General features: G+C 69.0%; 113 protein-coding genes, 1 tRNA gene and 1 rRNA gene (1 of these 115 only partly in view). 79 read left to right on the forward strand and 36 right to left on the reverse strand.

Going from position 1 to position 112,299, the window contains the following annotated elements; translation table 11 throughout:
• The first annotated feature begins 130 nt into the window (after positions 1-130).
• The 22 genes from rrf (at position 131) to ACFVAE_RS00110 (ending at position 20,524) form a co-directional block, all read left to right on the forward strand.
• Positions 131-247 (forward strand): 5S ribosomal RNA (gene rrf / locus ACFVAE_RS00005).
• Between the two features lie 72 nt (positions 248-319).
• The gene (locus ACFVAE_RS00010; protein WP_378886877.1) at positions 320-2,302 is read left to right on the forward strand and encodes a primosomal protein; all 1,983 of its coding nucleotides are present in this window, start codon (positions 320-322) and stop codon (positions 2,300-2,302) included.
• Positions 2,302-3,342: an HAD-IIA family hydrolase gene (locus tag ACFVAE_RS00015; protein ID WP_378886878.1), complete on the forward strand. Its 1,041-nt coding sequence runs from the start codon at positions 2,302-2,304 to the stop codon at positions 3,340-3,342. The genes ACFVAE_RS00010 and ACFVAE_RS00015 overlap by 1 nt, the downstream gene beginning before the upstream one ends.
• A gap of 59 nt (positions 3,343-3,401) precedes the next feature.
• On the forward strand, positions 3,402-3,593 hold the full coding sequence (locus ACFVAE_RS00020) for a hypothetical protein (protein ID WP_378886879.1): 192 nt from the start codon (positions 3,402-3,404) through the stop codon (positions 3,591-3,593).
• Positions 3,590-4,384, forward strand: coding sequence for a TlyA family RNA methyltransferase (locus tag ACFVAE_RS00025; protein ID WP_378886880.1), 795 nt, complete (start codon positions 3,590-3,592; stop codon positions 4,382-4,384). The genes ACFVAE_RS00020 and ACFVAE_RS00025 overlap by 4 nt, the downstream gene beginning before the upstream one ends.
• A complete protein-coding gene (locus ACFVAE_RS00030) occupies positions 4,381-5,289 on the forward strand; it encodes an NAD kinase (RefSeq protein WP_378886881.1) in 909 nt (302 codons plus the stop codon). The genes ACFVAE_RS00025 and ACFVAE_RS00030 overlap by 4 nt, the downstream gene beginning before the upstream one ends.
• Positions 5,286-6,974 (forward strand): DNA repair protein RecN, encoded by a 1,689-nt coding sequence (recN, locus tag ACFVAE_RS00035; protein WP_378886882.1) that lies wholly within the window; start codon positions 5,286-5,288, stop codon positions 6,972-6,974. Before ACFVAE_RS00030 ends, recN begins: the two co-directional genes overlap by 4 nt.
• A 17-nt stretch (positions 6,975-6,991) precedes the next feature.
• Positions 6,992-8,683 carry a CTP synthase gene (locus tag ACFVAE_RS00040; RefSeq protein WP_378890402.1) on the forward strand — a complete coding sequence of 564 codons (1,692 nt, stop codon included), beginning with the start codon at positions 6,992-6,994 and terminating at the stop codon, positions 8,681-8,683.
• Positions 8,670-9,266 (forward strand): NUDIX domain-containing protein, encoded by a 597-nt coding sequence (locus tag ACFVAE_RS00045; RefSeq protein WP_378886883.1) that lies wholly within the window; start codon positions 8,670-8,672, stop codon positions 9,264-9,266. The genes ACFVAE_RS00040 and ACFVAE_RS00045 overlap by 14 nt, the downstream gene beginning before the upstream one ends.
• Positions 9,267-9,268: 2 nt before the next feature.
• Positions 9,269-10,171 (forward strand): site-specific tyrosine recombinase XerD, encoded by a 903-nt coding sequence (xerD, locus tag ACFVAE_RS00050; RefSeq protein ID WP_378886884.1) that lies wholly within the window; start codon positions 9,269-9,271, stop codon positions 10,169-10,171.
• Between the two features lie 117 nt (positions 10,172-10,288).
• Positions 10,289-11,122, forward strand: a complete 834-nt coding sequence (locus tag ACFVAE_RS00055; RefSeq protein ID WP_378890405.1) for a ParA family protein — start codon at positions 10,289-10,291, stop codon at positions 11,120-11,122.
• Complete coding sequence (locus ACFVAE_RS00060; RefSeq protein ID WP_378886885.1) at positions 11,106-11,963, forward strand: segregation and condensation protein A; 858 nt, start codon at positions 11,106-11,108, stop codon at positions 11,961-11,963. Before ACFVAE_RS00055 ends, ACFVAE_RS00060 begins: the two co-directional genes overlap by 17 nt.
• On the forward strand, positions 11,953-12,564 hold the full coding sequence (scpB, locus tag ACFVAE_RS00065; protein ID WP_378886886.1) for an SMC-Scp complex subunit ScpB: 612 nt from the start codon (positions 11,953-11,955) through the stop codon (positions 12,562-12,564). Before ACFVAE_RS00060 ends, scpB begins: the two co-directional genes overlap by 11 nt.
• Positions 12,561-13,355 (forward strand): pseudouridine synthase, encoded by a 795-nt coding sequence (locus tag ACFVAE_RS00070; RefSeq protein ID WP_378886887.1) that lies wholly within the window; start codon positions 12,561-12,563, stop codon positions 13,353-13,355. Before scpB ends, ACFVAE_RS00070 begins: the two co-directional genes overlap by 4 nt.
• Positions 13,352-14,470, forward strand: coding sequence for a prephenate dehydrogenase (locus ACFVAE_RS00075; protein WP_378886888.1), 1,119 nt, complete (start codon positions 13,352-13,354; stop codon positions 14,468-14,470). Before ACFVAE_RS00070 ends, ACFVAE_RS00075 begins: the two co-directional genes overlap by 4 nt.
• Positions 14,463-15,164: a (d)CMP kinase gene (cmk, locus tag ACFVAE_RS00080; protein WP_378886889.1), complete on the forward strand. Its 702-nt coding sequence runs from the start codon at positions 14,463-14,465 to the stop codon at positions 15,162-15,164. Before ACFVAE_RS00075 ends, cmk begins: the two co-directional genes overlap by 8 nt.
• Positions 15,165-15,225: 61 nt before the next feature.
• The gene (gene der, locus ACFVAE_RS00085; RefSeq protein WP_378890408.1) at positions 15,226-16,698 is read left to right on the forward strand and encodes a ribosome biogenesis GTPase Der; all 1,473 of its coding nucleotides are present in this window, start codon (positions 15,226-15,228) and stop codon (positions 16,696-16,698) included.
• A 2-nt stretch (positions 16,699-16,700) separates the two neighbouring features.
• Positions 16,701-17,138, forward strand: coding sequence for an HIT family protein (locus ACFVAE_RS00090; protein WP_378886890.1), 438 nt, complete (start codon positions 16,701-16,703; stop codon positions 17,136-17,138).
• An 86-nt stretch (positions 17,139-17,224) separates the two neighbouring features.
• Positions 17,225-18,286: a Glu/Leu/Phe/Val dehydrogenase dimerization domain-containing protein gene (locus ACFVAE_RS00095; RefSeq protein ID WP_378886891.1), complete on the forward strand. Its 1,062-nt coding sequence runs from the start codon at positions 17,225-17,227 to the stop codon at positions 18,284-18,286.
• A gap of 1 nt (position 18,287) precedes the next feature.
• Positions 18,288-18,749 (forward strand): GNAT family N-acetyltransferase, encoded by a 462-nt coding sequence (locus ACFVAE_RS00100; RefSeq protein ID WP_378886892.1) that lies wholly within the window; start codon positions 18,288-18,290, stop codon positions 18,747-18,749.
• A 292-nt stretch (positions 18,750-19,041) separates the two neighbouring features.
• Entirely contained in the window at positions 19,042-19,578 is a 537-nt protein-coding gene (locus ACFVAE_RS00105) for a GrpB family protein (RefSeq protein ID WP_378886893.1), read from the forward strand.
• Between the two features lie 28 nt (positions 19,579-19,606).
• Positions 19,607-20,524 (forward strand): NUDIX domain-containing protein, encoded by a 918-nt coding sequence (locus tag ACFVAE_RS00110; RefSeq protein WP_378886894.1) that lies wholly within the window; start codon positions 19,607-19,609, stop codon positions 20,522-20,524.
• Between the two features lie 186 nt (positions 20,525-20,710).
• Here ACFVAE_RS00110 and ACFVAE_RS00115 read toward each other — a convergent pair whose 3' ends face one another.
• From ACFVAE_RS00115 to ACFVAE_RS00135, 5 genes are all read right to left on the reverse strand, one after another.
• On the reverse strand, positions 20,711-21,433 hold the full coding sequence (locus ACFVAE_RS00115) for a hypothetical protein (RefSeq protein WP_378886895.1): 723 nt from the start codon (positions 21,431-21,433) through the stop codon (positions 20,711-20,713).
• Between the two features lie 107 nt (positions 21,434-21,540).
• Positions 21,541-22,080, reverse strand: coding sequence for a hypothetical protein (locus ACFVAE_RS00120; protein ID WP_378886896.1), 540 nt, complete (start codon positions 22,078-22,080; stop codon positions 21,541-21,543).
• A 56-nt stretch (positions 22,081-22,136) separates the two neighbouring features.
• Positions 22,137-22,499: an RNA-binding S4 domain-containing protein gene (locus ACFVAE_RS00125; RefSeq protein WP_378886897.1), complete on the reverse strand. Its 363-nt coding sequence runs from the start codon at positions 22,497-22,499 to the stop codon at positions 22,137-22,139.
• Positions 22,496-23,161: a lysoplasmalogenase family protein gene (locus ACFVAE_RS00130; protein ID WP_378886898.1), complete on the reverse strand. Its 666-nt coding sequence runs from the start codon at positions 23,159-23,161 to the stop codon at positions 22,496-22,498. Before ACFVAE_RS00130 ends, ACFVAE_RS00125 begins: the two co-directional genes overlap by 4 nt.
• A gap of 23 nt (positions 23,162-23,184) precedes the next feature.
• Entirely contained in the window at positions 23,185-23,769 is a 585-nt protein-coding gene (locus tag ACFVAE_RS00135) for a GNAT family N-acetyltransferase (RefSeq protein WP_378886899.1), read from the reverse strand.
• Between the two features lie 120 nt (positions 23,770-23,889).
• On the opposite strand from ACFVAE_RS00135, the gene ACFVAE_RS00140 reads away from it, so the two are divergent.
• Positions 23,890-23,963, forward strand: a tRNA-Pro gene (locus tag ACFVAE_RS00140).
• Between the two features lie 88 nt (positions 23,964-24,051).
• Positions 24,052-24,465 (forward strand): GNAT family N-acetyltransferase, encoded by a 414-nt coding sequence (locus tag ACFVAE_RS00145; protein ID WP_378886900.1) that lies wholly within the window; start codon positions 24,052-24,054, stop codon positions 24,463-24,465.
• Here the strand turns inward: ACFVAE_RS00145 and ACFVAE_RS00150 are convergent.
• Entirely contained in the window at positions 24,462-25,298 is an 837-nt protein-coding gene (locus tag ACFVAE_RS00150) for a transposase (protein ID WP_378886901.1), read from the reverse strand. The genes ACFVAE_RS00145 and ACFVAE_RS00150 overlap by 4 nt on opposite strands.
• Before the next feature lie 68 nt (positions 25,299-25,366).
• On the opposite strand from ACFVAE_RS00150, the gene ACFVAE_RS00155 reads away from it, so the two are divergent.
• Positions 25,367-25,759, forward strand: coding sequence for a hypothetical protein (locus ACFVAE_RS00155; RefSeq protein ID WP_378886902.1), 393 nt, complete (start codon positions 25,367-25,369; stop codon positions 25,757-25,759).
• Between the two features lie 7 nt (positions 25,760-25,766).
• Here the strand turns inward: ACFVAE_RS00155 and ACFVAE_RS00160 are convergent, their stop codons facing one another.
• The 4 genes from ACFVAE_RS00160 to ACFVAE_RS00175 are packed head-to-tail and all read right to left on the reverse strand — an operon-like array spanning position 25,767 to position 29,705.
• Positions 25,767-26,573: an ABC transporter ATP-binding protein gene (locus tag ACFVAE_RS00160; protein WP_378886903.1), complete on the reverse strand. Its 807-nt coding sequence runs from the start codon at positions 26,571-26,573 to the stop codon at positions 25,767-25,769.
• A complete protein-coding gene (locus ACFVAE_RS00165) occupies positions 26,570-27,628 on the reverse strand; it encodes a FecCD family ABC transporter permease (protein WP_378886904.1) in 1,059 nt (352 codons plus the stop codon). Before ACFVAE_RS00165 ends, ACFVAE_RS00160 begins: the two co-directional genes overlap by 4 nt.
• On the reverse strand, positions 27,625-28,674 hold the full coding sequence (locus tag ACFVAE_RS00170) for a FecCD family ABC transporter permease (protein ID WP_378886905.1): 1,050 nt from the start codon (positions 28,672-28,674) through the stop codon (positions 27,625-27,627). The genes ACFVAE_RS00165 and ACFVAE_RS00170 overlap by 4 nt, the downstream gene beginning before the upstream one ends.
• Positions 28,671-29,705 carry an iron-siderophore ABC transporter substrate-binding protein gene (locus tag ACFVAE_RS00175; RefSeq protein WP_378886906.1) on the reverse strand — a complete coding sequence of 345 codons (1,035 nt, stop codon included), beginning with the start codon at positions 29,703-29,705 and terminating at the stop codon, positions 28,671-28,673. Before ACFVAE_RS00175 ends, ACFVAE_RS00170 begins: the two co-directional genes overlap by 4 nt.
• A gap of 117 nt (positions 29,706-29,822) precedes the next feature.
• Here ACFVAE_RS00175 and ACFVAE_RS00180 point away from each other — a divergent pair, with 117 nt between their 5' ends.
• From ACFVAE_RS00180 to ACFVAE_RS00200, 5 genes are all read left to right on the forward strand, one after another.
• Complete coding sequence (locus tag ACFVAE_RS00180) at positions 29,823-30,449, forward strand: M23 family metallopeptidase (RefSeq protein WP_378886907.1); 627 nt, start codon at positions 29,823-29,825, stop codon at positions 30,447-30,449.
• A 41-nt stretch (positions 30,450-30,490) separates the two neighbouring features.
• Positions 30,491-31,180, forward strand: coding sequence for a hypothetical protein (locus ACFVAE_RS00185; RefSeq protein WP_378886908.1), 690 nt, complete (start codon positions 30,491-30,493; stop codon positions 31,178-31,180).
• 185 nt (positions 31,181-31,365) lie between these two features.
• Positions 31,366-32,217 carry a DUF998 domain-containing protein gene (locus ACFVAE_RS00190; protein ID WP_378886909.1) on the forward strand — a complete coding sequence of 284 codons (852 nt, stop codon included), beginning with the start codon at positions 31,366-31,368 and terminating at the stop codon, positions 32,215-32,217.
• The gene (glsA, locus tag ACFVAE_RS00195) at positions 32,103-33,053 is read left to right on the forward strand and encodes a glutaminase A (RefSeq protein ID WP_378890411.1); all 951 of its coding nucleotides are present in this window, start codon (positions 32,103-32,105) and stop codon (positions 33,051-33,053) included. Before ACFVAE_RS00190 ends, glsA begins: the two co-directional genes overlap by 115 nt.
• Positions 33,053-34,696 (forward strand): MFS transporter, encoded by a 1,644-nt coding sequence (locus tag ACFVAE_RS00200; RefSeq protein WP_378886910.1) that lies wholly within the window; start codon positions 33,053-33,055, stop codon positions 34,694-34,696. The genes glsA and ACFVAE_RS00200 overlap by 1 nt, the downstream gene beginning before the upstream one ends.
• A gap of 9 nt (positions 34,697-34,705) precedes the next feature.
• Here the strand turns inward: ACFVAE_RS00200 and ACFVAE_RS00205 are convergent, their stop codons facing one another.
• The 5 genes from ACFVAE_RS00205 to ACFVAE_RS00225 form a co-directional block, all read right to left on the reverse strand.
• On the reverse strand, positions 34,706-35,533 hold the full coding sequence (locus ACFVAE_RS00205; protein ID WP_378886911.1) for a mechanosensitive ion channel domain-containing protein: 828 nt from the start codon (positions 35,531-35,533) through the stop codon (positions 34,706-34,708).
• Positions 35,534-35,545: 12 nt separating this feature from the next.
• A complete protein-coding gene (locus ACFVAE_RS00210; RefSeq protein WP_378886912.1) occupies positions 35,546-36,262 on the reverse strand; it encodes a GAP family protein in 717 nt (238 codons plus the stop codon).
• Between the two features lie 39 nt (positions 36,263-36,301).
• Complete coding sequence (locus ACFVAE_RS00215; RefSeq protein ID WP_378886913.1) at positions 36,302-36,658, reverse strand: SHOCT domain-containing protein; 357 nt, start codon at positions 36,656-36,658, stop codon at positions 36,302-36,304.
• 1 nt (position 36,659) lies between these two features.
• Positions 36,660-37,094, reverse strand: a complete 435-nt coding sequence (locus ACFVAE_RS00220; RefSeq protein ID WP_378886914.1) for a DUF6325 family protein — start codon at positions 37,092-37,094, stop codon at positions 36,660-36,662.
• Between the two features lie 80 nt (positions 37,095-37,174).
• Positions 37,175-37,549, reverse strand: a complete 375-nt coding sequence (locus ACFVAE_RS00225; RefSeq protein WP_378886915.1) for an SHOCT domain-containing protein — start codon at positions 37,547-37,549, stop codon at positions 37,175-37,177.
• A gap of 123 nt (positions 37,550-37,672) precedes the next feature.
• Here ACFVAE_RS00225 and ACFVAE_RS00230 point away from each other — a divergent pair, with 123 nt between their 5' ends.
• Both ACFVAE_RS00230 and ACFVAE_RS00235 read left to right on the forward strand, forming a co-directional pair.
• Entirely contained in the window at positions 37,673-37,831 is a 159-nt protein-coding gene (locus tag ACFVAE_RS00230; RefSeq protein ID WP_378858054.1) for a hypothetical protein, read from the forward strand.
• A gap of 126 nt (positions 37,832-37,957) precedes the next feature.
• A complete protein-coding gene (locus tag ACFVAE_RS00235; RefSeq protein ID WP_378886916.1) occupies positions 37,958-39,187 on the forward strand; it encodes an ankyrin repeat domain-containing protein in 1,230 nt (409 codons plus the stop codon).
• A gap of 54 nt (positions 39,188-39,241) precedes the next feature.
• Here ACFVAE_RS00235 and ACFVAE_RS00240 read toward each other — a convergent pair whose 3' ends face one another.
• The gene (locus ACFVAE_RS00240; protein ID WP_378886917.1) at positions 39,242-40,660 is read right to left on the reverse strand and encodes a 2-isopropylmalate synthase; all 1,419 of its coding nucleotides are present in this window, start codon (positions 40,658-40,660) and stop codon (positions 39,242-39,244) included.
• 162 nt (positions 40,661-40,822) lie between these two features.
• On the opposite strand from ACFVAE_RS00240, the gene ACFVAE_RS00245 reads away from it, so the two are divergent.
• Positions 40,823-41,518: a FadR/GntR family transcriptional regulator gene (locus ACFVAE_RS00245; protein WP_378886918.1), complete on the forward strand. Its 696-nt coding sequence runs from the start codon at positions 40,823-40,825 to the stop codon at positions 41,516-41,518.
• Positions 41,515-42,309 carry an ABC transporter ATP-binding protein gene (locus ACFVAE_RS00250; RefSeq protein ID WP_378886919.1) on the forward strand — a complete coding sequence of 265 codons (795 nt, stop codon included), beginning with the start codon at positions 41,515-41,517 and terminating at the stop codon, positions 42,307-42,309. Before ACFVAE_RS00245 ends, ACFVAE_RS00250 begins: the two co-directional genes overlap by 4 nt.
• A gap of 7 nt (positions 42,310-42,316) precedes the next feature.
• Here the strand turns inward: ACFVAE_RS00250 and ACFVAE_RS00255 are convergent, their stop codons facing one another.
• The 3 genes from ACFVAE_RS00255 to ACFVAE_RS00265 are packed head-to-tail and all read right to left on the reverse strand — an operon-like array spanning position 42,317 to position 48,004.
• The gene (locus ACFVAE_RS00255; RefSeq protein ID WP_378890414.1) at positions 42,317-45,703 is read right to left on the reverse strand and encodes an error-prone DNA polymerase; all 3,387 of its coding nucleotides are present in this window, start codon (positions 45,701-45,703) and stop codon (positions 42,317-42,319) included.
• Positions 45,704-45,737: 34 nt separating this feature from the next.
• Positions 45,738-47,270, reverse strand: a complete 1,533-nt coding sequence (locus tag ACFVAE_RS00260; RefSeq protein ID WP_378890417.1) for a DNA polymerase Y family protein — start codon at positions 47,268-47,270, stop codon at positions 45,738-45,740.
• A gap of 14 nt (positions 47,271-47,284) precedes the next feature.
• On the reverse strand, positions 47,285-48,004 hold the full coding sequence (locus ACFVAE_RS00265) for a hypothetical protein (RefSeq protein ID WP_378886920.1): 720 nt from the start codon (positions 48,002-48,004) through the stop codon (positions 47,285-47,287).
• A 92-nt stretch (positions 48,005-48,096) separates the two neighbouring features.
• Here ACFVAE_RS00265 and ACFVAE_RS00270 point away from each other — a divergent pair, with 92 nt between their 5' ends.
• The 4 genes from ACFVAE_RS00270 to ACFVAE_RS00285 are packed head-to-tail and all read left to right on the forward strand — an operon-like array spanning position 48,097 to position 49,769.
• Entirely contained in the window at positions 48,097-48,387 is a 291-nt protein-coding gene (locus ACFVAE_RS00270; RefSeq protein ID WP_378886921.1) for a DUF1905 domain-containing protein, read from the forward strand.
• A gap of 54 nt (positions 48,388-48,441) precedes the next feature.
• On the forward strand, positions 48,442-48,915 hold the full coding sequence (locus ACFVAE_RS00275; protein ID WP_378886922.1) for a prepilin peptidase: 474 nt from the start codon (positions 48,442-48,444) through the stop codon (positions 48,913-48,915).
• Positions 48,916-48,940: 25 nt separating this feature from the next.
• Positions 48,941-49,156 carry a response regulator gene (locus ACFVAE_RS00280; RefSeq protein WP_378886923.1) on the forward strand — a complete coding sequence of 72 codons (216 nt, stop codon included), beginning with the start codon at positions 48,941-48,943 and terminating at the stop codon, positions 49,154-49,156.
• Entirely contained in the window at positions 49,149-49,769 is a 621-nt protein-coding gene (locus tag ACFVAE_RS00285) for a CYTH domain-containing protein (RefSeq protein ID WP_378886924.1), read from the forward strand. The genes ACFVAE_RS00280 and ACFVAE_RS00285 overlap by 8 nt, the downstream gene beginning before the upstream one ends.
• A 12-nt stretch (positions 49,770-49,781) precedes the next feature.
• Here ACFVAE_RS00285 and ACFVAE_RS00290 read toward each other — a convergent pair whose 3' ends face one another.
• From ACFVAE_RS00290 to ACFVAE_RS00300, 3 genes are all read right to left on the reverse strand, one after another.
• Positions 49,782-51,209, reverse strand: a complete 1,428-nt coding sequence (locus ACFVAE_RS00290) for a serine hydrolase domain-containing protein (protein ID WP_378886925.1) — start codon at positions 51,207-51,209, stop codon at positions 49,782-49,784.
• Positions 51,210-51,275: 66 nt separating this feature from the next.
• A complete protein-coding gene (lpdA, locus tag ACFVAE_RS00295; protein WP_378886926.1) occupies positions 51,276-52,673 on the reverse strand; it encodes a dihydrolipoyl dehydrogenase in 1,398 nt (465 codons plus the stop codon).
• Positions 52,674-52,682: 9 nt separating this feature from the next.
• Complete coding sequence (locus ACFVAE_RS00300) at positions 52,683-53,354, reverse strand: copper resistance protein CopC (RefSeq protein ID WP_378886927.1); 672 nt, start codon at positions 53,352-53,354, stop codon at positions 52,683-52,685.
• A gap of 87 nt (positions 53,355-53,441) precedes the next feature.
• Between ACFVAE_RS00300 and ACFVAE_RS00305 the strand changes: the two genes are divergently transcribed.
• The 3 genes from ACFVAE_RS00305 to ACFVAE_RS00315 all read left to right on the forward strand — a co-directional run bounded on the left by ACFVAE_RS00305 (position 53,442) and on the right by ACFVAE_RS00315 (position 55,271).
• Positions 53,442-53,924, forward strand: coding sequence for an FHA domain-containing protein (locus ACFVAE_RS00305; protein WP_378886928.1), 483 nt, complete (start codon positions 53,442-53,444; stop codon positions 53,922-53,924).
• Entirely contained in the window at positions 53,924-54,604 is a 681-nt protein-coding gene (locus ACFVAE_RS00310; RefSeq protein WP_378886929.1) for a MerR family transcriptional regulator, read from the forward strand. Before ACFVAE_RS00305 ends, ACFVAE_RS00310 begins: the two co-directional genes overlap by 1 nt.
• Before the next feature lie 121 nt (positions 54,605-54,725).
• Complete coding sequence (locus ACFVAE_RS00315; RefSeq protein ID WP_378858037.1) at positions 54,726-55,271, forward strand: MerR family transcriptional regulator; 546 nt, start codon at positions 54,726-54,728, stop codon at positions 55,269-55,271.
• A 62-nt stretch (positions 55,272-55,333) separates the two neighbouring features.
• Here the strand turns inward: ACFVAE_RS00315 and ACFVAE_RS00320 are convergent, their stop codons facing one another.
• A complete protein-coding gene (locus ACFVAE_RS00320) occupies positions 55,334-56,146 on the reverse strand; it encodes a ParA family protein (RefSeq protein WP_378886930.1) in 813 nt (270 codons plus the stop codon).
• Positions 56,147-56,231: 85 nt separating this feature from the next.
• Here ACFVAE_RS00320 and ACFVAE_RS00325 point away from each other — a divergent pair, with 85 nt between their 5' ends.
• Genes ACFVAE_RS00325 through ACFVAE_RS00335 form a run of 3 tightly spaced genes read left to right on the forward strand, consistent with a single transcriptional unit; the run spans position 56,232 to position 62,441 of the window.
• Positions 56,232-59,639: a pyruvate carboxylase gene (locus ACFVAE_RS00325; RefSeq protein WP_378886931.1), complete on the forward strand. Its 3,408-nt coding sequence runs from the start codon at positions 56,232-56,234 to the stop codon at positions 59,637-59,639.
• A 43-nt stretch (positions 59,640-59,682) separates the two neighbouring features.
• A complete protein-coding gene (locus ACFVAE_RS00330) occupies positions 59,683-61,953 on the forward strand; it encodes a MinD/ParA family protein (RefSeq protein ID WP_378886932.1) in 2,271 nt (756 codons plus the stop codon).
• On the forward strand, positions 61,950-62,441 hold the full coding sequence (locus tag ACFVAE_RS00335) for a peptide deformylase (protein ID WP_378886933.1): 492 nt from the start codon (positions 61,950-61,952) through the stop codon (positions 62,439-62,441). The genes ACFVAE_RS00330 and ACFVAE_RS00335 overlap by 4 nt, the downstream gene beginning before the upstream one ends.
• A 60-nt stretch (positions 62,442-62,501) precedes the next feature.
• On the opposite strand, the gene ACFVAE_RS00340 is transcribed toward ACFVAE_RS00335, so the two are convergent.
• On the reverse strand, positions 62,502-64,331 hold the full coding sequence (locus tag ACFVAE_RS00340; RefSeq protein WP_378886934.1) for an AMP-dependent synthetase/ligase: 1,830 nt from the start codon (positions 64,329-64,331) through the stop codon (positions 62,502-62,504).
• 139 nt (positions 64,332-64,470) lie between these two features.
• Between ACFVAE_RS00340 and ACFVAE_RS00345 the strand changes: the two genes are divergently transcribed.
• Together ACFVAE_RS00345 and ACFVAE_RS00350 are read left to right on the forward strand one after the other, a co-directional pair.
• Positions 64,471-65,160: a lysophospholipid acyltransferase family protein gene (locus tag ACFVAE_RS00345; protein WP_378886935.1), complete on the forward strand. Its 690-nt coding sequence runs from the start codon at positions 64,471-64,473 to the stop codon at positions 65,158-65,160.
• A 53-nt stretch (positions 65,161-65,213) separates the two neighbouring features.
• Positions 65,214-66,581, forward strand: coding sequence for a class II 3-deoxy-7-phosphoheptulonate synthase (locus tag ACFVAE_RS00350; protein ID WP_378886936.1), 1,368 nt, complete (start codon positions 65,214-65,216; stop codon positions 66,579-66,581).
• Between the two features lie 73 nt (positions 66,582-66,654).
• Here the strand turns inward: ACFVAE_RS00350 and pknB are convergent, their stop codons facing one another.
• Both pknB and ACFVAE_RS00360 read right to left on the reverse strand, forming a co-directional pair.
• On the reverse strand, positions 66,655-68,604 hold the full coding sequence (gene pknB, locus ACFVAE_RS00355) for a Stk1 family PASTA domain-containing Ser/Thr kinase (protein WP_378886937.1): 1,950 nt from the start codon (positions 68,602-68,604) through the stop codon (positions 66,655-66,657).
• Between the two features lie 63 nt (positions 68,605-68,667).
• Entirely contained in the window at positions 68,668-70,041 is a 1,374-nt protein-coding gene (locus tag ACFVAE_RS00360; RefSeq protein ID WP_378886938.1) for a LysM peptidoglycan-binding domain-containing protein, read from the reverse strand.
• Positions 70,042-70,189: 148 nt separating this feature from the next.
• Between ACFVAE_RS00360 and ACFVAE_RS00365 the strand changes: the two genes are divergently transcribed.
• Positions 70,190-70,534, forward strand: coding sequence for an Rv2175c family DNA-binding protein (locus ACFVAE_RS00365; protein WP_378886939.1), 345 nt, complete (start codon positions 70,190-70,192; stop codon positions 70,532-70,534).
• Positions 70,535-70,537: 3 nt separating this feature from the next.
• On the opposite strand, the gene ACFVAE_RS00370 is transcribed toward ACFVAE_RS00365, so the two are convergent.
• Positions 70,538-71,626: a polyprenyl synthetase family protein gene (locus tag ACFVAE_RS00370; protein ID WP_378886940.1), complete on the reverse strand. Its 1,089-nt coding sequence runs from the start codon at positions 71,624-71,626 to the stop codon at positions 70,538-70,540.
• A gap of 116 nt (positions 71,627-71,742) precedes the next feature.
• Between ACFVAE_RS00370 and ACFVAE_RS00375 the strand changes: the two genes are divergently transcribed.
• From ACFVAE_RS00375 to ACFVAE_RS00465, 19 genes are all read left to right on the forward strand, one after another.
• Positions 71,743-72,126, forward strand: coding sequence for a DUF3040 domain-containing protein (locus tag ACFVAE_RS00375; RefSeq protein ID WP_378886941.1), 384 nt, complete (start codon positions 71,743-71,745; stop codon positions 72,124-72,126).
• A 190-nt stretch (positions 72,127-72,316) separates the two neighbouring features.
• A complete protein-coding gene (gene mraZ, locus ACFVAE_RS00380; RefSeq protein ID WP_378859807.1) occupies positions 72,317-72,748 on the forward strand; it encodes a division/cell wall cluster transcriptional repressor MraZ in 432 nt (143 codons plus the stop codon).
• 110 nt (positions 72,749-72,858) lie between these two features.
• Complete coding sequence (gene rsmH, locus ACFVAE_RS00385; RefSeq protein WP_378886942.1) at positions 72,859-73,797, forward strand: 16S rRNA (cytosine(1402)-N(4))-methyltransferase RsmH; 939 nt, start codon at positions 72,859-72,861, stop codon at positions 73,795-73,797.
• Positions 73,794-74,393 carry a hypothetical protein gene (locus ACFVAE_RS00390; protein ID WP_378886943.1) on the forward strand — a complete coding sequence of 200 codons (600 nt, stop codon included), beginning with the start codon at positions 73,794-73,796 and terminating at the stop codon, positions 74,391-74,393. Before rsmH ends, ACFVAE_RS00390 begins: the two co-directional genes overlap by 4 nt.
• 25 nt (positions 74,394-74,418) lie before the next feature.
• A complete protein-coding gene (locus ACFVAE_RS00395) occupies positions 74,419-76,209 on the forward strand; it encodes a peptidoglycan D,D-transpeptidase FtsI family protein (RefSeq protein ID WP_378886944.1) in 1,791 nt (596 codons plus the stop codon).
• 34 nt (positions 76,210-76,243) lie between these two features.
• Positions 76,244-77,656 (forward strand): UDP-N-acetylmuramoyl-tripeptide--D-alanyl-D-alanine ligase, encoded by a 1,413-nt coding sequence (murF, locus tag ACFVAE_RS00400; protein WP_378886945.1) that lies wholly within the window; start codon positions 76,244-76,246, stop codon positions 77,654-77,656.
• The gene (mraY, locus tag ACFVAE_RS00405) at positions 77,653-78,753 is read left to right on the forward strand and encodes a phospho-N-acetylmuramoyl-pentapeptide-transferase (protein ID WP_378886946.1); all 1,101 of its coding nucleotides are present in this window, start codon (positions 77,653-77,655) and stop codon (positions 78,751-78,753) included. Before murF ends, mraY begins: the two co-directional genes overlap by 4 nt.
• On the forward strand, positions 78,750-80,282 hold the full coding sequence (murD, locus tag ACFVAE_RS00410; RefSeq protein WP_378886947.1) for a UDP-N-acetylmuramoyl-L-alanine--D-glutamate ligase: 1,533 nt from the start codon (positions 78,750-78,752) through the stop codon (positions 80,280-80,282). Before mraY ends, murD begins: the two co-directional genes overlap by 4 nt.
• The gene (ftsW, locus tag ACFVAE_RS00415; RefSeq protein ID WP_378886948.1) at positions 80,251-81,513 is read left to right on the forward strand and encodes a putative lipid II flippase FtsW; all 1,263 of its coding nucleotides are present in this window, start codon (positions 80,251-80,253) and stop codon (positions 81,511-81,513) included. The genes murD and ftsW overlap by 32 nt, the downstream gene beginning before the upstream one ends.
• Complete coding sequence (locus ACFVAE_RS00420) at positions 81,510-82,595, forward strand: glycosyltransferase (RefSeq protein ID WP_378886949.1); 1,086 nt, start codon at positions 81,510-81,512, stop codon at positions 82,593-82,595. Before ftsW ends, ACFVAE_RS00420 begins: the two co-directional genes overlap by 4 nt.
• A gap of 38 nt (positions 82,596-82,633) precedes the next feature.
• Positions 82,634-84,034 (forward strand): UDP-N-acetylmuramate--L-alanine ligase, encoded by a 1,401-nt coding sequence (gene murC / locus ACFVAE_RS00425; protein WP_378886950.1) that lies wholly within the window; start codon positions 82,634-82,636, stop codon positions 84,032-84,034.
• A complete protein-coding gene (locus tag ACFVAE_RS00430; RefSeq protein ID WP_378886951.1) occupies positions 84,034-84,960 on the forward strand; it encodes an FtsQ-type POTRA domain-containing protein in 927 nt (308 codons plus the stop codon). Before murC ends, ACFVAE_RS00430 begins: the two co-directional genes overlap by 1 nt.
• Positions 84,961-85,145: 185 nt before the next feature.
• Positions 85,146-86,276: a cell division protein FtsZ gene (ftsZ, locus tag ACFVAE_RS00435; RefSeq protein WP_378886952.1), complete on the forward strand. Its 1,131-nt coding sequence runs from the start codon at positions 85,146-85,148 to the stop codon at positions 86,274-86,276.
• 138 nt (positions 86,277-86,414) lie between these two features.
• Positions 86,415-86,888 (forward strand): cell division protein SepF, encoded by a 474-nt coding sequence (locus ACFVAE_RS00440; protein WP_378886953.1) that lies wholly within the window; start codon positions 86,415-86,417, stop codon positions 86,886-86,888.
• 12 nt (positions 86,889-86,900) lie between these two features.
• Entirely contained in the window at positions 86,901-87,200 is a 300-nt protein-coding gene (locus ACFVAE_RS00445; protein ID WP_378886954.1) for a YggT family protein, read from the forward strand.
• Between the two features lie 133 nt (positions 87,201-87,333).
• Positions 87,334-87,918: a DivIVA domain-containing protein gene (locus ACFVAE_RS00450; RefSeq protein WP_378886955.1), complete on the forward strand. Its 585-nt coding sequence runs from the start codon at positions 87,334-87,336 to the stop codon at positions 87,916-87,918.
• Positions 87,919-87,922: 4 nt separating this feature from the next.
• Positions 87,923-88,516, forward strand: a complete 594-nt coding sequence (gene lspA, locus ACFVAE_RS00455) for a signal peptidase II (protein WP_378886956.1) — start codon at positions 87,923-87,925, stop codon at positions 88,514-88,516.
• A gap of 2 nt (positions 88,517-88,518) precedes the next feature.
• Positions 88,519-89,439, forward strand: coding sequence for an RluA family pseudouridine synthase (locus ACFVAE_RS00460; RefSeq protein WP_378886957.1), 921 nt, complete (start codon positions 88,519-88,521; stop codon positions 89,437-89,439).
• Positions 89,440-89,467: 28 nt separating this feature from the next.
• Positions 89,468-90,040 (forward strand): GNAT family N-acetyltransferase, encoded by a 573-nt coding sequence (locus ACFVAE_RS00465; protein WP_378886958.1) that lies wholly within the window; start codon positions 89,468-89,470, stop codon positions 90,038-90,040.
• Positions 90,041-90,043: 3 nt separating this feature from the next.
• Here the strand turns inward: ACFVAE_RS00465 and ACFVAE_RS00470 are convergent, their stop codons facing one another.
• The gene (locus ACFVAE_RS00470; RefSeq protein ID WP_378886959.1) at positions 90,044-90,643 is read right to left on the reverse strand and encodes a TetR/AcrR family transcriptional regulator; all 600 of its coding nucleotides are present in this window, start codon (positions 90,641-90,643) and stop codon (positions 90,044-90,046) included.
• 108 nt (positions 90,644-90,751) lie between these two features.
• Between ACFVAE_RS00470 and ACFVAE_RS00475 the strand changes: the two genes are divergently transcribed.
• From ACFVAE_RS00475 to ACFVAE_RS00510, 8 genes are all read left to right on the forward strand, one after another.
• Positions 90,752-91,348 (forward strand): DUF6230 family protein, encoded by a 597-nt coding sequence (locus ACFVAE_RS00475; protein WP_378890420.1) that lies wholly within the window; start codon positions 90,752-90,754, stop codon positions 91,346-91,348.
• A gap of 14 nt (positions 91,349-91,362) precedes the next feature.
• Positions 91,363-91,893, forward strand: coding sequence for a DUF6114 domain-containing protein (locus ACFVAE_RS00480; protein ID WP_378886960.1), 531 nt, complete (start codon positions 91,363-91,365; stop codon positions 91,891-91,893).
• Positions 91,894-91,904: 11 nt separating this feature from the next.
• Positions 91,905-92,609 carry a hypothetical protein gene (locus ACFVAE_RS00485; RefSeq protein ID WP_378886961.1) on the forward strand — a complete coding sequence of 235 codons (705 nt, stop codon included), beginning with the start codon at positions 91,905-91,907 and terminating at the stop codon, positions 92,607-92,609.
• Between the two features lie 54 nt (positions 92,610-92,663).
• Entirely contained in the window at positions 92,664-96,179 is a 3,516-nt protein-coding gene (dnaE, locus tag ACFVAE_RS00490; protein ID WP_378886962.1) for a DNA polymerase III subunit alpha, read from the forward strand.
• 114 nt (positions 96,180-96,293) lie between these two features.
• Positions 96,294-97,277 carry a hypothetical protein gene (locus ACFVAE_RS00495; protein ID WP_378886963.1) on the forward strand — a complete coding sequence of 328 codons (984 nt, stop codon included), beginning with the start codon at positions 96,294-96,296 and terminating at the stop codon, positions 97,275-97,277.
• 6 nt (positions 97,278-97,283) lie between these two features.
• Positions 97,284-98,594, forward strand: a complete 1,311-nt coding sequence (gene hisD / locus ACFVAE_RS00500) for a histidinol dehydrogenase (protein WP_378886964.1) — start codon at positions 97,284-97,286, stop codon at positions 98,592-98,594.
• Between the two features lie 22 nt (positions 98,595-98,616).
• The gene (nrdR, locus tag ACFVAE_RS00505; protein ID WP_378886965.1) at positions 98,617-99,087 is read left to right on the forward strand and encodes a transcriptional regulator NrdR; all 471 of its coding nucleotides are present in this window, start codon (positions 98,617-98,619) and stop codon (positions 99,085-99,087) included.
• A 10-nt stretch (positions 99,088-99,097) separates the two neighbouring features.
• Positions 99,098-100,126: a quinone-dependent dihydroorotate dehydrogenase gene (locus ACFVAE_RS00510; protein WP_378886966.1), complete on the forward strand. Its 1,029-nt coding sequence runs from the start codon at positions 99,098-99,100 to the stop codon at positions 100,124-100,126.
• A 17-nt stretch (positions 100,127-100,143) separates the two neighbouring features.
• On the opposite strand, the gene ACFVAE_RS00515 is transcribed toward ACFVAE_RS00510, so the two are convergent.
• Positions 100,144-100,719, reverse strand: a complete 576-nt coding sequence (locus ACFVAE_RS00515; RefSeq protein WP_378886967.1) for a DUF3043 domain-containing protein — start codon at positions 100,717-100,719, stop codon at positions 100,144-100,146.
• Positions 100,720-100,753: 34 nt separating this feature from the next.
• Between ACFVAE_RS00515 and ACFVAE_RS00520 the strand changes: the two genes are divergently transcribed.
• The 5 genes from ACFVAE_RS00520 (at position 100,754) to ACFVAE_RS00540 (ending at position 105,751) form a co-directional block, all read left to right on the forward strand.
• On the forward strand, positions 100,754-102,166 hold the full coding sequence (locus ACFVAE_RS00520; protein WP_378886968.1) for a dipeptidase: 1,413 nt from the start codon (positions 100,754-100,756) through the stop codon (positions 102,164-102,166).
• Between the two features lie 81 nt (positions 102,167-102,247).
• Positions 102,248-102,610, forward strand: coding sequence for an iron-sulfur cluster insertion protein ErpA (erpA, locus tag ACFVAE_RS00525; RefSeq protein WP_378886969.1), 363 nt, complete (start codon positions 102,248-102,250; stop codon positions 102,608-102,610).
• A 90-nt stretch (positions 102,611-102,700) separates the two neighbouring features.
• Positions 102,701-103,600 carry a cytochrome c oxidase subunit II gene (coxB, locus tag ACFVAE_RS00530; RefSeq protein ID WP_378886970.1) on the forward strand — a complete coding sequence of 300 codons (900 nt, stop codon included), beginning with the start codon at positions 102,701-102,703 and terminating at the stop codon, positions 103,598-103,600.
• Positions 103,601-103,603: 3 nt separating this feature from the next.
• Positions 103,604-105,331 (forward strand): cytochrome c oxidase subunit I, encoded by a 1,728-nt coding sequence (gene ctaD / locus ACFVAE_RS00535; protein WP_378858413.1) that lies wholly within the window; start codon positions 103,604-103,606, stop codon positions 105,329-105,331.
• 3 nt (positions 105,332-105,334) lie between these two features.
• Positions 105,335-105,751, forward strand: coding sequence for a cytochrome c oxidase subunit 4 (locus ACFVAE_RS00540; protein ID WP_378886971.1), 417 nt, complete (start codon positions 105,335-105,337; stop codon positions 105,749-105,751).
• Positions 105,752-105,850: 99 nt separating this feature from the next.
• Here the strand turns inward: ACFVAE_RS00540 and ACFVAE_RS00545 are convergent, their stop codons facing one another.
• The 7 genes from ACFVAE_RS00545 to ACFVAE_RS00575 all read right to left on the reverse strand — a co-directional run.
• Positions 105,851-106,267, reverse strand: coding sequence for a rhodanese-like domain-containing protein (locus ACFVAE_RS00545; RefSeq protein ID WP_378886972.1), 417 nt, complete (start codon positions 106,265-106,267; stop codon positions 105,851-105,853).
• A 9-nt stretch (positions 106,268-106,276) separates the two neighbouring features.
• On the reverse strand, positions 106,277-107,536 hold the full coding sequence (gene thrS, locus ACFVAE_RS00550; protein ID WP_378886973.1) for a threonine--tRNA ligase: 1,260 nt from the start codon (positions 107,534-107,536) through the stop codon (positions 106,277-106,279).
• Positions 107,537-107,684: 148 nt separating this feature from the next.
• The gene (locus ACFVAE_RS00555; RefSeq protein WP_378886974.1) at positions 107,685-108,182 is read right to left on the reverse strand and encodes a GNAT family N-acetyltransferase; all 498 of its coding nucleotides are present in this window, start codon (positions 108,180-108,182) and stop codon (positions 107,685-107,687) included.
• Between the two features lie 86 nt (positions 108,183-108,268).
• Positions 108,269-110,092 carry a cytochrome bc complex cytochrome b subunit gene (locus ACFVAE_RS00560; protein ID WP_378886975.1) on the reverse strand — a complete coding sequence of 608 codons (1,824 nt, stop codon included), beginning with the start codon at positions 110,090-110,092 and terminating at the stop codon, positions 108,269-108,271.
• Positions 110,089-111,165 carry a Rieske 2Fe-2S domain-containing protein gene (locus ACFVAE_RS00565; protein WP_378886976.1) on the reverse strand — a complete coding sequence of 359 codons (1,077 nt, stop codon included), beginning with the start codon at positions 111,163-111,165 and terminating at the stop codon, positions 110,089-110,091. Before ACFVAE_RS00565 ends, ACFVAE_RS00560 begins: the two co-directional genes overlap by 4 nt.
• A gap of 36 nt (positions 111,166-111,201) precedes the next feature.
• Positions 111,202-112,005, reverse strand: coding sequence for a c-type cytochrome (locus ACFVAE_RS00570; RefSeq protein WP_378858420.1), 804 nt, complete (start codon positions 112,003-112,005; stop codon positions 111,202-111,204).
• Positions 112,006-112,025: 20 nt separating this feature from the next.
• Positions 112,026-112,299, reverse strand: the final stretch of a protein-coding gene (locus ACFVAE_RS00575; protein WP_378886977.1) for a heme-copper oxidase subunit III. The gene runs 422 nt beyond the window's last position; the window shows 274 of its 696 coding nt (coding positions 423-696); the start codon falls outside the window, past its right edge; the stop codon is at positions 112,026-112,028.

A 112,299-nucleotide genomic window follows, 5' to 3' on the forward strand; every position in this document is an offset into this window, starting at 1 on the left:
TAAGCCGACGACTTGATAACACCCTCTGTTCTTCTGCGAGATGAACGCGTCCACTTTGTGGTTCTCGACGTACGGTCGGGAACCAAACAACACACGAACGTTGTGTTGCCCGGTTACATGTCAATAGTGTTTCGGCGGCCATAGCGTGAGGGAAACGCCCGGTCACATTCCGAACCCGGAAGCTAAGCCTCACAGCGCCGATGGTACTGCAGGGGGGACCCTGTGGGAGAGTAGGACACCGCCGAACTCCTCTTAGGTAAGATGGCCACCCATTGTTGGGTGGCCATCTTGCGTTAACAAGCCTCTACAGGGAGTCAGAATGTCGGAAGATCAGCACCACCGTCGCGAGGACGGGGATTCGTCGCGCTCCGGCTCCTCGAACGGCAAGAAGCGTTCGTACTCCGACGCCGCCGGCCGCGCACCTCGCTCGGGTGGCAATGACCGCAGCAGCTCGCGCCGAGATGACCGCAACGGCTCCGGCGACCGCGGCTATCGAGGTGATCGCTCGCAGGGCGATCGGTCCTATCGACGCGATGACTCGCGTGGGGGCGATCGTTCGTACCGGAACGACCGCGGCCAGGGCAGCGGCCGTCCGTACCGCAGCAGTGACCGTCCGCAGGGCGACCGTCCGTACAAGCGCGATGAGTCGCGCGGGGGCGACCGCCCGTACCGGAACGACCGCGGCCAGGGCAGCGACCGTCCGTACCGCAGCAGTGACCGTCCGCAGGGCGACCGTCCGTACAAGCGTGACGACTCGCGTGGTGGCGACCGACCCTACAAGCGCGATGACTCGCGTGGCGGCGATCGTCCGTACCGCAGTAGTGAGCGTCCGCAGGGCGATCGTCCGTACAAGCGCGATGAGTCGCGAGGTGGCGACCGCCCATATCGGAAGGATCGCGGGCAGGGCGGAGACCGTCCGTATCGGAACGATCGTCCGCAGGGGGACCGACCCTACAAGCGTGACGAGTCGCGTGGTGGCGACCGACCCTACAAGCGTGACGACTCGCGTAGTGGCGACCGACCCTACAAGCGCGATGACTCGCGTGGCGGAGACCGTCCGTACCGGAACGACCGCCCGCAGGGCGACCGACCCTACAAGCGTGACGACTCGCGTAGTGGCGACCGACCCTACAAGCGCGATGACTCGCGTGGCGGAGACCGTCCGTACCGGAACGACCGCCCGCAGGGGGACCGTCCGTACAAGCGCGACGACTCCCGTGGGGGAGATCGCCCGTACCGCAACGACCGTCCGCAGCGCGATGACCGTCGTCGCGACGACCGCGGCCGTGACGGTGAGCGACGTTCCGACACCAGGCAGCGCGGTGGCGCCGATCGCGAGTACAACCCGTACGCGCCGGTGCGCGAGCGTGTTCCGGAGCCGCAGCTGCCCGACGACATCACCCCGCGCGACCTGCACCCTGCGGCGCGCAATGAGCTGAAGACCCTCAGCATGGAGAACGCCGAGCGGGTGGCGCGCCACCTCGCGATGTCGGCGCGACTGATCGATGAGGATCCTCAGCTGGCCCACGAGCACGCGCTTGCGGCTTCGCGCCGCGCCGGCCGCATCCCGGTGGTGCGCGAGTCCGTCGCCATCACGGCCTACGCCATCGGCGACTTCGCCCTGGCGCTCCGCGAGCTGCGCACATACCGTCGCATCTCCGGTCGCGAGGACGGGATCGCGCTGATCGTCGACAGCGAGCGCGGTGTCGGTCGTCCCGACCGTGCCCTGGAGGAGGGCCGCGGCGTCGACCGCTCCGCTCTCCCGACCGAAGTGCGTGTCGCTCTGGCGATCGCGATGTCGGGCGCACGCATGGACCGAGGTGAGCTCGAGCTCGCTCTCGGTGAGCTGGAGATCCCTGAGCTCGACCCGGACCGCGCCTTCGAATGGAGCCCTGCGCTGTTCGCCGCGCGTGCCGCTGTGCTCGAGGATCTCGGCCGCACCGATGAGGCGGAGTTCTGGGCCGAGCGCGCCGAGACCGCGGCCGATGCGATCAACGCGGCCTCCGCGGAGCACGACGAGATCATCGTCGAGGACGGGCTGATCGAGGACTTCGACGACGAGTACGACGAGGCCGCCGTCGGCGAGACCGACGACGCGATCTCGGACGTCGACGACGACGGGTCCGGCACGGACGACGGGTCCGGCACGGATGACGGGTCTGATCTCGACGATGCTGTTGCCGAGGCCGAGCCAGCAGCGCCCACCGCCCCCGAGTCCAAAGCCGACGACGTCGCCGCGGAGGTCGCCGAGATCCTCGTGGAGGCCGGCGTCGACGAGCCCACCGACGAGGGCAAGGCCTGATGGGCCTGTTCCGCAGGTCCGCTCCCGCATCCGCTGCTCCGCTCGACGGCCGTGACGCCGTGCTGGCCGACCTGGACGGTGTCGTGTACGCCGGGCCCGGTCCGCTGCCGCACGCGATCGACAGCCTGAACCGCGCCGCGGCCGGCGTCAGGCTCGGATACATCACGAACAATGCGTCCCGCACCGACGCGGACGTCGCTCGGCACCTTCGTGACCTCGGTCTCGACGTGCGTCCGAACGACGTGGTGACGAGCCCCCAGGCCGCGATGCGGTTGCTGACCACGATGGTGCCTGCACCCGCGACGATCCTCATCGTCGGCGGAGAAGGGCTCGTGGTCGAGGCCGAGAAGGCCGGCTACACGGTCACCCGCAGCGCCGAGGACGCGCCGAGCGCCGTCGTGCAGGGCTTCGCCCCCGAGGTGGCCTGGACCGACCTCGCCGAGGCGGCCTTCGCGCTGAAGGTCCCCGAGGACGAGGGCGGGATCCCCTGGATCTCGACCAACACGGACTGGACGATCCCGCGCGAGCGCGGTGTCGCGCCGGGAAACGGAACACTCGTGTCCGCGGTGCACACCGCGATCGGCCGACTGTCGACGGTCGCAGGCAAGCCGGAGACGCCGATCTTCGAGGAGGCGCTCGCGCGCTTCGGAGCGCGCAACGCCCTGTTCCTCGGTGACCGCCTCGACACGGACATCCTCGGTGCGAACCGTGCCGGCATCGACTCGGCGCTGGTGCTCACCGGCATCGACCGGCCGAAGCACGTGCTCGCCGCGCCGGAAGGATCGCGGCCGACCTACATCCTCAGCGACCTGCGCGAACTGCACGAGCCGTATCCCGACACCGTGCAGAAGGACGGCGCCTTCCACGTGAACGGCGCCGCCGTGCGGGTAGTGGGTGCCAATGTCGAGATCCTCGCGGAGGGCACGCGTCAGATCGATCTGCTTCGCGCGGGTGCGGCAGCGATCTGGGGGAGCGGCGCGGCGATCTACGTGTTCGACGTGCCCGAGCGTCTGTACGCGGACCCGTTCCACCGCCCCTGACTCTCCACACTTCCGAGCGCCGCCGGTTCGGCGTCCGTCGCCCGCGTTAGGGTGGGGACATGCACGATCCCGCCGAGCAGCACCGGGCAGACGAGCCGGTCGACGCGCTCTGGAGCAGACTCCGTCTGATCGAGGGCCAGCCGCTGTCAGACCGTGCCGACGCGTACTCCGCACTGCACGGCGAACTCATGAAGCGACTCGACAGCGCTCCGAAGTCCGAGCAGCGGCCGAGCCCCGCCGGGGAACGGTGACGCGCCTCGACGCGGCGCTTGCCGCGCGGGGACTGGCGCGTTCGCGCTCGCACGCCGCGACTCTGATCAGCGAGGGACGAGTGCGGATCGACGGGCGCCCGGTCGTGAAGGCATCGACGCCGGTCGCGGATGATGCGGACCTCTCCGTCGACGGCGCCGACGACTACGTGAGCCGCGGAGCCCACAAGCTCATCGCCGCACTCGACGGCTTCGGCATCGCTGTGGACGGCCGGCTCGCGCTCGACATGGGCGCCTCCACAGGCGGGTTCACGCAGGTGCTCCGCGAGCGCGGCGCACGCCGCGTCCTCGCAGTCGACGTCGGGCATGATCAGCTCGCGGCATCCGTCGCCTCCGACCCCGGCGTGACCTCCGTCGAGGGGTTCAACGTGCGGTACATGACGCCGGAGAATCTGGCCGAGGCGACCGGCGAGGAGGACCCGCCCGAGCTGATCACGGGCGATCTGTCCTTCATCTCCCTCGCGCATGTGCTCCCCGCGGTCGCGCAGGTCGCGGCGCCGGACGCCGACATCGTGCTGCTCATCAAGCCGCAGTTCGAGGTGGGGCGCACCGCCGTGCGTGGCGGGCTGGTCACCGACCCGACGACGCGGGTTGACGCGGTCGAGCGCACCGCCTGGGATGCCTGGGATGCGGGACTCGGCATCCGCGGCATCCTGCCCTCGCCGATCCTCGGCACGCACGGCAACGCGGAGTACCTGGTGCACCTCGGCGCGGGTGGTGACGATCCGACACAATGGACGAAGCGCATCGCGGAACTGGCAGGAGGACGATGAACGAGCGGAACATCCTGGTCGTCGCGCACGCGCACCGCGAGGACACGGTCGTCGCGGCGATGCGCGTGATCGAGGCCCTGCGCGACGCCGGTGCGCGTCCCGTTCTCGCCGCGGAGGATCACGAGGAACTCATCGCCGTCGATCCGCGATTCGCAGAGGTGGCCTCCATCGGCGCCGACATCGATGTGAACGACCTCGAGCTCGCGATCGTGCTCGGCGGCGACGGGACGATCCTGCGTGCCGCAGAGCTGGTGCGCGGCTCGGATGCCCCGGTTCTCGGCATCAACATGGGTCACGTCGGCTTCCTTGCCGAGATCGAGCGCGACGACATGGACGACGCCGTGCGCCGCGTGATCGACCGCGATTACGAGGTCGAGGAGCGTCTTGCGCTGTCGGTGCGCGTGAAGGATGCCGCGGGCGAGGTCGTCTACGACACCTGGGCGCTGAACGAGGCGACCGTCGAGAAGGCCAGCCGCGAGCGGATGATCGAGGTGGTCGTCGAGATCGACGGCCGCCCTCTGACCAGTTACGGATGCGACGGCATGGTGGTCTCGACACCCACCGGCTCCACCGCGTACAACTTCTCCGCGGGCGGCCCCGTGATCTGGCCCGGTGTGGAGGCGATCGCGGTCGTGCCGCTGTCCGCGCATGCGCTGTTCGCGCGCGCGCTCGTGGTCAGCCCGCAGGCATCCGTCGCGATCGAAATGCTGGAGTCCACGTCGGGTACCGGCATCCTGTGGTGCGACGGTCGTCGCTCGCACGAGCTGCCGCCGGGCGCGCGCGTCGTCGTGCGCCGCTCGTCGCGGCCGGTTCGTCTGGCCCGTCTGCATCCGATCCCGTTCACCGACCGGCTGGTGCGCAAGTTCCGGCTGCCGGTCGCCGGGTGGCGAGGAGGCAGCCGATGATCGAGGAGATGCGCATCCGCGGCCTCGGCGTCATCGACGACGCCGTGCTACCGCTCGGTCCCGGGTTCACCGCGATCACCGGCGAGACCGGCGCGGGCAAGACCATGGTCGTCACCGGACTGGGGCTGCTGCTCGGCGCCAGGGCCGACTCCGGCGCGGTGCGCGCCGGAGCGAACCAGGCCTCCGTCGCCGGCGTCTGGATCGTGCCGCAGGACGGTGCGGTGGCCGACATCGTCGCGGATGCCGGGGGAGAGCTCGAACCCGCCGGCGACGCCGCCGAGCTGTATGTGTCTCGCAGCCTGAGCGCCGAGGGGCGCAGCCGCGCGAGCGTCGGCGGACGAGCGGCTCCGGCGGGCGTGCTGTCCTCGCTCGCGGAGCAGCTCGTCGTCGTGCACGGTCAGTCCGACCAGCTGCGACTGCGTTCAGCGGCCGCCCAGCGCGATGCACTCGACCGCTTCGGCGGCGATGCGATCTCCGACGCGCTGAGCACCTATGGCGCCGTGTTCGCGCGCTGGCGCGCGCTGGACGCGGAGATCTCCGATCTGACCGAGAACCGCGATCGCCGCGCCGAGGAGGCCGCCCGACTGCGAGAGGACCTCGCACAGATCGAGGCCCTCGACCCGCAGCCGGGTGAGGACCGAGAGCTGAACGAGCGTGCAGAGCGCCTCGCGAACGCCGAGGAGCTGCGGGTCGCGGCATCTGTCGCCCGCGGTGCGATCTCGAGCGAGGAGGGCGAGGCGGATGTCTCGGCGCTGCTCTCCGAGGCGCGGCGCGCGCTCGAACGCGTGACCGACCCGCGACTCAGTGAGATCGGGACGGCGCTGGAGGACCTCGGCTATCGTGCTGCTGACCTCGCGCTGCAGTTGTCGGAGTACCTCGCCGACCTCGACGAGACCGGGCCGCACGAGCTCGCCGCTGTCGAGGAGCGCCGCGCAGCGCTCGGCGCCCTGATCCGGCAGCATGGCTCGCTCGACGAGGCTCTCGCGCTGTGGGGGAGCGGATCCGCCCGGCTGGCGGAGCTCGACGACGACGGTGACCGGATCGAGCGCCTGCAGGCCGAGGCAGCTCAGGCGCGCGCCGACGTGGATGCCGCGGCCGACGCACTGACCGGACTGCGCACTGCTGCCGCCGGACGCCTCTCCACCGCGGTCAGCGAGGAGCTGCATGCCCTGGCCATGCCCGACGCCGGTCTGGTCGTCGAGGTCACGCCAGGCACCGAGAGCACGCACGGCCGCGACGACGTGGGCATCCTGCTCGCTCCGCACCCGGGTGCCGACCCGCGCCCGGTGTCGAAGGGCGCGTCGGGTGGTGAGCTCTCCCGCGTCATGCTCGCGATCGAGGTCGTCATCGCCGGGGTCGACCCGGTGCCGACCTTCGTCTTCGACGAGGTCGATGCCGGCATCGGCGGCGCGGCCGCGATCGAGGTCGGTCGCCGGCTGGCACGGCTCGCCGAGCGCGCACAGGTCATCGCGGTCACGCACCTGGCCCAGGTCGCTGCATTCGCGACGAACCACCTCACGGTCGTGAAGGCGTCCGGCGGCGCCGTCACCGCGTCCAGCGTCCGACGGCTCGACGGCGCGGAGCGCGAGGGGGAGATGGCCAGGCTGCTGTCCGGTCTGCCCGACTCCGATGCCGCACTCACTCACGCTCGGGAACTTCTCGGTCTGAGCGCCGCACCGAACTGATAGGATAAAAGCCCGTGATGCAGAACTCAGCCGCGCGGTCCGACGACACCACTTTCACGACGAAGCACATCTTCGTGACGGGCGGTGTCGTTTCCTCATTGGGCAAGGGGCTGACCGCCGCCAGCCTGGGCAATCTCCTCACTGCGCGCGGTCTGCGCGTCGTGATGCAGAAGCTCGATCCCTACCTCAACGTCGACCCCGGCACGATGAACCCGTTCCAGCACGGCGAGGTCTTCGTGACGGATGACGGCGCCGAGACCGACCTCGACATCGGCCACTACGAGCGCTTCCTCGACATCAACCTGTCGCAGGCCGCGAACGTGACCACCGGCCAGATCTACTCCCAGGTGATCGCGCGTGAGCGCCGCGGCGAGTACCTCGGCGACACCGTGCAGGTCATCCCGCACATCACCGACGAGATCAAGCGCCGCATGCGTCTGCAGGCGACCGAGGAGCCGCAGCCCGACGTGATCATCACCGAGGTGGGCGGCACGGTCGGCGACATCGAGTCGCAGCCCTTCCTCGAGGCCGCACGTCAGCTGCGGCACGAGCTCGGCCGCGACAACGTGTTCTTCGTGCACGTGTCGCTGGTGCCGTTCATGGGCGCCTCCGGCGAGCAGAAGACCAAGCCGACCCAGCACTCGGTCGCGGCCCTCCGCCAGCTCGGTGTGCAGCCCGATGCACTGGTGCTGCGCAGCGACCGTCCCGTCAGCGAGAGCAACCGCAACAAGATCGCCCTGATGTGCGACGTCGACATCGACGGCGTCATCAACACGGTCGACCTGCCGAGCATCTACGACATCCCGTCCACGCTGAACGACCAGGGCCTGGACTCGTACATCGTCCGCCGCCTCGGCCTGAACGCCGCAGACGTGGACTGGTCTCGCTGGCAGAAGGTGCTGCAGGCGGTGCACAACCCCAAGCACGAGGTCACCATCGGCCTGGTCGGCAAGTACATCGACCTGCCCGACGCCTACCTCTCGGTGACCGAGGCGCTGCGCGCCGGAGGCTTCGCCCACGAGGCGCACGTGAACATCCGCTGGATCCCCTCGGACTCCTGTGAGACGCCCGAGGGCGCGGCGAAGGCGCTCTCCGACCTGGACGGCATCTGCGTGCCCGGCGGCTTCGGCATCCGCGGCATCGAGGGCAAGCTGGGCGCGCTGAAGTTCGCCCGCGAGCAGGGCATCCCCACGCTCGGCCTGTGCCTCGGCCTGCAGTGCATGGTCATCGAGTACGCCCGTGACGTGGCCGGCATCGCCGGTGCCTCCTCGAGCGAGTTCGACCCCGAGACCGCGGAGCCCGTCATCGCGACGATGGCCGAGCAGGTCGAGATCCTCGACGGCGGCGACCTGGGCGGCACCATGCGCCTCGGCCTGTACAAGGCCGCCCTGGCTGAGGGGTCGCTGGCCGCCGAGCTCTACGGCTCCGACGAGGCGTCCGAGCGGCACCGCCACCGCTACGAGGTCAACAACTCCTACCGCGGCCGTCTGTCCGACGCCGGCCTGGTGTTCTCGGGCCTCAACCCCGAGCTCGACCTCGTCGAGTACGTCGAGCTGCCCCGTGACGTGCACCCGTTCTACATCGCCACCCAGGCGCACCCCGAGCTGCGCTCGCGCCCGACCTCGCCGCACCCGCTGTTCCGCGGCCTGATCGGCGCGGCCATCGAGCGCCACCGCTCGAGCGAGCTGTTCGGCGATGACGAGGCCTGATCCTTCGTCGTTCCGGGACGAGCCCTTCGCGCCCGAGGTGCTGCAGAGCGACCTCGTGTACGAGGGGCGCGTCTGGGACGTGCGCTCCGACCGGGTGCGTTACGGCTACGGTGAGATCGTTCGGCAGTACGTCGCGCACACCGGCGCCGTGGCCGTCGTCGCGCTCGATGATGAGGACCGCGTGCTGCTGATCCAGCAGTACCGGCATCCGATCCGGCACCGTGACTGGGAGCTGCCCGCAGGGCTGCTCGACGTCGCCGGCGAGGAGCCGCTCGCCGCCGCTCAGCGGGAGCTCGCCGAAGAGGCCGACCTCACGGCCGAGAACTGGCAGCACCTGGTGTCGTCCTGGACGACGCCAGGCGGCAACGACGAGATGATCCACGTCTTCCTCGCCACCGGCGTCGCGCGTGCCGCACAGACGCACGATCGCGAGGACGAGGAGGCCGACATCCGCGTCGCCTGGGTCCCGCTGTCGGATGCCGCGGACGCGGTGCTCGCCGGGCGGATGCACAACGGCATCCTGCAGATCGGCGTGCTCGCGGCGGAGCGGATGCTCCACCGGCAGGAATCCGCCGGGCAGTAGCCGTGCAGCTCGACCGCGCGATCGACACGTACCTGCGGCACGTCACGATCGAGCGCGGGCTGTCGGAGCACACTGTCGCCGCATACCGGCGCGACCTCACGGGCTACCGGGAATGGCTGGGGGAGCAGGGCATCGGCGACACCGCCGAGATCACCTCCGCCGTGGTGCAGGCGTTCGTCGCCGACCGCGCCGGCGCGGAACCGCCGCCGGCCGCGACCAGCCTGGCCCGGCTGCAGTCCTCGGTGCGCAGCTGGCACCGCTTCCTCGCCCGAGAGGAGATCGAGCAGGACGACCCCACGGGTCGGATCCGCCCGCCGAAGATGCCCCGCCGGCTGCCCAAGGCGCTCACCATCGATCAGGTCGAGCGTCTGCTGGGCGCGCCGAGTGCGGAGGAGTCGCTCGGCCTCAGAGACCGCGCGCTGCTGGAGCTGCTCTACGCCACCGGTGCTCGCATCTCAGAGGCGGTCTCGCTCGACGTCGACGACCTCTCCCACGGTGACGTGCTGCGCCTGCGCGGCAAGGGCGACAAGGAGCGGATCGTGCCGCTCGGCTCCTACGCGCGTTCCGCCGTGGACGCCTACCTCACCAGGGTCCGCCCTGAGCTGGCGGCCAAGGGACGGGCCTCCGCTCGGCTGTTCCTCGGCGCGCGCGGCGCGCCGCTGTCGAGGCAGAGCGCGTGGCTGATCATCCGCTCGGCGGCAGAGCGGGCGCAGATCACGGCCGAGGTGTCGCCGCACACCCTGCGTCACTCCTTCGCCACTCACCTCCTGCAGGGTGGCGCCGACGTGCGCGTCGTGCAGGAGCTGCTCGGACATGCGTCGGTGGCGACGACGCAGATCTACACGCACGTCTCGGTGGACACCCTGCGCGACGTCTACGCGACCTCGCATCCGAGAGCGCGCTGAGCCCGTGCGCGCCCATCTGGGCGCGCCGGGATGATCGGGCCGAACCGTATCGATACAATCGACCGAGCACGACGAGCAGGAGAACCGGTGGCGAAGCAGACCAAGGACGACATCCCCATGGGACCGACCGGTCGTCCCTACCACGGCTTCGACATCCCGGCGCCCCTCGCCTCGCACGGTCCCGCGCGCATCATCGCACTGTGCAACCAGAAGGGCGGGGTGGGCAAGACCACGACGTCGATCAACCTCGCGGCGGCACTGGCGGACTACGGACGCAAGGTGCTCGCGGTCGACTTCGACCCGCAGGGCGCACTCTCCGCCGGCCTGGGCATCCCGACGCACGACATCCCCACGATCTACGACCTGCTGCTCGATCCCAAGCGCGACGCGCACGAGGTGATCGTGCACTCCGGCGTCGACAACCTCGACGTGCTGCCGGCCAACATCGACCTGTCCGCCGCCGAGGTGCACCTGGTCAACGAGGTCGCCCGCGAGACGATCCTGTCGCGTGTGCTGCGCCAGGTCGCGGGGGAGTACGACGTCATCCTCATCGACTGCCAGCCCTCGCTCGGCCTGCTCACCGTGAACGCGCTGACCGCGGCGCACGGCGTGCTCATCCCGCTCGAGTGCGAGTTCTTCGCGCTGCGCGGCGTCGCCCTGCTGATCGAGACCATCGACAAGGTGCGCGACCGGCTGAACCCGGCTATCGAGCTCGACGGCGTGCTCGCTACCATGTACGACCCGCGCACACTGCACTCCCGTGAGGTGCTGGAGCGAGTCGTGGAGGCGTTCGGCGACGACGTGCTCGAGACCGTGATCGGCCGCACCGTGAAGTTCCCCGACGCGTCGGTGTCGGGCGTCCCCATCACCGAGTTCGCGCCCGAGCATCCCGCCGCACAGGCGTACCTGCGACTGGCGCGGGAGCTTGTGTCCCGTGGCGCCGTCGCCTGAGTCAGAACCTGATCTCCCGGTCGTTGAGCGAGCGGAGCGAGACGAAACGGATGCCGAGGCACCCGGCTTCCGGGTCTCGCTGTCCAATTTCGATGGCCCCTTCGACCTGCTGCTGAACCTGATCTCCCAGCATCAGCTCGACATCACCGAGGTGTCGCTGAGCAAGGTCACCGACGAGTTCATCTCGTACCTCAAGGACCTCGACGGAGACGACGAGCTGGATCAGGCATCCGAGTTCCTCGTCGTCGCGGCGACTCTGCTGGACATGAAGGTCGCGGGTCTGCTGCCGCAGGGCGAACTGGTCGACGCCGAGTCGGTCGCGCTCCTCGAGGCACGGGATCTGCTGTTCGCGCGCCTGCTGCAGTACCGGGCCTTCAAAGAGGTCTCGGCCTGGTTCTCGCGCTGCCTGCAGCGCGAGGAACGCCGGCACGTCCGTGCAGTGCCCATCGAGGAGAAGCACCGCAAGAAGACACCCGAACTGGTGTGGACGCTCAGCGCGGACGACTTCGCGGCGCTCGCACTGTTGGCGTTCGCGCCGAAGGAGATCCCCTCGGTGGGGCTCGACCACCTGCACGCGCCGCTGGTCAGCATCCGCGAGCAGGCGGCGATCGTGGTGACGCTGCTGCGCGCGACGCCGTCGCTGACGTTCCGCGAACTGGTCGCGGGCACGACGGAGCCGGGTGTCGTCGTGGCGAGGTTCATCTCGGTGCTGGAGCTTTATCGTCACGCCGCGCTGTCCTTCGAACAGCTGGAACCGCTGGGCGAACTGACGCTGCGCTGGTCCGCCGAGAGCTGGTCCGACGAGATGCTGGCGACGTTGGGAGCCGACTATGACCGATGAACTGCGCGAGACCGATGACATCGCGATGATCGAGCAGACGCTCGAGACCCCGCTCACCGAGCGGCTGGAGGCGATCCTGCTGATCGTCGACGAGCCGATCGGGCTGGTCGCCCTCGCGGCCGCCGTCGGATCGCCGGTGCCGGCCGTGCGCCAGGCGCTCGAGACGCTCGTCGACGACTACGACGGTCGCGGCGCCGGACCCCGGCGCGGGTTCGAGCTGCGCGAGGTCGGCGGCGGCTGGCGGATGTATGTCCGCGACGACCATGACGACCTGATCGCGGAGTTCATCGGCGGTCAGGCGCCGGCCCGGCTCTCGCAGGCCGCACTGGAGACGCTCGCGGTCATCGCCTACAAACAGCCGGTCACCCGCGGGCAGGTCGCGTCCATCCGTGCGGTGAACGTGGATTCCGTGGTGCGCACGCTTCTCGCGCGCGGCCTCATCACAGAGATGTTCGCCGACTCCGAGACCGGGGCCATCAACTACGGCACCACCGATCAGCTGCTGCAGAACCTCGGCATCAACTCGCTCGACGAGCTGCCGCCGATCTCGCCGCTGCTCGACGACGGTGCTGACGGATTCGACGAAGGAATCAGCTCATGACTGACGAAGCACCCGAGGGCATCCGCCTGCAGAAGGCCCTGGCGAACGCGGGCGTGGCCTCGCGGCGCGTGGTCGAGCAGTACATCGTGGAGGGCCGCATCCGCGTGAACGGTCAGACCGTCACCGAACTCGGCACGCGCATCGATCCCGAGAAAGATCTGATCGACGTGGACGGCACTGCGGTGCAGCTCGACGTCTCGAAGCGCTACGTGATGCTGAACAAGCCCACCGGCGTCGTGAGTTCGATGAAGGACGAGAAGGGCCGTCCCGATCTGCGCCGCTTCACGAAGGACTATGAGGAGCGGCTGTACAACGTCGGCCGCCTGGACGCTGAGACGAGCGGCCTGCTGATACTCACCAACGACGGCGAGCTGGCGCACGTCCTCGCACACCCGTCCTTCGGGGTCACGAAGGTCTACATCGCGAAGGTCCAGGGTCTCGTCACGGCCCAGACGATCGCGAAGCTCACCAAGGGCTTCGAGCTCGAGGACGGCTTCATCAAGGCCGACAAGGCTCGTCTGCTGGACACCTCGCGCGCCGGCAGCGGCTCCAGCATGGTCGAGCTCACGCTGCATTCCGGGCGCAACCGCATCGTGCGCCGGATGATGGCCGAGGTGGGGCATCCGGTGGTCGATCTGGTGCGCCGGCAGTTCGGCCCGCTGCACCTGGGAACGCTCCCTGCCGGGAAGAGCCGCGAACTGAGTAAAATCGAACTCGGCGCGCTGTTGACTCTGTCGCGCGAGGGAAGCCCTGCGGATGCCACGCCGGGAGACGTGCAGGAGAAGCAGTGACCGAACCAGGCCATGGTGCCGCGACGCAGTCGCGCGTCTCGGGCACCGTGCGCATCGTCGGCTCCGGCCTGCTCGGTGCCAGCATCGGGCACGCGCTGCGTGCGAAGGGCGTCGACGTCGTGCTCGCCGACGCATCGCCGGCGCAGCTGCGCCTCGCCATCGACTACGGCGCCGGCCGGGCGGCATCCGCCGACGACCGTCCTGCGTTGATCGTCGTCGCCGTGCCGCCGGATGTCACGGCCGACGTGATCGAGGCCGAGCTGTCGCGCTTCCCGGACGCCGTGGTGACGGATGTCGCGAGCGTGAAGCTCGAGCCGTACCGCACACTGCGCGATCGCGGTGTCGACCTGACTCGGTACATCGGCTCGCACCCGCTGGCCGGACGCGAGCGCGGCGGCGCGATCTCGGCACGGGCGGACCTGTTCATCGGGCGGCCCTGGGTGGTCTGCCGCGACGAGCAGACCCGCGCGGCCGATCTGTCGCTCGTCGAGGCGCTCGCCCTGGACGTGGGAGCGATGCCCCTGGAGATGACCCCCGAGGAGCACGACCGCTCGGTGGCGCTGACCTCGCACGTGCCGCAGGTCGTCGCCAGCCTGCTGGCCGCGCGCCTGGCGGACGCCGAGGAGGGCGCCCTGCGCCTGGCCGGCCCCGGCGTGCGCGATACCACACGCATCGCGGCATCCGCTCCGGAGCTGTGGGTGCAGATCCTCGGTGCGAACGCCGCTCCGGTCGTCGACATCCTGGACGCCCTCGCAGAGGATCTGCGCCACGTCTCCGCCGCTCTCCGCGAGCCGGATGCACCAGGCTCGCGCCGCACGATGGCCGACGCCATCCGGCACGGCAACGAAGGCGTCGAGCGGCTACCAGGAAAGCACGGCCAGAACCGACGCTTCGAGCAGCTCGTCGTCATGGTGGACGACACCGCGGGCCAGCTGGGCCGCCTGTTCGGCGAGCTCGGCGAGCTGGAGGTCAACGTCGAGGACCTGCGCCTGGAGCACTCGCCCGGCGCGCAGTTCGGTCTCGCCGAGATCAGCGTCGCTCCCGCGGCGCTGCGCGGCGCGATCGAGGGATTGGAAGCACGCGGATGGCGGATCGCAGGGAGCACGAATGACTGATACCACCCCTACGACGGATGCCGCGAAGTTCATCGCCATCGACGGACCTGCGGGCTCGGGCAAGTCGAGCGTCTCGAAGGAGATCGCCCGACGCCAGGGCTACGGCTACCTCGACACCGGCGCGGCCTATCGGGCGCTGGCCTGGCACGTGCTGGAGCGCGGTGCGGACACCGCCGACGAGCAGGCAGTGCTGGCCGCGGCATCCGACTTCCCGCTGCAGCAGGGCCTTGACGCCGACGACCGCCGCGTGGCGGTCGGAGACGTCGACGTGACCGACGCGATCCGCGACCCCCGCGTGTCGGCGGCCGTGAGCGGCGTCGCCCGCGTGCCCGCCGTGCGCGAGCAGGTGAACGAGGCCTTCCGGCGCATGGTCGCCGAGGCGCCCTACCCGGCCGTCGTCGTCGAGGGCCGTGACATCACGACCGTGGTCGCCCCGGACGCGCCGGTGCGCATCCTGCTGACCGCGGCACCCGAAGTGCGCGCCGCCCGGCGCGCCGCAGAGCTCGGCGGCGAGAACGCCGCCGCTGTCGCGGAGGCGCTGCACAAGCGCGACCGCAGCGACAGCGCGGTGGTGGACTTCCTCACCGCCGCACCCGGGGTGGACGTCGTCGACTCCACCGACCTGGACTACCAGCAGACCGTCGATGCCGTACTCGCGGTGATCGTCGAACGCCGAGGAGAACGAAATGGCTGACCCTACGAACGACTCAGGGCAGACGGAGTACGAGGGCGCGCCCGACCAGCTCGCCGAGAAGATGGCGGCGCTGGACGAGGAGCTCGCCGACCAGCGGGCCGAGGTGCTGCGCGCCTCGCTGTCCGACTACGAGCTGGAGGACGAGGACGACGCGCTGCTCGCCGGCGTCACGCTCGGCGAGGACGGCATCGAGTTCCTGCCTGCGCTGCCCGTGGTCGCGATCGTGGGGCGGCCGAACGTCGGCAAGTCCGCGCTCGTGAACCGCATCCTCGGCCGCCGTGAGGCCGTCGTCGAGGACACCCCCGGTGTCACCCGCGACCGCGTCACGTACAAGGCCGAGTGGCTCGACCGCCGCTTCACGCTCGTCGACACCGGCGGGTGGGAGCCGGATGCCCGCGGCATCGACCGTTCCGTCGCCGCGCAGGCCGAGGTCGCGATCGATCTCTCCGACGCCGTGCTGTTCGTCGTCGACGCGATGGTGGGTGCGACCTCCACCGATGAGCACGTCGTCCGCCTGCTGCGCAAGAGCGGCAAGCCGGTGTTCCTCGTCGCGAACAAGATCGATGACGCACGCCAGGAGCCCGAGGCCGCCGCGCTGTGGAACCTCGGTCTGGGCGAGCCGCACCCGGTCTCCGCGATCCACGGGCGCGGTGTGGCCGACCTGCTCGACGCGATCATGGAGAAGCTGCCCGACGTGTCGGCGGTGGCCAAGGCGGAGATCGGCGGCCCGCGCCGCGTCGCCATCCTGGGCCGCCCGAACGTGGGCAAGTCCTCTCTGCTGAACAAGGCCGCGGGGGAGGAGCGCGTGGTCGTCAACGACCTCGCCGGCACCACCCGTGACCCCGTGGACGAGGTCGTCGAACTGGGCGGCAAGCTGTGGCGTCTGGTGGATACCGCCGGCATCCGTCGTCGCGTGCACCTGCAGCAGGGTGCGGACTTCTACGCGTCGCTGCGCACCTCTGCTGCGCTGGAGAAGGCCGAGGTCGCCGTGGTCGTCCTCGACGTCAGCCAGCCGATCAGCGTGCAGGACCTGAACATCATCGACATGGTGCTCGAGTCCGGTCGTGCGCTGGTGCTCGCGTTCAACAAGTGGGACCGCCTCTTCGACGACGACATGGAGAACATCGATCGTCGCCGGTACTTGGAGCGCGAGATCGAGCAGGACCTCGCGCACGTCGCGTGGGCTCCGCGCGTGAACATCTCGGCGAAGACCGGCCGGCACTTCGACAAGCTCGTTCCCGCGCTCGAGCTGGCCCTGGAGAACTGGGATCGCCGCATCCCGACCGGCAAGTTCAATGCGTTCATCACCGAGCTCGTCGCCGCGCACCCGCACCCGCTGCGGGGCGGCAAGCAGCCGCGCATCCTGTTCGGCACCCAGGCGTCGACCCGCCCGCCGACATTCGTGCTGTTCACGACCGGATTCCTCGACCCGGGCTACCGCCGGTTCATCCAGCGCCGGCTGCGCGAGCTCTATGAGTTCGAGGGCACGCCGATCGTGATCAACATGCGCGTCAGGGAGCGCCGGCAGAGGTAGCCATGGATGAGGGGACCTGCGTCTTCTGCGCGATCGTGCGCGGACAGGAGACGGCGAGCATCGTCTACGAGGACGAGACCGTCGTCGCCTTCCTGGACAGGTACCCCGTCACGCGCGGCCACCTGCTGGTCGTCCCGCGTGCGCACGTCGTCGGCCTCGAGGACATCGATGCCGACGCGGGCGCGCGTGTCTGGGAGGTCGGACGGATGCTCGCCCGAGCGCTGCGCCGCTCGGGTGTTCCGTGCGAGGGCGTCAACCTGCTGCTCTGCGATGGGGAAGCGGCGTATCAGACGGTGTTCCACTTCCATCTGCACGTGATCCCACGTACGGCGGGCGATGGCTGGACCGAGCTGAGGCACCGCGCACCGGAGCGTGAGCGGGAGCTGCTCGAGGCCGACGCCGAGGTCATCAGGAACGCGCTCTCGAGCGACCGCAGCTGACACGGAACGCCTACGATGGCAGGTGGATGCCACCACTCCCGGCATCCGATTGACTGCGCCCACGAGGCCCGCCGAAAGAGGATGCGATGACGCACACCCTGCCCCTGCCCGACTTCACCCACGAGCGCGTGGAGGTGATCACCGGGCCGCGGAGCGGGCTGATGATCACCGTCGCTCTGCACTCCTCGGTGCTCGGTTCCGCCCTCGGCGGCGCTCGGCTGTGGACCTATCCGCACTGGAGCGACGCTCTCGGCGACGCCCTGCGGCTGTCGGCGGCGATGACGCTGAAGAACGCGGCTGCGGGGCTGGACGCCGGTGGCGGCAAGTCCGTCATCCGACTGGAGCCCGGCGAGACGCTGGATGCGGACCGCCGTCGCGACGCGTTCCTCGATCTGGGCGATGCCGTCGAGCTGCTCGGCGGCGCGTATCGCACCGCTGAGGACGTGGGCTCGACGACGGACGACATGCTGACGGTCAGCGAGCGCACCGCGCACGTTGTAGGCCTGCCGCAGGCGACGGGCGGCTCGGGCGAACCCGCCGGTCCGACGAGCCTCGGCGTGTACGCGTCGCTGCAGGCGGTGCTGTCCAAGCTCACCGGCACCGCCTCGGCGTCTGGTCGCCGAGTCACTGTCTCGGGCCTCGGGCAGGTCGGCGGGCGGCTCGCCCAGCGGCTCGCGGACGAGGGAGCGGTGCTGACCGTCACCGACATCAACCCCGCGCGACGAGAGTTCGCCGCGTCGATCGGCGCGACCTGGGCGGAGCCCGGCACCGAGCACCTGGTGCCCGGTGACGTGTTCGTGCCGGCCGGCATCGGCGGCATCCTCACCGACGACGTGATCGATGCGCTCGACGTGAAGGCGGTCTGCGGACCGGCCAACAACCCGCTGGCCGACCGCTCCGGTGCGGACCGGCTGGCGAGCCGCGGCATCCTCTACGCTCCGGACTTCGTCGTCAACGCGGGCGGCGTGATCTACCTCGACCTCGAGGCGAAGCAGCTCGGCACCAGCGAGGAGATCATGGCGCGGGTGGCCGGAATCGGCGACACGGTGAGCAGGATCCTGGACGACGCCGAAGTGCGGGGCATCACGCCGCTGGCGGCTGCCGAGGAGCTGGCGGCGTCGCGGCTGCGCGCAGGAGTGACGGTCTGAGATGGGCGGCGCGGGTGTCGAGGTCGAGATCCTCACGACGATCGGTGATTCTGACGCGGAGGACCTCGCCGCGCTGCTCGCGCAGCTCTCCCGCACGGCGGTCTTCGATCGCGCGCGGTTCGACGCGATCGTCTCGCACGATGCGACGGATCTGATCGTCGCGCGCGCAGACGGCAGGATCGTCGGGATGGCGACGTTCGTCTCGCTACCCCTGCCCTCGGGTCTTCGGGGGCACGTTGAGGACGTCGCGGTCGACGAGGCGATGCGAGGACGCGGGATCGCTCGGATGCTGCTCACCCGCATGACCTTGCTCGCCGAGGAGCGCGGACTGCGGACGCTCGACCTCACGTCGCGTCCGTCTCGAGAGACAGCACTGAGGCTGTACGAGTCGGTCGGATTCGTGCGGCGGGAGACGAACCTGATGCGTTTCGTGCCTGAGGGACCGGGCCCTCACGCCGGCTGAGGGCCTTGCCGGAAGAGCAGGCGCCGACGGGTCGGGGAGCGTACGCTCGGTCAGGTGCCGCCGCGCCGTCGGGCCCAGGCGGCGGGGGAACTCGCGTCGCGGGGTGAAGCCGGGCGGGAACGGAGGAGGTGTTCGGATGGCGGAGCGTCTGCAAGGCCGCAGAGACATTGCAGCGGCGTGGGGCGTGGTCCCGGCGTGCGGTACCCGCGGGATGTCGCGGACGCCGTGCTGGACGGTCTGGCAGGAGCGTGCGCGGTGATGTCCGAGCGGAATGGGGCGTAAGACTGTGTCGGTGACGGTTGTGCCGTACTCGGCGGAATGGCCGCGTCTCTTCGAGCAGATCGCGGCCTCGCTGGAAGAGGCACTCTCGGAGGTGCCGGTCGTCTCGATCGAGCATGTCGGCTCGACGTCCGTCTCCGGGCTGGCGGCGAAGCCGATCATCGACGTCGATGTGATCGTGCGCCGCGAGGCCGTGCCGGCGGCGATCCGTGCGCTGGAGGCGGCCGGGTATGCGCATCGGGGGAACCTCGGTCTGGTCGACCGCGAGGCGTTCTTCCCTCCGGATGACCGGCCTCCGCGGCACGTCTACCTGTGCGTGGAGGGGACGCTGCAGGTGCGCGCGCATGTCGCCGTCCGGGACGCGCTGCGGGCGGATGTTTCGCTGCGTGACCGCTACACGGCGGTGAAGACGGCGTTGGCGGCGGATGCCTCGATGGACATCGACCGCTACATCGCGGGGAAGTCGGATGTGCTGCAGGAGGTGCTCGCGGCGTCGGCGCTCACGGACGAGGAGAAGCGGCGGCTGTACGCGCTCAACACGGGCGGATGAGTGCGCCCCGCTGTGGAAAGGTGGAGGGGTGACGATCGTTCCTCCTGAGCCCGGTGAACCGCGACGTCCGTTGGGCCCGCTCGACCCCGGGGATGCCTGGGTGGTGGCGGACTCGGGGGAGAAGTACTGGGGGCGTTTCGGCGCCTCGGGCGTGCTCGCCGTCGACGCGGAGCGCGGGGTGCTGCTGCAGCATCGGGTCGGCTGGAGTCATTTCGGCGGCACGTGGGGCATTCCCGGCGGTGCGCGGCATCAGGGCGAATCCGCTCTGGACGGGGCGCTGCGCGAGTCTCGTGAAGAGGCCGGCATTCCGGCCGGGGCACTGCGGCCACGGTTCGCGAACGTCTTGGACCTGTCGATCTGGACCTATACGACCGTGGTCGCTGATGTGGTGGAACCGTTCGAGCCGGTGATCAGCGACCCGGAGAGCGTGGCGCTCGAGTGGGTTCCGGTCTCGGAGGTCGCCCAGCGGGAGCTGCATCCGGGTTTCGCCAATTCATGGGCGAAGCTGTCGGCGCTGCTCGAGGTGCGGCCGGCGATCGTCGTGGACGCCGCCAACGTCGTCGGCTCGGTGCCGGACGGCTGGTGGAAGGATCGGGCAGGTGCGGCCGAGCGGCTGCATGCGCGCGTGTCGGCGTGGGCGGCGGAAGGCGTGGCAGCGTCGGCGCTGGGACTGTTGGCGGATCGCTGGTATCCGTCGGTGTCGTTCGTCGTCGAGGGACAGGCTCGGGAGATGGCCGAGGGCGACGGCGAGGTCACCGTGGTGCGTGCGTCCGGCAGTGGCGATGACGCGATCGTGGCTGAGGCTGCGCGGCTGGCGGGCTCAGGGATGTCGGTGACCGTCGTGACGAGCGATCGTGGTCTGCGCGAGCGTGTCGAGGCGATCGGTGGTCGCGTCGAGTCGGCGGGTTGGCTGCTGGATCAGCTTCCCGATTCTTCTGGGTCCTGAGCGGGCGAAGCGAGACGAAGGGCGTGGCGTCCGTCTCTCGCGGGTCCTGAGCGAGCGGAGCGAGACGAAGGGCGTGGTGTCTGGCTTTCGGGTCCTGAGCGAGCGGAGCGAGACGAAGGGCGTGGTGTCTGGCTTTCGGGTCCTGAGCGAGCGGAGCGAGACGAAGGGCGTGCTCTCCGACGGTGCTCAGCAACCGGGTGCCGTGGGGTCTTCCTTGCAGGTGTGGGCGACCAGGGCCGTGTGGGCCTCGTAGATGCGGATCTGCTGGTCGCGGCCCGTCGTGTTGAGCGTTCCGGCAATGGGGAACCAGCCGGTGCCGAGGTCGATCTCGGCCGTGTACGTGACGTCCACGCGGGCGGTATACGTGCCGCGCTCCTTGTAGGTGTGGCTGGTGTCTGTCGGCGTGAACTGCGCCTGGCGCAGGGCGTCCCAGGTGGCGCCTCCGGTGCTGGCCTTCGTGGTGGTGTCGTCGCCGTTGACGAACGTGTAGGTGGCCGGGGTGAACCTGACGGCGATGGGGTAGTTGAAGAGGGTGCCGTTCTGGGTGTGCACGTCGGCGTCGGCGACCATGTTGGTGGGCAGCCCCGCCACGCCGAGGTTGTCGGGTTCGCCGGTGAGAACGGCACCCTTGGGGGCGAAGCTTGCGAGGTCGGTGATGGTGATCGCGGGCATCCCCTGTGCAGGGGTTGTGGCCGGAGCTTCGGGCGTCGCCTCGTCTTCTTCGGCGTTGAGGCGATAACAGCTGCGCTGGTCGTCCCAAACATCGAGGCACTTGGTCGGGTCGAAGATCACGCGAGGCGGGATGTAGCCGACGTTCTCGGTCTTGGCGCGAGGGCGCCCGTCGGCACCTTCGGCATCTCCGTTGCCAGAGTCTCCGGACTCACCGGGCGAGCTTTGCCGCGCAGTCACGTCTAGCCAACTGTGACTGGAATTGGAGTTCGTCGTGGGTGTGCATACTGCGCCTGGGATAGGACATCCCGAGCTGAAGTGAACGGGACCTACCGCTAGGACGAGGGTTAGGAGGAGCATGCGTGCTCCGTATCGGCGTCGCTCGACGCAATCTTCAACTTCGTTGACGTGTCTGCATTCGAGAACTGAGCACGGACTGGCACGAGGTCAGAACGGCCTTCAGGGACCAACGACTTCCCGTCCTTGTCGATCGTGTCGGTCTCGGAAACGTCCACGCACATTGCCAGGACGACCTGCCCGGAAGCTGCGTCGACACTGACCTGCTTGAAGGACGCGATCTTGGTCTCGCCAGCCATCGTGACATTTTCCGCGTGAAGCTGGCTCAGTGCCTTGCGGATTGCTGCGTCGGCGTCGCCCATTGTCCAGCTGAACACGGGTTCGAATGTCTCCGGATCCGTGGTGTCTACGGCGTTCAGCGCCTTCGTGTACTCCTCATACGTCTTCTTCGCCGCCGCGAACGCTTCCTCATCCGACGCGAACGCCGCCGTCTTCGTCGGCTTCGGCTCGGGCGTCGGCGCGCACCCTGCAAGCAGTCCGAGGGCGAGGAGGCCGGCGGTGAGGGCAGCGAGAGTGCGAGAGGACGTCACCCGGCTACGGTAACCGAGTTCCCGCAAGCGCCGCGGGAGTTATCCACAGGCGCGAGTCACTCCCGCCCGCGCAGCCGGTCGATGTCACGTCGCTCGCGCTTCGTCGGGCGTCCGGCACCGCGGTCGCGGACGGCGTTCATCGCCATCGGCTCGCGTGGGGGAGTGCGATCGTCATACGCCGCGGCGGCGAGTGGGGCACCCACACGCTTCGTCAGGGTCTGCCGCACCACGAGGATGCGATCGAATCCACTGATCCGCACACGCAGCTCATCGCCCGGTTTCACCGGCTGCGCGGCCTTGGCCTTGTCGCCGTTCACGCGCACATGCCCCGCGCGGCATGCGGTGGTCGCCGCCGAGCGGGTCTTGTAGATGCGAACGGCCCAGAGCCAGCTGTCGACGCGCGCGGGGCCCTCGCTCATGACGCCGCCCGAGAACGTGCGGCGATGAGCGCACCTGCCACGATCAGGCCCTGGCCCAGCGTGTAGGTGAGCATGACGGCCGGACTCGTCCACTGCGGCATGGCGTCGGGAAGGAACAGCCGGAATGCGAGGATCGAGTCGCTCATCAGGAAGAACACCCCGCCGATCGCGATCACGGGGTGGCAGCGCGCCGCCATCGTCGCGGTTCCGGCGAGCACAAGTCCGTAGGCGGCGACGGCGAAGATCAGCGCGCCGATCGACGGGCCGAGGAAGACGAGCATCCCGACCCACCAGACGGCGTAGATGAGCGTCCACCACGGGACGCGGCGCACCTTCAGGTACTTCGCGAAGAGCACGATGTACGCGATGTGGGCGATGCCGAAGAACAGCAGCATCAGCGGAAGTTCCGGCCCCCATGGGAAGAAGGTGCCGGCCTCATCCCCGAACCAGGAGAACAGCAGGGCCGCGAGCAGCAGGGCGAGCACCGCGCGCGGACGCAGCTTCGGCGCCTCGAGCAGCACGGGCAGAGCGAGAAGCGGCATCAACGCCATCTTCGTCGGGGCAGCGAGGTCGCTCTCCGTCGCCAGAGCGATCACGTGGATGACGGACAGAACGATGTAGGGCACCCAGATCAGCAGGCGGGCGGCGGCGCGTCGCGGCATCCCTCCATCGTATTGCCGCGGCGTCAGCGCGGGAATTCGCGGGTGACCAGCGGGCGGCCGGGCTTCAGCTCCCCGGCACGCTGGAACCCTGCGGCGAGAAATGTCGTCAGCACGCCGTGGAAGAGATCGTTGCTTCGCCCCTTCTCACCTCCGGTGTCGATCGGGTAGGCCTCCAGGACGCGCGCACCGGACTCCGCGGCGTACTCGACGGCCGCGTCGAGGAGCGCAGTGTTGACGCCCTTGCCGCGATGCTCGCGCCGCACGACGAAGCAGCTCACAGCCCAGACACTGTCATCGTCGAGCGGCTCGGATGTCGCCGCGACGATCATTCTCGTGTTGAGCAGGCGCACCTGCCGGGTACGGGGCCCGACGCGGATCCACCCGGCTGCCTCGTCGTCGACGTACGCGACGATGCCCGGCGGCGGACCTGCGACGACCTCGTCATGGAACATGTCGCGGCGCTGGTCGACGTTCGTCGCATTCCAGTCCTTGTTGCGCAGCATCGGCCAGATGCACTGACAGGATGCGCCGTCGCCGCCACCCGTGAGGGAGTGCTGCACATCGTGCCACCGCTCGGCTGTCGCGCGTTCCGTGCTGATCGTGACCATGTCAGCACGCTACGCCGGGCCGCGGACATCGGCCACCACGCCCGGGCAGGACGTGGTTCGCGATGCCCGTTCGGGTCGGCTAGGATAGTGGAGTTGCCCGCGCGAAAGCGCGGTCGTCCACGGGCTGTGGCGCAGCTTGGTAGCGCACTTGACTGGGGGTCAAGGGGTCGCAGGTTCAAATCCTGTCAGCCCGACCGAACAGAAGAAAGGCCGATCCGAGAGGATCGGCCTTTCTGCTTCTGCGGGGAGCTCGGAGCAGACCCGGGTGAGGAGGATGTCGCGATGACCGACTGGCAGATCATCAACCGCGTGCCGACAGCGGCCGAACACCGCGCCATCGCTGTGCAGGTGGGCTGGGAGCACGCCTTCGACTGGGACACCCTCGACGACTCGCTCGCCGGCTCGCAGTTGGGTGTCACCGCCCTGATCGACGACCTGCCGGTCGGTATGGGGCGTGTCGTCGGTGACGGCGTCAAGTACTTCTATGTCCAGGACCTCGCCGTCGCCCCGGGACAGCAGCGCACCGGCCTCGGCACGGTCCTTCTGCAGAATCTGCTCGACCAGATCGCCGGCATGGCACCGTCCACGGCGTTCGTCGGCCTGTTCGCGACACCGGAGGGTGACGCGCTGTACCGCGCGAACGGATTCTCCGGCGGCGACATGACCGGGATGTTCCGGCTCGTGGAATCCGGCTAGCTCAGCTTCGCCAGCCCGTCGCGGGCGCGCTCCAGCGCCTTGTCTGCGACCTTGACGCGCTCAGCCTCTGCCGCCTCCCCGTCGACGGCCTCAGTGATACGCGTCCGTGCGGTCTCCGCTTCGCCGCGGACCCGCTCCAGCTCGGCCGCGAGCTCCGAAATCCTCGCCTCGAGCCGTTCCGCGCGCGCTTCGGCGTCGGCCCGAGCAGTACCCGACCGCGCGAGCTCCTTCTGCGCACGCTCCCGTTCCTTCTCCGCCTCGCGCACCACCCGCTCGGCCTCCTTGCGCTCGCGCCGGGCGCGCACCTCGTCTTCCGGCACAGCCGGCGCCGCAACAGGCGCCGGCGCGCCGCCACCCACCACCGCCTCTATATCGACAGGCTCGCCGGACAGTTCTCGCACCAACCGGCCGGATGCCACCGCGGTCGCTGCATCCGGATCGAAGAAGGCCGCCGAGATCGTGCGCTGCACGGCATCCGCCGTCGACGCGGTGACCCGCTCGCCGCGATCGGATGCCAGCGCCGTGGCCTCCTGAGCGAGCTGAGCGGTCAGCGCACGCCGATCCCGTCCCAGCGCCGCGAGAGCCGCCGCATCGAGACCCTCCTGCGCCTCGCGCAGCTCGGCGGCCAGCAGCAGCACCTGGGCGAGCCGGTCCGTCCGCTCCTGCGCGAACACGTTCACCACCCAGGCGGCGACCGACGGCTTCGGAAGCGCCCGGATCCGCTTCGCCACCGCGGCATCCGCCTCCGCCGATGCGCGCGCGTTGCGCGCGGCGATGAACGCGGACGGAGCGAGGGCGTACAGCTCGCTCGCGATCGTCGTGAACTCGGCCATGGCCGTGAGCCTACGCTCCCGGCCATCCGCCCTGTCGGACCGTGCATGACGCTGGCATACTGGCGGGCATGCGACGGATCGACGGGCGTGCACTCGGAACCTGGAGTCTGCGGCTCGACGCGATCTACTGTGTGCTTCTCGGCGGCGCAGTCGCTCTGACCGCCGCGAAGATCTCCGCGGTCGTCGCGATCCCACAGCCGCTCATCGCCTCCGCGGGTGCCGTGGTCGTGCTGTGGGCGGGCCTCGTGCTCTGGATGCTGGTGAAGCTGCGCATCCGCACGGCGCTGCAGACCGTGATGGGCGCGAACGTGCTCGCAGCCGTGCTCGTCGCGATGTGCGCGATCGCCGCGGGCACACTCCTCGCCGTCGTCGCTGTCCTCGCGATCGCCATCGACATCGCGCTCTTCGCCGTCAGCCAGGCGCTCGCGCTGCGCACCCTTCCGACCGCGCGCGCGACCTGACCACCGCTCAGCCTCGGTGCACGTCCACCGGCACGATCATCGGCGTGCCGGCGACGGGATCGGGCACGACGACTGCCTCGAGATCGAACACCTCGCGCAGCAGCTCCACCGTCACCACGTCACCCGGTGCGCCCTCGGCGACGATCCGCCCCTCGCGCATCGCGACGAGATGGTCGGCGTACCGCGTCGCGAGGTTCAGCTCGTGCATCACCACGACCACCTGCGTTCCTCGTTCACGCGACAGACGCACCAGCAGCTGCAGCAGCTCGACCTGGTGGGCGAGGTCGAGATACGTGGTCGGCTCGTCGAGCAGCAGGATGTCGGGCTCCTGGGCCAGCGCCATCGCCACCCAGGCGCGCTGGCGCTGACCACCGGAGAGCTCGTCGATCGGGCGGTCGGCGAAAGCCGCCATGCCTGTCACCTGGAGGGCATCGGCGACGACCTCGTCGTCACGATGATCGCGGCCACCGAGCCAGCCCCGGTGCGGCGTGCGCCCACGATCGACGAGATCGGCGACACTGATCCCGTCCGGCGCCACCGGCGCCTGGGGGAGCAGCCCGACGATACGAGCCACCTCCTTCGTGGGCAGCCGGGCGATCGACGCGCCGTCCAGGAGCACCGACCCGCTGCGCGGGCGAAGCAGCCGGGCGAGTGCGCGAAGCAGTGTCGACTTGCCGCAGCCGTTGCCGCCGACGATCATCGTGATCCCGGAGCCGGGCAGGGCGAGGGAGAGGCCGTCGATCACCGGCTCGCCGTCGTACCCGACGACGAGATCGCGGGCCTCCAACGTGTGCGGCGTGGTCTGATCCGTCATGCGCGAGTGCGTCCTCTCATCAGCAGCCACAACAGGAAAGGCGCCCCGATCGCACCGGTGACCACCCCGACCGGAAGGTCGGCGGGGAAGGCGTGCTGGGCCACCGCATCAGCGCCGAGCACGACGATCGCGCCGATCAGGGCGGATGCCACCGGCAGAGCCGAGTCCCGGCGCACCACGCGGAGCACGATCGGCCCGGCCAGGAAGGCGACGAAGGCGATCGGCCCGGTGAGCGACGTGGCGACGGCGACGAGGAGCACGGCGCACAGGATCAGCAGCGTCCTGGTGCGCTGCGGCCGGGCGCCGAGCGCCGTCGCTGAGTCGTCCCCGAGGCGCAGCACGGGCAATCGCGTGGCGGCCAGCAGTGAGACGGTGAGCAGGGCGATGAGCACGGGGGCGGTGGGGCCGACTTGGTCCCAGAGGCTGCGGCTGAGCGAGCCGGCCATCCACACCGTCGCCTGCTCCGCCGCATTGATGTCGGAGCGTGTGAGCACGTAGCTGATCACGGCCTGCAGTGCTGCGGCGACGGCGATTCCCACGAGCACGAAGCGCAGCCCGGACAGTCCGCGGCGGTACGCGAGCGCCCAGATCAGCAGCGCGGTCAGCAGGCCGCCGGCGATCGCCGCGCCGGAGACGACCAGCCCTGAGGCGCCGAAGAACGAGATCGCGGTGATCGCGGCGACGCTCGACCCTGCACTGATGCCGATGACATCGGGACTCGCGAGCACATTGCGCAGCAGCGTCTGGAACAGCATCCCGCCCACCCCGAAGGCCGCGCCGACCAGCAGCGCCCCGATCGCGCGGGGGAGGCGCAGCTCGATGACCGCGAAGCTCGCGCCCGGCACCGTCTGCCCGCCCAGGGCGCGCAGCACGTCGGGCAGGGGGATGGTCTTCGGCCCGAAGACGAGGGCGACCACGAACAGCACGACCACCACGATGCTGAAGACACCGATCAGGATTCCGTCGCGCGTGGTGCTCCGGCGTCGTGCGACGCGCAGCAGGGTGGGGGCATCCGGCACTGGCTGCCCGGTGCGTCCGAGGTCGAGTGCGGTCACAGGCCGATCGCCTTCCTCCTGCGCAGCAGCACGATGAAGACGGGGGCGCCGATCAGCCCGGTGACGATGCCGACCTCGAGCACACCGGGGCGAGCGACGATGCGCCCGATCACGTCGCAGATCAGCAGGAAGGCGGCGCCGGCCGCGGCCGACAGCGGCACGATCCAGCGGTAGTCCGAGCCGACCAGGAACCGTACGGCATGCGGGACGGCCAGGCCGACGAAGCCGATCGGTCCGGCGAGGGCCGTCGCCGCGCCGCACAGCAGCACGACGGAGATCACCGCGGTGACACGTGCGGTCCCGACCCGCACACCGAGTCCGCGGGCGACGTCGTCGCCGAGCGCCAGGGCGTTCATCCGCCCAGAGCACGCGACGGCGAGTAGGGCGCCGACCGCGAGGAACCCGCTCAACTGGGCGAGCGTCGAGAACGACGCCGCCGTGAGAGATCCGAGCTGCCAGAACCGGTAGCTGTTCAGAGTGGACTGGTCGACGATGAGGATGCCGGTGATCACCGACCCCGCGATCGCCGTCACCGCGGCGCCGGCGAGCGCCAGGGTGACCGGCGTCGCTCCACCGGGGCTGGCGGCGGCGGCCCCGTAGCCGAGGACGACCGCGACTGCGGCACCCGCGAGGGCGCACCACACGATCGCGAGCGGCGCCTGCCAGCCGAGCAGCGACATGCCCAGTACGACGAAGAGCGCGGCGCCGGCGTTGACGCCCAGCAGCCCGGGATCTGCGAGTGGATTGCGCGCCATTCCCTGCATGAGCGCGCCGCCCATGCCGAGCGCTCCGCCGACGAGCAGACCGGTGACCGTCGTGGGGACGCGGGACAGCACCGCGACCTGATCGGTCGAGCCGTCAGGGCGGAAGAACGCGCCCCACACCGCATCCAGAGGCACTACCCGGGCGCCGAGTGCCAGTGAAAGGGCCGCAGCCGCGATCAGCACCCCCAGGCACACGACGACGGCCCACGCCGGGCTCAGGTGCGCGCGGCGGCGCTGACCCGAGCCCTGCGCGGGCGTCGTCGGTGCGGGGGTGATCGTCATCCGGCGTGTGCGGCAGCCTCGCCGAGCATCTTGGCGTAGGTCGGGAGCGCCCACGGGATCGACAGCACGGTCGGTGCGGAGATGGCCATCAGCAGGGCCTCGTCGTCGATCTGTGCGACGGCTCCGGACTTCACCGCGGGGATGCGGCTCAGCAGGGGGTCGTTCTGCAGGGTGGACAGGTCTCCGCCCTGCACATAGATGACCGCGACGTCGGCGTCGAGCTTGTCCGCCTCCTCAGCGGAGATCGTGGCGACGAAGCCCTTCTCATCTGCGGCGAGATCCTTGATCGACTGGGGCGTCGCGAACCCGAGATCGTTCAGGTACTGCACCCGGGTGTCCTGCGGGGTGTAGTACTGCACCTTGCCGAGGTCCTTGGCGTCCACCCACATCACCATGCCGGTCTTGCCCTCGGCAGCCGGGTACTTCGCCATTTCGGTGCTGAGGCTCTTCTCGGTGTCGGCGATCAGCTTCTCGGCCTCCGCCGACTTGCCCAGGGCGGTGCCCACCATCGTGGTGGAGTCGCGCCAGGAGGTGCCCCAGGCTGCGCCGGGGTAAGCGACGGTCGGCGCGATCTTGCTGAGGGTGTCGAACTCCTGCTTCGTCAGGCCGGAGTTCGTGCCGAGGATCAGATCGGGTGCAGTCGCATCGATCTCCTCGTAGGGGATGCCGTCGGTCTCGTCATGCAGTGGAGGCAGGTCGGCGTTCGCCGCGGTGATGGCGTCGTGGGTCCACTCCAGATAGCCGTCGCCGTCGGCGTCGCCGAACGCCGAAGTCGGGATTGCCACCGGGATCGTGCCGAGGGCGATGGCCGCATCGAAGCTGCCCCAGCCGACGGTCGCGACGCTCTTCGGCGCGGTCTCGACGACCGTCTTGCCGTACACGTGCTCGATGGTCGCAGGGAAGGCGGAGCCGGAGTCGGCCGAGGCGTCGCTGTTGTCCGTTGCTCCGGAGGAGCACGCAGAGAGCGCGAGCATCCCTGCGGTCAGGAGGCTCAGGACGGCGACGCCGTGACGCAGGCGGGGAGAAGTCATGGGGATCCTCGGGTAAGAGAGCGGGAATAAAGGTAAGCCTAACCTATCTGTCTCACGCGCCCTGAACCGGTGACGCAGCACCTGTCACTCGGCGAACGGTGCTGGAAGACTGACGGGATGGCACCGATCGACGGACGCGCGACGCTCGATCTGGCCTACCCGTTCACCGGCTGGTGGTTGGTGCAGAACAGCCCCGCCGATCGTGTGCCGAGTCATGGCACGACGCAGTTCGCGACGTCTTACGCGATCGACTTCGTGCCCGTGGATGCGGCGGGGCGGTCCGCGCGGTTCACTGCGGCATCCCTGTTCCGGACGGAGCCGCCGGAGCGGTTCTCCGGGTTCGGGCGGCTGATCCTCGCGCCGGCCGGTGGACGGGTGATCGCCGCGCACGACGGCGAGCCCGACCACCACGCCCATCGAGGGTTCCCGTCGATCGGGTACGCCATGACACAGCGGATGCGCATCGCCGCTGGGTGGGTCGCGCTGGCCGGCAACCACGTGCTGCTCGAGACCGCGGGTGTGGTGGTCGCCCTCTGCCATCTGCAGCAGGGGAGCGTCGGCGTGCTCCCGGGAGACATCGTGCGCGCCGGCGTCCCGCTCGGTCGCTGCGGCAACTCCGGCAACAGCACGGAGCCGCACGTGCACGTGCAGGCGCTCAGCGGGCCGGATGTCGAACGTGCCACCGCCGTGCCGATCACGTTCCGCGGAGACCTCCCGCACAACGGGACCGTCGTCGAGGTCTGACGAGCACTTCCCGCCGCCTGTCGACGGTGGGACCATGGATCATGGCGATTGGGGACGACGCCGAACTCGCCCGCAGGCTGCAGATCCTCGCGACCGAGCACTGGGGTCTCCTCGCCGCGCGCAGCACAGCCCAGAGCGAGGTGCTCACCAGGATCTCGATCTACCTCACCCTCGTCTCCGCGGGCCTCGTCACGATCGGCCTCCTCGGCCAGGCCACGCACTTCGCGACCTGGTTCCCGATCGCCGCGCTCGGCATCCTCGCGTTCCTCTCGCTCGTCGGCATCCTCACCCTCATCCGCGTCCTCGCCGTCTCGGAGGAGGACTTCATGTACGTCACCGCCATGAACCGCATCCGCGGCGCCTACGCCGAGATCGATCCGGCGGCCGCGGACGCCTTCCTCGCCTCCGTCCACGACGACGAGCTGGGGATGCGGGTGACCTATTCATTCCTCCGAGAGCGCGGCTCGCTGGAACAGGTGCTCGGCTCATCGCTGATGCTGAGCGTGCTCGTCACCGCCTCGGTCGGCGGGATGTTCGCGGGCGGTCTCTGCGCGACTCTCGGGATGTCCGTCGGCGGCGCCATCGTGGTAGGCGTGATCGCCGGGGCAGGGATCTCCGTCATCGCCGTGGGATACGGCGGTCGCCGTTACCTCACGGCCTGGCGCCTGTACCGCCCGCTGCATCCGAGCGGCGGGCCACCGGAGTACTGGCGAACGCGGCGTCGCCGCTGAGCTCAGCAGAGCGTGATCCCGGCCGCCCGGCATCCGCCGACGTCGGGCGATTCTGTTCGGCGTCACCCACCCGGGAGAAATGTGTCAACCCTCGTTGTTCGTTCAGCGATATGCGGTAATCATGGGGTCATGCGCAGTTCCGCGTCGCGCCCGGACGACGATCCCGAACGACTGCCGTGATCCTCGTGACGACGTCGACCCGGCAGGCGCTGCAGCGCGTGCCGCGGCCGACGCGGGTGCTTACGGCCGCTCTGCTGCTGTGTGCCGCGATCGCGGTGTCTGCGGCGACGACATCGGATCATGGGTGGTGGCACTTCTACTTCAGCCGGCTCGGCATGACCGGTGACCTGTCCAGCGGATTCTTCAACGGCGGACTCGTCCTCAGCGGCCTGATCATCGCGGCGTCCGCGATGCCGGTTCACGCCGCGCTGACCATGTCGGCGACACTCGCCGGCCGGCTCCCCGCCCTGCTGTCCTTCGCCGTCGCGGGACTCGGCGCCAGTCTCAGTGGCATCGGCCTGTTCCCGCTGTCGACGGATCCGGTCGCGCACGAGCGCGCGACCAACGGGGTCGTGCTCTCGTTCGCCGTGCTGCTGATCGTGCATCGCGCCGGCCTGTGGCGCAGGTCGCGGATGCTGCGGATCGCGACGCTCGTGGCGGCGCCGGTGATGCTGGTCGGCATGGGGCTGCTGATCACGGGATGCATCAGCCTCACCGTGTTCGAGATCCTCGCCTTCGGCATGATCCTCACGTGGGTGCACCTCTTCGAGCGAGTCATGTGTCGGCGCGGGCACCGGATGCGGAAGACTCGGACTGTCCGCGACGGTTTGGGAGAGCCCGCGGCCGAGGAGGAATCGTGTTCGAAGCCGACGTCCAGGACATCGCTCAGCGCTCGTCGACAGGAGACCTGCCCGCTGCCGGTCTGGTCGACGAGCTCCTTCGTACGGCGCATGACCGGTATGAAGGCCATGACGAGGGTGCCGTGGCCGACTACATCCCGGCGCTCGCCAGGGCGAATCCGGAGTGGTTCGGTCTGAGTCTCGTCGGCGTTACCGGCACTGTGCACGAGGTCGGCGATGCCGAAGTCGCCTTCACCATCCAGTCGATCTCGAAGGCCTTCGTCTTCGCCCTCGCCTGCGCCGCCGTCGGGCATGAGCGGGTGCACGAGCGGGTCGGCGTGAACAACACAGGTCTCGCCTTCAACTCCGTCGTCGCCGTCGAACTGAACGGCGGCAGCCCGATGAACCCGATGGTCAATGCCGGCGCCATCGCCACGACCGCGCTGCTGCCGGGAGCGGACGCCGCCGAGCGCTGGGCGCATCTACAGGACGGGCTGTCCCGCTTCGCAGGCCGCAGCCTCGAGATCGACGACGAGGTCTATCTCTCCGAGTCCGAGACGAACCATCGCAACCGCGCGATCGCGCAGCTGCTGCAGAGCTACAACAGGCTCGACGGCGACCCTGCCGAGACGGTCGACGTCTACACCAGGCAGTGCTCGCTGTCGGTGACCGCGCACGACCTCGCAGTGATGGGTGCGACGCTGGCCGACGGCGGCGTGAACCCGCTCACCGGCGAGCAGGTCGTCTCGGCGGAGGTCTGCCGCGACACCCTCTCGGTGCTGGCATCCTGCGGGCTGTACGAGCGATCGGGGGAGTGGCTGTTCGAGATCGGTCTGCCGGCGAAGTCCGGAGTGTCCGGCGGCATGGTCGCGATCTCGCCCGGAAAGGGCGCCGTCGGCGCCTTCTCGCCCCTTCTCGACGGCGCGGGCAACAGCGTCCGCGCACAGCGCGCGTGCGCCTACCTCTCCCGCGCGCTCGGATTGAACCTCTTCGCTTCCGCACGGTGGAGCGCATCGCAGAACGGAGCCGCATGATGACCACGTCCGCAGACACCGCCGCCGGGACGGCGGAGCGGCAGTCCTGGGTGCCGATGATCGGCCTGTTCCTCGCGCAGGTGCTGATGTCGTTCAACGTGGCGGCGCTGCCGATCTCGCTCGGCGGCATGGTCCAGGACTTCGGTGTCCCTCCGACCGTCGCGAGCTCGACCATCGTCGTCTACGGTCTCGCGGTCGCCGCCCTCGTGATGACCGGAGCGAAGCTGGGGCAGCGCATCGGGTGGGTGCTCATCTTCCGCGCGGTGCTCGTGGTGTTCGCGGCATCCTCACTGATCATGATCCTCGCGCCGACCATGGGGTGGGCGATCGCCGGGCAGGTGCTCGCGGGAGCCGCGGCGGCGATCATCGTTCCGGCGCTGGTCGCGCTGATCGCGGAGAACTACAAGGGTGACCAGCAGGCCACCGCGGTCGGCTCGCTCGGCTCGGCGCGCGCCATCTCGGGCGTCACCGCCTTCTTCATCGGCGGCACGCTGGGCACCTTCGTCGGCTGGCGCCCGATCTTCATGATCACCCTCGGCATCGCCGTGGCGGTGTTCCTGTTGAGCTTCAAGCTGCGCTCGGACAAGGGCGACTCCGCGGTAAAGATCGACCTTGTGGCCTCGCTGCTGATCGGCGCGGCGATCGTGCTGCTCACCGTCGGATTCAACAACCTGAACGGCTGGGGCATCCTGTTCGCCCGCGAGGGCGCGCCGTTCAGCGTCGGCGGGATGTCGCCGGCGCCGATCCTCGTCGTGCTGGGCATCGTCTTCGGGCAGTGCTTCTTCCTGTGGACCAGGCGGCGGATGCGCCGGGGCCAGGTGCCGCTCGTCGACCTCGGCGTGCTCGGGCACAAGCGCGAGCGTGCCGCGGTGTACGCGATGTTCATCATCGTCGCGATGGAGGCTGCGGTGAACTTCACCGTGCCGACCTACATCCAGGTCGTGCAGGGACGAACTCCGTTCGACACCTCGCTGGCGATGATGCCGTTCAACCTGACCGTGTTCGTCACCGCGACGCTGATCGTGCGGTTCTACAAGCGGTACGCCCCGCGCACGATCGCTCTGTTCTCGTTCGCCCTGACCACGATCGCGTTGGTTTGGCTGTCATTCGTCGTCACGAACAACTGGGAGACGCTGCCGACCATCCTCGGCCTGATCGTGTTCGGCATCGGCCAGGGCGCGCTGGTGACGCTGGTGTTCAACGTGCTGGTCACCGCAGCACCGAAGGAGCTCGCGGGCGACGTCGGGTCGATCCGCGGCACGACTCAGAACCTGGCCTCGGCCGTCGGCACCGCTGTGATGGGCGCCGTGCTCGTGACCACGCTGAGCTTCGGCATCGGCAGCGCCGTCGCCGAGCATCCGGAACTGCCGCCCGAGCTCGTCGCGCAGGTGCCGCTCGACAATGTCAACTTCATCAGCAACGACGACCTGCGTGCGGCATTGGAGCGCACCGACGCCGACGAGGCGCAGGTCGAGGCGGCGGTCGTCCTGAACGAGGAGCAGCGCCTGCGCACTCTGCGGTTCGGCTTCCTCATCCTCGCCGGCATCAGCCTGCTGGCCGCGATCCCGGCGTCCCGACTGCCGCGTTACCGCCCGGGGGAGATTCCCGCACCGGACGAGCACGACGAGCCGAAGGACGCCTGACAGCGCTCCTCAGACCGAATCCGGTGGGGTGAGCGGTGCCGGCGCACCGGCGCTGCTCACCGTGGCCTCGCGCTTCTCGGCGTGGAAGGCGTCGCTGAGCGCACGGACCACCTCGGATGTCGCGGACACGCCGTCGGCCGGCGGATGCCAGAACCGGACGGTGGCGATGACCCGCTCAGGAGAGACAGCCTGAACGGTCGCGGCAGGATCCGAGATCGACGGTGACGCGGTGCCCGCGACTCCGGTGAGCCGCGACAGCAGCGCGTCGACGGTGTCGTCTTCGCGCCTCTCGAGCCGCACCTGCACCTCACTGCGCAGTCTGCCGTGCGAGGAGAGGTTGACCACCGAGTCGGAGAGCAGCTTCACGTTGGGCACGTGCACGGTCGCGCCGTCCGAGCTCACGAGGATCACCGCGCGGGCGTTGAGCTCGGTGACGGTGCCGGTCATCGCACCGTCCGGGGTGTCCACCTGCACGATGTCGCCGACCTGCACCGTGCCGCGGGACTGGATCATCACGCTGGACGCGAAGTTGTCGGCGGTGCCGCGCAGCACCAGCACGACGACGACGCCGACCAGGATGACGACGGCCAGCAGCGGCTGGATGTTCGCGCCGAGGATCGCCAGCGCCAACCCGATGCCGAAGGCGATCGTGAGGTACTCGGCGCCGCGGGCCACCGGCTGCACGTAGCCCTCCGGCATGTTCGGCACCCTGTTCAGGAGGGCGGCTGCGCCCTTGTGCACGAAGTGGGCGGCGATCCAGCCGAGGATGACGATGATCACGGCGACCAGCAGTTGCCACCACTGGATGCCGGCGAACTGTGCGGAGAGATCGGGCATGGCGTCAGTCTGTCAGAACAGCGCCGTGACGGCCTTCTGCAGCTGCAGGACTCCGATGATCAGCAGCAGCGCGGCGTTGAGCACGTGCGTGTGCGATGAGATCCAGGTGCGTACGGCGTCGAGGGCGGGCTGGGCGCGGGTGCCTGCGATGAGCAGCCAGAAGACCGGGACGGCGATGGGCAGGGATCCGACCACGATGAACCCGATCGAGACGGCCAGCGCCTGCCCCGTGGTGACGTAGGCGAGCGCGATGTCGAGAGCCGCGATGATGGCGCAGGAGGCGTCCACCGGGTTGACCACGAAGAGGCCGACACCGAGGAAGAAGCTGCGCACGGGCTTGAACGTCGAGACGGACTGCAGCCAGCCCGGCAGCGTGGCGGCCTTCGCGACGTCCTTCGGTGAGGAGGCCGCGGCCATCCTGCGGATGCGATCCGCGCCCTTCCGGTACACCCAGATCGCCCCGAGCACGAACACGATGCCCAGCAGCAGCCGCAGGAATGCGACCCACAGCGGGGACTCCCCGTCCGGCTTCTGCACGTCGAGCGCGCGGAAGATCCACCCGAACAGCAGGAGCAGACCGGCCATGCCGACGATCCAACCGAGCAGATAGGCGACGCCGTTGCGGCGGGCCTGCTTCGACAGCAGCACGGCGACGAGCGCCATGATGGCGAGCGGGCTGAGGACGACCCCCAGAGCGGTCGGGATGAGCTGGACGATCAACTGGCCCATGGCTGCACCGCTCTCCCGTCCTGGGGGACGTCATCGATCTCAAGCGAGAAGCTTCGCCTTCGCGGCTTCGAACTCCGCGTCGCTGAGCAGACCCTGCTGCTTGAGCGCGCCGAGCTGCTGCAGTTCGGCGACGACATCCGTGCCGCCGGCGGGAGCAGCGGCCGGTGCTGCGGGAACCGGGGCGGCGTACTGTGCCGCCGCGGCCTGCGCCGCGGCATCGATCTGCGCCTGCTGCTGAGCGGCCGCGTACTGCTCCTGCTCGTACTGCTCCTGCGCCTTGCGCTGCTGGTGATTGGACATCGCGCCGGTCACGGCGCCGGCGGTGCCGGCCACGACGGCGGTGCGTGCGGCGAGGCCGACCAGGCCCGGGCGTCCGATTCTGCGGAACATGGGCATTTCAGACTCCTTCGTTCTCGAGGTGGTCGATGAGGGCATTGACCACGGGGGCGGGGACGCGCTCGTGCCGCAGCACGACACCGCCCGATGATGCGAAACGGCTCGCCAACTCACGGGCGTAGGTCAGTTCCACCGCGATCAGGGCCGCCGATCCTCCCGGCGGAACCAGCTCCGCGAACTCGGCGATGTCCTCCTCACCGGTGAGTCCCGACGCCGCAAGGGCGATGTCTCCGAGATCCAGTCCCTCGGGGTCGTCCTCGACCTCGATGACGGTCACGTCGCCGGTATCCGATTTCGATATCAGCAGGAAATCGACCAGGCGCAGGTACCCGGTGGCGAGGATCTCGGCGAGCGCATCGACGACCCCCGCATCCGGTCGGTCGCCTTCGAATCCGACGAGCGTGTACTCGACGGGTCCATAGCGGAATTCAGTCACGCGTTCTTCCTTTCGACAGAAGGGGGTGCCGGACATTGTCCGACACCCCCTTCGGATGCACTGCTATCGGAGGATGCCGATCAGGCGAGGGCCTTGGCCTTCAGCTTCTCGTACTCCTCGGTGGTGATGGTGCCCGCTGCGAGCAGCTTGGCAGCGTCGGCGATCTCGTCCGCGGCGCTCTTGCCCGCGGCCTGACGGATGTACGAGTCGGTGGCTTCCTTTGCCTGCTGCGCCTGCTCGGCGCTGCGCTCTGCCATGCCCTGGCCGCGGGCGATCAGGTACACCAGCGCGGTGAGGAACGGCACGAAGATCAGGAAGATGATCCAGACCGCCTTCAGCCAGCCGTTGAGCTTACGGTCGCGGAAGATGTCCCCGATGATCGAGAACAGCACCATGAGGTAGGCGATGAAGAAGAACGCCCAGATCATGTACCAGAAGAAATCCCAGAAACCCATTGTTGTATCTCCCTGTTTGAGGTCTTGGTGTTGACGTTATCGTGCCGCGGCCCCTCGGCACGAGCCTTTCATTCTATTCGGGTGACGGGCCCGAACCCCGGTTGCGACGCCTACTCTGGATCCATGGAGATGAAGGACGAGCGGAGCGACGCGGACCGCGCTGCGGACGCGGAGGAGGCACTGCGTGAGGCCGATGCCGCCGTCGCCGCCGCGAAGGCCGAGGCGGAGCGCTGGGGCGGCACGGACAAGCGTCCGGCCGAGCCTCGAGACCGGCACTGGTGAGCCGTCGTGGGTGATGCGGCGCGGCGGCGCATCATCCGATCGGCTATCGCGGCCTGACCGGCCGGGCGATGCCTCGGTGGCAGCGCCACGGGAGACTTGAGATCCCGTTCCCGTCTGGAGTCCGACATGCGCCGCATCCCTCGCAGAGCACTCTCGGTCGCCGGTCTCGCCCTCGCCGCGGCATCCGTGCTCGCCGCTTGCGCGCCGACCGCCGCACCCCAGCAGCCGCCCTCGTCGGCGCCGCCGACCCCGAACGCGCAGGATCGACTGGACGCCGAGCTGCGTGACGCCGCCTGGCAGGACGACGTACCCGCTGCGGCCGATCTCATCGCGCGCGGTGCCGACGTGAACGCGAAGGACGACACCGTGCAGTCGGCGTATCTGGTCGCGACCAGCGAGGGATATCTCGACCTGCTGCGCCTCACGCTGGCGAACGGTGCGAAGGTCGACGACAGGGACAGCTGGAACGGCACCGGGCTGATCCGGGCCGCCGAGCGCGGCCACGGATACATCGTGGGGCAGCTGCTGCAGGCCGGCATCGATCGCGACCACGTGAATCGGATCGGCTACCAGGCCATCCACGAGGCCGTCATCTTCGGGCAGGACAATGAGACCTACCATCTGACGGTCCGCGTCCTCATCGCGGGAGGGGCCGAGTTCGACCGGCGCTCCGGCAGCGAGGGCAGCACCCCGCTGCAGATGGCCGAGCAGCGCGGATTCGACGGCACTCGGTCGATCCTCGAGGCGGCTCGTGACGGCAGCGCTCCTTCGAATCCGGATGCCGCGCTGCTGGCGGCCGCGGATGCCGGAGACGCCGATGCGGCGATGCTGGCCATCCGCGCCGGAGCCGATCTCGAGACGCGCGATGCGGAGTTGCAGCGCACACCGCTGATGCACGCCGTGATGGCCGATCGTGTCGAGGTCGCCCAACTGCTCGTCGCACTCGGCGCCGATCCCGACGCCTTCGACCACCGCAGGGACACCCCATGGGTGATGACCGGCGTCACCGGCAGCGTGCGGATGCTGGAGGCGCTGCTGCCGGGGCAGCCCGATCTCGCCATTCTGAACCGCCGCGGCGGGACGCCCGCGAACCCGGCCGCCGAGCGCGGCCACGCCGATTACATCGACAGAGTCGTGCAACTGGACATCGATCTGAACCACGTGAACACCAACGGCTGGACGGCGATCCAGGAGGCCGTCGTGTTCGGCGGCGGCGACGGGAACGCGCAGCGGATCGTGAAGGCCCTGCTCGCGGCGGGCGCCGATCCCCGCATCGAGGACGCCGAGGGGCGGACGGCCCTGGACAATGCCCGCCGGCTCGGGTTCGCGGAGATCGTCGCGATCCTCGGCGGGTGACAGGGGCTGCCGGCGGCTCCGCGACGGAACGAAGCCTGGTCGCCGCGCGCCGGCTCAGACGGCTGGTGGGCGCAGCATCCGCAGCACCTCCTCGGCCGTGATCTCGCGTCCCGTCTCATCGGTGTGCCGCTGCACCCGGTGGGCGAGCGCGACCTGCTCGTCGCGGCTCAGGGTCACGCCGTAGCGGCTCTCCAGCAGGTGTGCGATCCCGCCCTTGCCCGACTGGGAATTGACTCGGATCACCTCCTCGTAGCCACGGCCGAGGTCCGCGGGATCCACGGGCAGGTAGGGCACCTGCCAGGAGATCTCGCGCTCGTCGCGGCCCTCGGCGGCGGCGCGGGCACGGTGCTCGGCGAGGCCCTTTCTGATCGCGTCCTGATGCGTGCCGCTGAACGCCGTGTGCACCAGCGCCCCGACGTAGGGATGCCGCGGGTGCACCTCGATGCGGTTGCAGTGCTCGACGGTGCGGCGGATCTCGTCGATGTCCGAGAAGTCGATCATCGGATCGACGCCCTGCGCGTGCAAGTTCAGAGCGAGCGTCGCGAGGTCGACGTTGCCGGTGCGCTCCCCGTTGCCGAAGACGCAGCCCTCGACGCGCTGCGCGCCGGCGAGGACGGCCAGCTCGGCGCAGGCGACTCCGGTCCCGCGGTCGTTGTGCGGATGCACCGACAGGATGACGGAGTCGCGCCGCGCGAGATGGCGGTGCATGTACTCGATCTGGTCGGCGTAGACGTTCGGGGTCGCGATCTCGACCGTGGCCGGCAGGTTGAGGATGACCGGCCGGTCGGGGGAGGCGTCCCAGAGCTGCGTCATCGCGTCGCAGATCTCCAGCGCGTAGTCCGGTTCGGTCTGGTTGAACACCTCGGGGGAGAACTCGAATCGCACGTTCGGCAGGTCTCCGGCGAGACGCAGCACATCTCTCCCGCCCCTCAGAATCAGCTCACGCAGCTCGGCTCTGCTCCGTCCGAGCACGACATCGCGCCAGATCGGCGCCGTCGCGGTGTAGAGGTGGATGACGACGGGATTTCGGATGCCGGCGATCGAGGCGACCGTCCGATCGATGAGATCACGCCGGGCCGGGGTGAAGACGACGATCGTCACGTCTTCGGGCGCGAGGTCGGTCTCGGCGATCAGACGTACGAAGTCGAAATCCGTCTGCGATGCCGAGGGATAGCCGACCTCGATCTCCTTGTATCCCATCGCGACGAGGAGTTCGAAAAAGCGCCGCTTGCGCGCCGGATCCATCGGCTGGGCGAGAGCCTGGTTGCCGTCACGCAGATCGACCGGCACCCAGAGCGGTGCAGTGGTGAGCCGGTTCGAGGGCCACCGGCGGTCCTGTCGCGGTACATCGACGCGGGAGGACACGTCGCGGTAGCGCTGCCACGGCATCTGCGACTGCCGCTGCGGATTCCAGTGCGGGGCGCTGTCCGGTATCGGGCCGGACGGGGTGGACAGGGTGGGGAACGTGTTCATGGATCTCTTCTTCGGTCGGTGCTGTCGACCGGCGACGACGAACCCCCACGGCGGGGAGCCGGTCGTGTCAGGCCCCGCCGTGGCGGTGAAGAAGAAGGGATCCCTGGGGAAGCATGGCTAGAATGTACCACAACTCCTCAGACAAGCAGAGAGGTGTAATTCATGGTGCAGGTGGTGCGGGAGACACTGGCGGATCGGGCGGCGCAGCTGCTGCTCGATCGGATCGGCGCCGGCGAATGGGCGCTCGGTGAACGGCTGCCCGGCGAGACGACCCTGGCCCTACAGCTCGGCATCGGACGCTCCACGGTCCGTGAGGCGATCCGGCAGCTCGCAGGCCGCGGCGTGCTCGTGACCCGGCAGGGAGCAGGCGTGTTCGTGGCAGCGCTCGAGCCGCGCGACGACTGGGACGAGGTGCTCCGCCGCGCCGACATCCTCGCGGTGATCGAGACGCGCACGGCGATCGAGAGCGAGGCGGCCGCGCTGGCCGCGCGCCGACGCACCCCGGCGGATGTGCGCGCGCTGCGTCGGGCGCTGTCGGCACGGGGCGCCTCCCGCCCGGAACGGGGCGAAAGTGATCCGCGCGCATTGATCGAGGGGCACGTCGACGCCGACCTCGCGCTCCACCGGGCGATCGTCGCTGCCGCGCACAACACCGTGCTGGCCGAGCTCTTCGACGCGCTGACCCCCCGTCTGCGCCAGGCGATGGTCGACATGCTGAAGATGCGCGGCGCTTTCGGCGATGCCGAGGACCACGCCGCCCACGAACAGCTCGTCGATGCCGTCGTACGTGGCGACGCCGTCGCTGCGGCATCACTCAGCCGCGAGCACCTCGCCGGACTCGCGGCGGCGCTCGCATGACGGGGCGCGCTCCCGTCCTCGAGCTGCGTGGCGTGCACCTCCGCAGAGGCGGCCGAGCGATCCTCCGCGGCATCACGCTCACTGTGCGGGCCGGCGAACGCTGGGCGCTGCTCGGGCCGAACGGTGCGGGGAAGAGCACGATCCTGGGCTTCTGCGGCGCCGTTTCGCATCCGAGCGAGGGGACCGTCGACGTGCTGGGGAACAGGATCGGCCGGGTCGATCTACAGGCGCTGCGCCGGCGGATCGGTCACGTGAATCCGCGGCATCCGCTCGACTCGCCGCTGTCGGCGACCGAGGTGGTGCTCACCGGGATCACCGGAACGGTGGAGACGCCGATGAGGTGGGTGCCGCAGGACGGCGAGGTGGCGCGGGCTCAGGAGATGCTCGGGGTGGTCGGCCTCGGCGACCGTCAAGAGGCGAACTGGTTCACCATGTCGCAGGGCGAGCGCGGAAGGGTGCTGATCGCACGCGCGCTGGTGATCCAGCCCGACCTGCTGCTGCTCGACGAGCCGACGACCGGACTCGACGTGGCGGCCAGGGAGCAGTTCCTGGAGACCGTGGACGGACTCGTCCGGCATGACCCGGGGATGACCAGCATCCTCGTCACACATCATCTCGAGGAGCTGCCGGAGACGACCACGCACGCTCTGGTGATCTCCGACGGGGCGGTGGTCGCGGCCGGCCCTGTCGATGAGGTGCTCACGACCGACACGGTCACACGCGCCTTCCGGCATCCGATCGAGGTGGTGAAGCACCGCGGCCGCTGGTCGGCGCGAGCGGGCCGGGGATGACCTCCGCTCAGCGGAAGTCCCTCGACCGGTGCTCCAGCCCGGTGCGCAGGTCCTCGAAGGCGTCGGCCAGCAGATTGGCCACGCCCTCGGAAGAGCGCTCCAGGATGCCGCGCACGATGAGCGCGGGGGAGTCGCGGGCGATCCGGCGGTAGCGCCCCCACACCCCGGGGGAGCAGATCACGTTCACCAGGCCGCGCTCGTCCTCGAGGTTCAGGAAGGTGATGCCGCTCGCGGTCGCCGGCCGCTGTCGATGCGTGACGATGCCGGCCACCTCGATGCGGCGCCCCTCCTCGTGGGTGCGCAGGCGATCGGAGGTGAGCACTCCGCGCTCGCTCAGCGCGGCGCGGAAGTGCGCCATCGGATGGTCGTCGGTGGAGATCCCGGTCGCCCAGAGATCCGCCGCCAGCCGTTCGTACCCGGTCTGGTCGGGGAACAGCGGCGGCTGCACAGCGATCGCCGTTCCCGGCAGGTAGCGAGCACGGTCCTCGGCGGCCGTTCCTGCCGTCCAGATCGCCTCGCGCCTGCTCAGCCCCAGGCTCTCGAACGCCCCGGCGGTCGCCAGAGCCTCGAGCTGGGCCGCTGTGGCATCGGTGCGGCGCACCAGGTCGTGCAGATCACGGAACGGGCCGTCCTGCTCGCGGGACGCCACGATCCGCTCAGCCAGGGGCGTGCCGATGCCTCGGACGCCGGACAGCCCGAGCCGCACCGCGAACCTGCCGTCGCGTCGATGCGCGGCTGACCGGTCGGGGGCGGTGCGCTCGAAGGGGGTGGTCGCGGGCTGCGGGGTCGCGAGACAGGAGTCCAGACCGGTGGGAGCGGTGCCGTCATCGATCCGCTCCAGCGTCTCGGTCGCGCCGGAGAGATGCAGGTCGGGACGCAGCACCTTCACGCCGTGCCTGCGGGCGTCGGAGGTCAGGGTCGAGGCAGAGTAGAACCCCATCGGCTGCGACCGCAGCAGCCCGGCGAGGAAAGCCGCCGGATAGTGCAGCTTCAGCCAGGAGCTGGCGTACACGAGCAGGGCGAACGACAGCGAGTGCGACTCGGCGAAGCCGAAGTTCGAGAACGCCTGGATCTGCGCGTAGATCCGGTCGGACGCCGCCTTGCTCAGCCCGCGCCGTTCCATCCCCGCGTACAGGGACTCCCTGATCTTCTCGATCTTCTCCATCCCGCGCTTGGATCCCATCGCGCGGCGCAGCAGGTCGGCCTCGTCGGCGGTGCAGTCGCCGAGCGTGGTGGCCATCTGGATCAGCTGCTCCTGGAACACCGGGATGCCCAGGGTGCGCTTCAGCACCGGCTCGAGGTCCGGGTGTGCATAGGTCACGTCGTCCTGCCCCATCTTGCGCCGCACGAAGGGGTGCACCGCCCCGCCCTGGATGGGGCCCGGCCGGATCAGGGCGATCTGCACGGCCAGCTCGTAGAACTCCCGGGGCTGCAGCCGGGGGAGCAGCCCCATCTGTGCACGGGACTCCACCTGGAACACCCCGATCGAGTCGGCCCGGCAGAGCATGTCGTACACCGCCGGCTCCTCTTTGGGGAGCGAGGCGAGCGTCCAGACCTCTCCGGTGGCCTCCTCGACGAGGTCGAAGCAGTGTCGCAGCGCGGCCAGCATCCCCAGCCCCAGCAGATCGAATTTCACCAGCCCCATGGAAGCGGCGTCGTCCTTGTCCCACTGGATGACGGTGCGGTCCTCCATCCGCGCGTGCTCGACGGGCACCACCTCGCCGACCGGCTGCGCGGTCAGCACCATCCCGCCGGAGTGGATGCCGAGATGCCGCGGCGCCTTCAGCAGCTCGCCGGCGTAGGCGAGCACGTCATCGGGGATGTCAGTGCCCTCGGGCACCTCGATGCCTGCGCTCCAGCCGTCCACCTGCTTGGACCAGGCATCCTGCTGGCCGGGGGAGTGTCCGAGCGCGCGGGCCATGTCGCGCACCGCGTTCTTCGGGCGGTACTGAATGACGTTGGCCACCTGCGCGGCGCGATCGCGGCCATAGGTCTGGAACACCCACTGGATGATCTCCTCGCGGCGGCCGGAGTCGAAGTCCACGTCGATGTCCGGCTCCTCGGTGCGCGTGGTGGCGAGGAAGCGCTCGAACGGGAGCTTGTACAGGATCGGATCGACGGCGGTGATGCCCAGCAGATAGCAGACCGCGCTCGCCGCGGCCGAGCCCCGCCCCTGGCAGAGGATGCCGCGACGCCGCGCCTCCTCGACGATGCCGTGCACGATGAGGAAGTACCCGGGGAAGTCCTTCTCCTCGATGACGTTCAGCTCGCGTTCGATGCGCGAGCGGCCCTCCGCGTCGAGGCGCGGGTACCGCTCCGGCACAGCCGCCCACACGAGTTCGCGCAGGTGCTGCATCGGAGGGATGCCGCCGGGGATGTCCAGCCGGGGAAGGTCGGGCTTCGCCTTGCGCAGCGGGAAGGCGCAGTCCGCCGCGATCCGCAGGCTCTGCGCGACCGCACCCGGATAGCGGCGGAAGCGCTCGGTCATCTCCGCCCCACTGCGCAGATGCGCCGAGCCGTGCACCGGCAGCCAGCCGTCCAGGTCGTCCATGCTGCGGGTGGCTCGCACGGACGCCACGGCCTCGGCGAGACCGGCCTGTGCGGGGGCGGCGTAGTGCACGTTGTTGGTCGCCACGATCGGCAGACGCAGCTCTCCGGCAAGGGCGGCCAGGGTGTCGTTGCGCCTGGTGTCATGGGGATCGCCGTGGTCGATGAGCTCGACGACCACCTGATCCCGGCCGAAAAGGTCCACCAGGCGACCCAGCGGCGTCTGCGCATCTCCGCGCGCGAGCCCACGGCGCACCCCGCCCTTGCGGCATCCGGTGAGGATCGTCCAGTGACCATCCGCGCTCGCCGCGAGCTCGTCCAGGTCGTAGACAGGACGTCCCTTCTCGCCGCCGCGCAGCTGGGCCTGCGTGATCGCCCAGGACAGCCGGCGGTAGCCCTCCCTGCCGCGCGCGAGCACCAGCAGATGATCGCCGACCGGATCGGGGATGCCGTTCTGCGGCGTGGGCAGGTCGAGGGAGAGCTCGGCGCCGAACACCGTCTGCACACCGGTCAGCTCGGCGACCTCGGCGAACCGGGCAGCGCCGTAGAACCCGTCGTGGTCGGTGATCGCGAGCGCCGAGAGCCCGAGGCGCTCGGCCTCGGCGAGCAGGTCATCGGGGGAGGAGGCTCCGTCGAGGAAGGAGAACGACGAGTGCGCGTGCAGCTCGGCGTAGGGGACGGCATCGTCGGGGCGGATCACCGGCGGAGGGAGGATGGGAGCCCGATGCCGGCTGAGCGGTCCAGGATCGACCCGGGTGCCGAGAGGCTCGGCGGAGGGCGGGGCGGTGGGCTCGCTGAGCGTGCGCTCCAGCTCGGCCCAGGTGAGATCGGGGTTGTGCCAGCCCATCAGCGGTACCGCCCTCTGCTCATCGACACCGTGCTCATCGATACCGTCCTTCAGCCAGCCAGCCGCCTTCGGAGAGGACGACCAGCCAGGCCCGCTGGCGCTCGTCGACCAGTTGGAAGCGGTGCCCGCTGCGGGTGCGGCCGGCATCCCAGCGGTGCTCACGCACCGGCCACGGCCCCGCCCAGGAGGCCACCGCGGCGTCTTCGACATAGGCGGGCGCGGCGGAGAGCACGCCGCGCTCGTCGACCTCTATGGCGACGTCACCGGCGGCACGCACCCGGATGGGCCGCGGCGGATCGAACACCTCGGCCGGATGCGGCCCCGGCATGCTCCCCGGCCAGGGGCGGGCGGGATCGCGCGGTGCCACGGGGCGCTCGCCCCAGGGCGTGAGCACCTGCCGGTCGGACAGCCAGCGGCCGCCGGCCACGGCGGCGGTGACGACACCGCTGTGCCCCACGATCGTCTGCACCCGGGAGAGCGCGTGATGCAGCCGCTCGTCGCTCGCCTGGCCGAACAGCGCGGGCTGATGGTGTGCGGCGTCGTCGACCGCCACCGGTTCGATGCGCACTCCGACGATCCCGCGGAAGGCGTGCGCGGCGTCGTGGTCGTCGCCGCGCGAATCGCCTGCGAGCGCCTCGAGCTGCCAGCGCACCCGGTCGACGAGATCGGTGGCCTCGAAGCAGGTCGGATGCAGCCAGGTGCGAGAGGTGACCCTGCCGTCGTCGTCGGTGAGATCGATGCGCACCTCGGTGCACACCACGGAGGCGTCGGCGAGACCCAGCATCACGGCATCCGCCGTCTGGCGCACGGCGAACGCGATCTGATCGGCCTGCCCGAGCGGCGTGTCGAAGGAGATCTCCCCGGCGAGCTCGGGGTCGGGCGGCCTGGCATCGATCGGGCGCGAGTCCGCCCCCTGCGCGAGGGCGTGCAGCCTGGCGCCGTGCTCGCCGAACCGGTCGCGCACGGCGCCCTCGCCGAGAGCGGCGAACTCGCCCAGCGTGTGCACGCCGAGGCGCGCCAGCAGGCTCGCCAGCTCCTCGTCGCCGAGCGAGCGCACAGGGACCGGGGCGAGGAAGTCGCGCGATCCGCCCGTCGGCACGATCGCCCGGCGCGTGGGCTCGCCCTCGGCGCGCAGCGCCGCCAGCTCGGCGGTGAAGGCGCCGTCGGCGACGCCGACCATCGCCTCGGGGTACCCTTCCTCGGCGAGCATGGCGAGCAGGGCGTCCGCGGCCTCCGCCTCGCCGCCGTGGAACCGGGACACGCCTCGGGAACGCAGGGCTGCCACCCCCGGTCGCAGCAGCAGCACTCCTGGTGCATGCTGCTCGATCAGGCGCAGCACCGGCACGAAGGCGCGCTCGTCCTGGGCGGGATCGTGCGGCAGCATCCGCAGCGTCGGCGCGCGCCCCTGCGCGAGCCGCCGGCGCTGACCGACGCTCACGCCCAGTGCGCGGGCCGAGGCGGTGCACGCGACGACGGTGTTCTGCCGCACCAGGGCGACCGGCGGATGCGGCGGAGGATCGCCCAGCACCGCCCGCAGCGGCCAGTCCGGAAAGCGCAGCACGTGCATCCTGCTCGCGGGAATCATCCTGCCGCCGCCCATCTCGTGTCGATGGGGATCGGGGCCGGTGCGGCCTGCTCGACCTGCTCCACGACGCCGAACCGACCCGGCAGCCGAACCCGCACGCTCTGCGGACGCGGGCGGGTGCGGGTCTGGGCTGTCACCGTCACCGTGCGGTCCTCGAGGAGACCCCATCCCTCGCCCAGCCCTTCCCACTGCGGGTCGTGGATGCTGATCAGCCCCTCGCTCTGAGACCACGGCGAGGTCGCGAGCACCGTGCAGCCGCGGTCGCGCAGTCGCGCGGCGAGGCGCGCCGCCTCCGCGTCCTGCGGCGCGGACACCGGATGCACGGCGATGAGCGGGATGATCTCGGCCAGCGCCGAGACGACGGCCAGCCAGCGCGGACCGGGATCGGGAACCAGCACCAGGCGCTCGAGATCGATCCCCGCCGCGGCCGCCGCCTCGACGCCGAGGTCGGGCAGCCCGACCGCCGCACACCACGAACCGCGCTGCGAGGAGGCGCTGAGCAGCGCGAAGATCAGGCTCAGCGACGGCGAGACCGAGTAGACGGTGCCGGCGGCGAGGCCGCCCGCCGGCAGGATCTGCTCCAGCGCGGGCGGCACCGGCAGCACCTTCTCATCGCTGCGGACCCGCTGCATCCGCCCGATCTCGCGACGCAGGCGCAGGACCTCGCCCGCCCGTTCGTCGGCGGGGGAGAGCGCTCGCAGAGTACTGATCCCCATATATCCATCCTCGAAGAGATATTCGAATAACTCAAGTTCATCTCAGATCGTAAATAGGACATCCGACATCGTTGCCGGACTACTCTGGGGGCATGCGGATCGAGTACGAGAGCGACGTCGTCCGATGGGATGCCCGGACCGAGGCCTGGTTCTTCGCGATCATGCCGGAGGAGCTCTCACAGGAGATCAGAGAGCTGCCCTCGCCTCCGCGCGGGTTCGGTTCGCTGCGGGTGCGCGCACGGATCGGCGACACCGAATGGGCGACCTCGATCTTCCCCGGTCGTGGCGGCTACATGCTGCCGCTGAAGAAGCAGGTGCGCACTGCTGAGGGGATCGAGGAGGGCGGCACTGTGCTCGTCGAGCTCGAGATCCTCGATCTCTGAGCGTCCGTTGTCCACAGGGCGTCCGCAACCGGGACGCGCCTCGCCTAACCTGCGATGGTGACCCTCCACGACCTCATCGCCGTCCTGGCGCACGTCGCTCTGGCCGTCGTCGGGGTGTGGCTGCTCGTCGTCGACGCCCGTACGCACCGGCTGCCGAACCGCATCGTGCTGCCGACGCTCGGAGCGCTGCTGGTGCTCGTCGGCGTGGAGGTGCTGGCCACCGGCGACACGGCGCGGCTGATGCGAGCACTGCTCGGGATGCTGCTGCTGGCCGGCTTCTACGCGGTCATGCGGATGGCGAGCAGGCAGGGGATCGGCGGTGGCGACGTGAAGCTCGCCGCCCTGATCGGGCTCGTACTGGGCTGGCACGGCTGGCAGGCGCTCGCGATCGGGGCGGTATCCGCCTTCGTGCTCGGTGCGCTCTACGCGCTCGTGCTCATGGCGCTGCGCAGAGCAGATCGCAGCACACGCATCGCCTTCGGTCCGTGGATGATCATCGGCGCGGTGCTCGGCATCGCGATCGGATGAGGGTGCCAGGCGCTATGGTGTGCTCATGGCACTCGCGCGACTTCACGGTGGCCCGCTGGACGGGCAGATCATCCCCATCGGAGACGATGCGGACGACAAGCTGATCGTCCCCTACAGCGAGACGCAGATCGTCTACAACCGTCGTGGTGCGCCGCAGAACACCGGCACGACCGACGGGCCCACCGAGATCGACTTCTGGTACGACGAGTCCCTCGAGGACATCAATCCTGCCGATGTCTGATTCCGCGCCGTCCCGGTCGGTCGAGGTCGAGCGCAAGTACGACGTCGACGCGGACACGCCGCTTCCGGACTGGACGACGGTCGACGGTGTGATCTCGGCATCGTCGGGTGAACAGCGAGAGCTCGACGCGCAGTATCTCGACACCGTGGAGTTCTCTCTCGCGACCTCGGGGCACGCGCTGCGCCGCCGCACTGGCGGCCCGGATGCCGGATGGCATCTGAAGGGGCCGCGCACCGGCGACGGCCGGGTCGAGCTCGGCTGGCCGCTGGGTGAGGAGGGCGTCATCCCGGATGCCGTCGCCGATGCGATCGCGCCGGTGCCAGCATCCGCTCTGCGGCCGATCGCGCGGATCGAGAACTCCCGCACCGCGGTCACCCTGATCGGTTCCGGGGGTGTGCTCGCGGAGTTCGTGGACGATCACGTGCGCGCGACCGATCTGCGCGACGGCTCCCGTCGCGAGTGGCGCGAGTGGGAGCTCGAGCTCGGCCCCGCAGCACCCGCCGATGAGGCGGGTCGACAGGCGTTCTTCGCCGCGGCCGAGAAGGCGATCTTCGCCACCGGTGCCCGCGACGCCTCCTCCGGCTCGAAGCTCGCACGCGCTCTCGGGCGCTGACCCGGGTCTCGTTCAGGCGACCTCGGGCCGCGTCATCAGCGGCGCTGTGAGGTGCAGGACGAGATTCGAGGTCGTCAGGGGCACCGTCGTCCAGACGGCCGTGGCCGTCCGAGAGCCGACGGTGAGCCGCACCCGGTGCGGCGCGGTCGTCAGCTGCAGGTCGGCGATGAAGGTGTCGTCGCGCCAGCCTCCCGACGCGGACACCGGACGGCCGAGCGGAGCGCTGTCGTGCCACCGTGCGCGTCCCACCGGCACTTCGAAGAGAGCGCCGATGCGGACGATCCAGCCGTCGTCGGCCGGTTTCACGCGGATCATGGTTCCGTGCGGCAGCGCCGAATCCGCGATGGATGCGTCGATCGTCGAGGCGAGGATGCGTTCGGATCCGGCCTCGGATGCCTGCGGCATCGGCAGCCGAAGGTTCCGCATCCGCTCCTCCAGGCCGCGATCATCGGCCGGCGTGGGGCGGTCCATGCCGGGGAGCAGGCAGTCCCACACGGCGTCGAGCACATCCTGAGCGTGCTCCACCCTCGTCTGCGCTGAGGTGAGGACCACCACCAGCTCGTGCGCGGGGACGACGATGCAGTGCTGTCCGTAGGCGCCGTTGCCATGGAACCCATGCTGCGACATCCAGATCTGGTAGCCGTAGCCGGATCGGAAGTCCGGAGCGTGCGTGATCTCCGGGTGGTAACGGCTCTCGACATGCGATCGCGTGGCGAGGTCCACCCATTCCGCGGACACCAGTCGCTGCTCGCCCCAGAGGCCTCTGCGCCGCAGGAGCTCACCGAAGGCGGCGACGGCCTCGGTGCGCAGATGCAGGCCGTGGAAGCCGAACACGGCGCCACTGCCCACGCGGTCCCAGTCCGCATCGGCGATGCCCATCGGGGCGAGGAGACGGTCGTCGAGGTAATCGTCCAGCGGGCGACCGGTGACCCGCTCCACCATGCGGGCGAGGATGAAGGTCGTCGCATTGTCGTAGGTGTGCAGAGTGCCCTCGGGGGCTACAGCCGGGACGCGCAGGAATCCCTTCACGAGGTCCTGCGGCTCTCGTTCCCAGCCCTCTACGAGGGTGTCATCCTCGTGTCCTGCGGTCATCGTCAGCAGGTGATGGACGGTGAGCCGGAGGGCCTGCTCCGGCGCATCCGACGGCACGTGGTCGGGCAGGACGTCGGCGACCCGGTCGTCGAGGGACAGCACTCCGTCCTCGACGGCGAGTCCGACAGCCATCGACGTGAACGACTTGGTGAGCGAGTAGAGCAGGTGCGGGCGCTCCGCCGAGTACGGCGCCCACCATCCCTCGGCGATCACGTGGCCGTGGCGCACGATCATCAGCGAGTGGCACTCGATCCCCTTGGCGGCGAGCCTGTCGAGCAGGGCGTCGACCGCACGCGACGAGACCCCTTGGTCGGCGGGAGTGGAGCGCGGGAGCAGTTCGGTCGTCATCGGCGCCTTCGCAGAAACGAGTGGGGCGGTGCGAATCCCGCACCGCCCCACTCCGATCAGGATCGATCAGAGGTTGATCATGTGACCCGCAAGGCCGTGGAAGGCCTCCTGCAACGCCTCCGACAGCGTCGGGTGGGTGTGCACGTTGCGGGCGGCCTCGAGCGCGGTGAGATCCCACTTCTGGGCCAGCGTCAGCTCGGGGAGGAGCTCGGACACGTCCGGGCCGATCAGGTGGCCGCCGATGAGCTCGAGGTGCTCGGCGTCGGCGATCAGCTTGACGAAGCCGATCGGCTCGCCAAGGCCGTTGGCCTTGCCGTTCGCGCTGAACGGGAACTTGGCGACCTTGATCTCGCGACCCTCGGCGCGCGCCTGCTCCTCGGTGAGGCCGAAGCTGGCGACCTGCGGCTGGCAGAACGTCGCACGCGGCATCATCCGGTAGTCGCCCAGCGTCATGGTCTCGGCCTTGCCGATGGTCTCGGCGGCGACGACGGCCTGCGCCTCCGCGACGTGCGCGAGCTGCAGCTTCGCGGTGACGTCGCCGATCGCGTAGATGCCCTCGACGTTGGTGCGCATGTGGTCGTCGATGTCGATCGCACCGCGCTCGGTGAGCGCGACGCCGGTGTTCTCCAGGCCGTAGCCGTTCACGTTCGGCGCGAAGCCGACCGACATGAGCACCTTGCCTGCGGTGATCTCACCGGGCTGGCCGTCGCGGGTCTCGTACGTGACGTGCACGGAGGAGCCGTTGTCGGTGACGGTCTTCACCGCGGTGGAGGTGAGGATGTCGACACCGAGCTTCTTGTACTGCTTCTGGATCTCCTTCGAGACCTCGACGTCCTCGTTGGGGAGGGCGCGGTCGAGGAACTCGATGATGGTGACCTTCACGCCGTAGTTGGTCAGCACGTAGGCGAATTCCATGCCGATCGCGCCGGCGCCGACGATGACGATCGACTCGGGCAGGTCGCGCGTGAGGATCTGCTCCTCGAAGGTCACGACGTTGTCGCTGAGCTGCACGCCGGGCAGCAGACGCACGGTGGAGCCGGTGGCGATGATGACGTTGTCGAAGGTGACCTCTTCGGTCGTGCCGTCCGACTTGGCTACCGAGATCGCCTTCGGCCCCGTGAAGGTGCCTCGACCGTCGTACTCGGTGACCTTGTTCTTCTTCATCAGGAAGTGGATGCCCTTGACGTGGGTGTCCGCGACCTTGCGGCTGCGGTCGAACGCCGCGCCGAAGTCGAAGCTCACGTCACCGGAGATGCCGAAGAAATCGGCCTTGTGGGTGAAGGTGTGCGCGATCTCCGCGTTCTTCAGGAGCGACTTCGAGGGGATGCAGCCCACGTTGAGGCAGATCCCTCCCCAGTACTTCTCCTCGATGATGGCGGTGGACAGTCCGAGCTGTGCGCTGCGGACTGCGGCGACGTAGCCGCCAGGGCCCGCGCCGAGGATGACGACATCGTAGTGTGGCATGTTCTCAGCCTATCGGTCGGAGGGATCGGTGGAGGCGGGGGCGTCATCGGATGACGCCGCATCCTTGCTGTCGGCGGGTCTGCGGCGCAGGCCCAACCAGATCGCGATGCCGGCGATGACCAGGATCGCGACGATCAGCAGGACCCACAGCCACACCGCCGAGGCGGAGCCGGCGGCGGGAGCAGGGGTGGCCGTGACGGTCACGGTGGGAGCGGGGGCGGTCTCGGTCACGGTCGGTGCCGGGGTCGGCGCCGTCGTCGGGGTCGGTGTGCTGACCTCGGTTCCGGTGGTCACCGTGAAGGCGTACTCACCGGCGATCGGATGTCCGTCGGCGGAGACGACCTTCCACGCGACGTGGTAGGCCCCCGCGGGGGCTCCCGCCGCGAGGGGCTGCGTGACCGCCGGGCCGTCCACTGTCGGCGCGCCGTCCGTGACAGGGGCTCCGGAGGGATCGGTCACCTGGATCATGGTCGCGCCCTCCGCGTCCAGCACGTCACCGCTGAAGGTGAGCACGAGCTGAGCCGGGAGGGTCTCCACGGTGGCGTCCGCGGCGGGGCTCGCGGAGACGAGCTCGTCGTGCGCCGAGGCGGACAGCGGGCCGGCCAGCAGGAAGGCGGCGGTCAGCAGCGCCGCGAACAGCACGGCGAGCGGGATTCTTCGAGAGGGCCAGGTTGTCTGCACGTCCCCAGCCTAGGTCGGCATCCGGCGTCTGAGACCCTCCCGATGCGCTGCTCCGATCCGTTAGTCTTGACGGAAGGAGGGTGACCCGTGACTGACAGCCAGAGCCGATACGGCGACGACGCGATCCACCGCAACGGCGAGCAGCGCCACGATGTGACGCAGACCTTCGGACACGACTCCGATCTGTCCTTCGTGCCGTTCGGAGTCGAATTGACCGAAGCCGAGCAGTCGGCGATCTCCGCGCTGCCCTCGGGGTCCGCACTGCTGCTGGTGCGCTCGGGTGCGCTGGCCGGCGCGCGATACCTGCTCGATGCGGATGTGACCACGATCGGTCGCCATCCCGAGGCCGACATCTTCTTCGACGACGTGACCGTGTCGCGTCGTCATGCCGAGATCACTCGCACGGGCACCTCGTTCGAGATCATCGATCAGCGCTCGCTGAACGGAACCTACGTGAACGGCGAGCGCGCTGACCGCAGCCTGCTGCAGAACGGCTATGAGGTGCGCGTCGGCAAGTTCCGGCTCAACTTCTTCGCCTCTCCGGTCGACGTCGCGGCTGCGAACGCCTGATGGCGGCTTCCTCCCCAGCCCGCGAGCGCGCAGCGCCCGCGGGCCTGCTGAGCATCGGTCAGGTGCTGTCGAGACTGACGCCGGACTTCCCGGAGATCACGGCCAGCAAGCTGCGCTTCCTCGAGGCGCGGGGGATCGTCACGCCGTCGCGCACCGAGTCCGGCTATCGGAAGTTCTCCGCCGCCGATGTGGAGCGACTGCGCACCGCCCTCACCCTGCAGCGCGACCACTACATGCCACTGGACGTCATCCGCGAACAGCTCGACGACGTCGTCGAGGGCCAGCAGGTGTCGCCCCCTCCGTCGATCACTCCTCCGACTCGCAGGTACCGTCGCGATGAGCTGCTGCTGGCAGCGGGTGCCGCGCCGCAGCTGCTGAACGACGCGGTCAGCACCGGTCTGATCGCCGCCGCCGACACCTATACCGACCAGACCGTCGCCCTGCTGCGCAGCCTGGTCGCCCTCGACCGCCACGGCATCGAGCCCCGTCACCTGCGCACGCTGCGCCAGGGCGCGGAGCGCGAGGTGGCGCTGATCGAGTCGGCACTGCAGCCGATGCTGCGCCGCACCGATGCCGCGTCCCGCGGCCGCGCCGGTGAACTGGCTCCGGAGCTGGCCGCCCGCATCGATGAGGCGCGCAGCATCCTGGTGTCCGCGGCGCTGTCGCGGATGCTCTCATAACGAACAGGTTGCGACACACCTCCGACGTGCACCGGATGTCGTTGCCCGACCACCACCCCTGCTCTACCGTGGAGATAGCCGCTCCGGGGGGAGTGGTACCCGGTCTGAGGAGGAGACAACTATGAATGCGGATGAGCTCTCCGGAGACCCGCGCTTCGTGACCGAACTCCTCTTCACGGACGGTCTTCCCGCGATGGACGACGAGGTCGGCTACCGCGGTGCGATCGCCGCTCGAGCGGCGGGCATCACGTACCGCCAGCTGGACTACTGGGCGCGCACCGAGCTGGTCGTCCCCACGGTCCGCGGCGCGAGCGGCTCCGGTTCCCAGCGGCTCTACGGTTTCCGCGACATCCTCGTCCTCAAGCTGGTCAAGCGGCTACTCGACACCGGCATCTCGCTACAGCAGATCCGCATCGCGGTCGAGCAGCTCCGCGCCGCTGGCATCCGTGACTTGGCGGGCACCACACTCATGAGCGACGGCGCCTCCGTCTACCTGTGCACCTCGAACGACGAGGTGATCGATCTGGTCAGCCGCGGTCAGGGCGTGTTCGGCATCGCCGTCGGAAAGGTGCTCCGTGAGGTCGAGTCGACCCTCGTCGAGTTCGACCCGACTGCTCCCGACCCGGTCGACGAGCTCGCGCAGCGGCGTGCCAAGCGCACCGCCTGATCAGCACCCAGACATACGAGAACGCCCGGCCGAAGCCGGGCGTTCTGTCGTTTCGGGGCGCGTCAGGCCTGTGCGCCGGTCTCCGGCACCGGGACCCGGCCTGCGCGGACGATACGGTCGAGCAGCTGGTCGAAGTCGGCGGCGAGCTCCTGCGCGGAATCGCCAGGCCAGATGTGCAGAGGCTTGGCGGCGCCCTGCGCCTGCTGCAGCGAGGTGCGCTCGGGCAGCTGCGGCGAGAGCACCAGCGGGCCGAACATGTCGCGCAGCTCCTTGATGCGGAACTGGTGCTCGATGGACTGCGGGCGCACACGGTTCACGACGATGCCGAGGGGCTGCAGACGAGGGGAGAGTCCACGACGGATCTCCTCGATCGCGCGCAGCGCGCGGTCGGCCGCGGCGACCGAGAACAGACCGGGCTCGGTCACGACGAGGACGCGGTCGCTCGCCGCCCAGGCGGTGCGGGTGAGTGCGTTCAGCGAGGGGGCGCAGTCGATGAGCACGAGGTCGTACTCGCTCTCGACGGTCGCAAGCGCCTCTTCGAGCTTCCACACGTCGCGGACGCTGGGGTGCGGGCCGTCGAAGTTGATCGCGGAGGGGCTCCCGATCAGCACGTCGATCGTGCCGGGGTGCACCTTCGTCCACCCGCTCGTGGTGATCGCCTGACGGACGACCTTCTCCTTCGGGTTGGCCAGCACGTCGGCGATGTTCAGCCTGCCGGCGATCTGGATGTCCATGCCGGTGGAGACGTCCGACTGCGGGTCGAGGTCGACCACGAGGGTACGGATGCCACGGGCGAAGGCGGCGCTGGCGAGACCGAGGGTCACGGTCGTCTTGCCTACGCCTCCTTTGAGGGAGCTGACGCTGAGTACGTGCACATCCTCCAACTTACAGTGCCCTAGTCTGAGTGAACACTCAGCCCCGCTCCTGTGCGCGTCTGCGCGCACCGATCCAGAGGTGTGCATGTTCCAGAAGATCCTGGTGGCCAACCGCGGCGAGATCGCGATCCGCGCGTTCCGGGCGGCCTTCGAAGTGGGAGCGCGCACCGTCGCCGTGTTCCCGTACGAGGACCGCGGTTCGATCCATCGGCTGAAGGCCGACGAGGCGTACGAGATCGGTGAACGCGGACATCCGGTGCGCGCCTATCTCGACGTGGACGAGATCGTCCGGGTCGCTGTGGAATCGGGCGCAGACGCGATCTACCCGGGCTACGGCTTCCTCTCCGAGAACCCCGAGCTCGCAGAGAAGGCGGCCGCCGCCGGCATCTCCTTCATCGGCCCGCCCGCGCATGTGCTGGAAATGGCGGGGAACAAGGTCGAGGCGAAGCGCCATGCGATCGGCGCCGGAGTCCCGGTGCTGCGCTCGACCGAAGCATCCGACGACGTGGACGAACTGCTCGACCAGTCGGACGAGGTCGGCTTCCCGCTGTTCGCGAAGGCCGTCGCCGGAGGCGGTGGCCGAGGGATGCGGCGCGTCGAGACGAAGGACGAGCTCGCCGCCGCTCTGGCCGAGGCCATGCGCGAGGCGCAGAGCGCGTTCGGCGATCCGCGGATGTTCCTGGAGCAGGCCGTCCTGCGCCCCCGGCACATCGAGGTGCAGGTGCTGGCGGATGCCACGGGCGAGACCGTGCACCTGTTCGAGCGGGACTGCTCGGTGCAGCGGCGCCATCAGAAGGTGGTCGAGATCGCGCCGGCGCCGAACCTGGACGACGACGTGCGGCGCGAGCTGCACAGGCACGCGGTCGCGTTCGCCCGATCCATCGGCTATGTGAACGCCGGAACGGTGGAGTTCCTGCTGGAGACGGCGGGGAAGCGCACCGGCGAGGTGGTGTTCATCGAGATGAACCCGCGCATCCAGGTGGAGCACACCGTCACCGAGGAGATCACCGACGTCGACCTGGTGCAGGCGCAGATCCGCATCGCATCGGGCGCCACCCTCGCCGAGCTCGGCCTCGAGCAGGACGACATCCGGCCGCGTGGTGCGGCACTGCAGTGCCGGATCACGACGGAGGATCCGGCGCAGGGGTTCCGTCCCGACACCGGCAAGATCACCACCTACCGCTCGCCCGGCGGCGCGGGCATCCGCCTCGACGGCGGGACGGTGCATCAGGGCGCGCAGATCAGCCCGCACTTCGACTCGATGCTCTCGAAGCTGACCTGCCGCGGTCGTGACTTCCCCGCAGCGGTCTCCCGAGCGCGACGCGCACTGGCCGAGTTCCGCATCCGCGGGGTGTCGACCAACATCCCCTTCCTGCAGGCGCTGCTCGACGACCCGGCATTCGTCGCAGGCGACGTCAGCACCTCCTTCATCGACGAGCGGCCCGAGCTGCTGCAGGGCCGGGTCTCGAAGGACCGCGGCTCGAAGATCCTGAACTGGCTGGTGGACGTCACGGTCAACAGGCCGAACGGGCCGCACCCCGGCACTGCCGATCCGAGCGGGAAGCTCCCTGCGACCGACCTCGGCGCGGAACCGCCGGCGGGCTCCCGGCAGCGGCTGCTCGAGCTCGGCCCTGAGGGCTTCGCCAGATCGCTGCGTGCGCAGACGGCCCTCGCGATCACCGACACGACGTTCCGCGATGCGCATCAGTCCCTGCTGGCCACGCGCGTGCGCACCCGCGACCTGGTCGCGGCCGCACCGCACCTGGCGCGGCTCACGCCGGAGCTGTTCTCGGTTGAGGCCTGGGGAGGAGCGACCTACGACGTCGCGCTCCGGTTCCTCGGCGAGGACCCGTGGGAGCGGCTGGACAAGCTGCGCGCGGCACTGCCGAACATCGCGATCCAGATGCTGCTGCGCGGGCGGAACACCGTCGGATACACGCCGTACCCGACTGCGGTCACCGATGCGTTCGTGCAGGAGGCCGCGGCATCCGGCATCGACATCTTCCGCATCTTCGACGCCCTGAACGACGTCGCACAGATGCGCCCGGCGATCGACGCGGTCCGGGCCACGGGCACCGCGGTCGCGGAGGTGGCGCTGTGCTACACAGGCGACCTGCTCGACCCGGCGGAGGACCTCTACACGCTGGATTACTACCTGCGACTGGCCGAGCAGATCGCCGATGCCGGTGCGCATGTGCTGGCGATCAAGGACATGGCGGGGCTGCTGCGCCCCGCCGCTGCCGCGAAGCTCGTCACCGCGCTGCGCGAACGCTTCGATCTGCCGGTGCACCTGCACACGCACGACACCGCCGGAGGTCAGCTCGCCACGCTGCTGGCGGCGTCCGCCGCCGGCGTGGATGCAGTGGATGCCGCGTCCGCGCCCCTCTCCGGCACGACCAGTCAGCCCTCGCTGTCGGCGCTGGTCGCGGCGCTCGCGCACACCGAGCGGGACAGCGGGATCGATCTGGCCGGCGTGTCGGATCTGGAGCCGTACTGGGAGGCGGTGCGAAACCAGTACGCGCCGTTCGAGTCCGGCCTGCCCGGTCCCACCGGACGCGTCTACCACCACGAGATCCCCGGCGGGCAGCTGTCTAACCTGCGGCAGCAGGCGAAGGCGCTGGGACTGGCGGACGACTTCGAGCTCATCGAGGACATGTACGCCGCGGCGAACGCGATCCTCGGTCGGGTGCCGAAGGTCACGCCGTCGTCGAAGGTCGTCGGCGACCTCGCGCTGCACCTGGCCGCGGTCAAGGCGGACCCCGCCGACTTCGCGCAGAACCCGCAGAACTACGATGTGCCCGATTCCGTGGTCGGCTTCATGGCCGGCGAGCTCGGCGACCTGCCGGGCGGATGGCCCGAGCCGTTCCGCACCAAGGTGCTCGCCGGGCGTTCGGTGCGGCCGTCCATCACCGACATCTCCGCCGATGACGAGCGAGTGCTGGCCGGTGACAGCGCCGGGCGGCGCGCCAGGCTGAACGAGCTGCTGTTCCCGGCGCCGACGCGCGAGCTGGCGCAGACCCGCGAGCAGTACGGCGACCTGTCCGTGCTCGAGACCGGCGACTACCTGTACGGGCTGGTGCCGGGGCAGGAGCACCTCATCGAGATCGATCGCGGTGTGCAGCTCTACGTGGGGCTCGAAGCGGTGGGCGATGCCGACGAGCGCGGAATGCGCACCGTGATGACGACTTTGAACGGCCAGCTGCGACCGGTGTCGGTGAGGGACCGCTCAGTGGTCGTGGACGCCCATGAGGCAGAGAAGGCCGACTCGGCCCAACCGGGTCAGGTGGCGGCGCCGTTCTCCGGAGTCGTCACGCTGCAGATCGCCGCGGGCGACACCGTGCGGATGGGCGAGCCGGTCGCATCCATCGAGGCGATGAAGATGGAGGCTGCGATCACCGCGACCGTCTCAGGCGTGGTGGAGCGACTCGCCATCGGCGCCACCCAGCAGGTGGACGCGGGCGATCTTTTGGTCGTGATCAGTCCAGGCCAGTAATCTTGTGCGGGCGACGTGCTCGCACAAGCTTTCGAGGAGAACCGTGCCGCAGAAGAAGAACGACGACCAGGACGGCGACGATACCCTCGGCGTCCTCGACGATTCCGCATCGCTGGACGACGCGGGGATCGGGTTCCTCGGGGCCACCGCGCAGGTGAGCGTGGTCATGCCGACCGGCGGCGACGACGAGGATCTGGATGCCGACGACGATGTCCTCGGCGACGAGATCTCCACGACGGAGTTGGTCTCCGATCTCGTCATCGACCGCTCGGGCGTGGCAGACGAGGAGACGCTGGAGCGCCTCGACCGCGACACCACCGAGATCATCATCGAGCTGCCCGCCGAGATCGAGGAGCCTGTCGTCGTCGACGAGCCCGACGTCGTGACCGCGGAGGTCGTCCTGGACGAGGATGACGCGGAGGATGACGTCGACGCCGTGGACCGGGGACTTGCGGAAGACAACGTCCGCGAGGACGAGGAGCTCGAGGACGAGGAGCTCGAGGACGAGGAGCTCGTCGATGAGAGTGCGGACGCCGGGAGCGCCGAACTCGAATCCGCCGCCGTCGAGACCCCGGAAGCGGGCATCGATGAGGACGCGACAGTTGAAGTCGAGCCTTCGGAAGTCGAGGCCGACGAGGACGAGGTCGCCGAGGACGAGGTCGCCGAAGTCGAGCCCGCCGAGGTCGAGAGCGACGAGGACGGGACTGCTGAGGTCGAGGCCGACGACGTCGCCACGGCTGAAGTCGAGGCCGACGAGCACGCGACCGACGAGGACGAACGCGACGGGGACGTCGAAGACGGGGCCGACGAAGAGTCCGACGCGCCGGACGCCGGCTCCGACGACGAGGCCGACGACCTTGACGAGCCCGACGAGGACGACGAGTTCGACGACGAGGAACTCGAGGACGAAGACCTCCCCGCGGACGACGAGGACGACGACGACCTCGACGAGGAAGAAGAGGCAGAGGACGACGTGGACGACCTCGAGGACGAGGCGGCCGAGGAGCTTGCGCCGGTCGCCGAGCCCGAGCAGGTCGATGAGGTCGTCTCCGACGAGCTGCCCGCGGAGGAACATCCTGAGGAGGAGCTCGCCGCCGCAGAGGCGGACCAGGGTGAAGACCTGGACGCCGAAGCCGCCGACGAGCAGGATCGTAAGGACGAGGTGACAGCCGAGGCATCCGTCGCGGCGGCCGTCGCCGGCACGCTCACCGCTCCTGAGGAGGAGACGACTGTGGACACTGACGACAAGCGCGATCTCGCACCCCGCACCGCGGCCGGTGCGCCGCGCACTCGTGCGGAGGCGCATCGCACGGCCGAGATCGCTCTGGCCTCGAAGCGGCTCGGCGACGCGTCCCGCGACTCGTCCCGCGAGAGCGCCGACCTGCTGACGGCGGAGCGGCTGCTCGACCCGAGCCGCATGGTCAAGCCCGAGCCGGAGGGCACCTGGAGTCACCTGGTGTACACAGTGTCCGGTCGGCGCATCAACCTCGGAGACAGCAAGAAGGCCCGCGCCCGCAAGGAGCTCTCCGGGCGGATCGCCGGCACGCTGCAGGGCAACGCGCGATTCGTGCCGGTGCTGTCGCGCAAGGGCGGAGTCGGCAAGACGACGGTGACGGCCCTGCTCGGCATGGCGCTGGCGGATGCACGAGATGACCGCGTGATCGCGGTGGATGCGAACCCCGATCGCGGCACGCTCGCCGACCGCATCGTCGGCGACACCTCGCACTCTGTGCGAGATCTCGTGCGTGCGAAGGACGAGGTGCAGGGCTTCCACGACGTCTCAGCGCTCGTCGCCAGGGACCACACCCGTCTCGACGTGCTCGCATCGGACAGCGATCCCCGTGTCGCTGAGGCGTTCAGCGATGCCGACTACCGCGATGTCGCCGGTGTCGCCGCGCACTACTACTCGCTGGTGCTCACCGACACGGGCACGGGGATCGTGCACGACGTCATGGGCGCGACGCTCGACCTCGCCGACCAGATCGTGATCGTCTCCGGCCTCAGCGTCGACGAGGCGCGACTCGCCTCCGAGACCCTCACCTGGCTGGAGACCAACGGATACGGCGACAAGGCGCGCGATGCCGTCGTCGTCCTGAACCAGTCCACGCCCGGTACGCCCCTGGTACGGCTGAACGAGCTCCAGGCGCACTTCTCGACGCGCGTCGGTCACGTCGTCCGCATCCCGTACGACCCGCAGATCGCGGGCGGCGGGGCGATCGTCTGGTCGAGCCTGGCACCGGAGACGCGCCTGGCCGCGCGTGAGCTCGCCGCCGAGCTCGTCGAGGGTCTGCGCTCGCGGGTCCCCGTCCGATGAGCGTCCGCGAGATCCGGCTGTACGGCGACCCAGTGCTGCGCACCGTATGCGCGCCGATCGAGGAGATCGACGACGGCGTGCGCGCCCTGGTCGACGACCTCGTCGACACCGTCGAGCTGCCAGGGCGGGCCGGTGTGGCCGCGCCGCAGATCGGCGTCGCCGTGCGTGCGTTCAGTTACAACATCGACGGCGACATCGGCTACGTGCTCAACCCGGTGCTCACCGAGGTCCGCGGAGAGCCGCAGCCGACGGGGGAGGGTTGTCTGTCCGTCCCCGGGCTGTGGCATGACACCCCGCGGTATCCGTGGGCCCGTGTGGAGGGCATCGATCTCGACGGGACGGCCGTCGTCCTCGAGGGCGAAGGACTGCTGGCTCAGGCGCTGCAGCACGAGACCGACCACCTCGACGGCATGGTGTACCTCGGTCGCCTGGACCCCGAGACCCGCAAGCTCGCGATGCGTCAGGTGCGCGAGAGCTCATGGTTCTGACCCGCTGACATCGAAGAAGGGGCTCGCACATCGTGCGAGCCCCTTCTTCGATGTCTGGCCTCAGCCGAGCGAGACGTTCGTGGTCTGCACCGGCTGCGCGGTGTAGATCTCCTCGATGTCGCCCGCGAAGTCCTTCAGGATCACGTTGCGCTTGATGGACATCTTGGGCGTGAGGTGCCCGCTGTCCTCTGTCCACTCCGTCGGCAGGATCGTGAACTTGCGGATCGACTCGGCGCGCGAGACCAGGGTGTTCGCGTGGTCGATCGCGCGCTGCACCTCGGCGCGGACGGCGTCGTTCCGTGCGGCGTCCGCGAGCGAGAGCTCCGCAGGCAGACCGTTGTTGGCCAGCCAGGTCGGCAGCATCTCGGTGTCGAGGGTGACCAGCGCCGCGATGAAGGGCTTCTGGTCGCCGACCACGACCACCTGTCCGACGATGGGGTTCGCGCGGATCGGGTCCTCGAGGACAGCCGGGGCGACGTTCTTGCCGCCGGCGGTCACGATGATCTCCTTCTTGCGTCCCGTGATCGTCAGGAAGCCGTCCTTGTCGAACGAGCCGAGGTCGCCGGTGCGGAACCAGCCGTCGTCGAACGCGGCCGCGGTCGCCTCGGGGTTGTTCCAGTACTCCTTGAACACGCAGATGCCGCGCACCTCGATCTCGCCGTCCTCGGCGAGGCGGATGCCGACGCCGGGGAGCACGGGACCGACGGTGCCGATCTTGAACCGGTCCTCACGGTTCACGGTCGCCGGGGCGGTGGTCTCGGTGAGGCCGTAGCCCTCGAGGATCACGACGCCCAGGCTGCGGAAGAAGTGCCCGAGCCGGTCGCCGAGCGGTGCGGAGCCCGAGACGGCGTAGACGACCTTGCCGCCCATGGCCGCGCGCAGCTTCGAGAAGACGAGCTTGTCGAACATGGCGAAGCGCATGCGCAGGCCGAAGGGGATCTTCTCGCCGCGCTCCAGCAGCTTCGAGTGCTCCACAGCCGCGGCAGCGGCGGCGCGGAAGATCTTGCCCTTGCCGCCGGCCTCCGCCTTCTGCTCGGCCGAGTTGTAGACCTTCTCGAACACGCGCGGGACCGCCAGCAGCAGCGACGGCTGGAACGAGCCGAGCGAGTCGATGAGGTGCCTGGTGTCGGGCTGGTGGCCGACGCGGACACCCGCGTGGATGTACAGCATCGACATGAACCGGGCGAACACGTGCGCGAGCGTGATGAACAGCACGGTCGAGGCGCCGGGGGTGTTCACGACGTCCTTGAGCGACTCGGAGGCGTTGCGCGACAGCTCGACGAAGTTGCTGTGCGTGAGCACGCACCCCTTCGGGCGGCCGGTCGAGCCGGACGTGTAGATGAGGGTCGCGATGTCGCTGCCGTTCGCGATCGAGCGACGGCGCTCGATCTCCGCGTCGTCGATGACCGCACCCTGCGCGGTGAGCGTGTCGACCGCGCCGAGGTGCAGCTGCCAGACCTCGCGGACGAGGGGCAGGTCGCCGCGGACCTCATCGATGCGGGTGAAGTGGTCGGGCGACTCGGCGATGAGCGCGATCGCACCGGAGTCCTCCATGATCCACTGGATCTGGGCAGGAGAGCTCGTCTCGTAGATCGGCACCATGACCGCGCCGGCGTAGAAGAGTGCGAAGTCGACCAGCGTCCACTCGTAGGTGGTGCGGGCGATGAAGCCGACCTTCTCGCCCGGCTGGATGCCGGCGGCGACGAAGCCCTTGGCCAGCGCGATGACGGCGGTGCGGAAGTCGGCTGCGGAGATGTCGCGCCACCCCGCACCCTCCGGGACGGAGAACAGCGCGCGGTCGGGAGTCGCCTCCACACGCTTCTCGAGAAGATCCGTGACGTTCGCTTCGGGGTCGGCGGGGACGATCGCGGGTGCTTCGAACTGAACCACGGCAGCTCCTTCGGTACCAGGCGGGCGGGTTTCTCCGAGTCTACGTCATGAGATTCAGTCGCGAGCAAGCTGGAACTCAGTCGCGGCTGCTCGTGCGGTTCCCGTGCTCCGGCCAGGGCACGCAGTAGACTGCGAGGCGATGTTCTACTGGCTGATGAAGTACGTCGTGATCGGGCCGCTGGTCAAAGCGATCTTCCGACCCTGGATCGTGGGGCGCGACAACATCCCCACCACGGGTGCCGCCATTCTGGCCAGCAACCATCTCTCCTTCGCGGACTCGATCTTCCTGCCGCTCATGCTGGACCGGCGGATGTCGTTCCTCGCGAAGAGCGACTACTTCACGGGACGCGGCATCAAGGGCTGGGCGACGAAGTTCTTCATGAGCGCGACCGGCCAGCTGCCGATCGACCGCTCCGGTGGCAAGGCGTCCGAGGCATCCTTGAACACCGGCCTGCAGGTGCTCGGCAGGGGAGACCTGCTCGGCATCTACCCGGAGGGCACTCGCAGCCCGGACGGCAGGCTCTACCGCGGGCGCACCGGTATCGCGCGAATGGCGCTCGAGGCCAGGGTGCCCGTCATCCCCGTCGTGATGATCGACACCGACACGGCGATGCCGATCGGACGTCGGATGCCTCGGGTGGTGCGCGTGGGCATGGTGATCGGCGAGCCGCTGGACTTCTCCCGGTACGCGGGCATGGAGAACGACCGGTACATCCTGCGATCGGTGACGGACGAGATCATGGTCGCGCTGCAGCGCCTGGGAGCCCAGCGATACGACGACGTCTACGCATCGTCGGTCAAGGACCGGATGCCGGCTCCGGTGCGCTGACCCGCGTCGTCATCGTCGTCCTGACCACCCTTCACCGCGACTAGGCTGAGGGGATGCCCCAGTCGCTGCCTGACGCCCCGATCGCCGCGTTCGACACCCGAGTCCTCGACGAGTGGCGCGAGCTGCCGATCAAGCAGCAGCCGCAGTGGCCCGATGCGGGTCGCGTCGCTGAGGTCTCCGCCCAGCTCGCCGGTCTGCCACCGCTGGTGTTCGCCGGTGAGGTGGACAACCTGCGCGAGCGCCTCGCCCGGGCGGCATCCGGCCGCGCGTTCCTGCTGCAGGGCGGCGACTGCGCCGAGACGTTCGCCGGCGCCACCGCCGATCAGATCCGCAACCGGATCAAGACCGTCCTGCAGATGGCTGTCGTGCTCACGTACGGCGCCTCGATGCCGGTGGTGAAGATGGGGCGCATGGCGGGCCAGTTCGCCAAGCCGCGCTCGAGCGACACCGAGACCCGAGGCGACGTCACGCTGCCCGCGTACCGCGGTGACATCGTGAACGGCTACGACTTCACCGAGGGATCGCGCACAGCGGATCCGTCCCGCCTGCTGCAGGGCTACCACATGGCGGCATCCACGCTGAACCTCATCCGCGCGTTCACGCAGGGTGGCTTCGCCGATCTGCGCGAGGTGCACTCGTGGAACACCGGTTTCGCGAAGAACCCCGCCAATCAGCGATACGAGCGCATGGCCTCCGAGATCGATCGCGCGATCAAGTTCATGGAAGCGGCAGGCGCCGACTTCGACGAGCTCAAGCGCGTGGAGTTCTTCACCGGTCACGAGGGCCTGCTGATGGACTACGAGCGTCCGATGACGCGCGTCGACTCGCGCACGGACACGCCGTACAACACCTCGGCGCACTTCCTCTGGATCGGTGAGCGCACCCGAGACCTCGACGGTGCGCACGTCGACTACTTCTCGAAGATCCGCAACCCGATCGGCGTGAAGCTCGGTCCGACCACTTCGCCCGAGACGGCGCTGGAGCTGATCGACAAGCTCGACCCGAACCGCGAACCCGGACGCCTCACCTTCATCACCCGGATGGGGGCAGGCAAGATCCGCGACGCGCTGCCGCCGCTGCTCGAAGCGGTGAAGGACTCCGGGGCGACCCCGCTGTGGGTAACCGACCCTATGCACGGCAACGGCATCACCACCCCCACGGGGTACAAGACCCGTCGCTTCGACGACGTGGTCGACGAGGTGCGCGGCTTCTTCGAGGCGCACAGGGCGGTGGGCACGTTCCCGGGCGGCATCCACGTGGAGCTCACCGGCGACGACGTCACCGAGTGCCTCGGAGGCTCCGAGCACATCGATGAGGCCGCGCTGGCGACGCGTTACGAGTCGCTGTGCGACCCCCGCCTGAACCACATGCAGTCCCTCGAGCTGGCGTTCCTCGTCGCCGAGGAGCTCGAGAAGCGCTGACCGGCGAGAGAAGGCTCGACATCGCCCAGCGGTGTCGAGCCTTCCGCATGTCGAGGTCGGGACAGGCGAACGATCAGCCGTTGAGCTGGATGTCCAGCTTCACGGTGCTGCCCTTGGGAAGGGTCTTTCCGGCCTTCGGATTCTGCTTGGTGACGACGACCGTGTCGCCGAAGCCCGGAAGGTCGCCCCATGCCGCGTACTCAGCCCTCAGGCCGACGTCCTCCAGCTCCTTCTTCGCCTCGGCCAGGGTCTTGCCGCCGACGTCCGGCACCTCGACCGGCTGAGGCCCGTCGGAGACGGTCAGGGTGATGGTGTCACCAGGCCGCCACAGGCCGCCGCCCTGCCGGTCAGAGTGCCGGATGACGTTGCCCTTCTTCACGTCGTCGCTCCACTTGTGGATGCGCTCGTCCGAAACCGTCAGACCCGCGTCCGTGAGCGTCTTGGCCGCCTTGTCGTCCGGCTGACCGATGACGTCGGGCAGGGCTCCCAGCGACACCTGCACAGTCGCCTGGTCGGCCTCGTGCACCGTGCATCCGGCCGCGCAGCCGAACGGCTTCGCGCCGTCGCGCGGTGTGATCCGCACGTTGATGACCTTGTCCCGTGCGGCGTCGGGAGTGAAGTACTCCTCGGACTGGTCGTCGACCTCGAGGTTGGCGCTCGTCAGGGCGGTGCGCACCTCGGACTCGCTCTTCCCGCCGAGGGCGGGCAACTCGTGCGAGGCGGGGCCGATCGACACGATGACGCGCACCTTCGCACCCTGATCGAGCCTCTCGCCCTTGCCCGGTTTGGTGTCGATCACGGTCCCCGCGGCGACGTCGACCGAGTTCTCGTCGCGCTGGATCGGGACGAATCCGTCCGCCTTCAGCGCCGCCGCGGCAGCGTCATAGGTCATACCGGCGACCTGAGGGACGGCGACCAGCGAACCGGGCCCGGATCCGAACCACCATCCGACGCCGCCGGCCAGCACCGCAAGGAGCAGGACGAGCGCCATCAGGAAGGCGCCGCGCGCCTTCCTGTGCGAGACCCGGCGTCGCAGCACGGTGGCGTTGTCGAGCTGCGCCGGGGGAGCGGCGATCGGCTCGGCGGACGCCGTCGGCCCGGTGAGGACACGGGTGACCGAGCCGGTGTCGGCGGAGGGGCCTCTCGGAGCCACCAGCGCCGCGGTGACCATCGGCTTCACATCGAGCTCGCGCTCGATGTCGCGCAGCCGGTCGAGCATTTCCTGCGCATCGACAGGACGCTCCTCGGGTGACTTCTCGGTGGCCCACAGCACGAGTTCGTCGAGCTGCTCGGGCACGGAGGAATTGCGCGCGCTGGGCCGCGGGACCTGCTCGGTGGCGTGCTGGAACGCGATCTGCATGGGCTGCTCGCCCTTGTAGGGCTGCTCGCCGACCAGCATCTCGTAGAGCATGATGCCGAGGGCGTAGATGTCGCTTCGGGCATCGGCCGTGCCGCGGGTGACCAGCTCCGGCGCGAGGTACGCGATGGTGCCGAGCAGCTGGGCGCCGGTCGCGGTGTTCGCGGTCGTGGCGCGCGCCAGACCGAAGTCACCGATCTTGATGCGGCCGTCCTCGGCGAGCAGCACGTTCTCGGGCTTGACATCGCGGTGCACGATTCCGGCGCGGTGCGCGGCGGCGAGACCGGAGAGCACGGCATCCATGATCGTGATGGTCTGCGGGATGCTGAGCCGCTTCTGCTCCTTGAGCAGTTCGCGCAGCGTGATGCCGGGGAGGTATTCCATCACCAGGTAGGCGAGCTCGCCGTCCTGGCCCTGGTCGAACACGTTGACCACGTGCGGGTCGGCGAGCCGTGCGGCCGCGCGCGCCTCCTGGATGAAACGGCTCTGGAACGCCGAGTCGTCGCTGAGGTGCGCGTGCATCACCTTCAGGGCGATGCGCCGCTCGAGGCGCAGGTCGGTGGCGACGTACACGGTGGCCATGCCACCGCGGGCGATACGCGCACGGACCCGGTATCTGCCGTCGACAAGCCGCCCGATGAGAGGGTCGGCCTGCTGACTGGTCACAGGGAAAGTCTAGGGAGGACTGCCTGTGTGACTCGGCAACGGCTCACCCCTGAGGCCGTCCTGTTACCCGAGCGCGGACAGCCAGCGGCGAGCCTGCTGCTCCCACTGCCCGTAGCGGTGCGCGTAGTCCGAGATCTGCACGGCCTGTGCGGCACCGCCGAAGCTCTTGCTCTGCCATCCGCGCACGTCGAGGAGACCACGAGACTTCTTGCCGTTCGGGTCGGATGCGCCCCCGTAGAAGACGCGGACGCTGCGCTCCGCGTTCATGATCTGCGCCTTCGTGCCCCATCCCTGGCTGGGGCGCTGCTGGAACAGACCGAGCGAATCACGGTCGCCGCCGTTCAGGTTGCGCATCGAGGACTCGACCATCGAGGTGGCCAGCGCGATCTGGATGCCGCGGTCCGGCACACCGAGCTGGCGGCCGACACGGATGATGAGTCTGGCGTTCGCGGTCTGCTGGGCGTCCAGTCGCGCGGAGCGCTGCGTGTCGGCGGGAAGGGTGAGCTTCAGCTTCTGCCCGGGGTAGATGATCGACGACGCACCGAGGTCGTTCGCCTCGAGGATCACCGCGACAGTGGTGCGGTACTTCTTCGCGATCGTGTACAGACTGTCGCCCGCGGCCACAGTGTGCGTCTTGGCTGCGGCCGGCTTCGCGGCCGGTCGCACCGCGGAGGCGGGTGCCGGCTTCGCGGCCTGCAGCACGAGCTTCTGCCCGGGGTAGATGATCGCCGACCCACCGAGGCGGTTCGCGGCGAGGATCGCGGAGACGGAGGTGCCGTACTTGCGGGCGATGCTGTAGACGGTGTCGCCCGTGGCGACGGTGTGCGTCTTGGCCGCGGCGGAGGCCGGTTTCGAGGCCGGCTTCGCCGCCGCCGGCCGGGCGGAGGCCGCGCCGGAGACGATGAGCCGCTGCCCGGGGTGGATGACGGCGGAAGCGCCGAGGTGGTTCGCGGCGAGGATCGCGGAGACGGAGGTGCCGTACTTCCGGGCGATCCCGTAGACGGTGTCGCCCTTGGCCACGGTGTGCGTCTTCGGCTTCACCGCAGCCGGCGCGGTGGCCGCGGGCCGCGCGGCAGCCGCAGGCTTCTTCAGTTTCAGCTTCTGCCCGGGATAGATCACCGACCGCGCCGTCATGCCGTTCCAGGCGAGGACGTCGGCGGTACGAAGGCCGTGCTTCTTCGCGATCGACCAGACGGTGTCGCCGGCGCGCACGGTGTACGAGGCGGGTGCGACGGCGGCCGGCGCGACGCGTGCGTGCATGGGCGTGGCCGACAGCTGGTGCGTCCCGGAGTGCTGCGGGACCAGGCCCTGGGGAGCCCTCGCGGAGACGGTGTCGGCGGATGCGGGAGCGACGGTCAGTGTCGCGGCGAGTGCCCCTACGGCGGCGGCGGAGACTCCGACGCTCAGGCCGCGTTCGCGTGCGGTAAAGGTACGCATTGTCAAGGACCCCCCTTGGTTTCGGCTTCTGACACGCTGACACGGTTGGTAACGGTTGTCAACAGAAGTGAAAGGTGTGAAGAATGTGAAAACTGTTCACCGACATCCCGCTTCGGCGCCGTGGCCGCGGTCGTGAGATAGTGGGCAGGTGTCCGAGAATTCCGCTGAGAGCACTGTCTGGCTGACCATCCCCGACCTCGCCGAGGCTCTCGACGAGACGCCGGGCCGGGTGCGGCGCCTGCTCGATGAGCACTATCTGATCGGTTCGCGTCGGAACGGTCCGGTCCAGGTTCCGGCGATCTTCATCGTCGACGGGCATCCGCTGCCTTCGCTGCGCGGCACGGTCATCGCGCTGCAGGATGCCGGCTTCGGCGACGACGAGGCGATCGACTGGCTGCTCGCCGAGGAGGAGACGCTCGGGCGCAGCCCGATCGCAGCACTGCTGGCCGGTCACAAGAGCGAGGTGCGGCGCATCGCGCGCACGCTCGCCTGAGTCCTAGCGGGTGCGACTCGTCGCGGCTCTGGCCAGATCACGGAGCTCGCCGACGGCGGTGTTGTCCAAGGGGGCACCCTTCAGAGCGCGATCCGCGCGCGCCGCGTGATCGGCGATCATCTCCTCCACGGAGGCCAGTGCGCCCGTGTCGGTGATCGTCGCCTGCAGCGACCTGATCTGCTCGTGGCTCAGTTCGGGGTCGCCGAGCATCTCGTCGAACACGGTCCTGGCCGAGGAGGACAGCGCGGCACGGGTGCGGGCGACCAGCACAGTGCGCTTGCCCTCGCGCAGATCGTCGCCCGCGGGCTTGCCGGTCACGGCCGCATCGCCGAACACGCCGAGCACGTCGTCGCGCAGCTGGAACGCGATGCCGACGGGATGCCCGAAGGCGCGCAGCGCCGCGAGCTGCTCGTCATCCGCCCCCGCGAAGGCCGCGCCGAGCACCAGCGGCTGCTCGACGCTGTAGCGGGCGGACTTCAGCGATGCGACACGAAGCGCGCGATCGGCGTGCTCGTCAGCGGGATGCACGCTCCACGCCGACTCCTCGGCGATGTCGAGCAGCTGTCCGACGGTGACGTCCCGGCGCATCCTCGCGTACTCGGCTCGCACGAGACGCGCGGAGGGGAGTCCGTCGATGGCCTGCTCCGCCAGATCGTCGCTCCACGCCACGAGCAGATCGCCGAGCAGAATCGCGGCGGATCGCCCGTACGCCTCGGCGTCGCCGCTCCATCCCGCGACTCGGTGGGTGTGCTCGAGGGCACGGTGCGCGGCGGGCATCCCGCGGCGCACGTCCGAGTTGTCGATGAGGTCGTCGTGCACGAGTGCCGCGGACTGGAAGATCTCGAGCGCCGCGCACAGATCCCACAGCGCGTCGCTCTCCGTCGCACGAGCGTCGCTGCGTCGTGCGACGGCGGCCCATCCTGTGCGGCAGAAGCTCGCGCGCAGCCGCTTGCCGCCCGCCAGTGTGGCCGCGGCCGCGTTGAGGAAGGCAGCCCCGTCCGGCCCGTACTCCGCGGCATCCGCCCTGCGTTCCGCGAGGAAGAGATCCAGGCGTGCGGCGACGGCTTCAGGAACTGTGGGGGAGGCGGACACGTTCACAGCCTAAGGTGCATACAGACACAGTCGATACGCAGGTGGTTATGGGCGAACGCTGGCCCGAGCGCGCTGCGCAAGAGTAAGATGAGAAGACGAACCCGAGGGGGATGGAAATGCCTCTTTCCGAACAGGAGCAGCGTCTGCTCGACGAGATGGAACGCCATCTCCTCCAGAACGACGCCGATGTCGTCACCGCGCCCTCGGGAGACCGATCGCTCAGCTATCGCAACCTGATCTACGGCGCTCTACTGCTGCTGGCAGGCATCGGCGGACTCATCGCCGCGGTCGCGCTCGGCGCACAGCTGGGCAGCGTGTTCAGCATCGTCGTGGGAGTCGTCGCGTTCCTCGCGATGCTCGCCGGCGTGATGCTCGCCTTCACGCCCGTGCGTCGCACCGGCACCCCCGCGCGGGACGACCGGCCGTCCCGCGGCTCCGACTCCTCGTCGTTCATGGATCGCATGAACGACCGGTGGGATCGCCGCCAGGAAGAGCGCTGACCCTCCACCTTCCCTCCACTCCACTCCACTGCCCCGGAATCCTTGAGATTCCGGGGTTTTTTCGTGCCCGCGAGCCGATGCGCGGCGGGCGTGGACAAGATTCGGGGTGGAATGTCGTAGGAAAGTGGAGAGAAGTGGAGTAAAGTGGGGCGCACCTCGAGTTGGCCGGATTCAGAGGGGGTGAAGGCCGATGCTTCTGGGTACCCACACGCCGAAACTGGACGACAAGGGAAGGGTCATCCTTCCTGCGAAGTTCCGCGAGGATCTCGCCGGCGGCATCGTGGTCACCCGTGGACAGGAGCGCTGCCTCTATGTCTTCAGCACCGCCGAGTTCGAGGAGTTGCACGAGAAGATCCGTCAGGCTCCGCTCAGCAACAAGCAGGCCCGCGACTTCCTGCGCATGTTCCTCTCCGGCGCCAGCGCCGAGATGCCGGACAGCCAGAACCGCATCACCCTTCCTGCGCACCTGCGGCAGTACGCCGGGCTCGGCAAGGAGCTCGTCGTCACCGGTGTCGGCGCCCACGCCGAGATCTGGGACGCCGCCGCGTGGAACGACTACCTCGCCTCCAACGAGGAGAGCTACGCAGACCTCGAGCAGGAGGTGATTCCCGGCCTGTTCTGACCACGGCTGTGATGCCCCGCCGCTCCGCCCCGACACACTTCCCCGGTGCCGGGTCGAGCGGAGGGGAATCAGAGCCGGAGGTCACCTCACACGACAGGACCCGAAAGATCATGAGCCTCCGCGACATCCACATCCCCGTCATGCTCGACCGCTGCGTCGAGCTCCTCGCTCCCGCGCTCGAGCGCGACGGCGCCGTCCTCGTCGATGCCACGCTCGGCATGGGCGGTCACTCCGAGGCGTTCCTCGAGCGATTCCCGAACATCCGCCTGATCGGGCTCGATCGCGACACCGACGCGCTGCGCATCGCGGGGGAGCGGCTCGCCCCGTTCGGCGACCGGGTCACCCTGGTGCACACCGTGTACGACGAGATCGGCCTGCACGCGCAGGGCGCATCGGCGATGCTGTTCGACCTCGGCGTCTCCTCCCTGCAGCTGGACGAGGCGGAGCGCGGCTTCGCCTACTCCAAGGACGCTCCGCTGGACATGCGGATGGACCAGACCAAGGGCATCACCGCCGCCGAGGTCCTGGCCACCTACAGCGAGGGCAATCTGCGCCGCATCTTCGAACGCTACGGCGAGGAGAAGCTCGCCGCGCGCTACGCGCGGTTCATCGTCGCCTCTCGCGACCAGCATCCGCTGGTCCGCTCCGGTGAGCTCGTCGACCTGCTGATCGAGGCGACCCCGGCGGCCGCCCAACGCGCGGGGCATCCCGCCAAGCGGGTGTTCCAGGCGCTGCGCATCGAGGTCAACGCCGAGTTGAACGTACTCGCGGACGCCATCCCGGCGGCAATGGACGCCCTTGCCGTCGGCGGGCGCATCGCCGTCATGTCGTACCAATCGCTGGAGGACCGCCTGGTGAAGCAGGCCTTCGCCGCCGCTGCGGCCTCCACAGCCCCCGCCGGCCTTCCGGTGGAGCTGCCCGAACACGCGCCGCGCTTCCGCATCCTCACCAAGGGTGCGGAGCAGGCCACCGAAGAAGAACGCGCGCGCAACCCGCGCGCGATCCCCGTGCGTCTGCGCGCGGCCGAGAAGATCAGGGAGGCGACATGAGCCTGAACGCGCTCCGCGCCGAACCCCGCGAGAAGCCGGAATCCGCTTCCGAACGCCGCCTGCACGCCGTGAGCGCGCCCGGGCGCAGGCGCCGACCACGACTCGCCTACGCGCTGCTGGCGGTCGGCGGCGTCGCCCTGATCGGCATCGCGCAGATGGCGCTCTCGCTGGCATCGACGCAGGATTCCTTCGTCCTGGCCGACCTGAACGCCAAGCAGCACGCGCTCAGCCTCGAGAAGCAGGCGATGCAGGACGAACTCGTCGGGCTCAGCTCGCCGCAGTCGCTCGCCAGCAAGGCGGCATCCCTCGGTCTGGTCGTCGCCGGCAGCGCGTCCTACCTCCGGCTCAGCGACGGAGCCGTGCTCGGCGTGAAAGACGGTGCGGGCTGGGTCTCGACGGTCGACCCGAACGGGTCCACCAAGGTCGGCAACGCCCTGATCGATGCACCGAAGGCGGCGGATCCCACGACCAAGGGCGGCGCGGCATCCGGCGCCGCCGGCGAGGATGCCGCGGACGCGGATGCCGCGGAGAAGAAGCCCGAGTCGAACCTGCCGCCGTCCCTGGACGACGGCCTGCCCATCCCGCAGACGCACTGAAGAAAACAACCGGACGGAGCCGTAGATGACCACCCGCGCAACCCGCAGCCCGCGTCGCCGCACGGTGGTCGCCCTCGCCGTGGTGCTCGCCGTGCTCGGCGCCTTCGTCGTGCGCCTGGTCGATATCCAGGTCGTGCGCGCCGACGAGCACGTCGAGGACTCCCGCAAGACGGGCAACCTCGGCAGCACCCAGCCGGTCGCGGGCAACCGCGGCGACATCGTCGACGAGAACGGCACTGTGCTCGCCTCGAGCAAGCTCGTCTACGACGCGGTGCTGGATCCCAAGCTCATCGTGACGATGGAGAAGGACCCGAAGAAGGCCCCGAAGATGCTCTGGTCCGAGGCCAGCGAGAAGATTGCGGCAATCACCGGCCAGACGCCGGAGCAGGTGCGCAAGATCGCAGCGGACAAGTACGCCGAGAACCCGGAGTCGCAGTGGGCTCCCCTTAAGGAGGGCCTCTCCACCGAGCAGTACCTCGAGCTGAAGGATCTCGGCATCGCCCCTCGCCTCTCGATGACCTCGCGGGCCGTGCGGGTGTACCCCAACGGCGCGGTCGGCGGCAACCTGGTCGGCTTCGTGAACAGCAACGGCGCGGGCTACGGTGTCGAGAAGATGGAAGCGCAGTGCCTCGCGCCGCGCAACGGCGAGCGCACCTACCTGCGCGGAAAGAACGGCGTGATCGTCCCCGGCAGCGACCGCGAGACCCCCGCCGTCGACGGCGGCACCGTGAAGCTCACCATCGACAGTGATCTGGAGTGGTACCTCTCGCAGATGATCGCCGAAGAGGCGAAGCAGCAGGGTGCGAAGTCCGCCACGGCGACCGTGGTCGAGGTGAAGACGGGCAAGATCCGCGCAGCGGCCCAGTACCCTGCGCTCGACCCGAACAACGTCGACGGCACCCCGATGAACTACTGGCGCTCGCAGATCTTCTCGCACACCTACGAGCCCGGCTCCACGTTCAAGCCGGTCACGGCGGCGACGCTGATCGAAGAGGGTGCAGTGACCCCGAGCAGTGTCGTCACGGCGAAGAGCCGCGAGCGATTCCCGAACGGTGCGAACATCGGCGACGCTTTCCCGCACCCGCTGTACCATTACACGCTCGCGGGGGCGCTGATCGACTCGTCCAACGTGGCGCTGTCGAAGTTCGGCTCGAAGGTCTCGCCGCAGGTCCGCTACGACTACCTGAAGAAGTTCGGCGTCGGGACGCCGACCGCGATCGATTTCCCCGGACAGGAGACCGGCGGCGTGCGCAACCCGAGCGTCAAGCCCTGGGACGCGCAGTCGCTGTATGCGACGACGTTCGGTCAGGCCTTCGAGGTGACGCCGATCCAGGTGGCCAGTGCCTACCAGACGCTCGCGAACGGCGGGGAGCACATCGACCTGAGCCTCGTCGAGTCGTGCACCGACCGTGACGGCGTCGAGCACACCACCGACGTGAAGAAGAATCGAGTGGTCTCACCGGACACAGCAGCCCAGGTGCGCCGCATGCTGGAGAACGTCGCAGTGCAGGGCGGGCTCTCCGAGAGGGTGAAGGTCCCCGGGTACCGGATCGGCATCAAGACGGGCACCGCGGAGGTCGCGAACGGCAAGGGCGGCTACAAGTCGGGGCTGTACTACACCTCGATCCTGGGTGTCGCGCCGATCGAGGATCCGCAGTACGTGGTCATGATCACGATGGAGGAGCCGACTAGGATTACCTCGTCAGCAGCAACCGCGCCCGCTCTGCAGAAGGCGCTCACCCAGGTGCTGAAGACCTACCGCGTCGCCCCGTCGTCCAAGCCGATGGAGGCGCCCCTCCCCAAGTTCGGCGAATGAGCCGCCGGACGCGCAGCCGGTACTGGAGTTCGTCATGATCGCCCTGTCCCTCGCCGAGATCACCTCCTTCATCGGGGGTGAACTGCGGCTGTACGGCTCCGACACACCGGACACCGTCGTGTCGGGTGTCGTCGACACCGATTCCCGCAAGATGGCGCCCGGCGCCGTCTTCGTCGCGAAGCCGGGGGAGGTCACCGACGGGCACCGCTTCGTCGGCTCGGCCGTCGAGGCCGGCGCCGTGCTCGCGATCGTCGAGCACCCCGTCGACGAGCCCGTGACCCAGATCGTCGTCTCCGACGTGATCGAGGCGATCGCCGCGCTCGCGAAGGAGGTCGTGGCGCGCGTGCGTGCGAAGGGCGACCTGCGGATCGTCGGCATCACCGGCTCGAACGGCAAGACGACCACGAAGAACTTCATCGCCCGCATCCTGCAGGACGAGGGCGAGACGGTGGCGCCCATCAACTCGTACAACAACGAGGTCGGAGCTCCGATCACGATGCTGCGGGTGACCGACACCACGAAGTTCCTGGTGAGCGAGTTCGGCGCGTCCGGCGCCGGCAGCATCGCCAGGCTCGCCGGGCTCGTCGAACCGGACGTCGTCGTCGTGCTTATGGTGGGCCTCGCGCACGCCGGAGGCTTCGGCGGCATCGAGCGGACCGCGCAGGCGAAGGCCGAGCTCATCGAGGCGGCCCGCTCCGGCGGGACCGCGGTGCTCAACGTGGACGATCCCCGGGTTGCAGCGATGCGGCCGCTCGCCGACTCGCGCGGCATGACCGTGATCGGCTTCGGCCGGACGGACGCCGCGGATCTGCGGGCATCCGACGTCGAGGTCTCAGCCACCGGGACGACCTGCGTCGTCCACGCCGGTGGCGAGGAGCTGCCGCTGCGGATGCAGGTGCTCGGCGAGCACCACGTGTCCAACGCTCTCGCAGCGATCGCGGTGACCGGTGCGCTCGGCGTGCCGGCGTCCACTGCCATCGCCCGTCTCGAGACGGTCGAGATCGCCGAGCGCTGGCGGATGCAGCCGATGGGCGGCGACCGGGTGCGGATCATCAACGACGCGTACAACGCGAGCCCCGATGCCATGGCGGCCGCCCTGCGGACGCTGGCGCAGATCGCCGCACCGGGGCAGCGCACCGTCGCAGTGCTGGGCGCGATGAGCGAGCTGGGCGAGGCGGACGGTGAGGAACACGACCGCATCGGCCTGCTCGCGGTGCGGCTGAACATCCAGCGCATCGTCGTCGTCGGCACCGAGGCGCGGCGGTTGTTCCTGGCTGTTGTCGGCGAGGGGTCCTGGGACGGCGAGGCCGTGCATCTGCCCGATCAGGACGCCGCATTCGAGTACCTGGCCGGTGAGTTGCGCGACGGCGATCTGGTGCTCGTGAAGTCATCCAATTCCGCGGGACTCAGGTTTCTCGGCGATCGTCTGGGAGAATCGTTCTCGTGAGGTCCCTGCTTATGGCGGCGGCGATATCGCTCGCCTTCTCGCTCTTCCTGACCCCCGTCTTCCTCCGTCTGTTCCGGAAGCTCGGCTGGGGGCAGGTGATCCGCACCCCCGAGGACATCGCGAACCCGAGCCACGGTCACAAGCGCGGCACGCCCAGCATGGGCGGGCTGATCTTCATCGCCGGAACGGTCATCGGCTACTTCACCGGCGTCTACGCCGGCGGCAACGAACCGGGCCTGTCGGCGATCCTGGTGCTCTGGCTGATGGTCGGCTTCGGCGTCGTCGGCTTCATCGACGACTACATGAAGGTGCGCAGCCAGCGCAGCCTCGGCCTGTCCGGATGGCGCAAGATCATCGGCCAGCTGATCGTGCTGATCCCGTTCGGCATCGTCGCTCTCGCGCCGGCGTTCCAGAACTCCTACGGGCAGACTCCCGCCAGCAGCTACGTGTCGCTGTTCCGCGACATCCCGTGGCTGAACCTGATGGCCTTCGGCACGATCCTCGGCTGGATCCTCTATCTGGCCTGGATCTCGCTCATCGGCGTCGCGACCTCGAACAGCGTGAACCTCACCGACGGGCTGGACGGCCTCGCCGCGGGCGCCGGGGTGTTCGTGGTCGGCTCGTACGGCCTGATCGCGTTCTGGCAGTACAAGCAGTCCTGCATCGGTCTGGCCGTCGCCGGCTGCTACGAGGTGCGTGAGCCGCTGAACCTCGCGTGGGTGGCAGCGGCGTTCACCGGCAGCCTGATCGGCTTCCTGTGGTGGAACGCACCCAAGGCGAAGGTCTTCATGGGCGACGTAGGATCGATGGCGATCGGCGGCGTGGTCGCCGCGATGGCGATCCTGACCCGCACCGAGCTGCTGCTGCTGATCATCGCCGGCGTGTTCGTGCTCTCCAGCGGCTCCGTCATCCTGCAGCGGCTGTACTTCAAGATCACCCGCGGCAAGCGGCTGTTCCTGATGAGCCCGTTCCACCACCATCTCGAGATGCGCGGCTGGCAGGAGGTCACGATCGTCGTGCGCCTCTGGATCATCGCCGGTCTCCTCGCGTCCTCCGCCGTCGGTCTGTTCTACGTCGACTGGCTGACGCACTCATGAGCGCGCGTCTGGAGGGCCTGACCAGCTGGAACGCGGACTGGGCGGGCCTGCGGGTCGCCGTGCTGGGCCTGTCGACGACGGGGTTCTCGGTCGCCGACACTCTCACCGAGCTCGGCGCCGAGGTTCTCGTGCTCTCCGAATCGGCATCCGAGGAGTACCAGCGGCTGCTGCCCGTCATCGGTGCCAGGCTCGAACTCGGCTCGCTCGCCGAGCCACCGACGACGCTCATCGAGTTCGCCCCCGACGTGGTGATCGCCTCGCCCGGGTTCCCGCCCTCGCATCCGGTGATCCGGTGGACGCAGGATGCCGGGATCGCCCTGTGGGGCGACGTCGAACTCGCCTGGCGTGTGCGTGACAAGGTCGTGCGCGAGGACGGCACTCCGGCGGACTGGGTGCTGATCACCGGCACGAACGGCAAGACCACCACCACGCAGATCACCGCGACGCTGCTTGCCGCGGGCGGGCTGCGCGCGGCGCCGTGCGGCAACATCGGCGTGCCGGTGCTCGACGCGGTGCGCGACCCCGGCGGCTTCGACGTGCTCGTCGTCGAGCTCTCCAGCCACCAGCTCTGGTATCTGGGCCTGGCCTCGCCCGAGGCGCAGCTCTCACCGCATGCCGCGGTCTGCCTGAACCTCGCCGATGACCACCTCGTCTGGCACGGCAGCGCCCAGGCCTACCGCGACGCGAAGGCGCTGGTGTACCGCAACACGCGTGTCGCTTGTGTCTACAACAAGGCCGATGAGGCGACCAGGCTGATGGTTGAGGAGGCGGATGTCGTCGAGGGGGCGCGAGCGATCGGGTTCGATCTCGGCACGCCCGGCCCCAGCGACCTGGGCGTCGTCGACGGCATCGTCGTCGACCGCGCCTTCCTGGACGACCGTCGCAACAGTGCGCTCGAGCTGACCACGCTCGATGACCTGCGCCGCGTCGGTCTGTCCGCGCCACACATCGTGCAGAACATCCTCGCGGCCTCGGCCCTGGCGCGCTCGTTGGGCACGGAGCCGGACACGATCCATCGTGCACTTCAGGCGTTCCGCCTCGACGCGCACCGGATCCAGGTCGTGGCCGAGCACGCGGGCATCACCTGGGTGGACGACTCCAAAGCGACGAACCCGCACGCCGCGGCATCCTCCCTTCGTGCCTATCCCGGCGCGGTCTGGGTGGTCGGAGGCGACCTCAAGGGCGTCGACATCTCGGAGCTGGTCGCCGAGGTCGGCGGCACCGCCGGCGCGGCGATCGTGATCGGCGTCGACCGTGATCCGGTCCTGACGGCATTCCGGCGACACGCGCCGAGCGTGCCGGTCTACGAGGTCATCCCCACGGACACTGGAGAGGTCATGACCCGCGTCGTCGAACTGGCGACGGGGATCGCGGACCACGGGGGCACGGTTCTGCTGGCTCCCGCGGCAGCATCCTTCGACCAGTTCAGCAGCTACGCGGATCGCGGCCACCGCTTCGCCGAGGCGGTGCGGGACTGGATCGACCGGGGGAGCGCTGATGACGCAGACGCCTCACCCGCGGCGCACTGAGTCCGCTCCGGCAGGTCCCTCACGCAGCGGTCTCGCCGCGCGCGTCTCGCTCGGCCGGCTGTTCCAGCCGGTGCCGATGGAGTTCCTGCTGATCTCGTTCTCGGCGCTGCTGCTGACGGTGTTCGGGCTGGTCATGGTGCTCTCCGCCACCAGCGCGACCACCAAGGGTCCGCTGGACGAGGTCATGAAGCAAGGGATGTTCGCGGTGGTCGGAATCCCGCTGATGTTCCTCATGAGCCGGATGTCGGTGAGCACGCTCAAGAAGCTCGCCTGGCCGGGGCTCGTGCTGGCGATCCTGCTGCAGCTGCTGGTGTTCGTGCCGGGGCTCGGCATCGAGTCGGGCGGAAACCGCAACTGGGTCGGAATCGCCGGCTTCACCGTGCAGCCCTCGGAGTTCCTCAAGCTCGCCCTGGCCGTCTGGGTCGCGTTCGTGCTGCTGCGCAAGCAGACGCGCCTGAACACGTGGCACCAGGTGTTCATCCCCGTCGTCCCCGTCACGGTACTCGCCGTCGGTACCGTGGTCGCCGGCAACGACCTCGGCACCGCGATGGTGATGGTGCTCATCGTGCTCGGCTGCCTGTTCTTCTCGGGGGTGAGGCTGCGGCTGTTCATCCTGCCGATGCTGCTCGGCGTCGTCGCGGTCCTCGGCTACGCGCTCACCAGCGACAACCGGATGAAGCGCATCCTCGCGGCGTTCAACCCCGAGGACTGCGACATCTCCAACGAGTGCTACCAGGCGACCCACGGCATGTGGGGCATGGCATCGGGCGGTGTCTTCGGCGTCGGACTCGGCAACTCGCAGGAGAAGTACGGCTGGCTGCCTGCCGCGGCCAACGACTACATCTTCGCGATCGTCGGCGAGGAGCTGGGGCTGATCGGCTGCGTGCTCGTGCTCGGTCTCTTCACCGCTTTCGCCGTGGGCGCGTTCCACGTGATCCGCAAGACGAACGACCCGTTCATCCGCGTCGCGGCCGGCGGTATCACGCTGTGGATCGTCGGGCAGGCGCTGTTCAACATCGGCGTCGTCATCCGCATCTTCCCTGTGATGGGCGTGCCGCTGCCGTTCATGTCGCAGGGAGGCACCGCGCTGCTCTCCGTGCTGCTCGCGTGCGGGGTACTGCTGTCCTTCGCCCGCACGCTCCCGGTGTCCGGCGCGGCGCAGGCGCCGCCGGAGCGCGCACAGGGTACTCCGCGGCGGGCTCGGGCGCGCACGGGTACCATCGCTGGGTGACCACGTACCTACTCGCCGGCGGGGGCACCGCCGGCCACGTCAATCCGCTGCTCGCCGTCGCCGACCTGCTCCGCGAGCGCGACGAGGCGACGGTCCTGGTGCTGGGCACCAAGGAGGGACTCGAGGCCCGGCTGGTCCCCGAGCGCGGCTACGAGCTGCTCATCGTGGACAAGGTGCCGTTCCCGCGTCGTCCGAACAGGCAGGCCGCCGCCTTCCCCGGCAGATTCCGCAAGGCGATCGCGCAGGTGCGCGCGCACATCCGTGATCACGGTGTGGACGTCGTCGTGGGTTTCGGCGGCTACGCGTCGGCTCCCGCCTACGTCGCGGCGCGGCGCGAGGGCGTGCCGTTCGTCGTGCACGAGGCCAACGCGAAGCCCGGCCTCGCGAACGTGCTCGGCGCCCGCCGTGCGGCCGGCGTGGGCGTCGTCTTCGAGGGGACGCCGCTCAAGCGCGGAGAGGTCGTCGGCATGCCCCTGCGCCGTGAGGTCGTCGAACTCGACCGTGCGGCCGCGCGTGACGAGGCCGCCGAGCTCTTCGGACTCGACCCGGCGAAGCCGGTGCTGCTCGTGTTCGGCGGCTCGCTCGGCGCGCAGCGCCTGAACGAGGCTCTGGCCGGATCCTGGGCCGACGTGCTGGCCGCGGACTGGCAGCTGCTGCACGCGACGGGGGAGCGCGGCGAGTGGATCGACCCCGAGGTGCCCGGCTACGCCATGCGTCGTTACCTGGACCGCATGGACCTCGCCTTCGCCGTCGCGGACGTCATCGTCTCGAGGGCGGGGGCCGCGACCGTCAGCGAGGTCTCAGCACTCGGCATTCCTGCCGTCTACGTGCCGTACGCGGTCGGCAACGGCGAACAGCGTCTGAATGCGGCATCCGCGGTGGATGCCGGTGCAGCCATCCTGCTGGACGACGCGACCTTCGATGCCGACACCGTGCGCGACCGGGTGATCCCTCTGCTGCGCGACCCCGCGCGCATCTCGGCGATGGCGGCCGCCGCCGAGAAGGTCGGCACCCGCAGCGGGGCCGAGAACGTCGTGGCGATGATCGACCGTGCCCTCGAGGACGACGGTGCGGGTCGCTGAGCGCTCCCCGCAGACCGCAAAAGTAGACTGAGCAGGACATGATCAGACCCGACCTCTCCCTCCCGATCCCCGAGACCATCGAATCCGCGCACTTCATCGGAATCGGCGGCTCCGGCATGAGCGGGCTGGCCCGCATGTTCCTCGACGCCGGCATCCGCGTGTCCGGCTCCGACCGCGCCGACAGTGCCAACCTGCGCGCTCTCGCCGCTGCCGGTGCGACTGTGCACGTCGGCCACGACGCCGCACACCTCGGTGACGCCGACACCGTGGTGCACACCGGTGCGATCTGGCCGGAGAACCCGGAGTTCGTCCTGGCGAAGGAGCGCGGGCTGCACGTCATCCACCGCTCCCAGGCGCTGCACTGGCTGATCGGCGCGCGCCGTCTGGTCTCGGTCGCCGGAGCGCACGGCAAGACCAGCTCGACCGGCATGATCGTCACCGCGCTGCAGGCGCTCGGCGCCGACCCGAACTTCGTCAACGGCGGAGTCATCGAGCAGCTCGGCATCTCCAGCTCCTCCGGCGCGGATGACCTGTTCGTCATCGAGGCCGACGAGTCCGACGGCACGTTCCTGCTCTACAACACCTCCATCGCGCTGATCACGAACGTCGACCCCGACCACCTCGACTTCTTCGGCTCCGAGGACGCCTTCTACGACGCCTTCGTGCGGTTCGGCAACGAGGCGTCCGAGGCCGTGGTTATCTCCAGCGACGACGCGGGCGCGCTGCGTGTGCACGCCGGGCTCACGCATCCGAACGTCATCACGTTCGGCGAGGCGGACGACGCCGACGTGCGCGTCGCCGACATCATGACCGAGGGGCCCGTCGCGGCCACGATCGTGCACGGCGCGGACAGCGCGCGGATGCAGCTCGCCGTGCCCGGAGCACACAACGCGATCAACGCCGCCGGCGCAGTGGCGGTGCTGCTGACGCTCGGACACGCACTGCCCGACGCCGTCAAGGCGGTCGAGGGCTTCGCCGGCACGGTCCGGCGGCTCGAGCTGCACGGCGCCGAGCGCGGCGTGCGGGTCTACGACGACTACTCGCACCACCCGACCGAGGTGCGCGCAGCGCTGCAGGCGATGCGCACGCTCACCGACGGTGGTCGGCTGATCGCGATCCAGCAGCCGCACACCTACTCGCGCACGCAGCACATGTACCGGGAGTTCGCCGAGGTGCTCGAGCAGTACGCCGACCACACGGTCATGCTCGATGTGTACGGCGCGCGCGAGGATCCGGTGCCCGGAGTGACCGGTGAGCTGGTCTCCGGCGCTTTCGCCGATCCCGCGCACGTGCACTATGTCGCCGACTGGCAGGCTGCTGCGGACTACACCGCAGACTTCGCCCGCGACGGCGATGTCGTGGTGACGCTCGGCTGCGGCAACGTCTACCAGATCATCCCGCAGGTGCTCGACTCCCTCCGGCGGACTCCGGAGGCCTGATGCGACGCCCGGCACCGATTCCGGCCTCGGAGGAGCAGGCGCGTCAGCCGGTCCCGTCCGAGCCGGTGCGGCAGCCGGTGCCGCTGCGTGGCGAGGCATCCGAGTCCCGCGACCATGACGAGACGGCGCCGCTCGATCCGATCGATCCGACCGGGTCCGCCGAGGCGGCCCAGGTCAGCGGAGCCGATGTCTGGCGCGCGGCCCGGGCGCGGCGCAGGGCGCTGCGGGCGGAGATCCGGCGCTTCACCTCGCGGTCCCGACGACGCCGCACGATCTGGCTCACATCGATCAGCCTGGTCGTGCTGGTCGTGGTGGGCACCTTCGCCGCGGCGTACAGCCCCCTGTTCGCGGTCGAGGACATCTCCGTCGAGGGAGCGAAGACGCTCGACCCGCAGAAGGTCGAGCAGGTGCTGTCCGGTGAGATCGGGAAGCCGCTCGCGCTCGTGGACGACAGCGCGGTGAAGTCGGCCCTGATGTCGTTCCCGCTGATCGAGACCTACGCCCTCGAGGTGCATCCTCCGCACGGACTCACAGTCCGCATCGTCGAGCGCACGCCGATCGGCGTGCTCCGCACGGAAGCGGGATACACGCTGGTCGACGCGGCGGGCGTCGCCCTCGCCACGACGGATGCTCGCCCGGAGGGGCAGCCGCTCCTCGCCATCACAGGGGGAGCGGGCACGCCGGCGTTCGAGAGCGCCGGGCTCGTGGTGCGTTCGCTTCCGGCCGAGGTCCGAGCGGCGCTCACCGATGTGCGCGCGGCGACACCCGACAGCGTCACGCTCGTTCTCAAGGACGGCAAGACGATCCTGTGGGGGAGTGCGGAGGACTCCTCGGCGAAATCCGTCATTCTGTCGAAACTGATGGCCAAGAATCCGAAATCACGGACATTCGACGTGTCCTCTCCGACCGTTCCCGTGGTCGGCTGAGCCCTCAGGATGCCGCACCGCACCATCTGCGCGGTCGATAGCGGCGAAACGCCGTGTCGCTTGCGCGCGCATCGACGGTCGCCGCTTACGTTCATTCCTGAGAACGCAATACCGGGAAATACTTTATACCTCTAGTTGAGGTTTAAGGTTCACATTCTTCAGGCTCTACATAACGGAGGCCGGCCATGAGCCAGAACCAGAACTACCTCGCCGTGATCAAGGTCGTCGGCGTCGGCGGTGGCGGTGTCAACGCCGTCAACCGCATGATCGAGCTCGGCCTGCGCGGTGTCGAGTTCATCGCCGTGAACACCGACGCACAGGCACTGCTGATGAGCGATGCCGACGTCAAGCTCGACGTCGGGCGCGAGCTCACCCGCGGTCTCGGCGCCGGCGCCGATCCCGAGGTGGGTCGTCGCGCCGCCGAGGACCACGCGGAGGAGATCGAGCAGGCGCTCACCGGCGCTGACATGGTCTTCGTCACCGCGGGTGAGGGCGGCGGAACCGGAACGGGCGGTGCGCCCGTCGTGGCACGGATCGCGAAGTCGATCGGCGCCCTGACCATCGGCGTCGTCACCAAGCCGTTCTCGTTCGAGGGTCGTCGCCGCCAGAGCCAGGCCGAGGCCGGCGTCGCGAAGCTGAAGGAAGAGGTCGACACGCTCATCGTGGTGCCGAACGACCGCCTCCTCGAGATCAGCGATCGCGGCATCTCGATGATCGAGGCGTTCGCCACGGCCGACCAGGTGCTCCTCGCCGGTGTGCAGGGCATCACCGACCTGATCACGACGCCCGGTCTGATCAACCTCGACTTCGCCGACGTCAAGTCGGTGATGCAGGGGGCGGGTTCCGCGCTGATGGGCATCGGCTCCGCACGCGGTGCGGACCGGGCCATCAAGGCCGCCGAGCTGGCCGTCGAGTCGCCGCTGCTGGAGGCGTCCATCGAGGGCGCGCACGGTGTGCTGCTGTCGATCCAGGGTGGATCGAACCTCGGCATCTTCGAGATCCACGATGCGGCCGACCTCGTCAAGGAGGCCGCGCACCCCGAGGCGAACATCATCTTCGGTACGGTCATCGATGACACCCTGGGCGACGAGGTGCGCGTGACGGTGATCGCTGCCGGCTTCGACGGTGGCGAGCCCACGCAGCGCCTCGAGCCGATGGTCATCGAGCGCCCGGCGGCTCCGCTGCCCGAGGTCCAGGTCGAGAAGCCCGAGGCCGTCGCCCCGGTGGAGGAGAAGAAGGTCGTCGTTCCGGCGATGAGCTTCGAGCCCGCCGTCGACGACGACAGCGACCTCGACATCCCCGAATTCCTGAAGTGACGACTCGTCGCGCGGTCGCGATCGCCCCCGGTGATGCGACCGCGCGACACGCCCGGATGATCGGCGGGCGAATCACCGATCTGCACCCCGACCGGGGTTAACCTCGAACCAGGCCCAGACGATCAACCGGAGGACACGATGGGAAACCCGCTGAAGAAGACCATGGTGTATCTCGGCCTCGCCGATGAGGAAGAGGTCTACGAGGACGAGGCACCGCAGCACGCGGCGCCCGCAGCGCGACCGCCGCGTGAGCGCGAGCGCGAGGAGCAGGCTCCCGCCCCGGTCACCCCCCTGCGTCGGCCGACGGCCGTCCGTCAGCCCGCTGGAGGCGCCGTGAACGAGATCCTGACCGTGCATCCGAAGCAGTACCGCGATGCCCAGCTGATCGCCGAGAACTTCCGCGACGGCATCCCGGTGATCATCAACCTCTCGCAGATGAGCGATGCCGACGCCCGCCGTCTGATCGACTTCGCGAGTGGACTGTCGCTGGGGCTGTACGGACGGATCGAGCGGGTCACCAGCAAGGTCTTCCTGCTGTCGCCCGAGAACATCGCCGTCTCCGGACATGGCGGCATCGCCCAGGCGGACACCGCCGGGTTCGATCAGTCCTGACCGCGACCGGCCTTGGAGATCTTGGGCGTAGTCGGCGGCATCCTCGACCTGCTTCTGCTGCTGTACATGCTGGTGCTGTTCGCCCGGCTGATACTCGACTACATCCCGCTGTTCAACCGTGAATGGCGCCCGAAGGGCGCCGGTCTGGTCATCGCGGAGTTCATCTACACCATTACGGATCCGCCGATCCGCATGTTCCGCCGGCTGATCCCGCCGCTGCGCATCGGGACGCTCGCGCTCGACTTCGGGTGGACGCTCACCCTGCTGTGCGTGCTCATCCTGATGTCGATCGTGCGTGCCGTCTTCCCCTGAGTGACCGCCGTCACAGGTCACAGGCGGGGGGACTATGCTGGCACCCAGGCGCGCGCCCCGGGTACGCGCCAACGATATTCATCGCCAGTGCTCGACATCTGGCGCATCGCACTCATCGAAAGAGGAGCCACCCATGGCACTGTCCCCGGATGACGTCGTCCACAAGGAGTTCCAGCACGTTCGCTTCAAGGACGGATTCGACCCGGACGAGGTCGATGACTTCCTCGACGAGATCGTCATCGAGTGGCGCAAGGCCCTCGAGGAGAACGTCGAGCTGAAGGCCAAGCTGGCGGCTTACGAATCCGGTGAGCGCGCTGCCGCCCCTGCCGCGTCGGCTCCTGCTGCATCGGCTCCTGCTGCGGCTCCCATCTCGCACGAGGTCGCGGGTTCCGCGACCGCGACCGCCGGCATCATCGAGCTCGCGCAGCGTCTGCACGACGAGCACGTCGCCGAGGGCGAGGCCAAGCGCCAGCAGCTCATCGCCGACGCTCAGACCGAGGTCGAGCGCATCCGCCGCGACGCCGAGGCGAAGCAGCGTGAGCAGTCCGCGCGTCTCGAGCGCGAGCGCAACACGCTCGAGGGTCGCATCACCGAGCTCCGCGAGTTCGAGCGCGACTACCGCTCCAAGCTGCGCAGCCTGATCGAGGGTCAGCTCCGCGACCTCGACCAGCGTGCGGCGTCGAACGACTCGACCCCGGTCTCGGCCATCGGACTGTAAGTCGTTGGCACGTCGTCCCCTTCGTCGGTCGGCGGCTGGTGCGATCGTCGCGATTCTCGCGGCGGTGGTGCTGGCCGCCGATCAGTTTGTGAAGTACCTGACCATCACGTACCTGCCGTACGGTGAGCCGGTGCCCGTGCTGGGCGAGTTCCTGCAGCTGATCTACGTGCGCAACCCCGGGGCGGCGTTCTCGATCGGCAAGGGCGCCACCTGGATCTTCACGATCGCTCTGGCGATCGTGGCCGTGGTGATCGTCTGGAAGGCCTTCGGCCTGCGTTCGCGGCTCTGGGCCGTGGTTCTCGGATGCCTGCTGGGCGGTGTCCTCGGAAATCTGACCGACCGGGTGTTCCGCGACCCTGGATTCCCTGTGGGGCACGTCGTCGACATGATCTCGATGCCGTGGATGATGCCCGCGATCTTCAACGTCGCCGACATCTTCATCGTGACCGGCATGATCTCGGTCGCTCTGCTGGTGCTCCTCGGACTGCGGTTCGACGGAACCCGCGAGCGCGACCACGAGGCCGCCGAGAAGGCCGAGGCCGAGCAGGCGGCGGCTGACGGTGCCGCCACAGACGCGCCGGCCTCATCGGAGGGCTGAGCGTGGAATCGCGCACGCTGCCCGTTCCGGACGGGCTGGACGGCGCCAGGGTCGATGCGGCGCTGGCCAAGATGCTGGGCTTCTCCCGGACCTTCGCGGCCGAAGTCGCCGAGGCCGGCGGTGTCGCCCTCGACGGCGTGACACTCGGCAAATCCGACCGTCTGCGCGGCGGGGGATGGCTCGAGATCAGCTGGCAGCCGAAGGAGGAGCCGCGCATCGTGCCGATCGCGGTACCCGAGCTGGGCATCGTGTACGACGACGATGACATCGTCGTGGTGGACAAGCCCACAGGCGTCGCCGCGCACCCTTCGCTGGGCTGGGAGGGCCCGACCGTGGTCGGGGCCCTCGCCGCCGCAGGGTTCCGCATCGCCACGACCGGCGCCGCCGAGCGGCAGGGCGTCGTGCACCGCCTCGACGTGGGCACCAGCGGGCTGATGGTCGTCGCGAAGACCGAGACCGCCTACACGGCCCTGAAGCGCGCCTTCAAGGAACGCACGGTCGAGAAGATCTACCACGCCGTCGTGCAGGGGCATCCCGACCCGCTGGTGGGCACGATCGACGCGCCGATCGGACGGCATCCGCACCACCAGTGGAAGTTCGCCGTGGTTCCCGACGGCAAGCCCTCCGTGACGCATTACGAGACGCTGGAGGCGTTCCCCGGTGCCTCGCTGCTCGAGATCCACCTCGAGACCGGTCGCACGCACCAGATCCGCGTCCACATGGCCGCGCACCGGCATCCATGCGTCGGCGATCCGCTCTACGGTGCCGATCCGAAGATGGCGGAGCGTCTCGGCCTGACCCGGCAGTGGCTGCATGCGCACCGGCTCGCGTTCACCCACCCGACGACGGGGGAGTGGGTCGAGTTCGAGTCGGCGTACCCGGCCGACTTCCAGCACGCACTGGACATCCTCCGCGGCGAGTGATGTCGGATGCCGCTGGCAAGATGTCGGCATGCGCATCGATGTTCGCCCTGCCACCGAGTTCGACGACGTCGCCCTGCTGGTCGGGCCGAAGAACCCGACGTCGAACGTCTGCTTCTGCCTGAGCTATCGCATCGGCAACAAGGAGAACGTCTCGCTGCGCGGCGCCGAGCGCGCCGAGCGCGTGCGTGAGCTGTGCCATCAGGACCCGCCGCCCGGTGTGATCGCCTACGGTGACGGAGAGCCGGTGGGCTGGGCGGCGCTGCATCCGCGCCGAGACACAAGCTTCGCGCGCAATCGTCTCATCCCGCACATCGACGACCTCGACGTGTGGTCGCTGTGGTGCTTCCGGGTGCGGCCCGGACACCGCAGACAGGGCGTCACGCACGCGCTGATCGACGGCGCGGTCGCATATGCGCGGGAGCGCGGTGCACCGGCGATCGAGGGATACCCGGTCGACAACGGCGGAGACAGGGTGAATCTCACCATGGCCTACGTCGGCACGCGGTCGCTGTTCGAGTCCGCGGGCTTCACCAAGGCCGCGGACACCGGATCGGTGCTCGACGGCTTTCCCCGGGTGCTGATGCGGCTCGACCTCAGCTGAGCCTCAGAACTCCGCTCCCCGGGCTGCGGCGACCGCCGCCTCGAGGGAACGCTCCAGGAAGGCGACCACGGCATCGCGGTCGGCGTCCTCGTCGACCGCCAGGGTGACGAAGATCTCCTCGGCGAACGACACCCAGGCCCGAAGCGTGATCCGCAGTGCACGGGAGTCCGGCTCGCCGGCCTCGACGAGAGCCTCGAGCAGGTGTGCAGCGTTCCGCTCACGCGATTGGTCGACGACCGCGCGCACGGCCGGATCGCCACTGGCGACGCCGCGCACCAGCGAGAAGAACGTGCCGCGATGCTCGCGCACGAACATCGCGATGCGCTCCAGTGTGTCGCGGACGCGCTCGCGCGGCGGCAGTTCCGGCCGCGGTTCGGTGGCGGTCAGCAGCGCATCCCGCGCGGTCGTGACGACCGCCCGGTGCATGCCCTGTCGCGTCTCGAAGTAGTGGAAGATCAGCGCGCGGGAGACTCCGGCGCGTTCGGCGAGCTCGTCGATCGTCAGCTCGTCCAGCGGATGGTCGCTGAGGAAGTTCACGCCGGTGGCGACGAGCTGGGCGCGGCGCTCATCCGGTGTGAGGCGGACACGACGCTCGACGGGCATGTCGAAATCCTATCGGCGGATGTTATTGACTATGAGTCAATGGGGGTTATGCTCGTAGTCGCGTCAACGAGGATGCTCACCCCAGGAGGATCGATGAAGAAGCCCACCATGAAGTTCTCGAAGCTGACCACCACGCACGGCGGGCGCATCGCGCTGGCCGCCGTCCCGGTCGGGATCGCCGCCGCGGTCCTGATGGGAGGAGTGGCACAGGGACAGGTCCCGGTCTCGTTCGCCGTGTCCGGCAGTCAGTTCCAGATCAGCGCGAGCCAGCTGGAGGGCACCGGATTCTCGCAGTACGCCGGAGTCGCGACCGACTCGGAGGGCGGCAAGCACACCGTCGCCATCGCGAACATCAAGAGCGCTACCCTGGCGAACCTCTGCCAGGCCGTCGTCACCGAAACGCCGATGGGCAAGGTCGGCGTGCTGATCAAGGCCGGTGGCGGCGACACCCCGGCATCCGCCTCGGACCTGCAGATCGGCATGACGGGCCTGAAGGGCGACGCGTCGTTCGGCAACATCCGCATCGGCGTGGACGCCTCGACCGTCAGCACGAAGGAGAAGGGCACTGCGGGCGACTTCGCCCAGGACGCCGACACCGTCTCGATCAAGGGTCTTCAGCAGACGGCATGGAGCACGCAGGCCTCGGTGTTCACACTGACCGGAATGAGCCTGGAGCTGACGGACGGATCAAAGGGATGCTTCTGAGCGGAGCCCACCCGATGACCGACAGCGAGGACTTGGACGGCACGATGTCGTCGCGGCGCGAGCGCCGCGCGTCCGCGCGCGCCGAAGAGGATGCTGCGGAGCTCGATTCGCTGCTCGCGGATGCAGAGGTGGAAGTGGCCCAGCCGGATGCCGGCGCACAGCCCAACGGGTGGCAGCGCTTCCGCGGCTGGGCGAAGCGCCGGCCGTTCATCGGCGGGCTGCTCGTCGTGATCGCGGGCTTCGAGATGTTCTTCTCCGGTCAGCTCGACATCGGCCACCTGCATGTGCAGCTCGGCATCGAGGGGCTGCAGGCGACCATCATCCCGATCGCGCTGGTGCTGCTCGGGATCCTCGCGATATTCATGCCTGTGCACCACGTGTTCTACGGCGTGCTGGCACTCGCCGTCGCGCTGTATTCGCTGATCGGCGTGAACCTCGGCGGCTTCCTCATCGGCATGATCCTGGCTTCGGTCGGCGGCGTGCTGGTCGTCGCCTGGATGCCACGGAAGCACGCGGCGGAGGCCGACGAAGAGGTCGCCTCGTGACGGCTCGCCGCATGAGACTCGCCGCCGCTGTGCTGGCGGTCGGTGCACTGGTCATGCCGCTCACCGTCGGTGCTGCGGCGGCTCCCGCCGCGGCGGTCCGGCACGCCGGGTTCTGCGACGTGTTCCCCTGGCTGTGCCCGAAGCCGGCCGACCCCGAGCCGACGGCGAGTCCCACACCGGCGCCGAGCGAGCCGGGTGCTGCGACGCCCGCACCGGGGAAGCCGGTGATCCCCGGGACGAAGGGAGCGGCTCCGGCTCCCACGCCGTCGCCGACGCCCGTCGTCGCCGAGCCCGACGCCGGGGCCCCGGTGTTCACGGACACTCCGGCGCAGATGGGCTCCAAGGGGCTGTCGTTCAGCGGCCTGAAGTCGATCGGCATCGTCACCGTGCCGACGAAGAGCGGCAAGGACGTGCGCGTGCTGAAGATCAGCGCGGACGCCATCACCATCACCGGCTTCTCACTGACCGTGCGCCCGCCGGACGGGCCCGGCCTCGTGACCAAGGCAGACACGATGTCCCTCCGAGGGAACGTGACCGTCTACATCGGTTCGATCACCGCCGAGGGCCATGATGGCAAGACGCTCACGCTCGGGCTGGACACGCCGCCCGCACTCGATGACATCAGGCCGGGCCTGCTGCGCGTGACGATGGGCCTGGTCGGCACGCTCGCCGACTCGATCTCGTACACGAACACCGACCAGTACATCGTGGAGTGAGGATCGACCCCGACACCGGCGTCCGGTGTCGGGGCCGCCTCGTAGACTCGAAGCATGGCATCCGACTCCTTCGTCCACCTCCATGTGCACAGCGAGTACTCGATGCTGGACGGCGCCGCGCGCGTCGGTCCGCTCGTTCAGGAGGCGGTGAAGCAGGGCATGCCCGCGGTCGCCGTGACGGACCACGGCAACACCTTCGCGGCGTTCGAGTTCTACCGCACGGCGCAGGCCGCCGGCATCAAGCCGATCATCGGCATCGAGGCCTACGTCACGCCGGGCACGCACCGCGGAGACCGCACCCGGGTGCAGTGGGGCTCGCCCGAGCAGCGCAGCGACGACGTATCGGGCTCGGGTGCGTACACCCACATGACCCTGCTCTCGGAGACCACCGAGGGCATGCACAACCTGTTCCGGCTGTCCTCGCTGGCGAGTATCGAGGGCTACTACTTCAAGCCGCGCATGGACCGGGAGCTGCTGCAGAAGTACTCGAAAGGCCTGATCGCGACGACCGGATGCCCCTCCGGTGAGATCCAGACCAGGCTGCGCCTGGGCCAGTACGACGCGGCGCGCGCCGCGGCCGCCGAGTTCCAGGATCTGTTCGGCAAGGAGAACTACTTCGCCGAGATCATGGATCACGGCCTCTCGATCGAGCGCCGGATCATGGAGGATCTCCTCAAGATCGCCAAGGACCTCGGCATCCCGCTGGTCGGCACCAACGACCTTCACTACACGCACCAGCACGACGCGAAGAGCCACGAGGCGCTGCTGTGCGTGCAGTCCGGCTCGACGATGGACGACCCGAACCGGTTCAAGTTCGACGGCGACGGGTACTACGTCAAGTCCGCCGCCGAGATGCGGCAGCTGTTCCGCGACCACCCCGAGGCCTGCGACAACACGCTGCTGATCGCCGAGCGCTGCGACGTGTCGTTCAACACCAGCGCGAACTACATGCCGCGCTTCCCCGTGCCGCAGGGCGAGACCGAGGAGAGCTGGTTCATCAAGGAGGTCGAGACCGGCCTGCACGCGCGCTACCCCGGCGGCATCCCGGACGACGTGCGCAAGCGCGCCGCCTACGAGACCGACGTCATCACGCAGATGGGCTTCCCCGGCTACTTCCTGGTGGTCGCCGACTTCATCAACTGGGCCAAGAACAACGGCGTGCGCGTCGGCCCTGGTCGAGGCTCCGGTGCCGGTTCGATGGCCGCCTACGCGATGAAGATCACCGATCTCGACCCGATCGAGCACGGTCTGATCTTCGAGCGCTTCCTCAACCCCGATCGCGTCTCGATGCCCGACTTCGACGTCGACTTCGACGACCGTCGCCGCGGCGAGGTCATCCAGTACGTCACGGAGAAGTACGGTGACGAGCGCGTGGCGCAGATCGTCACCTACGGCACGATCAAGGCCAAGCAGGCGCTGAAGGATGCCGGCCGGGTGCTCGGTTTCCCGTTCAGCATGGGCGAGCGCCTCACCAAGGCGATGCCGCCGCCCGTGATGGGCAAGGACATGCCGCTGACGGGCATGTTCGACAAGGACCACCCGCGTTTCAAAGAGGCCAGTGAGTTCCGCACGGTCATCGAGACCGACCCCGAGGCGAAGACGGTCTTCGACACCGCCGTCGGCATCGAGAACCTGAAGCGCCAGTGGGGCGTGCACGCCGCGGGTGTGATCATGTCGTCGCACCCGCTGATCGACATCATCCCGATCATGAAGCGCGAGCAGGACGGCCAGATCGTCACGCAGTTCGACTACCCGTCCTGCGAGTCGCTCGGCCTGATCAAGATGGACTTCCTCGGGCTGCGCAACCTGACGATCATCTCGGACGCTCTCGCGAACATCCGGATGAACCGTGGCGAGGAGCTCGTGCTCGAGGATCTCGCGCTCGACGACCGGCCGTCCTACGATCTGCTCGCGCGCGGCGACTCGCTGGGCGTGTTCCAGCTCGACGGCGGGCCGATGCGCTCGCTGATGCGCCTGATGAAGCCCGACAACTTCGGTGACATCTCGGCCCTCATCGCGCTGTACCGACCGGGTCCGATGGGCGCCAACTCGCACACCAACTACGCGCTGCGCAAGAACGGGCTGCAGGAGATCACGCCGATCCATCCCGAGTTCACCGAGTCGCTCGCCGACATCCTGGAGGAGTCCTACGGACTCATCATCTACCAGGAGCAGGTGATGGCGATCGCGCAGCGGGTGGCCGGGTTCTCGCTCGGCCAGGCAGACATCCTGCGCCGCGCGATGGGAAAGAAGAAGAAGTCCGAGCTGGACAAGCAGTTCGAGGGCTTCCAGGCCGGCATGCATTCAAACGGCTACACGGATGCCGCGGTGCAGGCGCTCTGGGAGATCCTGCTGCCGTTCTCGGACTACGCCTTCAACAAAGCCCACTCCGCCGCCTATGGAGTGATCTCGTACTGGACCGCGTACCTGAAGGCGCACTACCCGGCCGAGTACATGGCCGCGCTGCTGACCAGCGTCGGCGACTCCAAGGACAAGATGGCCCTGTACCTGAACGAGTGCCGGCGCATGGGCATCAAGGTGCTGCCGCCCGACGTCGGCGCGTCCATCAACTTCTTCGCGGCAGTCGGCGACGACATCCGCTTCGGTCTGGGCGCCGTGCGCAACGTCGGCAGCAACGTCGTGGAGGGCATCGTCGAGGCGCGGCAGAAGGAGCCGTTCACCTCGTTCCACGACTTCCTCAGCAAGGTGCCGCTGCACGTGGCCAACAAGCGCACGGTGGAGTCGCTGATCAAGGCGGGTGCGTTCGACACCATGGGGAACACCCGCCGGGGCCTGCTGGAGATCCACGAGGACGCGGTCGAGGCGGCCGTGGGCATCAAGCGCAACGAGGCGACCGGCGCGATCGGCTTCGACTTCGACAGCCTGTACGAGGCCGACGAGGTGCAGCCGCCGCAGGTTCCGGAGCGCCCGGAGTGGACCAAGAAGGACAAGCTCGCCTTCGAGCGGGAGATGCTCGGTCTGTACGTCTCGGATCACCCGCTCGCCGGGCTCGAGGTGCCGCTCGCCAAGCACGCCTCGATCTCGATCCACGACCTGCTCGCATCCGAGGACCTGCAGGACGGAGACCAGGTCACCGTCGCGGGCCTGGTCACCAGCGTGCAGCACCGCGTGGCGAAGGCCAGCGGAAACCCGTACGGCATGATCACCGTCGAGGACTTCAACGGCGAGGTGACCGTCATGTTCATGGGCAAGACGTACACCGAGTTCCAGCACGTGCTGCAGCAGGATGCGATCCTCGCGGTGCGCGGCAGGGTGTCCCGTCGTGACGACGGACTGAACCTGCATGCTCAGTCGGCGTTCGCGCCCGACATCGGGGCGTTCGACGCCGCCGGTCCGCTGTCACTCGTGGTGGCTGAGCAGCGCGCCACCGAGCGGGTGATGACCGACCTCGCCGAGGTGCTCCGGCGGCACTCAGGCGAGACCGAGGTCGTGCTCCGTGTGCACCGCGGCGGGACGGCGAAGGTGTTCGAGGTGCCGATGCCGGTGTCGGTCTCGGCCGATCTGTTCGGCGACCTGAAGTCCCTGCTGGGCCCGTCCTGCCTGGGCTGAAACGTGTAGCGCGCCGACACGCGCGGCGGCTGCTCGACCTTCGCCGGTAGGATCGGATGCCGTACCCGGCGTCGCGACCTCCCCATCCGTGCGCCGCGACGAAAGGATGTACCGATGAGCACTGCGGCCCAGGACGACGGCGTGCTGTATGAGGAGCAGGTCGAGCCGGAGCACGGCATCCTCGGGATGACGCTGCGTGAACTGCTGATCGTGGCCCTGTGGCTGATCGGTTTCATCGTGTCGTTCTTCCCAGTCGGCGGGCAGGGCTCCTCGACGCTCTGGCAGAGCGGGGTGCATTGGCTCCTGCCGGTCGCGGTGCCCACCGTGGCGGTGTTCCTCATCGTGCTGCGCCGGTTCTCGCCGGAGGGCATCCGCAGGGTCGGCTCGCTCGGGGTCGACCAGTTCGCATCGGTCGCATTCTCGGTGGCGGCGGTGCTCTGGGTGCAGCTGCTGTGGGACCTCGCTGCCGCGTCGACCGCCGGCGGCGGCTTCCAGGTCGCATGGGCGACGATCGTGGAGACCGTCGTCGCGCTCGCGCTCGTCGTGCTGACCGTGCTCGCACCGCTCATCCCGGGTATGCGTGAGGACTTCCATGGCCGGCTCGAGACGCTCGCGCACCGTAACGCGAACCCGGTCAGGCCGGTCATCGCCCGGCCGAGCGCTGCGCCGGAGCTCCTCGCGATCGAGGCCGCTGCGCACGACGACGAGTCGGCGCAGGCGGCGGACGCGGAGGCGGAGTTCCTGTTCGCGTCCGACACCGACGCCGTGACGGAGATCCTCTCGCCCCTCGACGACGATGATGCCGAGGATGCCGCTGACGACGAGGCCGGGCCGACCGAGGACGCCGCAGAGTACGACGTGCCCGACGACACGACCCGTCCCGTGTCCACGGCCAAGACCGCGGATGCCGCGCAGCCGTTCTGGATCCTGACCCCCGATGCCCGCGAGGTGCTCGACGAGCACGGGCGGGAGCTGTTCACCATCGGACCTCATGCGTGGGCGCTCGTCATCGAGGACCGGGGAGGCGCGTACGTCATCCGCCATGACGACGGCCGTATCGGCTTCCTGCACGACATCACGAACATCACGAAGGGCTGAACCGGGTTGCGCACCATCGATCTCCGCGGACAGGAACTCTCCGCCGCGGCCATGCTCGCCGCCGTTCCCCGTGCCGTGCAGGCACGCGCCGAGGCGCTCGACACCGCCGCGCGCATCGTGGACGATGTGCACCGCCGCGGTGAGGAGTCGCTGCGCGAGCAGGCCGAGCGCTTCGACGGGGTGACGGGCCACGACATCCGGGTCCCCGCCGAGCATCTGGCACAGGCGCTCGCCTCCATCGATCCTCGCGTCCGCGCGGCTCTCGAGGCTGCCATCGGCCGCGTGCGCCGAGGTTCCGCTGCACAGGTCCCGGGCTCCCGGACCACCGAGATCGGGCCCGGCGCGCGGATCGTGCAGCGCTGGCAGCCGGTCGACCGCGTCGGCGTGTACATCCCCGGCGGCAAGGCGGCACTGGCATCCAGCGTCGTGATGAATGTCGTCCCCGCTCAGGTCGCTGGTGTCGCGCGCATCGCGCTCGCGTCGCCGGCGCAGAGTGCGCACGGCGGACGGATCGATCCGACCATCCTCGCGGCCGCGGCGCTGCTCGGTGTCGACGAGGTGTACGCGATGGGCGGCGCCGGCGCGATCGGCGCGCTCGCCTGGGGCGTGGAGAGCCTCGGTCTCGACCCCGTCGACGTCGTCGCCGGTCCGGGAAACAACTACGTCGCGTCGGCCAAGCGCGCCGTCGCGGGCATCGTCGGCACCGATTCCGAGGCCGGTGCGACCGAGATCCTCATCGTCGCGGATGCCGGGGCAGACCCGCTGCTCGTGGCGGCGGACCTGATCAGCCAGGCCGAGCACGACGAGCAGGCTTCGGCGGTGCTGGTCACGGACTCGTCCGAGCTCGCCGAGCGCGTGGCCGAGGAGGTCGGCACGCTCGCCGCCCGCACGCGGCACAGCGAGCGTGTGGCCGTATCCCTCGGCGGGCCGCAGTCCGCCATCGTGCTCGTCGACGACCGCGCGATGGCGGTCGCGTTCAGCAACGCCTATGCGCCGGAGCACCTGGAGCTGCACCTGGCCGACGCCGAGACCGCCGCAGACGCCTTCACCAGCGCCGGTGCCGTGTTCGTCGGCGATCAGACGCCGGTGAGCCTCGGCGACTACATGGCAGGCAGCAACCATGTGCTCCCGACCGGAGGTCAGGCGCGCTACGCGCCGGGCCTCGGCGCCTACACCTTCCTCCGTCCGCAGCAGGTGATCTCCTACGACCGCACTGCGCTCGCACAGGCCAGGGAGGGCGTCGTCGCGCTGGCGGACGTCGAGGGCCTGCCCGCACACGGCGAGGCCGTCGAGGCGCGATTCGCCGCCCGGGACTGACCGGCGAGTATCCTGGAGCATCATGCACTGCCCCTTCTGCCGGCATCCGGACTCCCGCGTGATCGATTCACGCACCAGCGACGACGGTCTGTCGATCCGTCGCAGACGGCAGTGTCCCGAGTGCGGCGGCCGGTTCACGACCACCGAGACGGCGAGCCTCGCGGTGATCAAGAGGTCGGGAGTGAGCGAGCCGTTCAGCCGTGACAAGGTCATCACCGGTGTGCGCAAGGCGTGCCAGGGCCGCCCGGTGACCGAGGCCGACCTCGCCGTCCTCGCGCAGCGGGTGGAGGAGGCGGTCCGGCAGACCGGCGTCTCGCAGCTGGACACGAACGAGATCGGTCTTGCCATCCTCGGGCCGCTCCGCGAACTCGACGAAGTCGCCTTCCTGCGCTTCGCCAGCGTCTACCAGGCGTTCGACTCGCTCGAGGACTTCGAGTCCGCGATCGGCGAGCTGCGCGCAGACCGCGAGAAAGCCACCGCAGAAGACCGGTAATCTGGCAGGGATGTATCCGCTGCTCTTCCGCCTCGTCCTGTCGCGCTTCGACCCGGAGTTCGCGCACCACGCCGGCATGGCCGTGATCCGGGTGGCCGGTGTGCCGCCGTTCTCCTGGACGGCTCGCGCGCTGACCAAGCCGCATGCGGAGCAGCGAGTGCAGGCGCTCGGTCTGTCCTTCCCCTCGCCTTTCGGCGTCGCCGCAGGTTTCGACAAGAACGCCGTGGGTGTGCGCGGCCTCGCCGCGCTCGGCTTCGGACACGTCGAGATCGGCACCGTCACCGCGATCCCGCAGGATGGAAATCCCAAGCCCCGGCTGTTCCGGCTCGTCGCCGATCGCGCGGTCATCAACCGCATGGGTTTCAACAACGAGGGCGCGGATGCTGCGGCGAAGCGCCTCACGAAGCTGCGACGCCGCCGGCCGAACACCGTCATCGGCGTGAACATCGGCAAGAGCCGGGTGGTCGACGTCGAGAACGCGACCGCCGACTATGTGACATCCGCGACGCGGCTCGCGCCGCTCGCCGACTACCTTGCCGTGAACGTCTCGTCGCCGAACACTCCCGGCCTGCGCGGTCTGCAGGCCGTCGAGACGCTGGCGCCCCTGCTGCGCGCGGTGAAGGATGCCGCGGGGGAGACCCCGCTGCTGGTGAAGATCGCGCCTGATCTGCCCGACGAGGAGATCGCCGCGATCGCGACGATGGCCGTGTCAGAGGGACTCGCGGGCATCATCGCGCACAACACGACGATCGGCCGCGAGGGCCTGGTCACCGATCCGTCGGTCGTCGAGGCGGCGGGAGCGGGCGGACTGTCCGGTGCACCGCTGAAGCAGCGCTCGCTCGAGGTACTCGCCGTCGTGCGTGCCGCGGTCCCGGCCGACTTCTGCGTGATCGCGGTCGGCGGAGTCGAGACCGCGGAGGACGTGCAGAAGCGGCTGGATGCCGGAGCCACGCTGGTGCAGGGCTACACGGCGTTCCTCTACCGTGGGCCGTTCTGGGCGCGGCAGATCAACCGCGGCCTGCGCAGCGCCGCTCGCTGAGCGACGCTGCGGACGCGTCAGGCGGGGTACTGCCCGCGCTTGACCTGGGGCTTCGGCAGGCGCATGAAGCGCATCTGCAGGGAGCGCATGGCCGCGTACCATCCGAGGCCGCGCTCGAGGCGGTCCTTGCCGAACTTGACGGCCGCCTTGCGCTTGACCCGCCACGCGAGCAGGACCATGTCGAGCACGGCGAGCAGCATGAACACCCACAGGGCGATCATCGCGCTGTAGGCGATCGTCGTGATCGGCATGAGCGCCGCGATGATGACGACGATCATCATCGCCATCACCCATTCGCTGAGGTGCCAGCCGGCGTCGACGTAGTCGCGCACCCAGCGGCGCTGCGGGCCCTTGTCCCGGGCCGGCAGATACTTGTCCTCGCCGCGCTCCATGCCGATGCGCGCGCGATCGCGACGGGCCTGCAGATCGGCCTTCGCCGCGGCGCGGGCCTCCTTGGTGTCCGCCACGAGCGGGCGACGGCGTGCGGCCTCCTGCTCGGCGCGCGTCGGCGTGGCGCGGCCCTTGCCGACGGCGGGCGTCTCGGGTGCGTCGTCGTTGGCGGGGGGAGTGGAAGCGGGCACAGCAGTCCTCATGTCGTGTAACGGGATATTCCTTAAGATTACTCGCATGACCACCATCTCCTCCCCGTCGTCCGCCGAGCAGGACGCATCCGTCCTGGAAGCTGTCGCCACCGGCATCCCCGCAGCCCTGTCCGACCTCGGAACGCTGGTCCGCATCCCCGGCATCGCCTGGCCCGCGTTCGATCAGACCCAGTTGGAGCGCAGCGCCGACGCCGTCGCCGATCTCGCCCGCGGAACAGGTGTCTTCGACGAGGTGCGCGTGCTGCGCGCGGCCATCCCCGGCACCGACGAGATGGGTCAGCCGGCCGTGCTGGCGACGAAGAAGGCGCGCAACGGGCGACCGACGATCCTGCTCTACGCCCACCACGACGTGCAGCCGCACGGCGACGAGGCGCTCTGGGAGACGCCGCCGTTCGAGCCGACCGTGCGCGACGGCCGCCTGTACGGACGCGGCGCCGCGGACGACAAGGCCGGCATCATGTCGCACATCGCGTCGCTGCGCGCGGTGTCCGAGGTTCTCGGCGACGACTTCGACCTCGGCGTCTCGATGTTCATCGAGGGCGAGGAGGAGTACGGCTCGCGGTCGTTCGCGCAGTTCCTCTCGGACAACGCGGACGCGCTGCGCGCCGACGCGATCGTCGTCGCCGACTCGGGCAACTGGGACCAGCGCACGCCGGGGCTGACCGTCACCCTGCGTGGAAACGCACGATTCACGCTCAAGATCCGCACGCTCGAGCACGCCTCTCACTCCGGCATGTTCGGGGGAGCGGTTCCGGACGCGATGATGGCGGCCGTCACACTGCTTGCCACCCTGTGGGACGCCGATGGTGCAGTAGCCGTCGAGGGACTGCAGGCCAGGGACATGGGGACGCCCTCCTACGGCGAGGACACGCTGCGCGACGAGACCGGGCTGCTTCCCGGTGTGTCGCCGATCGGACGGGACGAGATCCTGAGCCGCATCTGGAACAAGCCCTCCGTCACGATCACCGGAATCGACGCGACCAGCGTCGAGGCGGCCTCCAACACTCTGCTGCCCGAGGTCAGCGTCGTGATCAGCTCGCGCGTCGCCCCCGGTCAGAGCGCGAAGGACGCCTACGACGCACTGGAGGCGCACCTGCGCGCGCACGCGCCGTTCGGCGCGGAGCTGACCTTCTCCGATGTGGATCTCGGCGACGGCTTCCTCGTCGACACCGCAGGCTGGGCGGTTGAACTCACCCGCGCCGCGATGGAGGACGGCTACGGCGTTGCGCCGGTCGACCTCGGCGTCGGCGGCTCGATCCCGTTCATCGCGGACCTGGTCCGTGAGTTCCCCGGAGCGCAGATCCTGGTCACCGGCGTGGAGGACCCGCACTCGCGCGCGCACAGCCCCAACGAGTCGCTGCACCTGGACACCTTCCGCAACGCGGTGCGGGCCGAGGCGCTGCTGCTGGCCCGGATGAACGGCGCCACGCAGGGCTGAACGGACCGGCCGCCGCCTGCACCGCGGCGGTAGACTGCGAAGAGGGCGGCGTCCGCGCCGCACGAGTACTCAAGGAGTGACATGAGCGACACCACGCTGACCGAGACGAGCACCCGCGCGCACGGCGTCGGCCTGACCGACGCCGCCGCACTGAAGGTGAAGAGCCTGCTCGAGCAGGAGGGCCGCGACGACCTGCGTCTGCGCGTCGCCGTCCAGCCCGGCGGATGCTCGGGCCTGATCTACCAGCTCTACTTCGACGAGCGGTTCCTGGAAGGCGACGAGACCGTCGACTTCGACGGGGTCGAGGTCATCGTCGACAACATGAGCGTTCCGTACCTCGACGGCGCATCGATCGACTTCAAGGACACCATCTCGGAGCAGGGGTTCACCATCGACAACCCCAACGCCCAGGGCTCCTGCGCCTGCGGCGACAGCTTCCACTGACCGGCCGCCAACCTGCGTGGTTGGCATGAATCGGGTGTGAGGTTGCCCTAGACTTGGGGTTGCCCCTGTCCGAGATCTGAAAGGTGCACCGTGCCTTCGAAACGCCGCCTTCGTTGGGTAGCGATCCCCCTGGGAATCGCTACAGCTGTGGCTCTGGCGGGATGTTCTCCGCTCGAGACCCACGGCTTCCTCCCGGGCTTCGTAGAGGGCGGCAGCGCCGCCACGAACCAGACCGCGCGAGTCGAGTCGTTGTGGGTGAACTCCTGGATTGTCCTGCTCGCCGTCGGCATCATCACGTGGGGTCTGATGGGCTGGGCGCTCGCGGTCTACCGCCGGCGCAAGGGCCAGACCGGTCTGCCCGTGCAGCTCCGCTACAACATGCCGATCGAGATCCTCTACACGGTGATCCCGCTCATCTTCATCATGGGCATGTTCTTCTTCACCGCTCGTGATCAGACCGAGATCGAGACGCAGTGGAAGAACCCCGACGTCGAGGTCACCGCGATCGCCAAGCAGTGGGCGTGGGACTTCCAGTACGACGGCGAGCAGAAGGACAACTCCGACGCCGTCTGGACCATGGGCGTTCAGGCCCAAGCCGACGCCAACGGCAACATCGACCGCGACAAGCTGCCCACGCTGGTGCTGCCGGTCGACCAGAAGGTCAAGATCGACCTTCAGTCGCGCGATGTCATCCACTCCTTCTGGATCATCGACTTCCTCTACAAGAAGGACATGTACATCGGCAAGGACAACTCGTGGTCCTTCATCCCGACGCGCATCGGCGAGTACGACGGCAAGTGCGCCGAGCTGTGCGGCGAGTACCACTCGATGATGCTGTTCAATGTCAAGGTCGTGTCCCAGGCCGACTACCAGGACTACCTCGACGAACTGCGTGACAAGGGCAACACCGGTGACATCACCGATGCCTACGATCGTCTGTCCAACCTTCCGGGCACCGGATCGAACTCGGGCGCGAAGGAAGAGGAGTAAGCGATGACGACCACTGCAGAACCCCAGACCGAGACGCCGAGGGGCCGTCCCACGACGATCCCGGCGCGTCAGGCGGCGCTGCTGTCCTCCACACGCGTGGAGCAGAAGGGCAACATCGTCGTCAAGTGGCTGACTTCCACCGATCACAAGACGATCGGGTACATGTATCTGATCGCCTCGGTGCTGTTCTTCCTCCTCGGCGGCGTGATGGCACTGGTGATCCGTGCCGAGCTGTTCGCGCCCGGCATGCAGATCGTGCCGACCAAGGAGCAGTACAACCAGCTGTTCACGATGCACGGCACGATCATGCTGCTGATGTTCGCGACGCCGCTGTTCGCCGGTTTCGCGAACGCGATCCTGCCGCTGCAGATCGGTGCTCCGGACGTCGCGTTCCCGCGTCTGAACGCCTTCGCCTTCTGGCTCTTCCTCTTCGGCTCGATCATCGCGGTCGCCGGCTTCCTCACCCCGCAGGGTGCGGCTTCCTTCGGCTGGTTCGCCTATCAGCCGCTCGCGAGTGTGTCGTTCTCGCCGGGCGCCGGAGGAAACCTCTGGATGGTCGGCCTGGGCATGTCCGGTTTCGGAACCATCCTCGGTGCGGTGAACTTCATCACCACCGTCATCACGATGCGCGCTCCGGGTATGACGATGTGGCGCATGCCGATCTTCTCGTGGAACACCCTCATCACCAGCCTGCTGATCCTGATGGCGTTCCCCGTGCTCGCCGCTGCGATGTTCGCGGCCGCCGCCGACCGCATCCTCGGTGCGCACATCTACGACCCGGCCAACGGCGGCGTCCTGCTCTGGCAGCACCTGTTCTGGTTCTTCGGTCACCCTGAGGTGTACATCATCGCGCTGCCGTTCTTCGGCATCGTCTCGGAGATCTTCCCGGTGTTCAGCCGCAAGCCGATCTTCGGATACAAGACCCTGGTCTACGCGACCATCTCGATCGCCGCGCTGTCGGTGGCCGTGTGGGCGCACCACATGTACGTCACCGGTGGTGTCCTGCTGCCGTTCTTCGCGCTGATGACCATGCTCATCGCGGTGCCGACGGGTGTGAAGATCTTCAACTGGATCGGCACGATGTGGCGAGGATCGATCACTTTCGAGACGCCGATGGTGTTCGCCCTTGGCTTCCTGGTGTCGTTCGTCTTCGGTGGTCTGACCGGTGTCATCCTGGCCGCGCCTCCGCTGGACTTCCACCTGAGCGACTCCTACTTCGTGGTGGCGCACTTCCACTACGTCGTGTTCGGAACCGTCGTGTTCGCGATGTTCGCCGGCTTCTACTTCTGGTGGCCGAAGTGGACCGGACGCATGCTCAACGAGCGCCTGGGATACATCCACTTCTGGATGCTGTTCATCGGCTTCCACATGACCTTCCTCGTGCAGCACTGGCTGGGCGTCGACGGCATGCCGCGTCGTTACGCCGACTACTCGGCCTACGACAACTGGGAGTGGCAGAACCAGGTCTCGACCATCGGTGCGATCATCCTGGGCGCCTCGATGCTGCCGTTCTTCCTGAACGTCTGGATCACCGCCCGCAAGGCTCCGAAGGTCACGGTCAACGACCCGTGGGGCTACGGCGCATCGCTCGAGTGGGCGACCAGCTGCCCGCCGCCGCGTCACAACTTCACGTCGATCCCGCGCATCCGCAGCGAGCGTCCCGCGTTCGACCTGAACCACCCCGAGGCTGCGGAGCACCCGGTTGCCGCCGCGGCAGGAGAGGCGAAGTAACCCATGCGCTCCAATGTCATCCTCTGGTGGGTCCTCACCGTCTTCTTCCTGATCACGGCCGGTGTGTACGTGGGATGGAACCTCGTCGCCGAGAGCCACGTCGAGTGGGTCGGAACTGTGGCGCTGCTGTTCGTCGCGTTCATGGGCGCCATGATCGCCCTCTACCTGCACCGCACCTACAAGGCGCAGGGCGGCGAGCTGCCCGAGGACATCCTGACTTCGGACATCGACGACGGCGACCCCGAGCTCGGCGAGTTCAGCCCGTGGTCCTGGTGGCCGCTGGTGCTGGCCGGCTCCGCGGCGATCTTCCTGATCGGAATGGCCGTCGGGCAGTTCCTGCTCCCGATCGGTCTCGGGATCTTCGTGGTCGCGATCGTCGGCTGGGTCTACGAGTACTACCGCGGGCACTTCGCCCGCTGAGGACTCGCTCCACTGCGATCTCCATGATGAAAGCCCCCGGCTCGTGCCGGGGGCTTTCTCGTGCGCGAGGCGTCGGTCGCCCGCAGAGGCGTAGCCGTCTCAGGCCTGAGTGCGGATGCGGGGGACGCCGACGTTCGGGTCGATCGGGCGGCGGTGCACGCCCTCTGCGTTCTCGATCGGATAGCCCTCACGGACCCAGTACTCGAAGCCGCCGATCATCTCCCGCACCTCGTAACCCAACGCGGCGAACTCTAGGGCGCCCTTCGCGCCCGCGTTGCATCCGGGGCTCCAGCAGTACACGACGACGGCGCTGCCGGCGGGGATCTCCTTCGGCGCGCGGTCCGCGATCTCGCTGTAGTGCATGTGCACAGCCCCGGCGACCCGTCCCTGCGCCCAGGCCTCGTCGGATCGCACATCGACGATCACCGCCGCTTGACCGGCCTTCTGCGCCGCGTACACATCGCTGGCGTCCGTCTCGAAGGTGAGCTTGGCGGTGAAGTACTCGGTACGGTCCATGAGGTCAGCCTACGCCGCGCCCGACACCCCCTCGCCGAGGATGACGGGGCGCTGGGCCCTGCTGTCGATCTCGTCCCGGATCGCCGCGATGAGGTCGTGCACGGGCACTGCCCGCGCGTCGACGGTCAGGGTTCCGTCCGCCGCCTCGCGATCGCCGAGTACGGCGATGTACGGTGCCTGAAGCGCATGCGCCCGCGCGATACGGGAGCCCAGGCTGCCCCGATCGAGGACACGGACCCGGATGCCGGCCGCCGACATACGTGCCTGCACCAGCTCTGCGGCATCCGCATGCCGACGTGGATCCATCGGGACCAGTGCGACCTGGACGGGGGAGAGCCAGGTGGGGAAGCGCCCCTGATACCGCTCGATCAACAGGGCGACCAGGCGCTCCATGGAGCTGAGCAGGCCACGATGGACCATCACCGGGCGGTGCTTGGCCCCGTCGGACCCGACATACACGAGGCCGAATCGCTCCGGGAGCACCCGATCGACCTGCACGGTGGAGAGAGTCTCCTCACGCCCTGCGGCGTCGCGCACCTGCACGTCGATCTTCGGCCCGTAGAACGCGCCTTCGCCCGGCACATGCACGTACGGGATGCCGCGTCGATCGAGCGCAGCGCGGAGATCCGCCTCCGAGGCGTCCCAGTCCTCATCACTGCCTGCACCGGCCTGGCCCCGGCCGGAGAGTCGGTAGTGGTCGACATCGATGCCCAGCACCGCATAGGCGTCGGCTATCGCGTCGAGCGCGAGAACCACCTCATCGACGACCTGCACCGGCATGCAGAACACGTGGGCATCGTCCAGGCTGATCTGCCGGACCCGGCTGAGCCCGCCGAGAACACCGGAGAGCTCGCTGCGGAACATGGATGCCGACTCGATGAGGCGCACCGGCAGATCGCGCCAGCTGTGCGCCTCCGCGGCGTACACCTGCACATGGCTGGGACAGTTCGCCGGTCGAAGGACCAGTTCGTCTTCGCCGACCTTCATCGCCGGGAACATGTCCTCTGCGAACTTGTCCCAGTGCCCGCTCTGCTCGAACAGGGCGCGCTTCGCGAGCACCGGGGTGTGCACGCGTACACAGCCGGTGCGCTCGGCGATCTCCGCTGCCATCCGTTCGAGCTCGCCACGGATGACGGCGCCGTCGGGCAGCCAGATGGGCAGACCCGCCCCGATCACAGGGACGGTGTCGAACAGGCGCAGGCGACGGCCGAGTGAGCGGTGGTCTTCGTTCTCCATGATGTTCTCCTTCGTGTTGAGCCGAGGAGACACCGAGAGACGACGAGAGCCCGGGGTGTTTCCCCGAGCTCTGGTGTGTGCGTGATCCGCTACAGGCAGCGCCGGAGAGAGTCCGGCGTCGTGGTGACCTGAAGCATTCGCATGCGAAAGACCATAGCACTACTCATGGGCTCGCGACGCGTTAGAGCGCAGCGGTCATCTGGACGCGTGAGCCATATCGAGTCAGGCCGAGCGCGTCCTCGACCGCGACGAGACCGCATTGGAAGTCCGTCGAAGGCTCGGAGACGCGGAACCCGCAGGATGCGTAGAACGGGGCGTTCCAGGGCACATCCGCGTACGTGCGGAGCGTGATCTCCTCATGCCCGCGGTCAGCCGCGACGCGGAGCGCCTCGTCCACCAGCCGTCGGCCGAATCCACGGCGCCCGAAGCGGGGGAGGACCGCCACCTGCTCGAGATGCACCGCGCTGTCGGGCTCCAGCACATGCACGAACCCCACGACCCGCCCGGAGACCTCTCCGACGAGTAGGAAGCCGGGCTCTGCGGCTCGCTCCACGGCAGCATCCGGCGCGGGCCAGTCGACGGCTCCGAAGCGCTCCACGAGGAGACTGTCGGCCTCCGCTTCGATCTCCTCGATCAGAGGGAGGTCCTCGGTGCGTGCGGGCCGGACGATCAGGGACATCCGAACAGCCTACCGAGTCGGGCGCGGACGAAAGAAGGAGGGCCCCGTCCGAAGACGGGGCCCTCCTTCTCAGGGGAGCGGCGGTGTTACTCGCCGTCCTCCTTCTTCTTGCGGGGCTTCTTCACCGGCTCGGTCGCGATGACGGAGCTCGGCGTGTTCGGGGTCTCACCGATCGGAGCGGCAGCCGTCTCGGCGACGGCCGACTCGTCCGTGACACCGGCGCGCTCGTGCGCCCCCGCGATCTCGGCGGCCTCCGTGGCGTCCATCTCGGCCAGAGCGTGGTGCTGGTGAGCGTCCGCGGCCTCGATCTCGGTCTGAGTGAGCGGCTGCAGACGGTCCTCGAAGAACCAGCGCGACATCGCCGAACGCAGGTTCTGCGTCCACGGGATACGACCCTTGGCGTTCGGGCGAACGACCAGCGGCTCGTAGGTCTCGTAGTCGATGAGCTTCCAGCGGTCGTACACGTCGACAGGCTCGTGCACCTCGATGAACTCGCCACCGGGGAGGCGGACGATGCGACCCGACTCGTAACCGTGCAGCACGATCTCACGGTCCTTCTTCTGCAGGGCGATGCAGATGCGCTTCGTGACGAAGTATCCGATGATCGGCCCGAGGAAGAGCAGCGCCTGCAGGGTGTGGATGACACCCTCCATCGTGAGCATGAAGTGCGTCGCGATGAGGTCGGACGATGCGGCGGCCCACAGCACGGCGTAGAAGATCACGCCGGCGACGCCGATGGCGGTGCGGGTGGCCGCGTTGCGCGGACGGTCTGCGATGTGGTGCTCGCGCTTGTCGCCGGTGAGCCACGCCTCGATGAAGGGGTAGATCGCGACGAGCACGATGAACAGACCCAGCACGGCGACCGGGATCAGGATGCCGAACGACCAGGTGTGGTTCAGGAAGACCACGTCGAGGTTGGACGGTGCCAGACGTAGCGCACCGTCGGCGAATCCGATGTACCAGTCGGGCTGCGTACCCGCAGACACCGGCGACGGGTCGTACGGACCGTAGTTCCAGATCGGGTTGATCTGGAACAGCGAGGCGATCAGCACGATCGTGCCGAACACGATGAACAGGAAGCCGCCCATCTTCGACATGTAGACCGGCATCATCGGGTAGCCGACGACGTTCTCGTTCGTGCGGGCGGGGCCCGCGAACTGCGTGTGCTTGTTGATCACCATCAGCATCAGGTGCAGGCCGACGAACGCGATCACCAGCAGCGGCAGCAGCAGGATGTGCAGGGTGTACAGACGGCCGACGATCTGGTCACCGGGGAACTCGCCGCCGAAGAGCAGGAACGAGGTCCAGGTGCCGATCAGGGGGAGACCCTTGACCATGCCGTCGATGATGCGGAGACCGTTGCCCGAGAGCAGGTCGTCGGGGAGCGAGTAACCGGTGAAGCCCTCGGCCATCGCGAGGATGAACAGCACGAAGCCGATCACCCAGTTCAGCTCGCGGGGCTTGCGGAAAGCGCCGGTGAAGAAGACGCGCAGCATGTGCACGCCGATGCCGGCCACGAACACCAGAGCGGCCCAGTGGTGGATCTGGCGGACCAGCAGACCACCGCGGAGATCGAACGAGATCCGCAGGGTCGACTCGAGCGCAGCCGACATCTCGATGCCGCGCATGGGTGCGTAGGCGCCGGTGTAGTGCGTCGGCACCATCGAGGCCTGGAAGAAGAACGTCAGGAACGTGCCCGAGAGGAACACGACGACGAAGCTCCACAGCGCGATCTCACCCAGCATGAACGACCAGTGGTCGGGGAAGATCTTGCGACCCAGCTCCTTGACGAAGCCCGAGAGACTGGTGCGCTCATCGAGGTAGTTCGCGGTGGCGCCGAGGAAGCGGCCGCCGAGAGGCTTCTCAGCCTTCTCGGACGAGGGCTTTTCGGTAACGGTTGCGGTGCTCAATGACGCTCCCAGAAGCTCGGTCCGACGGGTTCGTGGAAATCGCTCTGCGCGACGAGGTAGCCCTCATCGTCGACCATGATCGGCAGCTGGGGAAGCGGCCGGGCAGCGGGTCCGAAGATGACCTTGGCGTGCTCGGTCACGTCGAACTGCGACTGGTGGCAGGGGCAGAGCAGGTGGTGGGTCTGCTGCTCGTACAGGGCGACGGGGCAGCCGACGTGGGTGCAGACCTTGGAGTAGGCGACGATGCCGTCGTAGGACCAGTCCTTGCGGTCCTCGGCCTCGATGAGCTGCTCGGGGCGCAGCCGCATGAGCAGCACGATCGCCTTGGCCTTCTGCTCGAGCATCCCGCCTTCGTGACCGAGCTCGTTGAGCCCTTCGGGGATGACGTGCACGGCGGAGCCGAGGGTGACGTCGGCGGCGCGGATGGGGGTGCCGTCGGGGTCGCGGACCAGCTTGACGCCCTTCTTCCACATCGTCTGCTCGAGCAGAGCGACCGGGTCGCCCGCTTCGGGGTCGTCCGGGGTGTTGAACGGAGCCAGACCACGGAACAGCGTGACCCCCGGGATGATCGATGCCACGACGGCGGCGATCATCGAGTTGCGGATCATCACGCGGCGGCCGAAGCCGGACTCCTCGTTGGCGTCGGCGAACGCCTTGATCGATGCCTCACGGGTCGAGTCGCGGCCACGGGTGGGGTGGCGGTACTCGACGAACTCCTTGTCGCTCATCAGCGCCTTGGACCAGTGGATGGCTCCGAGACCGATGGCGAGCAGGGCCAGCGCGATGCCGAGACCGATGAACAGGTTGTTGTACCTGATGTCGATCAGCGCGCCGCTCTCGATCGGGAACAGCATGTAGGCGGCGACCGCCCAGATGCTGCCCGCGAGCGAGAGGTAGAAGAGGGTGTAGACGGTGCGGACCGCGGCCTTCTCAGCCTTCGGGTCCTTGTCCGTCATGCGCTGACGATGCTCCGGAAGACCGGGGTTCTGCGCGGGATCGCTGACTGCGACGCCCAGCCCCGGCGAGGGCTGGTAGGCCCTGTCGAGAGCCTGCGTGTCGTCGTCGTGTGCCATGGTGCTCCTCGTACGTTCCTCTTCAGAAGAAATGCGTCAGTTCGACTTCGCCGTGATCCACACGGTCAGCGCGACGAGGGCGCCGATGCCGAAGATCCAGATGAACAGGCCCTCGGACACAGGACCGAGCGAGCCGAGCGTGAAGCCACCGATCTGCACGGCGTTCTGCTGGAACAGCAGGGCCGAGATGATGTCGCGCTTGTCGTCGTCCGAGAGGTTCATGTCGCCGAACACGGGCATGTTCTGCGGACCGGTGACCATGGCCGCGTACATGTGCAGTGCGCTGGTGGACGTCAGTGCGGGGGCGTACTTGCCCTCGGTGAGCGCTCCACCGGCAGCGGCGACGTTGTGGCACATCGCGCAGTTGATGCGGAACAGCTCTGCACCGTGAGCGACGTCGCCCTTGCCGTCGAGGATCTCGTCCTTCGGGAAGGTCGGGCCGGGGGCGACAGACTGCACGTAGGCGGCGACCGCGCGGATCTGCTCCTCAGTGAACTGCGGGTGCTTCTGCGGCGCCTGTGGTCCCTGCATCTGCAGCGGCATGCGGCCGGTGGACATCTGGAATTCGACGGCCAGCTCGCCGACGCCGATCAGCGTCGGGCCGTCGCCGGTGCCCTCGAGGTTCATGCCGTGGCAGGTGGCGCAGTTGGCCTGGAACAGCTTCTGGCCGTCGTCGACGGTGAGTTCCGCGGAGGCCTGCGTCTTGGCGTCGGTCGCGGCCATGGCCGCCGTGGCACCGGCGTACACGCCGCCGGTGATCAGCAGGCCGGCACCGATCAGCGCGATGGCTGCGAACGGGCTGCGACGGCCGCGTGAGCGGCGCTTCTTCTCTCGTACCATGTCGGGGATTCGCTCCGCTCTCACTTCAGGAAGTAGATGACGATGAACAGCACGATCCAGACGACGTCGACGAAGTGCCAGTAGTACGACACGACGATCGAGGAGGTCGCCTCCTTGTGCCCGAAGTTCTTGACCGCGTACGCACGTCCGATGACGAGCAGGAACGCGATGAGACCGCCGGTGACGTGCAGGGCGTGGAAACCGGTGGTGAGGTAGAAGGCGGAGCCGTAGGAGTCGGCCGAGATCGGCATGCCCTCCATGGTCAGCTGCGCGTACTCCCAGACCTGGCCCGAG

The organism is Microbacterium sp. NPDC057659 (genome assembly GCF_042799915.1).
In the GTDB taxonomy this organism is placed as follows: Bacteria; Actinomycetota; Actinomycetes; order Actinomycetales; family Microbacteriaceae; genus Microbacterium.

Bases quoted from the DNA above. Each gene is read 5' to 3' on its own strand.
- ACFVAE_RS00230 (WP_378858054.1), top strand. From the start codon at position 37,673: ATGGAGATGAAGGACGAGCGGAGCGACGCGGACCGCGCTGCGGACGCG.
- ftsZ (WP_378886952.1), top strand. From the start codon at position 85,146: ATGAGCCAGAACCAGAACTACCTCGCCGTGATCAAGGTCGTCGGCGTC.
- ACFVAE_RS00135 (WP_378886899.1), bottom strand. From the start codon at position 23,769: ATGGTCACGATCAGCACGGAACGCGCGACAGCCGAGCGGTGGCACGAT.
- ACFVAE_RS00250 (WP_378886919.1), top strand. From the start codon at position 41,515: ATGACGGGGCGCGCTCCCGTCCTCGAGCTGCGTGGCGTGCACCTCCGC.
- rsmH (WP_378886942.1), top strand. From the start codon at position 72,859: ATGAGCCTCCGCGACATCCACATCCCCGTCATGCTCGACCGCTGCGTC.
- ACFVAE_RS00545 (WP_378886972.1), bottom strand. From the start codon at position 106,267: ATGGACCGTACCGAGTACTTCACCGCCAAGCTCACCTTCGAGACGGAC.
- ACFVAE_RS00375 (WP_378886941.1), top strand. From the start codon at position 71,743: ATGCCTCTTTCCGAACAGGAGCAGCGTCTGCTCGACGAGATGGAACGC.
- erpA (WP_378886969.1), top strand. From the start codon at position 102,248: ATGAGCGACACCACGCTGACCGAGACGAGCACCCGCGCGCACGGCGTC.
- ACFVAE_RS00185 (WP_378886908.1), top strand. From the start codon at position 30,491: ATGGCGATTGGGGACGACGCCGAACTCGCCCGCAGGCTGCAGATCCTC.
- murC (WP_378886950.1), top strand. From the start codon at position 82,634: ATGATCAGACCCGACCTCTCCCTCCCGATCCCCGAGACCATCGAATCC.
- ACFVAE_RS00010 (WP_378886877.1), top strand. From the start codon at position 320: ATGTCGGAAGATCAGCACCACCGTCGCGAGGACGGGGATTCGTCGCGC.
- ACFVAE_RS00040 (WP_378890402.1), top strand. From the start codon at position 6,992: ATGCAGAACTCAGCCGCGCGGTCCGACGACACCACTTTCACGACGAAG.
- ACFVAE_RS00485 (WP_378886961.1), top strand. From the start codon at position 91,905: ATGAGACTCGCCGCCGCTGTGCTGGCGGTCGGTGCACTGGTCATGCCG.
- ACFVAE_RS00540 (WP_378886971.1), top strand. From the start codon at position 105,335: ATGCGCTCCAATGTCATCCTCTGGTGGGTCCTCACCGTCTTCTTCCTG.
- ACFVAE_RS00175 (WP_378886906.1), bottom strand. From the start codon at position 29,705: ATGACTTCTCCCCGCCTGCGTCACGGCGTCGCCGTCCTGAGCCTCCTG.
- ACFVAE_RS00270 (WP_378886921.1), top strand. From the start codon at position 48,097: ATGCGGATCGAGTACGAGAGCGACGTCGTCCGATGGGATGCCCGGACC.
- ACFVAE_RS00070 (WP_378886887.1), top strand. From the start codon at position 12,561: ATGACTGACGAAGCACCCGAGGGCATCCGCCTGCAGAAGGCCCTGGCG.
- ACFVAE_RS00335 (WP_378886933.1), top strand. From the start codon at position 61,950: ATGAGCGTCCGCGAGATCCGGCTGTACGGCGACCCAGTGCTGCGCACC.
- ACFVAE_RS00095 (WP_378886891.1), top strand. From the start codon at position 17,225: ATGACGCACACCCTGCCCCTGCCCGACTTCACCCACGAGCGCGTGGAG.
- ACFVAE_RS00260 (WP_378890417.1), bottom strand. From the start codon at position 47,270: ATGCACGTGCTGCGCTTTCCGGACTGGCCGCTGCGGGCGGTGCTGGGC.
- mraZ (WP_378859807.1), top strand. From the start codon at position 72,317: ATGCTTCTGGGTACCCACACGCCGAAACTGGACGACAAGGGAAGGGTC.
- ACFVAE_RS00030 (WP_378886881.1), top strand. From the start codon at position 4,381: ATGAACGAGCGGAACATCCTGGTCGTCGCGCACGCGCACCGCGAGGAC.
- ACFVAE_RS00255 (WP_378890414.1), bottom strand. From the start codon at position 45,703: ATGGGCTGGCACAACCCCGATCTCACCTGGGCCGAGCTGGAGCGCACG.
- ACFVAE_RS00155 (WP_378886902.1), top strand. From the start codon at position 25,367: ATGCGACGGATCGACGGGCGTGCACTCGGAACCTGGAGTCTGCGGCTC.
- ACFVAE_RS00495 (WP_378886963.1), top strand. From the start codon at position 96,294: ATGAGCACTGCGGCCCAGGACGACGGCGTGCTGTATGAGGAGCAGGTC.
- ACFVAE_RS00275 (WP_378886922.1), top strand. From the start codon at position 48,442: ATGGTGACCCTCCACGACCTCATCGCCGTCCTGGCGCACGTCGCTCTG.
- lpdA (WP_378886926.1), bottom strand. From the start codon at position 52,673: ATGCCACACTACGATGTCGTCATCCTCGGCGCGGGCCCTGGCGGCTAC.
- ACFVAE_RS00475 (WP_378890420.1), top strand. From the start codon at position 90,752: ATGAAGTTCTCGAAGCTGACCACCACGCACGGCGGGCGCATCGCGCTG.
- ctaD (WP_378858413.1), top strand. From the start codon at position 103,604: ATGACGACCACTGCAGAACCCCAGACCGAGACGCCGAGGGGCCGTCCC.
- ACFVAE_RS00245 (WP_378886918.1), top strand. From the start codon at position 40,823: ATGGTGCAGGTGGTGCGGGAGACACTGGCGGATCGGGCGGCGCAGCTG.
- ACFVAE_RS00565 (WP_378886976.1), bottom strand. From the start codon at position 111,165: ATGGCACACGACGACGACACGCAGGCTCTCGACAGGGCCTACCAGCCC.
- ACFVAE_RS00235 (WP_378886916.1), top strand. From the start codon at position 37,958: ATGCGCCGCATCCCTCGCAGAGCACTCTCGGTCGCCGGTCTCGCCCTC.
- ACFVAE_RS00145 (WP_378886900.1), top strand. From the start codon at position 24,052: ATGACCGACTGGCAGATCATCAACCGCGTGCCGACAGCGGCCGAACAC.
- ACFVAE_RS00390 (WP_378886943.1), top strand. From the start codon at position 73,794: ATGAGCCTGAACGCGCTCCGCGCCGAACCCCGCGAGAAGCCGGAATCC.
- ACFVAE_RS00315 (WP_378858037.1), top strand. From the start codon at position 54,726: ATGAATGCGGATGAGCTCTCCGGAGACCCGCGCTTCGTGACCGAACTC.
- murF (WP_378886945.1), top strand. From the start codon at position 76,244: ATGATCGCCCTGTCCCTCGCCGAGATCACCTCCTTCATCGGGGGTGAA.
- ACFVAE_RS00510 (WP_378886966.1), top strand. From the start codon at position 99,098: ATGTATCCGCTGCTCTTCCGCCTCGTCCTGTCGCGCTTCGACCCGGAG.
- nrdR (WP_378886965.1), top strand. From the start codon at position 98,617: ATGCACTGCCCCTTCTGCCGGCATCCGGACTCCCGCGTGATCGATTCA.
- recN (WP_378886882.1), top strand. From the start codon at position 5,286: ATGATCGAGGAGATGCGCATCCGCGGCCTCGGCGTCATCGACGACGCC.
- ACFVAE_RS00225 (WP_378886915.1), bottom strand. From the start codon at position 37,549: ATGGGTTTCTGGGATTTCTTCTGGTACATGATCTGGGCGTTCTTCTTC.
- ACFVAE_RS00160 (WP_378886903.1), bottom strand. From the start codon at position 26,573: ATGACGGATCAGACCACGCCGCACACGTTGGAGGCCCGCGATCTCGTC.
- ACFVAE_RS00285 (WP_378886924.1), top strand. From the start codon at position 49,149: ATGTCTGATTCCGCGCCGTCCCGGTCGGTCGAGGTCGAGCGCAAGTAC.
- ACFVAE_RS00555 (WP_378886974.1), bottom strand. From the start codon at position 108,182: ATGTCCCTGATCGTCCGGCCCGCACGCACCGAGGACCTCCCTCTGATC.
- ACFVAE_RS00290 (WP_378886925.1), bottom strand. From the start codon at position 51,209: ATGACGACCGAACTGCTCCCGCGCTCCACTCCCGCCGACCAAGGGGTC.
- ACFVAE_RS00265 (WP_378886920.1), bottom strand. From the start codon at position 48,004: ATGGGGATCAGTACTCTGCGAGCGCTCTCCCCCGCCGACGAACGGGCG.
- ACFVAE_RS00180 (WP_378886907.1), top strand. From the start codon at position 29,823: ATGGCACCGATCGACGGACGCGCGACGCTCGATCTGGCCTACCCGTTC.
- ACFVAE_RS00090 (WP_378886890.1), top strand. From the start codon at position 16,701: ATGGATGAGGGGACCTGCGTCTTCTGCGCGATCGTGCGCGGACAGGAG.
- ACFVAE_RS00325 (WP_378886931.1), top strand. From the start codon at position 56,232: ATGTTCCAGAAGATCCTGGTGGCCAACCGCGGCGAGATCGCGATCCGC.
- scpB (WP_378886886.1), top strand. From the start codon at position 11,953: ATGACCGATGAACTGCGCGAGACCGATGACATCGCGATGATCGAGCAG.
- ACFVAE_RS00430 (WP_378886951.1), top strand. From the start codon at position 84,034: ATGCGACGCCCGGCACCGATTCCGGCCTCGGAGGAGCAGGCGCGTCAG.
- ACFVAE_RS00465 (WP_378886958.1), top strand. From the start codon at position 89,468: ATGCGCATCGATGTTCGCCCTGCCACCGAGTTCGACGACGTCGCCCTG.
- ACFVAE_RS00350 (WP_378886936.1), top strand. From the start codon at position 65,214: ATGCCCCAGTCGCTGCCTGACGCCCCGATCGCCGCGTTCGACACCCGA.
- ACFVAE_RS00100 (WP_378886892.1), top strand. From the start codon at position 18,288: ATGGGCGGCGCGGGTGTCGAGGTCGAGATCCTCACGACGATCGGTGAT.
- ACFVAE_RS00150 (WP_378886901.1), bottom strand. From the start codon at position 25,298: ATGGCCGAGTTCACGACGATCGCGAGCGAGCTGTACGCCCTCGCTCCG.
- ACFVAE_RS00310 (WP_378886929.1), top strand. From the start codon at position 53,924: ATGGCGGCTTCCTCCCCAGCCCGCGAGCGCGCAGCGCCCGCGGGCCTG.
- ftsW (WP_378886948.1), top strand. From the start codon at position 80,251: ATGACGCAGACGCCTCACCCGCGGCGCACTGAGTCCGCTCCGGCAGGT.
- ACFVAE_RS00360 (WP_378886938.1), bottom strand. From the start codon at position 70,041: ATGCGTACCTTTACCGCACGCGAACGCGGCCTGAGCGTCGGAGTCTCC.
- ACFVAE_RS00130 (WP_378886898.1), bottom strand. From the start codon at position 23,161: ATGCCGCGACGCGCCGCCGCCCGCCTGCTGATCTGGGTGCCCTACATC.
- ACFVAE_RS00470 (WP_378886959.1), bottom strand. From the start codon at position 90,643: ATGCCCGTCGAGCGTCGTGTCCGCCTCACACCGGATGAGCGCCGCGCC.
- ACFVAE_RS00240 (WP_378886917.1), bottom strand. From the start codon at position 40,660: ATGAACACGTTCCCCACCCTGTCCACCCCGTCCGGCCCGATACCGGAC.
- ACFVAE_RS00020 (WP_378886879.1), top strand. From the start codon at position 3,402: ATGCACGATCCCGCCGAGCAGCACCGGGCAGACGAGCCGGTCGACGCG.
- ACFVAE_RS00170 (WP_378886905.1), bottom strand. From the start codon at position 28,674: ATGACGATCACCCCCGCACCGACGACGCCCGCGCAGGGCTCGGGTCAG.
- ACFVAE_RS00045 (WP_378886883.1), top strand. From the start codon at position 8,670: ATGACGAGGCCTGATCCTTCGTCGTTCCGGGACGAGCCCTTCGCGCCC.
- ACFVAE_RS00210 (WP_378886912.1), bottom strand. From the start codon at position 36,262: ATGGGCCAGTTGATCGTCCAGCTCATCCCGACCGCTCTGGGGGTCGTC.
- ACFVAE_RS00440 (WP_378886953.1), top strand. From the start codon at position 86,415: ATGGGAAACCCGCTGAAGAAGACCATGGTGTATCTCGGCCTCGCCGAT.
- ACFVAE_RS00395 (WP_378886944.1), top strand. From the start codon at position 74,419: ATGACCACCCGCGCAACCCGCAGCCCGCGTCGCCGCACGGTGGTCGCC.
- ACFVAE_RS00125 (WP_378886897.1), bottom strand. From the start codon at position 22,499: ATGAGCGAGGGCCCCGCGCGCGTCGACAGCTGGCTCTGGGCCGTTCGC.
- der (WP_378890408.1), top strand. From the start codon at position 15,226: ATGGCGGCGCTGGACGAGGAGCTCGCCGACCAGCGGGCCGAGGTGCTG.
- ACFVAE_RS00480 (WP_378886960.1), top strand. From the start codon at position 91,363: ATGACCGACAGCGAGGACTTGGACGGCACGATGTCGTCGCGGCGCGAG.
- ACFVAE_RS00015 (WP_378886878.1), top strand. From the start codon at position 2,302: ATGGGCCTGTTCCGCAGGTCCGCTCCCGCATCCGCTGCTCCGCTCGAC.
- cmk (WP_378886889.1), top strand. From the start codon at position 14,463: ATGACTGATACCACCCCTACGACGGATGCCGCGAAGTTCATCGCCATC.
- dnaE (WP_378886962.1), top strand. From the start codon at position 92,664: ATGGCATCCGACTCCTTCGTCCACCTCCATGTGCACAGCGAGTACTCG.
- ACFVAE_RS00515 (WP_378886967.1), bottom strand. From the start codon at position 100,719: ATGAGGACTGCTGTGCCCGCTTCCACTCCCCCCGCCAACGACGACGCA.
- ACFVAE_RS00055 (WP_378890405.1), top strand. From the start codon at position 10,289: ATGGGACCGACCGGTCGTCCCTACCACGGCTTCGACATCCCGGCGCCC.
- ACFVAE_RS00205 (WP_378886911.1), bottom strand. From the start codon at position 35,533: ATGCCCGATCTCTCCGCACAGTTCGCCGGCATCCAGTGGTGGCAACTG.
- ACFVAE_RS00200 (WP_378886910.1), top strand. From the start codon at position 33,053: ATGACCACGTCCGCAGACACCGCCGCCGGGACGGCGGAGCGGCAGTCC.
- ACFVAE_RS00520 (WP_378886968.1), top strand. From the start codon at position 100,754: ATGACCACCATCTCCTCCCCGTCGTCCGCCGAGCAGGACGCATCCGTC.
- ACFVAE_RS00215 (WP_378886913.1), bottom strand. From the start codon at position 36,658: ATGCCCATGTTCCGCAGAATCGGACGCCCGGGCCTGGTCGGCCTCGCC.
- ACFVAE_RS00570 (WP_378858420.1), bottom strand. From the start codon at position 112,005: ATGGTACGAGAGAAGAAGCGCCGCTCACGCGGCCGTCGCAGCCCGTTC.
- ACFVAE_RS00450 (WP_378886955.1), top strand. From the start codon at position 87,334: ATGGCACTGTCCCCGGATGACGTCGTCCACAAGGAGTTCCAGCACGTT.
- ACFVAE_RS00280 (WP_378886923.1), top strand. From the start codon at position 48,941: ATGGCACTCGCGCGACTTCACGGTGGCCCGCTGGACGGGCAGATCATC.
- murD (WP_378886947.1), top strand. From the start codon at position 78,750: ATGAGCGCGCGTCTGGAGGGCCTGACCAGCTGGAACGCGGACTGGGCG.
- ACFVAE_RS00345 (WP_378886935.1), top strand. From the start codon at position 64,471: ATGTTCTACTGGCTGATGAAGTACGTCGTGATCGGGCCGCTGGTCAAA.